This is a genomic window from Acetobacter sp. AAB5, assembly GCF_050106715.1.
GTDB lineage: Bacteria > Pseudomonadota > Alphaproteobacteria > Acetobacterales > Acetobacteraceae > Acetobacter > Acetobacter oryzifermentans.
Genome location: NZ_JBNIEW010000002.1, coordinates 287,350 through 402,692, shown reverse-complemented (window position 1 = coordinate 402,692; position 115,343 = coordinate 287,350). Strand labels below are relative to the sequence as shown.

Below are 115,343 nucleotides of genomic sequence, written 5' to 3'. Positions count from 1 at the left end.
AGGCTTCCTTTCCGATGATGATGCCACCAAACTCATGACTTCATCGGCTGCTGTGCATGTTACCTCAAAAAACAAGCCAGAATATACATCTCCTGTAACTCCTGCCCATGCGCAAGAAAGCAGCAAATCTTTCCTGTGGATGATTATTCTGACTGTTCTTGTCATGGCTTTTATCTTCTTTCGGCATAAGGCCCGAAAGAATGAATATGAAGCAACTTGGGATTTAATAAGAACTGAGATTTATACGCAAAAAAAGAATCTTCAAATCGCAAGAACTCAGAAATTAACAGCCGATGCATACGGGACAGTTGATGTCACAAAATGGGCTAAAGAAATCAATTACTTTATCAACACGCGTATTTCTCCAATCATCTCCCCTCGCATACAAGATGAAAAAAGACGTGATAAGCTGCGTGTTGCTGCCGGGTGCTTAATTGAGCAGCTTGCTTCCGAACCCTTGGAAGCAGGCACATCCACAACTGTATATCGCAGTGATCCAACCGTTTTTGATCCTCGCATGGATCCCTTCGATTATGAACAGTATTGCGCGCTGCTTCTAAAAAATGCTGGTTGGAACGCCCAAGCTACAAAGCAAAGTGGTGATCAAGGAGCTGATGTTATTGCACAAAAAGAAGGCCTGAAGATTGTTGTGCAATGCAAACTTTATAGTGGAACAGTTGGAAATGCCGCTGTTCAGCAAGTTTACACAGCCAAAACCCATCAAGGTGCTCAAGCAGCTATTGTTGTCACAAACTCAACCTTCTCAGCTTCAGCCAGAGAAGCTGCTGCTACTACGGGTGTTTATTTAATTCACCATGCACAACTTGTTGACACGGCAGATGAGATATTCCGCCATTTTAAATACTCATAATTTGTGATTCTTAAAGATATAATTTCAATTTCTATCATTTCTAAACCAAGAGAAGCGCCATAACGATGACAAAAAAAAGCATAGAGACCACTCCCCCATTAGATACACCGGAAAGTAGTCAAACAGGCATAACGCAATCTTCCATGATAAGACTCAACGCTTATACGCGCTTGATTGCTCTTCAGACCGGACTACAAATCCTGTATTGGGACGCACAAACCAAACACGATTTCAGCTATTCCGCCTACCATGATGATGACCTGATCTATTTTGGAGCCTACACAGGCGGAAATTCTCATATGGCAACACGGTGTTGGGATGGGTTGTCAACTTACGATACCCTAAGCAAGCCCGATGATGCCTATGTTGCATATCGTCCTGGCTGTCGCATTGATTTTACAAAAACAGCCGGGGCCGGAACTGGCGTAACAATCACACTCAGCCCCACAACTCTGGCCGGTTTGTCAGCTGAGGATGCAACATGTCTTGATCAGAAACTGCGCTCTGGCCATTATTTTAATCAGGTTCGTGGCGGACGGCAGCTTCTCTCTTTTGCAAATGCATTACGAAGCGTAGGCACAAGCCCTAAACGACCAGGCAGCCAGTTGCAAATGCTCGGACAAAGCCTGTCTTTTATGGGGTCGCTCATTGAACAGATCTGCCATATTACGCCCCCCAATATCTCGTTATCCGAGCGCGAAATACGCAGATTGAACGATACCCGCGATATGTTGCTGGCAGATCTTGCATCGCCACCCCGCTTGGATCAGCTTGCCCGTCATGCGGGAATGAGCGTCTCACGCTTGCAACGACATTTTCGAATGCTGTTTGGCAGTACCATCTACGCACTTTTTCAAAAAGAACGCATGCACGAAGCTTACCGCCAAATTGTTAAAGATGATGAATCCATACTGACCATTGCAACACGGATGGGTTATGCAAATCCTGGACATTTTTCGGCAGCGTTTCGTAAGCAATTTGGCATCAATCCTTCCGAACTCCGGCGGATACCTCGTCTCAGGCGATAACTACGGCGCCTCCTGAATTTAAATCCGGTTTTCGCCAGAACATCTGATGTGCCATGCGCTCCACGATATGAGGCGGCAAAATCAATCGTTTTCGACTGGCGGCCACACTTTGGTGCAGACAATGCAATCCTGGAGTGCCAAGTGCAGCATCAAATGCAGTCGCATCCGGTGTTTCTATATACTCAAAATTATATGCAAAAGGACGAATACCCAGAAGTTGAGTGAGGCGTTCCATGACAAATCCAGGTTTCCTGACAAACTTATCATAGTCTACAAAAATAACTTTATCCGAAAATGGGCCAAAAAATACTTCTGTTAGTAACCGCCATGCATAACCGAAGGCCCCATCACGCGATACGAGGTAGTCAATACGGTCATGCTGATTTCCTCGATGTGCAATCGGCACCAACTGTGATCCCAACAAAGGATCCCGTGTGATAAGATGTTCAAACGAGTTAAGTATCCAGACAGGATCACGCACACAGCAGATAATCTTTGCCTGCGGATAAAGACTATCCAGCAATCCAGCGTGCGCGCACCACTCCCGATTGATATCTAGCATGACATGATTCTGGGCACCGGGATTCAGATAAGAACGAACAATACCCCGCATCAACCGCTGCCATTGTCCGTTCTTGAATTCTGTCCGGTATTCTCCCTCACTCATAAGAGACATTATCCGAATGAGCATTGGCATTACGGGCGTGTTGTGACGTGCAGCAATGATCTGAGGATTTTGCCGCAGCAGTGCTGCTAAAAGAGTAGATCCAGATCTAGGAAGACCTGAAATGACATGAACAGAAGATGATGAATCAGACATACTGCTTAAATGGATGAATATATTTGTGCAGGTCTCCCCGAAAAGAGGATTTAAGTACCCCAGAAAAGCAGAAATTTTACATTCAGCATGCGCTACGTGCGGCTTTCGTGGATGCCGTGGGTCTTCGTCATATGCTGCTTGTGATGATGCGAAACGTGTGCGGGCAATGGCTGACGATGGCCATTTAGAAACGATGATACAGCAGTCATGGCCCAGAAGCCCAGAAAGCAGAGGATTATCAATGCGATGCCTCTTAGGCGACGCCACATGCGCCACGCGGCATATTCCCTGCGGCACAGTCGATCGAATTTACGCTGGGGAAGCCAGCCTTCCCGGGCTTTGCGCGGTTCAACCAGTGATCCGAAAAAACGAGAGCGTCGAAATTTCCCCATCCACCTGTTCCTGAACAGTAATCAGACCGGAAAAAAGGGAGAAGTCATTGTGCTTTGTCCCCACAGATTAGGGCAGAAAAATATCCGATCGCTCCACTTATCGCAACCAAGAGCCGCGTGAACAGATAAAAGCGCTTTGCTCCACCCTCATGTTGGGAATTTGCGAGTGGCTAAAAATTTCTCAAAACGAGGCATTGGTGGCGTTCAACCAGTCTATTTCCCGCTTGGTATTCGCGCGCGGTTTTTGCTACATATTAAATACAGTTCCGGCAGTGCTGCTCACTGATACGGACTTTCCAACAAAATCATGATCCTCCCAAAAATTGCTATGGCAAGGATCAATCACGCCACACGCAAAGCCCACCCTGACCCGGCGGGCTTTTTTGTGTCTGCATTGCCGGACACATCATATCGAATACCAACGCATCAGCATCGTCAGACGCTATCTGCCAAACCAGAAACCCCTTAACCGGGCCAAAGGTCTGACTACGTGCTGATTAACTTTTCAGCTTACCTGTGGCATCAAGCCGCAAGGAATGAGGAAGCATGCCTGAATTATCGAGAAGCAGGTGCGCTCGAAAGGCAAAATCATGAACGGTCTGGTCAAAAGACGGCACGACGAGGCCATGCTTCTGCTGGAAGGACGATATTAATGATCCGCGCTATTATCCTAAGCCTGATTTGCGCCGTCTGTATCGGCGGTACCGCATACGCGGGCGCCAGGCCGGAGTCCCTAGAGGAGCTGACCTACAATCTCACCACGGTGCTCAATGAGGAGCTCGATGGAAAAGCGTTTCTCAATGGGCGCTTGATCGTGCGCGTCGAGCGTGTTTCGACCTGTGTGTCGGCGGTCTGGACCCGCAGCGGCGATGTCGGATCGCCGCTGCGGCGCAACCTGCTGGAATGGGACAAAATGTTTGATGGCGATCCTTCGAACGACGACCAGTCTTACTATTTGAGGTTCGTCTATACTGACCATCGGAGCGATGATGTTGTGTCCATGCCTCTTACGGCGCATCCAGATCGTTTTGAAGATACGGCGGGTGTCTACCTCCCATCGTGCCAACCGAAGCAGCGTCATCGCAGGTGACGATCTTTTTTCCACTTTAACAACAAGCCGGAATCAACCTTCCTTACAGCCGTCCAACTCGTTTCAACCATCATGAGGAACTAACTGACGACACACCCTAGTGATGTGCGCGTTGCGTTCACTTGCGCCTTATTTTAAGTGCTTCAAGCCTGATGTTTTATTTGAAGCGGCATGCTTCATCCACTGTAGGCGCTTCGGCCAACTGGATCACCATCAGCGTTACCGGGCCAGATGTCACATTCCCGCCCAAGTGTCCTTTATGCCCCTGCGCATCAGGGAGTGTCCTTTGATCTTCACCTAAAGATATATCCCCCGGCCCCATTTCAACACGTGTGCCATCCATTGCCTGAACAAACCATGTGCCTTGCAGTGGAATAATCCACTGCACCTTGGGATCAGTATGCCAAACACCGTTCCAGTGGTCGGGCTGCACGGTTGAAATAATCCGGGCTTCTCCTTTGAAAAGTTCATCTGACCATTGAGGTGCCGCAGGCTTGTTCATTGTCTTGAGAGTATAATGATGGAGTGGGCACTTTGTCATATGGCTTACGCCGTTATGATCTGCCCAGTTGTGCCAGTAATAGGTGGTGGGCGGTTTTTCTGGCTGATTCTGGCCCGTATTCTGAGCACACACAATATTTGCACTTATAGGCAGAAGGCCAACAAGCACCAGTCCGGCAATTACGCGCTGCACCATGCTTCTCCCCCACCTGTTAACGTATAAACACCTTATCGGCCCACAAGTTGCTTTTACAAGGCTGCCGCACATAAGCGGAAACATCGCGTTTAACGCCCTGCCCTCTTGATAAAGGAGATCATCCCCAATCTTCGGGCCAGATATTGGCAACATTGGCTAAGGCATCAGTTGTTTTTGCTATCAGCAGAGATGCTACAAACCCTATTACGGTCATTTCCATAATGAATATCATCACAACGCTTCCCCGTCTTATCCCACAGAGATAGCGTTCCTAGACCACAGCAGTTTCGATCACATTCCACATAGCTGATATACCTCCGCCAGAATTATTCAGAATCTTTTGAATTCATCGGAGATTACGCACTGCGCCACCTCAACACTGTAGCGCGCCATATTTTTCAGGTTCTTTTACCTTGACGTTCGTTGTGTTGCGCAGTGCAATCCGCGCCATCGTCCTGAACTGAAAATATGGAACACACCCTACATGCAATATTATGGTGCGCCAGAAACACAGGCACTTTTACCATTTCCTGCATTGGTGAACATGCTGGCCCGCACCGTGCGCGATTACGCAAACGGTGCCATTACCTGCCCTCCGCGCACCGTTGTTCCTACGCAAGATGGCAATGGCACGCTAATGTGTATGCCAACCGTGGCGGAAGATTTGATTGCCACCAAAATACTCACAATTTTTGGCAAAAACCCTGCGCTCCACCTTCCCACCATACAGGGCATCATAACATGCGCCGATGCACATAATGGGCGCTTCCTTTTTAATCTGGATGGCCCCACCGTAACAATGCGCCGGACATCAGCCATGAGCATGCTGGGTATACGCACATTTGCTACTGGCGCTGTCCATCGGGTGTTGCTTATTGGCACAGGCACCCAGGCCTTTGCGCATGTAGAGGCGCTCTGCGCCCTGTATCCGGGCATTGAGGTTATTATCCGTGGCCGTACCCCAGAACGGGCAGAGCATTTTTGCAAGCAGCACGCAACGCACCTACTGACACTACGCCCAGAAGCCCCCAGAGAAACTCCGTTTGACGTTGTGATGACCACCACATCCAGCACAACACCTATTTATGATGGAAAAGCTGATCCGCACTGCCTTGTTATTGGCGTAGGTGCCTACCGCCCCGATATGGCAGAAATTGCGCCACAGATTGTACGTGCCAGCCAGCTTTATGTGGATGACCCCGTTGGCGCGCCAACAGAAGCCGGAGACATTCTGCAAGCAGGCGTAAACTGGAACAATGTGCACGCACTGGCACAAGCTCTGGATACGCCCCCAGACCCAACGCAGCCCGTGTTCTTTAAATCTGTTGGGTGCGCAGTATGGGATCTGGCAGCCTGCCGCGTAGCGCACACCATGCTGTAATACCGCCTTTTGTTTGTAGCCAAGCTTCCACTCTATCTTGGCTACATATTCCTCAGCATAGCATCCATTAACGTAAAGCACCGTGACCTTTGGGGGTTACGAAGTTACGCTTACCGTTACCCCATTGATAAAGCTTAGGAGAGCAGCCGTGACGCTTCTTAAAACCCTTACCCATCGGCATACCACCAAAGCTTACGATAAAACCCGCAAAATTCCGGCAGATATCTTTGCCCAATTACTGGAAGCGCTGCGCTATAGCCCTTCTTCCGTAAACTCTCAGCCGTGGCATTTTTTTGTTGCTGATAATAATGAAGGCAAAGCCCGTATTGCCAAAGCCACCAGCGGCCCGTTCGCTTTTAACCTCTCACGCGTTACAGATGCATCCCACGTTATCGCGCTGTGCGCCCGCACCAGCCTGCCCGCCGAATACCTCCAGACCATTACCGATCAGGAGCAGCTAGACGGACGCTATGCAGATGACGCCACTAAAGAGTCCATTACCAAAGGGCGGAATATCTTTGTCGGGCTGCATGAACAGGAAGGCGATCTAACTGCATGGACACAAAAGCAGACATACATTGCACTCGGCTTTCTGCTTCTTTCAGCCGGGTTTCTGGGGGTAGATGCAACACCTATGGAAGGGTTTGATGCCACCATTTTGGATAAAGAACTGAGGCTGAAAGAAAAAGGGCTTACCCCGGCTGTTCTGGTTTCTCTCGGTTATCATTCCGATGCAGATTTTAACGCCAAGCTGCCCAAATCTCGCCTGACGGAAAAAAGCCTGTTCACACACCTCTAAAATTTTATGGTGGAGGGTCTGCTACACGCAGGCCTATCCGCCGTAATTTATTTTAGCTTGCTGCTTCAGCCATACTCTCAACAAAAACTTTCAAGTATTTTTCAATAGATACTCAAAAAATACTTTGTAACAGAAAGCCAAAGTATCTCCCTGCCTTTCCGTAGCACGCAACTTCAAGCACAGCTGTGGCGTTACTTATGCACAATTGCATGATCTCAAGAACATGTAAGGGAAAAGATGAAATGTGCACAGAGGAACGAAGATACATTCTGCTATGGGCATCTGGTGCTTTTTTAATGGCGCTTTCATTACCCCTAACCTTAATGGTAATTATTAAGGACGCCATGCTGCGTGCGAACATACCGGTGCATGATCCGCACAGTATAAGCTGGCTGAAACCCATATGGGACGCCCTGCCCGATACCCGATCATGGGCTGTTTACAGCACATCTGCCTTGGTAATGTTTACCCTTGTAGGGTTTGTTATTGGCTGTGCGCTTATGTCTGTTGCTTTCCGGCATTTAATTGCCATGCAGCAGAAAACCAAGGAATCCCGTTTTCAGAAAAACATGAAGAGATTCCGAAAGTTTTCTTAACCGTTCTCCATTAGCCGCTTATAACAAGCCTTACGGCAAAAATCATGAAAACCAAGGCCGTTAACCCGTCCAGAATACGAATAACAACCGGGTTAGCAAGAAAGCGGCTAAAGAACAGTGCTGTAAAGGCCAATGTAAAATACCATGTCAGCGTTAACACAGCCTGCACCACAGTAAGTAAAAGAGCGTATGTTACGGCGTTAACATCTGCGGGAATAAACTGTGGAAAGGCTGTAAGATCAAACACCCCAACAAGCGGGTTTAGAATTGTGGTAAACATTCCACGCCGAAAGCCAGACCAAAATGCCTTGGGGGCCTGATTTTCGGAATCTGTTTCTGTCTCTGGCGTGGAACGCAGAACATTAACCAACAACCGAAAAGCCAGAGAGAGCAGATATCCTGCGCAGGCCCATTCCAGCACAAGATACAATGTATGAGATGCCGCAATAAGCGCACTTAACCCAAATGCGGTGCCAATCCCCCACAAGGTAAGGCCAGCAGCAATGCCAAGCACCGCACCAATAGCGGTTGTACGCCCTACACTGATGCTTAGCCGGATAATAAGGGCCGTTTCCGTGCCCGGTGTTAAAACAAGAACACCCCACGCAGCAGCAAACGCCAGTACAGGAAGGAAAACATGCGGCATAACTATCCGGCTCTCCGGTTAAAGGTTTGGAAGCGTCCTAAAGGAGAAATCGGAAAAGGTGAACAGCCTGTAATAAAAAACAGTGCACCCCTGATGCCGCTGCAACACTCACAGCGTTAGGTTTCCTTGTTAACGTGCTGCCTGCTGCAATGGCCCTTGCTCAAACGTAAGCGGCATTTGGGCTGGCCCACATAATGTGCGTGCTGGAAAATTAACGGCCACATCACCCAAAGGGAATTTCAACACAGCACGAGTGGGTGAAACACATTGGCCCCCATCATACACGTTGCCAGAAACCCAATACATGCTGGCCCGCCACGGCATGTGGGGTTTAAGTATTTTCTGGCTCGGCGGTTGGTTAGGGGCAAGTTGCGCTGCCTTACCTATCGCAAGAACATGATCCTGAGCATTTTCAAGCTGTATAACCGGCAATGCAGGCACAGCGCAGCGCGTAGCACTGCGGTTGGAAAGAACAACCCATGCCCCGCTGTGGGACATGCCATCAAACTCACCTTTTCCGTTATCAAAATGCACGGATAAATCAGCCGGTTTGCAAGATCTTACAGCCCGATGCGCCTGCGCTGGAGACACAATACCAGCAAGCAAACACACCATAAGCAAAGAGACAGATATCCGGGCTGATTTTGCCATGTGCCACAGTTTTCCTGCTTTTAAGGAAACCTTAAAAACTTAAGGCATGAAGCACCAAAAACCTGATACTTCATGCCTTGTATTTACAATTTTACAGAACGCGGCCCGCAATGGTTTTCAACTTTGCCACCAGTTCTGGATCACGCACAGAAGGCGCTGTCATGATAGCGTGCTCCAATGCATGATCGCAGCCTGCGCTACAGCTATGGCGCTTACCACCCAAAGCAGGAATAACGGCTTTAATCAGCGCTTTGGCATTAGCCGAGTTCGCCTGCATGGTTTTTACAACGCTCTCTACGGTTACGTTGTCATGCTCCGTGTGCCAGCAGTCATAATCTGTCACCATAGCCACCGTGGCGTAACACATTTCGGCTTCACGCGCTAAGCTGGCTTCTGGCATGTTGGTCATGCCAATAACGGAACAACCCCAGCTCCGGTATAGTTCGCTTTCTGCACGGGTTGAAAACTGCGGGCCTTCCATAACCAGATAGGTGCCGCCACGCACTGCGGTAATGCCCAGCTTATCTGCCTGTGCCTTTAGCGCATCGCCCACACGGTTGCACAATGGGTCCGCCATGGAAATATGCGCAACACAGCCTGTATCAAAAAAGCTTTTGGTGCGTGCAATAGTGCGATCAATAAATTGATCAATCACCACAAAATGCCCCGGCGGCAGTTCTTCTTTCAAAGACCCCACAGCGGAAAGTGAGACAATGTCTGTCACGCCAGAAATTTTCATGGCGGCAATATTGGCCCGATAATTCAGGCGTGAAGGTGGAATGGGGTGCCCGCGGCCATGGCGCGGCAGAAACACGCAGCGCACACCATCCAGCCGCCCGAAAAGAAGCTGGTCAGAAGGCAGGCCCCAAGGCGTTTCTACCGTGCGCCATTCCTTTTCTTCCAACCCGTCAATATCATACAGGCCAGACCCGCCTATCAGGCCAATAACGGGTTCCACAGTTTCATTTTCTGACATGCGACCAGAGTCTCCGGTTTAAAATCACAAACAACACGGCAAGGAAGCACAGATACAAACCTGCACCTATGCCAACACGGCGGCGGGTATCCTGATGCGGTGCAGAAACCCACGCAAGAAAAGTGGTAACATCCCGCGCTTCCTGCGTAACGGTTGCGGGGGTGTTATCTGCATATTTTACCGCACCTTCACGCAAAGGCGGCGGCATGGCGGTGTAATGGCCAATAGCGAAGGAATTGGCAAACCCTTTGCCCGGCACACGCACCGCATTTGGCTTATAACCCGTGAGCAGCGCAAAAAGCCTGTCTGCCCCACCGGGGTAAACCTGCACAATGCGCGAAAGATCAGGCGGCACCACGCCTCCATTGGCCGCACGCGCAGCTTCCGGACCGGAATAGGAGGATGAAAGCGCATCATCTGGCCGGGCATTACGATGCTTTAGCCGCCCTTCGGCATCCAGCCCGTCTGCCACCTGCCATGTTGCGGCAACAGCCCCCACTTCTTCCAGTGTCAGCCCCATATCTGTGAGGTCGGAAAAACGCACTTCAGACAAACTGTGGCAGGAGGCACATACCCCGGCAAACACGGCGTATCCTCGCTGCACAGATGGCAGATCAAAATGCCCCAATGCCCCTTTAAAAGACCAATCCTGCACAGGCGCTTTAACAGGTTGCGCATGTGCAGACTGCGCAATGTCTGGCCCCAGCAGCATAGCGCCTAAAAGCACCATCCCTCCGGCATGGAACCAGAATGTATGGTGTGTTTTCTGCACCATTATGCTCCCCTCCCGGCAAAACGGGTGCGTAAGGGCAGAAAAACCAGAAAATACACATAATAAACCAAACAGGCAGCCTGCCCTGCCAGAAGCCACCCACCTTGGGCATGATGCACGCCAGCCGCTGCGGCAGTAACTGCCGCCCCTACGCATGCCAGCAGTGCCCCGGCATCCGTTAACCGTGCCACGCCGCTGTTTGCTATGCGGCTTCCTTTATCCAACCATGGCACAGCAAACAGCACGGCCACCGCACCGCCAGAAACCAGCAGCCCCCAGAACTTGGAAGGCACAACCTGCAACATTCCGTAAAACGGCAGAAAATACCATTCGGGCTCAATATCGGCTGGAGTATGCAACGGGTTGGCTGGGCGATAATTGGCTGGCTCTGTTATCAGCCCCGGCCAAAAGCACATCACGGCTACAAAGCCCAAGGCCATAACCAATATGGCCAGAATATCCCGCGTGGTAAAATACGGGTAAAATGGCAGATATTTCCGGCGTGTTTCGGGTTGAACGGAAGGGCTGGAACTTCCCTTTGCATGCACAACAGCAACATGCACCAAAACCAACCCGATAATAACAAACGCCAACAAAAAGTGCAGGGTAAACATACGGTGCAATGTGGGCGTGCCCGGGCTTTCACCACCCAGAAAAACCTGTTCCAGCCCCTGCCCTATAAATGGCACGGCCCCTACAGCCTTGGCGGCTACATCTGCGCCCCAGTAAGACATCTGGCCCCAAGGCAGCACATAGCCTGCAAATGCCGTTACCATTACCAAAACCAGCAAGCCACACCCGCTTAACCATACACCGCGCCGCGGGGGCAGATAGGTGCGGTAATACAGCCCACGCAACAAATGCGCATACAAGGCCGCCATAAAAAACGAGGCCCCTGTCATATGCATGGCGCGCAACAGCCAGCCAGAAGGCATTCGGCGTTCAATGGCCTCAACTGACCCAAAAGCAAGCGAGGCATCTGGCGTGTACGCCAGTGTAAGGGTTAGCCCCGTTAACAGCATAAGCACCAAAACAGCCACCAGCATGGCGCCAATGGTCCACCACCAGTTCAGGTCTGCGGGCAAAGGCAGGCGGCCATAATGGCGTGCATAAGCACCCGCCTGCTGTAAAAAGGAATGTGCTTCCTTTTCTGCCTGTTCCGTATGGCGGGCCGGTGTTGCTGCCATCTTGCCCTTTTCTCCCCTTACGCCACTTATAGGGTACATGCTCCTGCCCCGTGCAGAGCTGCTGTTGGTTTAACGATGTTCGGGTTCATCTTGCAATGATGCGCCAGAAAGCGCACCCCTTGAAAGCCTGTAAGCAGATGGCAGCTTCAGGCAAGGACGATGAGGAAAAGACAGTTCATGACGCCCACCAACACCGCTGATGTTTCTGCCCACCAAGCCCTTAGGGAACCAGCCCGCCAATGGTTTGAAAGCCTGCGCGACAAAATTTGCGCGGCATTTGAAGCCATTGAGCAAGACGCCGTAAAACAGAACAGCCCCGTTTTGCCCGGCCATGAAGCCGCAGGCCGTTTTGAGCGCAAAAGCTGGAACCGCCAGAACGAAGATGGCAGCCCCGGCGGCGGCGGTGTGATGAGCGTGATGCATGGCCGTGTTTTTGAAAAAGTGGGCGTAAACGTTTCTACCGTGCAGGGCACTTTTACGCCGGAATTTGCCGCCACTATTCCCGGCGCATCAGAAGATCCCACATTTTTTGCCACGGGTATCAGCCTGGTGGCGCATATGTGCAGCCCACTTGTACCTGCCGCACATTTTAACACCCGCATGATTATCACCACCAAAGGCTGGTTTGGTGGTGGTGGGGATATTACCCCCATGTTCCCCGACAGTGCAGAAGCGCAGGATGATGCCGCACGCTTTCATGCTGCATTTGCGCAGGCCTGCAACGCGCATGACCCAGAATATTATCCGCGCTTCAAGGCATGGTGTGACAAGTACTTCTTCCTGCCCCATCGTAATGAACCCCGCGGTTTGGGCGGTATTTTTTATGATCGGCTGAACAGTGGTGATGTGCAGGAAGACTTTGCCTTTACAAAAGATGTTGGCTTGGCTTTTCTGAACGTGTTTCCCGAAATTATCCGCAGCCGCATGATGGAACCCTGGACACCAGAGCAGCGTGAAGCCCAGCTTATCCGCCGTGGCCGCTATGTGGAATTCAATCTGCTACATGACAGAGGCACGTTGTTTGGCCTGAAAACCGGCGGCCACACAGAGGCCATTCTGATGAGCATGCCGCCCGAAGTAAAATGGCCATAATAAAACACGCGTGATTCTTCCCTCATATGCGCTTAATATGAGGGAGAAACAGGAAGAGGATCTCCCGCGCTTGCCCCACGCTGATCAGCCCCGGCTTTTTGTGATGCCTGAACGGCAATTTTCGCGCCGCATGTTTCTAAGCACTCTGCTGGGCAGCGGTGCTGCCATTATGGCGGGCACGCACGCAGCACATGCGGAGGATTCTCTTTCTACCAGTGCGGATAGCGGATCTGCGCTTATTATTGGTGGCACCACTTCTTCAGAATGTGGGCGTTGGGCCAGTTTGCTGGCGCCTGCATTGGAAGAAGAACTGCACCTTAGCCCGCCCTTACAGCTTACCCCTACAACCGGATGGGATGGCATAACCGGGGCTAATCTGTTTGATACACAGCAGCAAACAACCCCCGGCCCCGTTGGGCTCATGGTGCCTGGTACGGCTATACTTTCTGCCATGTTGGGTGGGCCGCGTATTCATTTTGATTATCGGCGCTGGGCCCCGGTGTTTCTGGTGGCGCAACCTAGCGTTGCCGTAGGGCGCGTAAGTCTGCATCAGTCTTTTCGTGCTCGTCTAACCGGGCAGCTTACGCGTGTTGCTGTTTCCAAACTGACAGGGCCAGAGCTCACCACCGTTCTGGCGCTGGATATGCTGGGCTTACGCCCCCAGCCTGTAGCCGGACATGCCACGCCAGAAGCCGCAATGGCCACGTTACAGGCAGGCCAGACAGACGTTATCCAATTGCCGCTGGATGCCAGCTACCCCAGCCGTATTGCCTCCTTACAGGCTGCGGGTTTTACGCCCCTGTTTATCAATAACGCCCGGCCCGATATGCAGATCCACCAGTCCAATCTGCCGCCGGATCTGCTCACTGTGCTGCAACAGGAACACAAATATTCCCAACCTGCGTTTCTGCTACCTGCTTGGGGGGCCATTGCCGCAGCGTGCAGCTTACGTGCTGGGCTTGTGCTGCCTGCCCTTACGCAACCAGACAGTATTGCCCGATGGCGCCATGCGGCTGAAATATGCGCAAACCGTCCAGCCATTCAGCAAGCCGCATTGGCAGAAAACCAAACCATTCTGGCTGGCACGGCTGGCATCCCGTTTTATGAAACACTTATGCCCGAGCCACACGTGCTGATGGCGCTGCGCCGCTGGTTTGCCCAAAGCCTGCCCCGCTGGCGCGATGCCACGCCCCCGGCGCTACTTTCAACGCCGCCGGCGCAGTAATACGCGAACAGACCCTCGGTTGCCTGCATGAGGGTATGTAAGCCCCAGAATACGGCGGCGGATTTCTGGCCTTTCCAGCCAATGCGGCAATTCGCGCCGTAAAATTCCGCCTTCCTGCCCTGTGCCCAAACCAGTAATAATTTCCACACAGCGCAAACCCCTATGGGTAGCCACGTCCATAAACTCCATCAGCCGATGGAAAGCTTCCTGCGCCACCATACCGTGCAGATCCAGCCGCCGCTCTACCTTAAAACTGCCTTGGGTAAAGCGCCGCCAACTGTAATCATCCACTCCGGGTTGGCGTTTGCCTATGGTTTCCGCCGGGCGCGGAGCCTGCTGCACACGCGGGCCCGCAGTTGAAGCACGCGGAGCCATAAAACCATAACCGGCTTCCGCCACACCGCTTCCGCCACCAGATGAAGACGCCATAAGCCCACTGGCCTGAGACTTTTTGCCCACCTTGGCCTGTGCACGCGGAATAGCCTGTGGCTCTGGTTCGTTCTGTGCGGCGGGTGGCACAAGTTCGGCCACATGCAGGGGGGCTACATCCCGCACAACCAGCGCCCATAGCGCCTTTTCCCCCTCTTGCAAGTGCCGCCGACGCCTGTTCACATCACCCTCTACGTTTCATGCCTTAAAACCAAAAATGGCCCGTCAGGCTTGGTTATCACCTGCCTGCGGGCCATCTTTCAAGAAAAGAAAAAAGCAGCCCCCATTTGGAAGGCTGCTTTTTTTACGCCAGATTTACTGTTTGGCGGCTGGGTTGCTGTTGGTAAGCAGCTTGCCATCGTAACGCCCTGTCAGCGTTTTCAGGAAGGCCACAATGTCCGCTACATCCTGATCAGAGATGTTCTGATCCGGGGTTTGGTAACGGGCCATTTTGCGCACGGCTTCATCCAAGGTTTTTACGCTGCCATCATGGAAGTATGGGCCTGTCAGCTCAACATTCCGCAAATTGGGCACAACAAAACGGTTCATGTCACCCGCTTCATGCGTCACTGCGTAGCGGCCTTCATCAGCATCCGTTAGCTTGCCACCACGGTCTTTGAAGTAATCCCCTTCAAGACCCATGATTTCCATGCCGCGGCCACCTGCGCCAATGCCGGTATGGCAACCAGAACAGCCAATGGCCTTAAAGCGTTCATACCCACGTTTAGCTTGCTCGCTAATGGCGTCCGGTTTGCCTTTAAGGTATTCATCAAAGGCACCATTTGGCGTAACCAGCGTTTTTTCAAACTCGCCAATAGCCGTGGTGATGGTTTTTTCATCAACCTTGGCATCGGGGCCAAATGCTTCCTGGAACAGCGGTGCGTATTCCGGGTTGGCGTTCAGCTTGTTGGCCACTTCCTCCCAGTTATGGGAGCCCATTTCCACCGGATTCATAACAGGGCCAGCGGCCTGATCTGCCAGCGTGGTGGCACGGGCGTTCCAGAACTGCGCCATCTTAAAGTAGGCATCATATACCGTAGGCGTGTTGATGGGGCCTTTCTGCCCACCAATGCCGGTGGCTGTAACCAGATTATCCACCCCGCCGGTATCCAGCCCGTGGCAGCTTGCGCAGTTGAGTGTGTTATCGCCCGACAGGCTCTTATCAAAGAACAGCTTGCGCCCCAGCGTCCATTTTGCCGGATTAGCTTCCACGCTTTCTGGCACAGGGCGAATAGGCTCTGCTGCAAACTGCTCTGCCGCACCTGTGTTGTTGTAGTTTTTGCGGCGTGTATCCTGCACCCATTTCAGCACAGCTTCACGCTCTGCATTGGACAGGTGGGCGTGCCAGTGCATCATCAGATACAGATTGGGCGGCATACGGTTTTGCGTAATCACTTCCTCAATGCGGGAAAGCTGCTCTTCCGTAGGAACAGTGCCCTGTTCAAACGCATCCAGCACCGGTTCTACACGGAAATGACGCAGCCCGTTGGCGCGGTCTTTTTCCATAAGCGTTTTGGCAACCGGCACACGGAAGTAAAACGGCAGATCGCGCTGTTCGGCATGGCAGTAATCACACCGTGCCTCACGCAGGGCATTAAATGCTGCCAGCGCCACAGGATCTTTCAGCGTGGGGGAAGATGCTGGTAATTCTGGTGCTGTAATGTGGTCAAAATGCTGCAGGTAAGCGACTGTTCCACCATAAGCCAGCAGAGCTGCACCCACTGCTGACACGACTAATCGTTTCAAAACCCGGTCTCCTAATTTCTACGCCTTGATTGAATAGCTTTTATGCGCTGTTACCTGCATTGTGTTTGATACATATCAATATGTCCAAACGATTGTTTTTATTTTAATGATTGATCTTTTCGATGATGAGGCGTTCAGGACGCCAAATCATCCTTCAGCCGCGCACGGGCAATAGCCACGTATTCCGGGTCCAACTCCATCCCCAGCCCGTAACAGCCCAACCTTTGGGCAGCCAGCAGCGTGGTGCCCGTGCCCATAAATGGATCGAGCACGCGCGCACCTTCTCGCCCATGCAACAGAATACACTGTTCAGGCAGCGCTACGGGAAAGGTGCCAGGGTGATCAAACTTTTCTGCCCGGCCCCGCACGGTTTCATACGGAATAAACCATGTATCGCCCCGGCAGCGCCTATCCTGCCTGTGGCCGCGGCGGGCAATGTTGGATTTATCCTTATACGGCACCCCGGCACGTAGCCGATCAAGCCGCACATCTCCATGCAGCGTGAAGTGGAAAACATGCTCATGCCCGCGGTGCAGAAACCGCTGGCTGTTCATGGGTTTGAAGTGCCCGAAGCTATCTTCCCCCACGGAAATGGATTTCACCCACGAGATATGGTTTTGCAGCACAAACAGATCACGCAGCCGCACTGCCAGCTCAAACGGCAACCAAGGCTGTGCGGATGAGCCGGAAATATTCAGGAAGAATGACCCATCATCCTTAAGGATGCGCTGCAATTGCTGCGCAACCTCCAGCATCCAGTCCAGATAATCTTCTTCTTCCCGCCTGTCCGGATAACTGCGGTAGGACAGGCCGATATTATAAGGGGGAGACGTAACAACCACATCCACCGATTCCGCCGGCACGCGCTTGAGCGCACGCAGGCAGTCACCCATCACTATTTCCTGCTGCCCAATTTTATAACGGCGGGCGCGTGGTGGTTTGGTGTGGGTGGTGTTGGCGCGGGATGCCCCGTTACCTTTGGCAGCTTTCACGCACTACGCGCCGCCGCAAGGCGCCATGTGCTGCCGTTTACATCCAGCAAGCGCTCAAAAGTCCACAGATCGGAAAATTCGGTTACGGCATCCGTACCTGTTACCGGCTGCCCTTCCTTGTTCAGCACAAGGCTGATCTGGTCCGAAACAATGCGCACATCAATAGCGGCTGCCGTACCGGCTTCCATAGGTGTTAGGCGCACATCCTCAATAGCCAAAGACCGAATGGCTTTAACATCTGTCCGCTGCGTTTCTTCTGCATTGGTGCGGGCTGTAATGCCTGCCTCAAATGCCGAAAAAACGGCAGGTGTCAGGTACGTTTTCAGCACATTCAGGTTGCCTTGTGCATAAGCACCCACCACCTGCGCAAATGCCGTTTGCGCACCGTTGAGAAACTGCTGAGGTGTGAAAGAAGGATCTTTCTGCCGGATATCTGCCAGCAATGTGCCCACGCGCGTACCCGGGGCGGGAATATCAAATTCCGCCGCAGCTTCGGCCTGTTCTGGCTTGCCTTCCACAACTCTGGGCGCTGCATCCGGCCGAACCTGAAGCTGCACCTGTACCGGCTGAATACCCACGCGCTTGCCCAGCACGCTACGCAACCGCAGCACCAGAAATGCCGCAACCAGAGCCAGAAGCACCAGATCGACCGGGAAATGGCCGAGAGAAAAATCCATCTGTCTTACGTCCACCAAAAACCTTGCGCCTGTTCTGCCATAGTACATGAAACAGAACCGGAGAATCGCGTGTTACTTATCACATAGTCACGCGCATGGGGGGATACAATCACCTGCCCTCTTGCTAAAGGGGCATTATGCTTCCTACCTTGCGGGTATCATGATCATCCTGCGACACTGCGAAAGCGAATTCAACCGCCATTACAACCTTCATGGGGGAGATCCGGGGTTGGAAGACCCACATCTTTCTGCTGAGGGCAAGGCCCACGCGCAGGAACTGGGCCTGAAACTGGCGGATAGGGGAATCCGGCGCATACTGGTTTCCCCTTTCACACGTGCGCTGCAAACCGCCATGCCTTTGGCGCAGCGGTTGGGCATTACCCCACAAATTATGCCACTTGTGCGCGAACGTGGCATGTATTCCTGCGATAAAGGTACACCAGCCTCTGTTTTAGCATCAGCATGGCCACATCTGGATTTTGCCCACATAGATGAACACTGGTGGTCTCCGCTGCCAGAAAGCAGCGCAAGCCTGGAAAACCGGGCGCAACAGTTCCGCCAGATCATGGCGCAGGATGCCAGAGCATCCGAAACGCTTGTGGTCTCTCATTGGTGGTTTTTGCTGAGCCTGACAGGGGAAAGTTTTGAAAATGGAGACTGGCAACATTTTTCACCCTAAGCGCGCATAAAACGCCCCACACAGCCCAGATACCCTGCCAAACATGCCGCTTGCAGTTGGCGGATGCCTGCGGGCATGCTACCGCGAAGGGTATCCAAAGTTGAAGCTGACGAAAGCAGAACCGATGTCTGAAACAGAACAGAGTGCCCCACCCGCACTGCCGCTTGCCGTTAATTTGCAGTACACCCGCGATCTGTCGTTTGAAGTGCCGGTTGGTGCAGAAATTTTTGCCACCCTGCGCAGCCAGCCCCAGATTGGCGTGAACATTGATGTGCAGGCCAACCGCCTGCAGGATGACCAGATGGTTTACGAGGTTGTTCTGTCCATTAAGGCAGAAGCCAAGGAAGCCCCGGAAAAGGAAGGTGGCCCAGCTGGCCGCACCGTGTTCCTGACCGAGCTGGTTTACGCCGCTGTAGTAACGCTTACCAACCCGCCGCAGGAACTGATCGAACCGATCCTGCTGGTTGAAGTGCCGCGCCTGATCTTCCCCTACGCTCGTAACATCATCAGCGATGTCACGCGTGATGGCGGCTTCCCACCCATCGTGCTGCAGCCGATCGACTTTGTGGCTCTATGGCAGGCACGCCGCGCAGAATTCCCCGAAGCAGCAGGCCACGCATAATCGCGTCGCCTTTGCTTTAAGGGTTGCAAAAAGCCTTCGCACTTACGGGTGCGGAGGTTTTTTTATGCGTGATATAGCCCCAGAGCTTCCATAACCGCTGCGGCAGATACATGAGCCGCTATATGCACATTGTGCCAACCCGCGTTACGCAAAACATCTGCCACACGGCCAGATATCACCACCGCACGCGCCTGCGCTGCCAGCCGCTTTTGCTCGGTTTCTGGCAAAGCTGCCAACCAGCCTGCTGCACTTTCTGCTGAAAAAAACAGAACCACCGCCACCTTGGCAGCCTGAATGGCTGTACGTGTTTGTTCGGTTATTTTCTGGATCGGTTTGGCCGCATACACAACGCGGCGCGTAACCTTAAACCCCGCTTGCCTGCACCAAGCCGCAAGCTCTACGCCCTGCCCTGCCCCAGAGCAGAGCAGCAGGGTGCCTTGTTCTGGCTGTTGGCGGGTTTGTAAAAGCGAGACAAGCGCATGGGCATCACCATCCGCGCTTTTCACACATGTAAACCCGGCATCGCGCGCGCGTTGGGCTGTGCGATCCCCTACTGCGTAAACCGGTATATCCAGCGCTTTGGCCTGCTGTGCGGCTGCAACCACAGCAGAAACAGCCTGCCCACTGGTAAGCAATATGGCTGCGGGTAATTTTTGGGGCAGACGCAGCGTATGCCGCTGCACAACCAATGCGGGTGAGGGCAATGGCAGCCAGCCTGCACCCGCAACGGCTGCCATTGTTTCACTCAGCCCCGGTTCCGGGCGTGTGACAATCACGCCACGCGGATGCATGGCGTTACCTCAGTTTTCCTCAAAAATATCAGAGGGGCTATCTTTGCGCAGGCTTTCACCCAGCTCCTTACCCAGCCTTGCTGCATCTTCCGGCATGCCAGTAATGCTGCGCTTTAACAGGAAGGACCCATCTTCACGCGCAACAAGGCCCGTAAGATGCAGCTTGGGGTCTTTGCCCTCCTCGGCGGGAAGAAGCTGCGCATAGCCACCGATAGGCGTACGGCAGGAACCATCCAGTTCCGCCAACAAAGACCGCTCTGCCGTGGCAACGGCGCGGGCCTCGTAATCTTCAATCGCAGATAACAGTTCGCGTAGTTCAATATCATCTTCGCGCACGGTTACGCCTACAATGCCCTGCCCTGCGGCTGGCACCATAACTGTGGGGTCCAGTACAATGCTGGCACGTTCTGCCATGCCAAGGCGCTTTAGCCCGGCCAGAGCCAACAACGTGGCCTGACACTGATGGGCCGCGAGTTTATCGAGTCGGGTTTGCACGTTGCCACGCAGCAGGCCAAATTGCAGGTCTGGCCGCACATGCAGCATCTGTGCCTGCCTACGCACAGATGCGCAGCCTACAAGCGCACCTTCTGGCAGGGCGGAATACGGATCATCCGGGTCGGACTGCGCAAGGCCGGGGCTAAGGATAAGGGCATCACGCGCATCTTCCCGCTTAAGGGTGCAGGCCAGCACAAGGCCGGGGGGCAGCGTGGTTTCCAAGTCCTTAAGGCTGTGCACGGCAAAATCAATCCGCCCATCGGCTAGGGCTTCATGAATTTCCTTTGCAAACAGGCCTTTACCACCAATTTCGGCCAAACGCCGATTTTGCACCTGATCACCCGTGGTGTTAATCTGGTGTTCCTGAAACGCGCCCATATCCCGCAAGACGGGGCAGAAGCGTGTCAGTGTGGTAAGAAAGGCGCGCGTTTGCACCAGCGCAAGGGGCGAACCCCGCGTGCCAACACGCAAAGGCAGGGTGCGGCGCCCAGAATGGCCACTTGCCTTTTTCTGGCGGGCCGCCGCTTCCGCCGCAAGTTCCTGCAACGCAGGAGAAGGGGCGGATGAGGAAGGGTAGGCTGAATCCATAAGAGTGTCTATTACCGGGAGTAGAGAAAGGACAAGAAGTGATGATGCCCGGCTGGTCTGAAAAACTTGCGCGACCGAAAAAACATTCCGCCCCCGTCCATCTATTGCGTTGCCGTAAGGATACGCCGTTTTGCATGATGCGTCCATGAACGAAACCGCACAAAACCGCAGGCCAGATGGCCCAATACTGGCCATTGAATCTTCTTGCGATGAAACCGCATGCGCCATTTTGGCCCCCGATGGCACCGTGCTGGCACAGCGTGTTATTTCTCAGGATGGACATGCAGATTTTGGTGGCGTGGTGCCAGAAATTGCGGCACGCGCCCATTTAGCCCTACTGCCGAATCTGGTTCGGGCCACTTTGCAGGATGCCAACATCCCCCCCGCGACTCTGTCTTTCATTGCCGCCAGCACCGGGCCGGGGCTTATTGGCGGGCTGATTGTGGGCAGCGGTTTTGCCAAGGGGCTGGCATTGGCGCTGGGTATTCCGTTTGTGGCGGTTAACCATGTTGAAGCCCATGCCCTCACGGCGCGGCTGCCGGGTATTGTGCCCGATGGTGCCCCCTTCCCCTATCTGCTGCTGCTGGTTTCTGGTGGTCATTGCCAATGCATTGCGGTGGAAGGCGTAGGCCATTACCGCAAGCTAGGCGGCACGATTGATGATGCCGCCGGTGAAGCGTTTGATAAAGTTGCCAAAATGCTGGGCCTTGGCTGGCCCGGCGGCCCGGAACTGGAAAAACTGGCGCTGGAAGGCGACCCCAAAGCCATTTCCCTACCCCGCCCCCTCTGGCGGCGTGAGGGCTGCGATTTTTCTTTCTCCGGCCTAAAAACCGCCATCTCCCAAAAGCTCGCACCTTTTGGCAAGGCGCCTCTGCCCCGCCAGTTTGCGGCAGATCTGGCGGCCTCCTTTCAGCAAGCCGTAGCCGATGTGGTAACCAACCGTATTGAGCACGCACTGGATATGATGCCCGAAGCCAAACTGTTGGTGGCGGCTGGTGGTGTGGCTGCCAATACAGTTTTGCGCGCGGCTTTGGAAAAAACAGCCGCACAACGCGGCCTACGCTTTGCCGCCCCCCCTTTACGCTTGTGCACGGATAACGCCGTTATGGTGGGTTGGGCAGCCTTGGAAACATGGCAGGAAGCCGCCACACGCCACCTGCCCCCCATAAACGATAACGCCCTATGCCCCCGCCCACGCTGGCCACTGGAAGACATGGCCAGCCGTTTTGAAGCAGAAACACCCTCCACATGAACTACCGCCACATCTACCACGCCGGTAACTTTGCCGACTGCATGAAGCACGCCCTGCTTGTCACCTTGCTGCAAAGCTTTTTACGCAAACCCGCGCCCTTTATGGTGTTGGATACACATGCCGGTATCGGACGGTATGATCTGCACAGCCCCGAAGCTGAAAAAACACGGGAATGGCAAGATGGCATAGGCAAGCTGTGGCATGAAGATGCCTCAAGCCCACTGGCAGATTGGCTGGAACAGGTAAAACAAGCAGGCGGGCCAGAGTTTTACCCCGGTTCTCCGCTCATTATTGCGCAGATGCTGCGGACGCAGGATTCACTCATTTGTTGCGAAAAACACCCGGAAGATAAACGCAGCCTCTACCGGCTATTTGCCAACACCCCAAATGTAACGGTGCATGAGCGAGATGCCTATGAGGCCCTGCGCGCCCTGCTTCCGCCCAAAACCGCCAAGCGCGGGCTTATTCTGATTGATCCGCCATTTGAAGAACCGGGGGAATTCGACCGGCTTGCACAAGCCGTGCAGACCATTCAGGCCCGCTTTGCCAATGCCATTATTGCCATTTGGTATCCTATCAAGCACCGCACGCCCGTTCGTATTTTTCATGAAACGTTAATGGCCACCGGTATCCGCAACATCTGCGTGGCAGAGTTACTTATGCAGCCGCCGCACAACCCGGATCAGCTTAACGGCGCGGGCTTACTGGTTATACGCCCGCCTTTTGGCTTTGCAGAAAAAGCAAGCGCACAGCTTGAGCGGCTGCAACACGTGCTGGGCGCGCATGAAAGCTGCGTTACCCAGCTTGTGGCGGAATAACGCCTTTAGCGGCGTTATGCATGTAGTTTTATGGCCAGCAGGTGCCGCCACATATCTGTGGCAAAACCCTGCACGCCTGCGGCCAGAATCTGCACGCCAATACACAGCAGCACCAGCGCAGCCATACGGCTCACAATACGCGTGCCGGTAACACCCAGCATGGATACCAGCTTATCCGCGCCAGAATAGGCAGCCCACACAATAGCCACCACGCATACACCAGCCAACGTGGTGCCAATGGTGTAAGCCCAAAAAGGCTCATCCGATGGGCAGCCAGAACCAAGGGCAATAGCCACAGCAATTGTGCCCGGCCCCACCGTAAATGGCATGGCAAGGGGGAAAAACGCGGCATCAGCCCAGTTGGGGGCCATCACCGTACGGCCACCTTGTAAGGCCTGCTTTTCCTTTTGCGCTTCAACCGTTTCCGGGCTTTGCAGCAGATCCCACGCACGCACAGCCACAACCAGCCCGCCCGCAACCCGCAGCGCGTTTACGGTAATACCGAAAAACGCCAGCACCATACTGCCCAGCCAAAGCGAAGCCATAATGAGGCAGAGGGAATAAAAAGACACCAGCCGCGCCAGCGCCATAATTTCAGTTTGCGAGCGGCCTGCCGTTGCCTGCGCAAAAATAAGCGCAGCCCCAAACGGATTGACGATGGAAAACAACGCAGGAAACGCCAGCAGAAACGAGGAAATAGAAGATGTAAATGCTGTTGCCGTTAACAGCATTGCGGGAAAATGAGCTGACATAACCCCTCACCGTTCTGTCCGAGGCATCCGCCCTCTACCCGAGGAAACACCGTTTAATCACGAAAAATCTGATGGCACCAAATTGCCCGCACCACCCTTGTACGTTTTAACAAAGCGTGATGCCTGCGCAATATCGTCCGCTGGATAGCAGAAATTAAATCCGCTGCCATCATTAAGTGTCCATACACTCTGCCCGATATCATCGTAAATACGCAGGAAGTCATCCCCCACCTGCCAGAACACGGGTTTTAGACCTTCCTGCAAGGCTAGATCCCGAAATTTCCAGATAGCAGAAATGCTGTCTGCTTCTTCTCCTGCCGGATCACCCAATGCCACCAGATAGCTATCTCTCCGGTAAAGCGGCAGAATGGCCTCTCCTGCTTCCCCCGTAACATACCCCTGCGGCCGGAAGGCCTGAATATCTGGCAGGGCATGATCCAGATTTTTATAGTGTGTGTAGGCGTCTTCATCCCACTCACGCACGATAATACGCCCCGGCCACATCAGCCGCGCCACAACAAACAGCGCCAGCCCTACGGAAAGCGCAATGGTCCATCTGACCGAGCCGCGAGCCTGCGTAGCCAACATCATCTGCCACCAGCTACCAGATGTATCGTGCCGTGTTGCCAACGCAATAACGCACCCAAATAACAGCAGCAAAGATAGCAGAGTGCCGGTGGAGAGAGGTTCGCTTAAAAGCCGCGCGTGCCGGTAATAGCAGGAGCGGAACGGCGCAATAAACAGCGCGGAAAGCCCCAGCATAACCGGCACAAAAAATGTATTGCCCCGCAAAAATGTCAGCACAGTTGCGGTAAGCAGCAGATAAAGCGCTCCACGCCATGCCAGCGTAACCCGCTGGGAAAGCCCAATAGCCAAGCTGATAAGCACCACCCCCATAAGGGAAAGCACATAGTTGCCGCCCACACGGGCCATTGTCAGCAGGCTTTCTGGCACCATGGCAAATTTGGGCACGGGGTCCAGCATCACCAGACAGATCAGCATAACCCCGCAAAGTGAAACCGTGCCCGTTGCCACAGCTACAGAAAAAGCGGCTTCACTTTCCCGCACCACTTGGCTGGGCCTGCGCTGCATGGGCATAGGGGCCGTGGTGGCATCTGGGTTATTTTGTATCTTGCGGTTTTTCTTTTCTGCCAGAGCGGCATCACCACGCAAAAACAGCTCATGCCCGGCAAACATGATACCCGCCAGAAACAACGGAATAATGTAATAGAAAAGCCGGAAAATCAGCACCATGCCCAAAATTTGTGGCGCAGGCATATAAGGGCCTAAAGCCAGCAGCATGGCCCCATCAAACACGCCCAAACCACCCGGCACACTGGCCACCAGCCCGGCTGTATAAGATGCAATGTAAATGGCCAGAAACGAGCCAAAGTCCACCCCAGCACTAGGGGGAAGCAGCACAAAAGCAATGCTGGCCGTAGCCGCAACCTCTGCCGTAGCCACCAGTGTTTGCATAATGGCCATACGGGGGGATGGCAGTTCCACCACCCATTTACGGAAGCGGAATTCCCGCACCTTAAACGCCAGCCCGATATAAGCCGCCACGCCGCACCACATCAGCGCGCCAATAACCGCCAGCACAGATGCGGGCACGCGGTGGCCAATGCCTGGCAACACTGTGGGTTCCCAGATCAGCACGGCACCTATCAGCACCGCAGCACCCAACAGGTAGGTGGCGGAGCAGAAGGCAATAATCTGGGCTATGGCAAAGGAATTAAGGCCCCAGTTGCGGTAAAGCCGATACCGCACAGCAGCGCCAGATACAGCGGAAAAGCCCAGATTGTGCGAAAGCACATAGGAACAGAACGCCGCAAAAGCAGCCCGCCGGAAAGGCAGCTTACGATACCCTACCTGAATGACAGCAAGCTGATCATAAAAGGACAAGATAAAGTAAGACAGCAGCGTGCAGCCAACCGCCATCCACATCTGCCGGGCCGGAATAGCCTCCATAGCGTGGCGGATGTCTGAAATACGTAGATGCCGCAGTTCGTGCTGCACCACCACAATGGCGGCCACCATAAGCAGCAAACCAAGAATATGCGGCAGATGCTTGAGCCACTTTTTCCATCCCCCTCCGCCCGGAAGCGAAGAAGGGGGAGCTGGTGGGGGTGGGGTCTGCGTCATGTAACTTGCGGCGCTACGTTTTAAACCTGCGTCTCGCGCAGGAGGGCTGTATCTATCAGGGCCACGGTTTCCGCCACGCCATACAGCGCAACAAAGCCACCAAAACGCGGCCCTTCCTTCTGCCCCAGCAGCACTTCATACAGGCAGGTAAACCAGCTACGCAGCGGTTCAAACGCATGGCGCTTGCCTACTTCGAACACCAGATTCTGCAAGGTGCCAGCATCTGCGGCTTCACCTTCATAGCCACGCAGGCATTCTGCCAGATCAGTTAGGGCAGCGCGTTCCTGCTGGGTGGGCGCACGGAAGGTTTTGGCCGGGCGCACAAAATCTGCGTAATACGCCACAGCATGTTTAACCAAGCATGCCAGCATGGGGTGTGTTTCGGGCGAAACGGCAGCATCGTACCGGCGGATAAAGCCCCACAGCACTTCTGGCGTATCTGCATTGGCAACGCTGGCAAGGTTGAGCAGCATGCTAAACGGCACCGGGCTGCCTGCATCTTCTGGAATATGGCCCTTATGGATAAACCATGCCGGATTGGCACGCAGATCATTCCCCTTGGGGTTTTCGGCCTGCAACACCTTGGCTTTATCAACGTGTGTAAGATATTCATCCGCCGTTTTGGGGATAACATCAAAATACAACCGCTTGGCGCGCTGCGGCTGGTTGAACATGAACTGCCCAAGGCTTTCTGGCGGGGCGTAACGCAGCCATTCTTCAACAGAAAGCCCGTTACCCTTGGATTTGGAAATTTTCTGGCCTTTTTCATCCAGAAACAGCTCATACGTTAGGCCTGCAGGCGGAGTGCCGCCCAGAATCTTACAGATACGGCCAGAAAGCCGCACGCTGTCTATCAGATCCTTGCCAGACATTTCATAATCAACGCCCAGCGCATACCAACGCATGGCCCAGTCGGCCTTCCACTGCATTTTGGCATGGCCGCCGGTTACGGGTGTTTCAAACACCTCACCGTTGGAAGGGTCTGTCCAGCGCACAGTGCCGGCTGCGGCATCTATGGCGTCCATCTTCACTTGCATCACCTCACCTGTACGGGGGTGGAGCGGCAGAACGGGGGAATAGGTGGCGCGCCGGTCTGCCCCCAAAGTGGGCAGAATAACCTTTAGAATGTCATCATGCACTTCCAGCACGCGGCGGAGTGCCGCATCAAACCGACCAGAGGTGTAATACTGGGTGGAAGACGCAAATTCGTATTCAAAGCCGAAGCTGTCCAGAAACGCGCACAGGCGGGCATTGTTATGCGCGGCAAACGATTCGTGCGTGCCGAACGGATCTGGCACGCGGGAAAGAGGCTGGCCGATATATTTTTCCAGCATGTCACGCTGGGGCACGTTATCGGGCACCTTGCGCAAGGCATCCATATCATCGGAAAAAGCCAACAGGCGCGAAGGGCGGCCTGTTAGGGCTGTGTAGGCCTGCCGCACCCATGATGTGCGGGCTACCTCACCAAACGTGCCAATATGCGGCAGGCCGGAAGGGCCATAGCCCGTTTCCAGCAGCGCCGGGCGTGCATCGTCCTCACCGTTGGTGGTGCTGCGCACACCAACATGATCGGCTAGTTTACGCGCCTCCTCAAAAGGCCAGGCACGTGGAAGATCGGAAACGGGAGCGGATCGGCTTTCTGACATGGCGGGAAGCTATGAACTGGACACGCTGCGGTCAATCCAAAAACGCGCAGCACAGGAAGGATAAGGGCAAATTTTACCATATCATTGACGTTAACAGCCCTGCGTTTCATGCTTTACACCTAAATCAAGAAGGCTTCAGCAAAGGACAGGCCCAACCCATGCGCCGCACCTCCGCCCTTATTCTTATTGGCAACGAAATCCTTTCCGGCCGCACAAAAGATGAAAACATCCAGTTTCTGGCCCTCCGCTTAGGTGAACTGGGGATTCCTCTGCGCGAAATCCGTGTGATTCCGGATATTCGGGAAACCATCATCAACACCGTGACAGAAATGCGCGCGAAATATGATGAGGTCTTTACCACTGGCGGCATTGGCCCCACGCATGATGACATCACAGCTCCCTGTGTTGCCGAAGCTTTTGGTGTGCCGTGGGAGTTCCACCCCCCCACCTTCAAACTGCTGGAAACCTATTTTGGGCCAGAAGAGTTTAACGCTGCCCGCCAGCGTATGGCCAAGCTGCCGCAGGGGGCCACCCCCATTGTAAACCCTGTTTCACTCGCGCCCGGCTTTAGCATTGGCAATGTGCACGTTATGGCAGGCGTGCCGCGTATTATGCGCGGCATGTTTGATGCCCTTGCCCCTAGCCTGCAAAAAGGCGCACCTGTTTTTTCACGCACATGGCACACCACATCACTTTTTGAAGGCACGTTGGCCGATGGGCTGGAGGCCATTCAGAATCGCTTTCCGGATCTGGATATCGGCTCCTACCCTTTCCACCGGGAAGATGGCCGCCGGGGCGTGGCCCTTGTGGCCAAAGGGCAGAACCGGGCCGAAGTGGAAGAAGCCGCCAGTGCCATCCATGATCTTATCAAAACAAAAGGCGGCACCCCTGTAGAAGGAGAGCCGCCTGTCTAACGCCTTGGCTTCCTCCCCACCGCTTTTGCACCCGTGGGGAGGAAAAATGCGTGTGTTAGCTTAGGGCTTCACGCCCCATTGCCAGAAACTTTTCACGCCGCAATTCTTTCAGGCGTGCCGGTGCAATTGGCAGAAGCGTTTTAAGTTCTTCTGTCAGCGCTGTGCGCACAGATTCGATTGCGACAGCAGGCTCCCGCTGTGCTCCGCCTACGGGCTCAGGAATAATCCGGTCAATCAGCCCCAGCTTCTGCAAATCCTGCGCGGTCAGCCGCAGGGTTTCTGCTGCCGTGCTGGCCTGCTTGGGATCACGCCACAAAATGGACGCACAAGCTTCGGGCGAGATAACGGAGTAGATGGCGTTTTCCAGCATCATCACCCGATCACCCGCACCCAGCGCCACGGCGCCACCAGAACCGCCTTCACCAATTACGGTGGCAACAAGCGGCACGGGCACTTCAAAACAGGTGGCAATAGAACGGGCAATGGCTTCAGCCTGCCCGCGCTGCTCGGCATCAATACCGGGCCATGCGCCTGCGGTATCAATAAATGTTAGAATCGGCATGTTAAAGTGCCCGGCCATTCTCATCAGCCGTTGCGCCTTGCGGTAGCCTTCTGGCCGCGCCATGCCAAAATTATGCTGGAGCCGGGTTTCAAGGTCTGAACCGCGTTCAGTCCCGATTACCATAACCGGTGTGCCGTCAAAACGGCCCATGCCACCGATAACAGCTTTATCATCTGCAAACAGACGATCCCCCGCCAGCGGCGTAAAGTCTGTTATCAGCGCATTCACATAGTCCTGCGTGTGCGGACGTTGCGCATGGCGGGCCACCTGCACCTTCTGCCACGGCGTAAGCTTGGCATAGATGGCACGCAGGTGCTTTTCCGCCTTTTCAGAAAGACGGGCCGTTTCTTCTTCTATGTTGACCCCTTCAGGGTCAGTCATTTGCCGCAGTTCGTCGATCTTGTTTTCAAGTTCGGCGACGGGCTTTTCGAAATCCAGGAACTGACGCATGCAGAAGCCGATAGCACAATGACGTGTAAAACCAAGTCACTTCATGCAACCAAACATATCTGAATGTCGATTTTTCACTTGGTGTGGGCAGAATCCGCCGCCAATGGGTGATGCGCCTGCACTGCTTTTTGCAGGCGTTCTGTTTGCACATGCGTATAAATCTGGGTGGTGGCGATGTCTGCATGCCCAAGCAACATCTGCAAGGCCCGCAAATCCGCCCCATGCGCCAGCAAATGCGTCGCAAAGGAATGGCGCAGCACGTGGGGAGAAAGACGCGCCGGATCAATTTCTGCCCGTATGGCCACTGTATGCAGAATCCGGTCAAACGCCTGCCGTGTCATGGGTTTTGCAGGGTCCCGACCGGGAAAAAGGAAGGGGCTTTCCAAATGTGCATCCACTTCCAGCAGCGCTTGTGCGGCTTCCCGCGCGCTATCTGAAAGCGGCACAAGGCGTTCCCGCCCACCTTTGCCGCGCACCATAATCATCCGCTGGTCACCAGCTATGGCTTTGCGTGGCAGGGCCAATAATTCAGAAATACGCAAGCCAGAGGCATACAGCAGTTCCAGCGCTGCCTTGGCTAAAATACCGCGTCGTTTTTTAGGCAAAGATGCCCCATCGGGTTCAACGCAGGCATTCAGCAGTGCAAGCACTTCCGATTCGGATAAAAAACGCGGCAAAGGCGTGCGGGGTTTGGGGCTATCCAGATGCGCCGCCGGGTTATCCGCCCGCATGCCTTCACGCAGCAAAAACAGATAAAATTGCCGGATGCAGGACAAACGCCGCGCAACCGTGCGCCGCGCCTGCCCGCTGCCTACCAATGCAGCCATCCAGTTTTGCAACCCCTCGGTTGTAGCCGTTTGCAGGGTTTGCCCCTCCCGCGCCAGACTTTCAGCGCAGGAGGTTAGGTCTGCTTCATACGCAGCCAGCGTGTTGGGGGCGGCTGCGCGCTCGGCAGCCAGCATCTCCAGAAAAAGATCAACGCCCCCACTTATCATGGCTTACGGATGCGCAGGTGCTACCGGGGCCGGAGCGGCAACCGGCGGCGGAGGTGCCACAGGCGGTGGCGGCGCAACTGCCGCAGGCGGGGCGGCAGGCGCAGCAGGCGTAATGGTGGGCTGGGCAGGCGCTGCCGGCACAACAGCAGAAACCACCGGAGCCGGAGGTGCGGCAGGCACCGCCACGCTTGTAGCAGCGGCAGATGTAGCCGGGGCGGCCAGCGGCAGATCACGATGCACTGGCTGGGGGACAGGTGGGTGTGCGCTTAGGCCCAGCGCGGCAAAACCGCCCAGAACAACCGCAAACACTGCGGCGGCAACAATCAGAACCGTGCGGTTCATGCAGCTTGGCTCCCTTAACTGATATAGGTGTGTTCTGTCTGCTGTATGTTAAGCTGTGTTCCATGTCATCACGTATCTCTTCTCCCCACTCCGAAACAACGGACCCGCCACCCATTCCGCTTGATCTGGAACGGGTCAGCCGTAGCCACGGTTCTGGCATCATCCCCTTTGGCCGCAGCATTGTGCTTGTCGGCCTTATGGGGGCAGGAAAAACCACCATTGGCCGCCCCCTCGCCACGCGGCTGGGGCTGCCATTTGTTGATGCCGATGTAGAAATAGAACGCGCGGCGGGCTGCTCTATTGCAGATGTTTTTCGCCTGTATGGTGAAGCCGCTTTTCGTGATGGAGAACGGCGGGTGATTCGCAGGTTGCTGGAAGGCCCACCCATGGTGCTGGCCACTGGCGGCGGCGCGTTTATGGATTCCACCACCCGCGCCTTAGTGCGTGAGCGTGCAGTTTCCATCTGGCTGCGTTGCCCCCTGCCCGTGCTGGTGCGCCGTGTCAGCGGGCGTACGCACCGCCCGCTTTTAAACACGACATCCCCGCGTGACGTGCTGGAAAACCTTATGGCCATCCGCCATCCGGTTTACGCCGAGGCGGATATTATTGTTGATTGTGGAGACAACAACGTGGAGCACACAACCACGCGCGTTATGGAAGCCCTTGCCCTTTCGCGCCGTCCGTTAAGGTTACCTGTTACCTTGGCGCATACATCCTATGATGTGGTGATTGGCACGAATCTGATCAGCCGCGCGGGTGCCTTGCTGGCCCCGGTGCTGCCGCAGAAAAACGTTGTCATTATTACAGATGAAAACGTGGCGCCCCGCTACCTGCATCAGTTGGAAACCGCTTTGGCGGAAACCGGCATTACCTCCCGCAGCCTGCGCGTGCCGCCGGGGGAACAGACCAAGTGTCTGGAGATGTATCAAAAGCTGACAAACAACATTCTGGAGCACGGCATAGAACGCCGCACCAGCATTATTGCGCTGGGTGGCGGCGTGGTGGGGGATCTGGCCGGATTCGTGGCGGCTACCACGCTGCGGGGTCTGCCTTTTGTGCAAATTCCCACCACGCTGCTCTCTCAAGTCGATTCTTCGGTTGGGGGCAAAACGGGCATCAACACCCGTTGGGGCAAGAATCTGTTGGGGGCTTTTCATCAACCACTTTGCGTGCTGGCAGATGTTTCTACCCTTGCAACCTTGCCGCGCCGTGAGCTGGTGGCCGGTTATGCCGAAATTGTGAAGTCCGGCCTTATTGGGGATGAAGCACTGTTTGCATGGTGCGAAGAAAACGGCGCCGCCGTGCTGGACCAAGACCCCGAAGCGCTGGCAATGGCTGTACAGCAGGCTTGCGCCTTTAAAGCCCGCGTTGTGGCAGCCGATGAGCGCGAGCAACAAAAAAGCAATGGCCGCGCCCTGCTCAATCTGGGCCACACATTTGGCCACGCACTAGAAGCCGAACTGGGTTACGATGGCCGCCTTTTACATGGCGAGGCTGTTTCCATCGGCCTGAATCTGGCTTTTGCGCTTTCCGTCCGTTTGGGTTTGTGCCCCCGTGCGGACATGGAACGCGTAAATCGCCATCTGGAAGCCTTGGGTATGCCCGCACACATCCGGGACCTGCCCCACACCTTCCGCACGCAGGATCTCATGGCCCATATGCAGCGCGATAAGAAGATGCAGGATGGGCGCCTCTCCTTTGTGCTGGCACACGGAATCGGTCAGGCATTCACCACGCGGGATGTGCCCGCAACAGCCGTGAGAGAGGTGCTGGAAGCAGACGGTAGCGTGGCTTAAAAGCGGCTACGCACAGCCGCTTTTAAGCATCGGGTTGTAAATGTGTCACCTCGCCGCAATTCCGCCTTAATCAGACGAGAATGAGGGCGAGATACATGCTTTTGCAACATGTTATGGAAAGGGCCAGAAACCGTGGAAATACTTTTGCGTCAGAAACATATTCGTCCCACGAAATGAACTGTTGCAAATACAACACGGTTATGGCTTGTAATCACTAAGAGTATGAAGCTTCGGGTTCCTATTTTGGAACTGATCGTTTTATACGGCTTTAGGCATCTAGCTGGACCTGCCCGCTGAAATGGTTGGTGGGTTAGTCGAACAGATGAAATATTGAGGACCAAAAAATGCGTCTCCGCACGGCGTTACTTGCAACGACACTGATGGCAGCGGCTCCGGCGGCCGCATCTGCCACCACGATTACAGGCCCGTATGTAAACGTGGCCGGTGGTTATAACCTGGTTCAGAATCAGCACGCTCACCTGAACGGTGCAAACGCTGCTGGTGCCCCTCCGGGTGGAACCTCCTCTCAGCTGCGCCACAACACCGGCTTCACCGGTTTTGGTGCGTTTGGTTGGGGCTTCGGCAACGGCCTGCGCGCTGAAGTTGAAGGCGTTTACAACTACTCCAACATTGACCACCGTCCGGGCACATCCGTTCCTGGCCATACCCGTGGTTCCGACCAGTCCTACGGCGGTTTCGTGAACGTGCTGTATGATATCGACCTGAAGCAGTTCGGTATTGATGCACCTGTCACACCGTTTGTTGGTGTTGGTGCCGGTTACCTGTGGCAGCATTACAACCCGATCGACACCCACTATGCTAACGGTTCCCACACCCGCATTGGTGGCACGAACGGTGGCTTTGCTTACCAGGGCATCGTCGGTGCTGCTTATGACACGGGCATCCCGGGCTTCCAGGTGACCACGGAATACCGCATGATCGGTCAGCCGGGTTCCTTCATGGACGGTGCGTTCCACTACTCCGGTTCCAAGGGCACCGGCGGTAACGTGAACTTCGATCACCGCTTCAACCACCAGTTCATTCTGGGCCTGCGTTATGCGTTCGATACAGCTCCGCCGCCGCCGCCGCCGGCTCCGGTTGTTGCTGCTCCGGCTCCGCTGCCGGCTCGTTCCTACCTGGTGTTCTTCGATTGGGATAAGTCTGTCCTGACCGCTCGCGCTCGCCAGATCGTGGCAGAAGCTGCTCAGGCTTCCACCCACGTGCAGACAACCCGCATCGAAGTTAACGGTTACACCGATAACTCCGCTGCTCACCCCGGCCCGCGCGGTGAAAAGTACAACCTGGGTCTTTCCCTGCGTCGTGCTGACAGCGTGAAGGCAGAACTGATCCGTGACGGCGTTCCGGCTTCCGCTATTGACGTGCACGGTTACGGTGAAGCTCACCCGCTGGTTCCGACCGGCCCGAACACTCGCGAACCGCAGAACCGTCGCGTGGAAATCATCCTCCACTAATCGGCCTGCTTCCGGTTTCGGAAAAAAGAAAGGGGTGCCTTCGGGCACCTCTTTTTTTATGTCTGCTTTTTCTGCATTCCAGTTTAAAGCTTTATGCCATGAACACTGCGCCCCCTTCTGCTTCCGCCGCCACAACCAAGCTTATCCGCCTGATAAAGTTTGGCATGGTGGGCAGCCTTGGTTTTTTGTGGGATTCTGGCACCGTTTACGCATTGCGCTCTCTTATCGGGCTTACGGCTGCAACATTGGTGGCGTATTTTGTAGCCGCCACGCTTAACTGGATTTTTAACCGAATCTGGACATTCAAAGGCGCAGGGTACCATGAACACCCTGTGCTGCAGTGGCTCAGATTCCTGAGTGCCAACAGCCTTGGTTTTTTTCTAAACCGCGGCACGGTTTACCTGCTTTTCTATATTTTCCCGTTTTGCATGCAGCACCCCATTATTGCGCTGGCCGCAGGGGCCGGGGCAGGCATGCTGGCCAATTTCAGCATGAGCCAGAAAGTGGTCTTTCGGGAAAAACCGCCAGCTTCTGCGCTGGAACTGGCGGAAATGTCGGTTGAAATTTCACCGCCAACTTCGCATCAAACCTCCGATACGTAATTTGGCTATATCACGGGCCATTCTCTGCCCTCTTTCAGATCAGCGCAGGGTGCGCTACATCTGGAACACAGGTTAAGAGAACCTTGCCGTTTTCATCTGGCCGTGAGGCCCCTTTCCGCAAGTGTGGAAGCATCACGTGCCCAACCAGTTTCAGGATCGTCTGCCTCACGCCATGCTGACAACAAACGAAATTCGCACCGCTTTTCTGGAGTATTTTGCCAGCAACGGTCACCAGATTGTACCTTCATCGTCTCTGGTTCCCAAGAACGACCCCACCCTGCTGTTTACCAATGCGGGCATGGTGCAGTTCAAGAACGTGTTTACCGGCCAGGAAACCCGCCCCTACTCTCGCGCAACCACTGCGCAAAAGGTTGTGCGCGCTGGCGGTAAGCATAACGATCTGGACAATGTGGGCTATACAGCACGGCACCACACGTTTTTTGAAATGATGGGCAATTTCTCCTTCGGTGATTACTTCAAACCCGAAGCAATTGAATTTGCATGGAATTTGGTAACCAAGGGCTTCAACCTGCCCAAAGACAAGCTTTTGGTCACCGTTTTTGCAGAAGATGAAGATGCCGCAGGCCTGTGGCGCTCCATTGCCGGGCTGGATGACAGCCGCATTATCCGCATTCCCACATCAGATAACTTCTGGCGTATGGGGGACACCGGCCCCTGCGGCCCTTGCTCCGAAATCTTTTTCGATCACGGCCCAGATGTTCCCGGTGGCCCGCCCGGCTCCCCCGATGAAGATGGGGATCGGTTTGTCGAAATCTGGAACCTTGTGTTCATGCAGTATTTCGAAGACCCACCGGGCACACGCTCCCCTCTGCCGCGCCCCTCTATTGATACAGGGCTGGGGCTGGAACGCTTTGCCGCTATCATGCAGGGCAAGCGCGATAACTACGATACAGATACGTTTGTAGCCCTTATTCAGGCTTCGGCGGATCTCACACATCAGGCTGTTGATGGCCCGTTCAAAGCCAGCCACCGCGTGGTGGCCGACCATCTGCGCTCCACCGCCTTCCTGATTGCCGATGGCGTGCTGCCTTCCAAGGATGGCCGAGGCTATGTGCTGCGCCGCATCATGCGCCGCGCCATGCGCCACCTGCACATGATGGGCACCACAGAACCCACCTTCTACAAGCTCCTTCCTGCCCTTATCCAGCAGATGGGTGGCGCGTATCCTGAACTGGTGCATGGTGAAGCCCTTATCCGTGAAACCATGCGTGGTGAGGAAGAACGCTTTAAAGCCATGCTGGACCGTGGCCTGCATTTGCTGGAAGAAGAAAAATCTCATCTGGCCAGTGGTGCGCCCCTGCCGGGTGATGTGGCCTTCCGTTTGTATGATACGTTCGGCTTCCCGCTAGATCTTACGCAGGATGCCCTGCGCGGTTCTGGCCATGATGTGGACGTTAAAGGCTTTGAAGATGCCATGTCTGTGCAGCGCCAGCGCGCCCGTGCAGCCTGGACAGGCTCTGGCGATACAGCCGTAGAAACCATCTGGTTTGAAGCACGAGACAAGTTCGGGGCTTCCGAGTTTCTGGGCTACAGCACAGAACAGGCGGATGGTGAAGTTCAGGCCGTTATTGCTGGCAATGCGTTCCTGAAAGAAGCCCCGGTTGGATCTGAAGTGGCCGTGCTGCTGAACCAAACACCTTTTTATGGTGAAAGCGGTGGTCAGGCAGGGGATACCGGCTTTCTAACAGCCTCTGGCGTTAAAGTTGCCGTTACGGATACGCAGAAAAAAGCTGGGGATCTGATCGTGCATTACGGCACGGTAACAGAAGGCACGCTGCGCTCCGGCATGGCTGTAACCGCTACGGTGGACCATGACCGCCGCAGCGCCATTCGCGCGCATCACTCCGCCACCCACCTGCTGCACGAGGCCCTCCGCCGCCATTTAGGTGCGCATGTGGCGCAGAAAGGCAGCCTGAACACGGCTGAGCGCCTACGCTTTGATGTAAGCCAACCCCGCCCGATTACGGATGAGGAACTGGCCGCCATTGAGGCCGAAGTGAACAACCGTATCCGCGAGAACTCGCAGGTTGTCACACGCTCCATGACACCGGATGAAGCCATTGCCGAAGGGGCCACCGCCCTGTTTGGTGAAAAATACGGTGATGAAGTGCGCGTGGTTTCCATGGGTGCTGACACAGACAACAAGGCCCCGTGGTCTATGGAGCTATGCGGCGGTACGCACGTCAACCGCACGGGGGATATCGGGCAGTTCCGTATTGTTTCGGAAAACGGCGTTTCCGCCGGTGTGCGGCGTATTGAAGCCGTTGCAGGCAAGGCTGCGCAGGATCTTACTGTTTCTAACGAACAGCGCCTGACACAGATGGCCACCATGATGAAGGTTTCTGTGGCCGATGCGCCAGAGCGTTTGGCCGCAGTGCTTGAAGAACGCCGCCAGATGGAAAAGCAGATTGCCCATTTGCAGCGCCAGTTGGCAACAGGCAACGTGGCTGCTGCGGGTGTAGACAAAATTGGCGCGGCACGTCTGGCAACCCGCAATGTGGGTGAAACGCCCCCGCGTGAGCTCAAAGGGCTGGCAGAAACCATTCTCAAGCAGGGCAATGCCGATGTGGTGGTGCTGATTTCCACCGCAGATGGCAAAGGCAGCGTTGTTGCCGCCGTTGGCCCGGAAATGGTGGAAAAAGTGGATGCCGTAGCCCTTGTACGTGCTGCCAGTGCTGCCATGGGTGGCAAAGGTGGCGGCGGGCGGCGCGATATGGCGCAGGCTGGTGGCCCGGATGCACAGGCTGCTGATGCTGCATTTGCCGCCGTGCGTGAAGCCCTGAAGACCATGGCCTGAAACATCGGCCGAACGGGAAGGAACTCCTAGGCGCCTTCCCGTTTTCTTTCCTTCATGTTGGCTTTCGCGTAAGGATTACTCCATGTCGCTACTTGCTTCGCTTAAACTTGTTATTGCGCGCCCGCACCGGGAAGCGCGCCCTTTCCTTTTGGCATCTGGTGCCACAGCTGCTTTGGCCTATTGGGCTGGCTGTAAACTGCGCTGCCCCGTATTGCGCCGCGTGGGCCATGCCAGCACAGGCTTTTTTGGCTTCTGCCTGTATTTCTTTCGTGATCCAGAACGGGTTACCCCTGCCCGTAACGATGTAGCTGTAGCCCCGGCTGATGGGCACATTGTTTCCATCGAAAAAGTGGCCCCACCGGCAGAATTGGATATGGGCACAGCACCGGTATGGCGCATTGCCACCTTCCTTTCCGTGTTGGATGTGCATGTTAACCGCATGCCTGCCGCTGGCACGGTTACACGTGTTGCCTACCACCCTGGTTTGTTCCTGAACGCCAGCCTGGACAAGGCTTCCGAACAGAATGAACGCAACGCCCTAAGCCTTACCCTGCCAGATGGCCGCATGATGGCTGTGGTGCAGATTGCCGGGTTGGTAGCGCGCCGCATTGTGTGCTCCGTAAAGGAAGGAGACAAAGTGGAAGCCGGTGAACGCTTTGGCATTATCCGCTTTGGTTCGCGCACAGATCTGTATCTGCCACCGGGTGTGGAACCTCTGGTTTCTGTCGGGCAGACGATGGTAGGCGGTGAAACCGTCATGGCGCGGTTGTAAAACAGAGCAATCGTGACACAACCTTCCTCATCTCCTTCTGCTCCTGCGCAGCAGACTTCCGAAACACCGCGCCGTCGTCGCCGTTTACGGCGGCGGGTACGCAGTAAAATACGTGGGCCATCCTTTAACCGGCTTATTCCCAATATACTCACCATGTTGGGGCTTTGCGGTGGCCTTATGGGCATGCGCTTTGCGGTGGATGGGCGTTTTCAGGCCGCTGCCGTGGCCTTGCTGATTTCCGCCTTTATTGATGGGCTGGATGGCCGTATTGCCCGCCTGCTGCGCGGTTCCACCCGTTTTGGCGCAGAGTTTGACAGCCTTTCCGACTTTTTGTGCTTTGGGGTGGCTCCTTCCTTCTTGCTGTATTTCTGGGCGCTGAAGGATGGTGGACGTTACGCTTTTCTGCCGTGCATTATGTTTACCGTGTGCATGGCGCTCCGGCTGGCGCGGTTTAACGCCAATCTGGATGGCGAACATCATCAGCCCAAATATGCCAGCAACTTCTTTACTGGCGTGCCTGCACCCGCAGGTGCCGGGTTGGCTCTTTTCCCGCTCTTTTTGGGGCTGGAAGCACAAAAGCTTGGCATAGACTGGCTTTACCGGCTCACGCGTCTGCCGTGGATTCCTACACTTACCTTGGCAAGCACAGGGTTGCTGCTGGTTTCCACTTTGCCGGTCTGGTCATTCAAGAACTTCAAGGTGCCAGCCCAGTATGTTCTGCCGCTTATGCTGGGCACCGGGCTTTATGCTGTGGTGCTGGTGGCAGATCCGTGGGCGGCTCTGGCCGCTGCGGGCGTGATTTATATGTTCCTATTACCCCTCAGCCGCCTGAGCTTTCTTCGGCTTAAAAAAGCGGCAGAAGACCTGCAAACCGATGAAGACGATATAGAAGAAACCCCAGCACCTTCACACAGCTGAGGTTTCAGGTTCCTTTGGGGGAACGGCCTGTTTACCAAACAGGGAACACAGGCCGTTTAGAACATCCTGAGGCGCAGGCGGGCAGCCGGGTATTTTCAGATCTATGGAAACCCGGCGCTCCAACCCACCCAATACCGTATAATTTTCGGGAAACATGCCGCCATCCAAGGCGCAGCTTCCTACGGCAATCAGCCCTTTAGGGGTAGGCATGGCCTGCCATGCGGCTTCCAGCACCGGGGCCATGGCACGGGTAAGCGCGCCGGTTATAAGCAACACATCGGCATTGCGAGGCGATGTTACAAAACCAAAGCCCGCGCCTTCCATATCATATGGCGCATAACGCAGGGCCTGTAGCTCCATCCCACAGCCGCCACAGCCACCTGTATCCACATGGAACAAAAGCAGCGGCCAGCGCGGGCCTACGGGCTTCATGCGCCGGATATCCTGCTTAAAGGCTGCATCAAATACTGCCCGTATCAGCCCCATGTGTTTTTGCCTTTCATTCCGCCCACGTGCACTGTTTACCTATCCAGCGCTGCTGCGTTGATATCCAATGACCGCGCAAGCAAGGCAACATCATCTGGCTGATGCCCCGGCAATATCGCCTCAAACGTCAACAAAGCGGCGGAAGATGGGTTGCGGGTAAAAACCTGCTCTACCCGGCCATTGCGCAGGCGCACCCAGTACAGAATACCGCCCCACGGGCCTTCCACCATGCCTGTGCCTTCACCATCCTGCATGGAAAGCTGTACGCTGCCACCAGCCGTTAACCCAATGCGGGAGGCCACTTCATCCAGCATGCGCAGGCTTTCGCCCACCTCTTCCAATAAAAGCATGGCGCGGTCTTCTGCCGTGCCATCCTGCCTGCCAGAGGTGAAGCGCCATATACCTTCGTAACCCGGCATCATGCGGCGGCCATCACAATCCCACCCGGCGGCACGTGCTGTGGGGCCATCCAGCCCCACACGCTCCAGCAAATCCGCCGTAACCTTGCCCATGCCTGCCAGTTGCATGGAAAGACCCGGATACTCTTGCCACAAAGCCAGCAAGGCTGGGTAATCACGCGCGGCCACCTCGCACAGGCGGCCGCACATATCGCCCATTTGCGTGGCGTGGCGCAGGGAAAGGCCACCCGGCACGCATACATCCATCAACAGGCGTGAGCCGGTAATGGGTGCGGCCTCCTGTATCATCCGCTCTCGTAGCGCCATGCAGCCAGAGGCTACCAACCGTGCCCCTGCCAGACGCGCCATATCCGCCAGCAGAAAAAGATGGTGGCAAATACGTTCCAGTTCCAGCAATGCAACACGCAGCAGCCGAATTTCCGGGCCAACCTGCTCCTTGCAGGCATCTTCCACAGCCAAACAAAACGCCACCTGCTGCGCAACAGATTGCCCAGCCGCCACACGTGCGCTGAGTTTACACGCATCTTCCACCCGGCTGTTACGCCAACGCAGTTCCATGCCCCGATGTGCGTAACCAGTCACTGTCTCCGTTGTGCGAATACGCCCTTCCCGCAGGGCCAGCGCCACGTGCAAAGGTGGTTCCATACCGCCTGAGGCAGGCCCCCAGCCATCTGCCATATCACCCTCTTGGTGCATATGGTCCGCAGGCTGAAAGTGGATAAGCCCCTTCTGCCCCCCGCCAGCCCCCGGATGCTCCGCCAAAGGCATGGAGGAAGACCATACATCATGGTCCAACAAAGGCCTGACATCCGTGGCCCACATGCCCTCTGCGCCATACAGATCGTAAATGCGGCGTTCATACAGGCAGGAAATATCTCTTGCGGGAGAAAGTGCGGGGTATCGCCCATCTTCCAGCGCCAATGTGGCTGCCAGTGGTTGGCCATCTGGTAAAAACAGCGCGTGTACATCTGTGCCATCGCACCACAGGCCTACAAACGGCAGGTCATCATGCTTGAGCGCATCTACCAGATCGCGCCATGCCATTTCTTGCAGCCGAAAGCGCCACGGGGTTTCTGTTTCCTCCCCCGCCCAGATATGAGAAGCCGCGTTCATTTCAGAAAGCTCCCAGCATCATAGCCAGTGGCACCAGCAGCCCCGTGGCTGTCAGCACGGAACAGGCTACACGCCCGGCAGCATCCTGCGGCCAGAAATGATGCGTAATGTCCCGCGCAGGCACAGCACGCGTAACTGCCGCCAAAATACCCGCAACTGTCAGTAACGCCAGCGGCCATGACCAATCACTCATCATGGAAAGCAGGAGCAGGCAGCCCACAAACGGCGCGCCGGGCGGAAAACAGGCCAAGGTATTAACAGCCCAACCACGGCCTGCACGCCCGCCACCGGCAAGGCACCAACCGCATAAAAACAGCAACGCTGCCACATCGGCCTGAATACCAACCGCTATTAACGCCAATGCAGATGGAAAGGTGCGAAACAACCTTTGCCTATCGGGAAAGCGCCCGGCACAGGCCGTAAGCCACACAGAAAGCAGGCCACACAGCACAAGGGCAGTTTCAAACGCCTCTCCCCCATGTGTGCGCAGGCGCATGGCCAGCAACAGGGCCGCCCCGGCAAATGGCAGAAACAGGAAAGTATCGTTTTCATCCTGCCAAAATTGCCCAAAGGGAGAAAGGCCAGTTAACACTACCAAGCCACAAGCCATCATCAGGCCAGAAACAACGGTGTTGGCTGGAAGCAGCAAGCCGGAAAGCACCAAAAACGTGCCAACCGAGCCATTACGGATAAGCCCCCACCCCATTCTGGCCTGCCCAGCTGGGCGGGTAAAAACAAATACACCCCATGCCAAAGCGGCTTCTAAAATACCCAACCCCACAGCGGGATCTGGCGCAACACAGGCCAACCCCGCCAAAGCGGTGGAAACATGCGGCAGGCTACGTACCAGCCTGTCATGCAAGATGCCGTTTTCAAGCACCATCAGCAGCAGGCCAAAAGCCAGCATGACACGCCCGGCACGCTGCACGGGGTCATCATCCCACCCGGCGGCCACAGCGCCCGATGCCGGAAAAACAAAAACTGCCAACGCCAGTACACAACCTATGGCAGACATCCATATTGCCAGTTCACGGCTACGCGCCACAGGCACCGCACATACTGCGGCCGCCCCCAAAAAGGGCCACACAAATGCCAGTGCCGCCAGAAACATGCCTGCCCCTGCTGTGCCTGTCATGCTGCATCTCCGTTCTTTTCTGGAGAGTCGGGGGAGGATTTTTTACGGGCGGAAGGTGGGCGCAATGGCACCACGCGCGGCATAATACGGTGGATGCACATCCCCCCAAGCACGGCCACAATAGCACCAGCCAAACCGGCCACACCCACCACAGAGGGTTGATGCGCCTGCACGCCACACAGCAGCACACCTTCAACACACGTAAGCAACCCGGCCCATTGCCATACCATGCTATGCCGGCAGATAACCGAAACCAGGCCAGCCACAACCACGCATAAACTGGCAGGAAACACCGCAACGCCTGCGCGCGTGCAGGCCAGAAGCAACAGCACCATCAGGCCAAGTGCAAAAAACGGTATGGCGCTGCCTGTGCGTTCCCGCGCGGCATCATGCTGATAGCGCAGTAAAAACAGTACCGGCCCTATGGCAAACACCGCGGCCATAGCTGCCCCTGCCTGCTGTAAAGGGGTGTGTCCATCTACCAGCATAGCGGCAGCGGCAACCAGCCCCAGCAAAGGCAAAAACCCGATACCCCGCGCCACAACGCATAGCGCTAGCAAGGGCATGAGAATGGCGGCCAGTGTCATGAAGGTTCTCCTTCCGGCGCTGGCTCTGTTGAATAGCCTTGGGTGTTTTCATCCTCAACGTTGTGGTTTTCCGGCTCAGCTGGGGGAGCTGCAACGTGAGAAGAAGTGACCTGCCATGCCAAAACACCCAGCAGAAAAATAGCACCCAACCGCACACGCGCCCTCCGCCCCGCAGGCAGCAGAGCCATACGCAGCACCGCCAGCATGAAAGACGCCACAAGCAGCTTGAACATCCATAGGCCCAAGCCTTCTACACATTGGGTTAGCCAGTTTTCGGCCCCGCTTTCTCCCGGCATGGCCAAGCTGCCTGCCCAGGCCACATCTGCCGCCAGCGTAACCCAGCACATCTGCATGCAATCTGCTGCTAAAAGCCACATGGCTCTATCCGGGCCGGAAAGTGTGGCAGAAGCTGTTTGCTCATCCCGCCGTGCCAAGGCTGTTGCCAGAAACAACGCCACACCAGCCAGCACGTAAGGTGCGCCTTCTGTAATAGGGGAAAGCACATGCAGCCTGCCCAAAAACGCAACCAGATCATGCGCCCCAGTTAGCAACAGCACGGGCGTTAACACGGGCAAGAGCAACGCATCTGCCACAATGGCTGCGCATCCTTGTTGTGCGGCAGAAGCCTCCTGCACAGCCTGCGGCAAGTCCAGCAAAACACCTACGGCCACCAGAATGGTGCACACAAGCAGCATGCCCGGTGCGGGAAAGCCCGGCATTGTAAGTGTAAATACCGGCACCAACCCACAGGCCAACACTGCCAGCACCAACGCCAAGGCACAAAAAACGCCGTTCAGCCCATCTTGCCGCCCATATAAGGACGGACGGCGGAACTGATGCCAGATTTCCTGCCACCTTCCCCCTGCAGGAAAGCGCGGTTCACCCACCAATCGGCCCGCAAGACGATGCACCCACCCCGCAAACCACGGCGCTACAAGCACCATAAGGGCGGCCTGAATGGCCAGAGCAGCAACACAGCCAAATGCCCAGCCCCATGTTAAATCCTGCTTCATTTTCCTACAAACAGCCCCACCAGCAGGCCGCCACCCAAAAGCAGCAGAATCAACACCAAGCCCTGTGTTTCACACCATTCGGCCCCCCGGAACAACCAGCGTCTGCCGTAGCGCAGGGCAACACGGCTACGGCGGGCCAGCCTTTTGTCCTTTCGGGTTTCAGCCGCCAGCCCAAAAAGCGCCATGCAGGCAGGCCATAAAGGCGCCGCGCCCTCGTAAGAAACTGTGCGCCCTTCTGCGGGCTGTATAATGGGTGCCCCTTGGCGCCATACTGGCACCGGCTTGATAACACGCCCAAAGGGCAGAAAGCCCAGCAGCCTTACCAGCATGGCAGCCGCCGCCAAGGCCGCACCCAACGCCAAAAATGTAAAAACAGGGGTAAAACTGGCCCCGCCGCCTTCCAGCCAGATTGTAGCAATGCGGGACCACTTCAGCGGCGGCACAACAGGCCCCACCACCAAATGATCCGCCAGCGAAAGCCATACCCCCGGCAACAGCACAAGCAACATGGCCGCCCCGGCACATATCCAGCTAGGCCACACAAACTCTGCCGCCACAGGGGCCTGATGCGGCTGAAAAACAGTGGAAGGAAACAGCAGGGCCGCACCCGCCCTCAGCAACCCGGCCCCCATAAGCACCATAATGCTGCCCAGCAGTGCAAGCAGCAGCATTATGGTAAGCGCGCCAACGGGTTGCGCCACGGCAATGGCATCATACGCGCCAACAAGCAGGCTCCATAAAACCGCAAACCCGCCAAAGGGCGGCATAATGGAAAACAGCATTAACAAACCAGCAACCAGCACATGCCCAGAAAGAGAGGCAATGCGGCGCTTTGGTTCTGCCTGCTGCCATTGGGCCAACCATAACAAACCAATAAGGGCCAGCATGGGGGCGCCCATACCCAGAATAATGGCCATCCGGAATGTTTCCATACCGCCAAAACTGGAAACCAAAGCCAGCGCAACAGCCACCACCAATATGCCATACCATGCCGCACATAACCCAGATGCAATACGCGCCAGACCTTTATCGCGCATGGCTTGCAAGGTGCCTGTTGCCGCCACCAAACATCCGCTGGCCACCAGCATAACCTGCGGTAGCACAGAAAGCTCACCCACTTCGGCCAAAAGGCGGCCCAACAAAAACAGCCCAACCATACCGGGCAGCACAGCCGTAGGCCCTTTTTGCACAGAAACCGCCCAGCCCATCAGCAGCACAGTCAGGCACAAAAGCGGCACACAAAAAGGGCTATCTGCAGGAATACAAGCGGGCAACACGGCAAATGGCAGGCACACACTGCGCCACCCACCTGCGGCTAAAAGCACCAGTGCCGTGCCCGTAAGCAACCCAAACACCAGCGGAGAAAGGGCCAGAAAGCCCACGCCCACAAACACACAGGCCAACGCCGCTGCGCCACTACCGGCTACGCCCCCGGCAAACGCCAGCAAAACAAGCATGGGCAAGGCTGGGCCATCCAGCCCAAAAACCGGAAACCAGCTAAGTTCGCCCTCCAGCTTGCACGCAGCTCCCACAATGGCCAACACGCCACAGAGCGCCCACAGGCCACCCATAATTTCTGCCCGCCACACCGCAGCACCACGCAGAAGCCTGTCTGGCAGCACTGCAAAAACGCCCAGCGCAGCAAATATCGCCAGCAAACTGCAAAGAACAAAGGAGGTGAAAATGGAACCCGGCCCCAACCTGCTATGAAATCCGGCGGATAACACCATGACAGCCGGTTAATGACAATCTATTCAACGCCGCGAAATGCGTGAAACGTATTTTCTGTCCTGTATGGCCTTTGCTGTGCCCCTTACCGGCAACAGGGAACGGGCGAGCCAACGCTGCCGCGCCTTTACTGGCAGGGAAAGGGCTGAATACTCATCCCGCACCGCTTCCACCAATATCAGGCTACCCGCACCGGGGCAGAGCACCTTGCCTGCAATATCCATTTTTCGTCCGTTATGGCGCATCCAACGCATAGCGCCCGTGGGTAGAAAAAGAGCTTCATCCCATTGTTCTGGTTTAAGCATGGCAGATGCAAGCGTTTGCTTGAGACATCGGCGGGAAAAAGCCGCATCGTGCCGGAATGGCGTGCCCCGCAACCGCGCCCGGCCACCAAAACGGCTGGGCACAATTAACAGCAGCCTACCATCGGGCTTCATCACCTGCCCGGCAGCCCGCAGAACAGATACGGATTGTTGGCGATCATCCAGCGCATGCACCATCAATACCCGGTCAAACTGCTTGGGCTGAAACGGCAGGCTGTGCAGATCCACCACACAGCTTCGGCCGGGCGTGGATGCCGCGCCCCATTGCGGTGCATTGGCAGCAACCAAGCAGGCTGGTGTGGTTCTGCCATTCTCCAGCTTTTCCAGATATGCAGCCGTATGCCCTAGCCCCAGCACAGCGTGCTGCTGCCCCAGATCTGGCCAGAACCAGCGCAGACGTTCAGCAACCAGAGCCAGAAAGCACTGGCCTCTTGCTGTTGTGTAAAAACTGCTTTCCGGCGGCATGACATCGAGCATTCTGCATGTCTATCATACGGTTTGTGACCCCGTCATGATTTGCCTTCCCTATTTTCAAATTTCCACAGCAGGAGCTTTCCCCATGCCTCTTGATGTTCAGGCCATTCCTGTTCTGTCCGACAATTACGCGTGGTTTTTGCGTGATACGGAAACAGGCACAACCGCAGTGATAGACCCCGGAGAAGCCGCACCCGTTGTGAACTTTATTGAAAAAGAAGGCGGGCGGCTGGACCTGATCTTGCTCACGCACCACCATCATGACCACACCGGCGGCGCGGAAGCACTTCGCCAGCGCTATCATGCCCGCGTAGCTGGCCCCGTGGCCGAGCAACAGCGCATGCCGCCGCTGGATATTGCCTTGCACGATCAAGACAGCATTGCCGTGGGGGCCTGTACCGGCACCGTTATTGCTGTGCCGGGCCACACGCTGGGCCATATTTGCTATTACTTCCCCAGCCCACCTTCTCTGTTTTGTGGGGATACGCTGTTCAGCCTTGGGTGTGGCCGACTATTTGAAGGCACTGCTGCACAGATGTTTGAGAGCCTGCACAAGCTGGATGCCCTGCCCAATACAACGCGCGTTTATTGCGGGCACGAATATACACAGGGCAACAGCGCCTTTGCCCTGCATGCAGAACCGCAGAATACCGCGTTAAAGGAACGTGTGGCGGAGGTGCGCCGCCTGCGGGCCGAAAACAAACCCACCGTACCCTCCACATTGGGGATGGAACGCGCCACCAACCCCTTTTTACGCGCAAAAAACGTGCAAACCTTTGCTCAACTGCGCCGCGAAAAAGATACGTTTTAAACCCTTCAGTTTGCGCGCGCACGCCCTACTTGTGCTCCGGTTTCTTGCGCTGCATGGCGTGCCGCCTGAAAAACAGGTTGCAGGGCAGAAACCGGCAGCGTTCCCAACTGCATGGCGCCGTTACGCAACATTAACGGCATTTGCAGGTTACCGGGTTGGTCCCGCGTAACACGCGCCAGCATGGTGGCCATGCCTGTGGCCTCCTGCGCAGAGAGTGTGCCTTCACGCCGCAAGTTCTCTAAAAAGGGCTGCCAGTTTGCAACGCTCAACCAAAAATCTCCCGTGGGGTGTAAAAGTTCTCCGCCGCGCACCTGCCCTGTCATGTTCAGGTTCAGATCACGCCAGCGGGCTGTAAAGCGTTGCACCAATACATCTGGCCATGCAGCGGCACCATTGGATGGAAAAATACTTTCGCGCACATTTGTTGTTGGCCCCGGTATGGCAACAGCAGCCTGCACATGCTCCAACACCGTTTGCCAACCCGGTATGCCCCAACGCTGGGCCTTAACAAAAATGGAGGCGGTGCTTTGTTCCTGCGTGGCCTGCATGTTCCAGAAAGCTTTGCCCCGCACATTTTGCAGCACCATATCACCCATATGGCTGGCACCGGCAGGAAACAGCACATGCAAGAAAGGTGTTTGAAAAACGGCATGGCCCGCCGCCCTTCTGCTTAACGGAAGATCAAGTTCTATAGGGTCTCCCTCCATCCGCAACACAACGGGGGCTTCCTCTCCGTCCTGCGCATTATGGAGTGTTTCCATCACCATCGGGCTCATCAGCCGCACGTGTATGAAAAAGGGACGCCAGAAAGCTGTATTCGCTGTAACGCGGGTGGCAGCGTAAATGATCTGAAAAGCAGAGGACCGCGCCGCCAATAATGGCGTGCAGACCATGCGCATATTTTGCGTATCCAACTGCGCATACCACGGCCACCCATTTACCACGCGGGATGTGTAATGCGTCTGGCACCCTAAGGGCATGTTGTCTGCCTGCTTTTGCAGATACTGCGCGCTCGCCCACCAATAGCCACTTAAAACCAGAAAGCAGCCGCCAGCCCCTACAGCAAAACTAAGAAGCGCTTTTTTCATTCACACCCTTTTCCTGAACATTCATGGCGGTTTTCTACAGAGTCTCGCCTTTTATCCACAGGCAAGGGTGCTTCGCCCTTATTCTGTCATATTCAAAACAGTTTGTAGGGGAAAACCTGATGCTGCTTTTTGCGCCAGAAAACCTTTTCAAAAAAATCCCTGAATATGAAAGACAAAAATACGACAGACCTGTCATTCACAAAAAATTTACAAAGTATTCATTTTGCATTTAACAGATATTTACAGAAAAACCGCCCCGATTACTGATGCGACTGCACGCATGAGCAAGGTAAATTCCACAAAGTTATCCACATGCTTTGGGGGTTTTATCCCCCGCCATCAGGCTAAGGGCTGAAATGTTTTTTCCTGTTCGCGCCAACCTGCTTCAATATCCGCCAGCAAGGCCACGCGCTTGGCGGGGCCTACGGCTGGGCCAATAGCAATGTGCAAAACGCCAGAGCGTTTGAAAAACGCATTGCGCCCCCAGAACAGGCCAGAGTTGGTGGCAACCGGAATAACAGGCAGCTTGGCGTGGTTAGCCATGGCGGCAATGCCCGGTTTAAGTGCTACGTGCTCACCCGGCGCCGTGCGTGTGCCCTCAGGAAAAATAATAATCTGCCGGTCTGCCTTTAGGGCTTTGTCTGTTTCCTGCAACAGCATGCGCATGGCCTTGGCCCCTGCCGCACGCTCAATAGGCATCATGCCCGTTAAAACCAGCATGGGGCCAAGCAGCGGAATACGCCGCAGCTCACCCTTCATCACATAACAGGGGCGGGGCAGCAGCAGCATCCATACCAACGTATCAAAAGCAGATTGATGTTGGGATGCAATAAGTGCCGGGCCATGGGTGGGCAGATGCTCCAGCCCCGTGATTTCCACCTTTACGCCGCAAATGCTGCGAAACAGCGCCAAAACCAGCCGAGACCACAATTTTGCATAAGGCAGCGCCAGCCTATGCGCAAACCAGCGAATGGGAAAAGCCCCAACCCCCATAAGCAGCGTAAGCAGAAAAGCCAGAACGTTAAACAGAACGGAACGAAGCACAGACATTCAAAAAACCCAGCGCAGCCTCAAAGATCATTCATGACATGTTGCATCTGGACACCAGAAAAAAAGCCCATATGCAAGCGGCAAGCATACAGGTGCTGCATCTGCCATGCCTGTTTCGGCTGGCATCCACCTGCCCCACGCTGTATAGAAAAGCCCGATCTGCACAGGAAGACAGGATAATATGAGCGATTACAAGGTTAAGGATCTCTCTCTCGCTGAGTGGGGCCGCAAGGAAATTTCCATTGCCGAAGGCGAAATGCCCGGCCTGATGGCCCTGCGCGAGGAATACGGCCAGAGCAAGCCGCTGAAAGGCGCACGCATTGCTGGCTGCCTGCACATGACCATCCAGACCGCCGTGCTGATTGAAACACTGGTGGCCCTTGGCGCCACGGTGCGTTGGTCATCTTGCAACATCTTCTCTACGCAGGACCATGCTGCGGCTGCCATTGCTGCTGCGGGCATTCCCGTATTTGCATGGAAAGGCCTGTCGGAAGAAGAATTCTGGTGGTGCATTGAACAGACCGTGAAGGGCCCCGATGGCTGGACCCCGAACATGATTCTGGATGACGGCGGTGATCTGACCGTGCTGATGCACGACAAATACCCCGAACTGCTGGCCAACGTGAAAGGCCTTTCTGAAGAAACCACAACAGGTGTGCACCGCCTGTGGGAAATGCAGAAAAAAGGCACGCTGAAGGTTCCGGCCATTAACGTGAACGACAGCGTTACCAAATCCAAATTCGATAACCTGTATGGCTGCCGTGAAAGCCTGGTGGACGCAATCCGCCGTGGCACAGATGTCATGATGGCTGGCAAGGTTGCCGTTGTTGCCGGTTATGGTGATGTGGGTAAAGGTTCTGCTGCCTCCCTGCGCAATGCAGGCTGCCGCGTTCTGGTTACGGAAGTAGACCCCATCTGCGCCCTTCAGGCCGCCATGGAAGGCTACGAAGTGGTGACGATGGAAGAAGGTGCTCCCCGTGGTGACATCTTTGTAACCGCCACCGGCAATGTGGACGTTATTACGCTTGACCACATGCGCGCCATGAAAAACCGCGCCATTGTGTGCAACATCGGCCACTTTGATTCTGAAATTCAGATCAACGCGCTGCGTAACTTTACGTGGGACAACATCAAGCCGCAGGTGGACGAAGTTGTGTTCCCCGATGGCAAGCGCCTGATTGTTCTGTCCGAAGGCCGTTTGGTGAACCTTGGCAACGCCACAGGCCACCCTTCCTTCGTGATGTCTGCTTCCTTCACCAACCAGACACTGGCCCAGATTGAACTGTGGACAGCGCCGGAAGGTAAATACGAAGCCAAAGTGTACACCCTGCCTAAAAAGCTGGATGAAAAGGTTGCGGCCCTGCATCTGGCCAAGGTTGGCGCACATCTGAGCAAGCTGAACAAAGAGCAGGCCGAATATATTGGCGTGCATGTAAACGGCCCGTTCAAGCACCAAGACTACCGCTACTGATTTTTCAAATTAGAAGCGCAAAAGGGGTATGGGCCGCCAGTTGGCCCATGCCCCTTTTTTATGTTCTGCCTGCTTTGCCTTTACGGGGCAGGCTGCCTTTTTCCGGCCATCTCTTGTAAAAAAACTTAATATTCAGAAAGCATTAAGCGCTCTATGCAACAAGCAATGCTGCTGTATGCTTAGGGGCAGTTGCATGGCTTGCCTTTAAGCATTCTGCTTCATTGTATTGTAAAAGTCATGCTGGCTCTTGCGAAAGGATTTCTGAACATGAGCATTTTTGGCTCCATTCTCTCCGCCATTTTCCATCATGCCAAGGCTGCCACGCCAGACACCACATCCCCCGCCAATGCTGGCGCGCAGCCTTCTGCTGCTGCCGCTGCGGCTCCGGGCACCATTCCGCCTGCTGGCACGCCGGTAAATGTTGATGCCGTGCTGGCCGATATGGCTGCAAAAAATGGCCAGAACCTGAACTGGCAGGAATCCATTGTGGATCTGCTGAAGCTTCTGGGCCTCGACAGCTCCTTGGATGCCCGCAAAAAGCTGGCTGGCGAACTGGGCTATACGGGTGACACAAACGATAGCGCCACCATGAACGTTTGGCTGATTAAAGAAGTGCGCCAGAAACTGGCAGAAAACGGCGGTAAAGTACCCGCTGGCCTGTAATATCTGGTAAGAAAAACCAGTTTTACCGGTTGAAATAAAAGGCGTGCTGCTTACGGGCGGCACGCCTTTTTTATTAAGGCATCAAGCAGACACAGGCACATTTGGTTTTAGCCCCAAACAGTAACACCCTGCCCCGCCCTACATCTACCCACGCGCAGCTAATTTGGATGGGCTTGTATTTTCTTTAAGTGCTGCGGTTTTATCAGAATCCGGGTGATAATCTGCCGAATCCACCACCACCACGGCTAAACCCGAAATGGCGGTGGGCTTTCTGTCTGGCCGCAACAGGGCTCTAAAGCGAATATCCACGGCAGCCCATTGCTCATATTCCGCATCTATCAGGCCGTGCTTATCAATAAACACGTTTAACGATGCCGGAATACGAATACAGCCCTCAGATGCCGTATGGCCTAGCCGTTGCTCCAGATAAACGGGATCTGTTGCGTGCATTTCCAACCGGATCTGGCCTTTTTCTCGGCTGGGCAGCCAGCCTTTTTCAGCCCACTGCCAGCCAAAATCCCACACCCGCATACCTTTGATACCGTTGCCGCGAATACCATTTTCATTTTTGGTGCCCAGTGCGCGGTAACCCAGCCGATCTGCTGTGTTGGTAAACACCCCTGTTGGCGTGATGTAATAATACTTACGCCCCGTTGTGCCGGTAGAAACCTTGGTGCTGCCAATAACCTGCCAGTCCGGATCATTCGGCAAAGCCAGAATCAGGCACAGACGCTGCACAGAGGGGTTGCGATCCACCACCACCAAAACCTGTGGCCGATCAATAGCGTACCCGGCCTGTTCCAACTGCTGGCGTGCCAGTGCAATCCATGCGGTTTTACGTGCGGTTGAAACTTTAAGGGCTACGGGCACTTCGTGCCGGAAATCCCGCGTAAGGCTATCTGCTTCCTTACGGGCTTCATCATCATCCACCACAGGTATTGGGGGAAGCTGCGCGGCTTCTTCCGGTGGTGGGGTATAAGGCACATGCCCATCCGGGGCGGCCTGCGTGGTGACAGGTGTTTGTGCGCCATCACCCTGTATGGGTGGTTTTTCTGGCCGGGATTCTTCGGTTTGAGAGGCCGCATCTGGCGCAGGCGTTTGGGCCGCGGCAAACCCACCCGGTGCCAAAAGCAGGCTACCAGCCATTGCCCATACAGTTGGATGCCTTGGCACGAACATGCCACCTCTCTCCCATCTTCTGAATGGGAGAGAGTATGGCACCACTTTCAGCTAGAAGGAAACTTTCAGATGTTGATCGCGCGGTTGTCAGCGCCCAACGCGGCTTCCTTCACGGCTTCACTCAGGGTTGGATGTGCGTGGCACACGCGGCCGATATCTTCGGCAGAGGCTCCAAATTCAATGGCCATTGTGGCTTCGGCAATCAGTTCACCAGCACATGGGCCAATAATATGCACACCCAGAACGCGGTCTGTCTGCTTATCTGCCAGCACCTTTACAAAGCCATCCGTCATGCCCAAAGCGCGGGCACGGCCATTAGCCATGAAGGGGAATTTGCCGGTTTTGTAAGCCACGCCCTTTTCTTTAAGCTGCTCTTCCGTAAAGCCAACGGAGGCAACTTCCGGCCATGTGTAAATCACACCCGGAATGGCATCGTAATTGACATGCCCAGCCTGACCAGCCAGCAGTTCTGCCAAAGCTACGCCTTCTTCTTCTGCCTTGTGGGCCAACATGGGGCCTGCAATAACGTCACCAATGGCGTAAATGCCCGGCACGCTGGTAGCGTAATGTGCATCCACCTCAACACGGCCACGTTTATCCAGCGCAATACCGGCTTCTTCCAGACCCATGTTTTTGCTGGCAGCGGTGCGGCCCACAGCAACCAGAACCACATCAGCCTCAAGCGTTTCGGCAGCACCACCGGCTGAAGGTTCAACCGTCAGCACCACGCCTTTTTTGGTTTTTTCGGCCTTGGTCACCTTATGGCCCAGCTTCATTTTGAAGCCCTGCTTTACCAGCAGCTTCTGGAACTGGGAGGCCACTTCGTTATCCGTGCCTGGCACCAGACGATCAAGGAATTCAACAACAGTTACATCGGCGCCCAAACGGCCCCATACGCTGCCAAGTTCCAGACCGATCACGCCGCCACCAATCACAACAAGGCGCTTGGGTACTTCGGAAAGCTCCAGCGCACCCGTGGAGGTGACAATAACTTTTTCATCTATCTCAATGCCCGGCAGGTTTGCACTGTTGCTGCCGCTGGCAATAACAATGTGCTTGGCGGTAACCGGCTTGCCATCCACGCTAAGGCGGCCTGTGCCTTCCACCTTGCCGTGGCCTTTCAGCCAAGTAATGCCATTCTTCTTGAACAGATATTCAACGCCCTTCACGTTGGCGCCCACAATATCTGCCTTACGGGCCTGCATACGGGCCAGATCCAGCTTTACGCTATCAATCACCACACCATGAGCGGCAAAATCATGCCCGGCAGCATGGTAATTTTCGGAAGACTGAAGCAGCGCCTTGGAAGGAATACAGCCCACGTTCAGGCAGGTGCCGCCAAGCGTTGCGCGCTGTTCAACACATGCAACCTTAAAGCCAAGCTGTGCAGCGCGAATGGCGCACACATACCCACCGGGGCCAGCACCAATAACCACTACATCGTAATCTGTTTCTGCCGGAGCCTGTGTTGCCGGGGCCGTTGCGGCGGCAGGTTTGGCTTCTTCTGCCTTGGCCGCAGGAGCCGCAGCTTTTGCGGCGGGTGCAGAACCAGCAGCACCGGCTTCCAGCGTAGCCAGCACAGCGCCCACTTCTACTTCATCACCTTCTTTTACGGCATGATTTTCAAGCCGACCGGATGCCGGAGCAGGCACTTCCACGCTTACTTTATCTGTTTCCAGCTCAACAACGGGCTCATCTACTTTTACAGCTTCACCCGGCTGCTTTAGCCACTTCCCCACCGTGGCGGTCGTAACGCTTTCTCCAAGTGTGGGAACTTTAATTTCAATCGGCATGGGTCTCGTCTCGCTCACGTAGGGATATGCAGAAAAATTGGCCGAAGAGGTGCACATTCACCCCTTCGGCAACCGCGCTATCAGACTTCAATCAGAAGGCGGCGCGGGTCTTCTACGTTCTGCTTCACCCGCACAAGGAAGCTAACGGCTTCCTTGCCATCTACAATGCGGTGATCATAAGAAAGGGCAATATACATCATCGGGCGGATCACCACCTGCCCGTTAACTGCCACCGGGCGTTCCTGAATGGAGTGCATGCCCAGAATACCAGACTGCGGTGCGTTCAGGATGGGGGTGGACAGCAAAGAGCCGTAAATACCGCCATTGGTAATGGAGAAGGTACCACCGGAAAGCTGATCCAGCTTAAGCGTGCCTTCACGCGCTGCCTTGCCAAAACCTGCAATGGTTTTTTCAATTTCGGCATAGCCCATTTTGTCGGCATCACGGATAACCGGCACCACCAGCCCATTTGGCCCGCCTACGGCAATGCCGAGGTTTACGAAATCACGGTAGATAACGTCATCACCGTCAATTTCTGCGTTAATGGCCGGGAATTCTTTCAGGGCTGCCACAACAGCGCGGGAGAAGATGGACATATAGCCCAGCTTGACACCGTGCTTTTTAACGAACGAGTCCTGATATTCGGCACGCAGCGCCATAGCGCCGGACATGTCGATTTCATTAAACGTTGTCAGCATGGCCGCCGTGTTCTGCGCTTCCTTCAGGCGGCGGGCAATGGTGCGGCGCAGGCGCGTCATTTTCACGCGTTCTTCACGCGGGTCATCATTACGTGGTGGCTTGGGGGCCGCGGCTGGTGTTGCTGCCTGCGGGTTAGCCAAAAAGCCCAACACATCACCCTTGGTAATACGGCCACCAAGGCCGGTGCCTGCAAGCTGCTGTGCGCTCAGGCCGTTTTCAGCCATCATCTTGCGGGCTGCTGGCAGAGCGGCACCGGCATCTACTGCTGGCGCAGGTGCGGCGGCCTTAGGTGCTGGCGCTGCTGCTTTTGCCGGAGCGGCCGCAGCTACGGGTTCTGCTTTCTTTTCCGGGGCGGCGGCTTTGGCGGCTGGTGCCGCACCGGCCTTACCGGGTTCCAGAGTGGTTAGCAGTGCGCCCACTTCTACTTCCTGATCTTCCTTGGCAGCCTGCGGGCCCAGAATACCAGCCTGTGGCGCAGAAACTTCTACGCTCACCTTATCTGTTTCCAGCTCAACAATCGGTTCATCTGCCTGCACCGCTTCGCCCGGCTGCTTCAGCCACTTGGCCACGGTTGCTGTGGTTACGCTTTCACCCAGTGTCGGCACCTTGATCTCGACAGACATCCTGTTCCCCATCTTTTCTTCAAATCCCCGGCGCCATTTTAATTTTTGGCAATGGCACCGGGGGTGCGCCCGTATTTGCGGGCCGTTTTCTTCAATTCAGCCTAATCCGGTTCAGCCAGACTTTTTCAGCCCCAATGCGCGTTCAACCAAGTCCGCCTGCTCTGCCGCATGAATACGGGCAAGGCCGGTGGCCGGGCTGGCTGCTGCTGCACGGCCCACATATTGCGGGCGGCCTGCCTTATGGCCTGCGGCAACAAGGGCTGCTTCAATCCGCCTGTCTGCAAAATGCCATGCACCGCCGTTTTCCGTTTCTTCCTGACACCAGACAATGTCTGCTTCAGGATAGCGCTTAAGTTCGGCGGCTAGGGCTGCTTCCGGGAAGGGGTAGAGTTGTTCCAGACGCAGGATGGCAACATCCTTAATGCCTTTTTCCCGGCGTTCGGCCAGCAGATCGTAATAGACCTTGCCAGAGCAGATCACCACGCGGCGCACCTTGTTATCGGCACCCAGATCATCAATTTCGCCAATAACGGGTTTGAAGCGTGTGCCCGGGCCAAAATCTGCCAGTGCGGAAACGGCAAGTTTGTGCCGCAGCAGAGATTTCGGCTCCATCAGGATCATCGGCTTGCGGTAATCCAGTTTGAGCTGGCGGCGCAGAGCATGGAAGTAGTTTGCTGGCGTGGTGATGTTGCAAACAAACATGTTATTTTCAGCGCAAAGCTGAAGATACCGTTCCAGACGGGCAGAAGAATGTTCCGGCCCCTGCCCTTCGTAACCATGCGGCAGCAGCATGACCAAACCGGACATACGCAGCCACTTGGTTTCCCCCGAAGCAATAAACTGATCGATAATTACCTGAGCACAGTTGGCAAAATCACCAAACTGGGCTTCCCACAGCACCAGCGTTTGCGGGTTGCGCACGGAATATCCGTATTCAAACCCAAGCACGCCGTATTCTGAAAGAAGCGAGTTCCAGATTTCGATTTGCGCCTGCTTGTCCTGAATGTGGTTGAGCGGCGTAAATGGTGTCTGGTTAACCTGATCCGTCCACACAGCATGACGCTGGCTGAACGTGCCACGCTGGCAATCCTCACCGGAAAGACGCACACGGTGGCCATCCAGCAGCAGGGAGCCAAAGCCCAGAGCCTCACCAGTTGCCCAGTCAAATCCTTCACCCGTGCTGAACATATTTGCCTTGGCCTTAAGCTGGCGGGCAATTTTGGAATTCAGGTTGAAGCCTTCTGGCACTTTTGTAATGGCTTCGCCAATCTTGCGCAGCGCATCCAGTGCAACACCTGTTTCAGGGAAGGCGCGTTCCGGATCATGCCCGGCAGCCACAAGGCCTTTCCAGCCGCCTTCCAGCCAGTCTGCCTTATTGACCTTATAAGACTGAGCAGCCTTGTAATCTTCATCCAGCTTGGCATGGAAGGCATCCCACTGGGCCTTCACTTCGTCATCCGTCACAACGCCTGCTTTTACAAGGCGTTTTGCATAAAGCGTGTGTGGCGTATCGTGCGCGGCAATGGCTTTGTACATCACCGGCTGCGTAAAGACGGGCTCATCCGTTTCGTTATGCCCGTGGCGGCGATAGCAGACGATATCCAGCACAATGTCGCTTGCAAAAGCCTGACGATAATCCGCAGCAAGGCGGGAGACGTAAATGACCGCCTCAGCATCATCACCATTTACATGCAGCACGGGGGCTTCAATGGATTTTGCAACATCGGTGCCGTAAACGCCCGAATGCCCACATTCCGGATTGGTGGTAAAGCCAATCTGGTTGTTCACCACCATATGGATGGTGCCGCCGGTGCGGTACCCCGGCAGTTGGGACATAGCAAAGGTTTCGTAAACAATGCCCTGCCCGGCAAACGCCGCATCACCGTGGATGATAACACCAAGGCTGGACAGGCGTTTTTCCGTATCGCCCGCATCATCCTGAATGGCGCGCACCTTACCGCACACAACCGGATCAACCGCTTCCAGATGGGAAGGGTTGGGCTGGAGGGAGATATGCACCGCCTTGCCTGCTACATCCACATCTGTAGAGGAGCCAAGGTGGTATTTAACGTCCCCCGAACCTTCAACATTGTCTGGTTTAAAAGAACCGCCAGCAAATTCGTTAAAGATAGCCACGTAAGGCTTGCGCACTACATTCACCAGCGTGTTCAAACGCCCACGATGCGCCATGCCGATAGCAACAGAGGTGACCCCCTGGCTGGCGCAGGAATCAATAATGGCGTGCAGGGATGGAATAGAGATTTCTCCCCCTTCCAAACCAAAACGCTTCGCACCCACGTAGCGTTTCTGGCAGAAGGCTTCAAACCCTTCGGCTTCGGTCAGGTTGGCTAGGATAACCTTCTGCTCTTCCACCGTTACGCGGGCGCGCCAGTTATCACCTTCCAACCGTTTGCGCAGCCATTCGCGCTGTTCGTGGTTACGGGCATACATGTATTCCGCGCCAATGCTTTCGCAATACACAGAACGCAGCGCCGCAATAACCTCGGAAACCTTGGCCGTGTTCTTGCCCTTGAGCAACGGATCAAGCAGTGATCCAATAAACACTTCGCGGTTTAGGTCTTTTTCCCCAAAACCGTAGGATGCGGGGTCCAGCTCCTCGGTTTTATGCGGCACCTTCAGGCCCAGCGGATCAAGCGAGGCTTCCTTATGGCCGTATTCACGATACGCACGGATCAGCCGGGCAATGGCCAGGCTATCCTGCGCGGCCAACCCACCAGCCGGGCCACCTTTTCCTTTTGGAGCGGGTGCGGGTTCATCCCCCGTGATAATGGAAGGGCGTGGCGCCCAAGAGGCTCCAACGGCATCCTTCAGCACTGCGGCTTCATCATCGCCCAGCGAGCTGAACAGAATATCGAAGGACGGATCTACACTTTTAGGATCCTTCGCCCACTGGGCATACAGATCCGCAAGGTAAGCGATATTGGCACCGTTAAGAGCGGTTGCCAGTACGTCCGAAACCGCCATCTCACATTCCTCCTTGCCGCGGGGCACATGCGCGCCGTTGGCCAGATATTGCGTTGTTCTCCACCGTAAACCGGACCATTTTTTCTTCACTCCGCCCCATAGCGCGGAGCGTCCCCTGTGTCCTTTTTGCCGGAAAGCCATCCCGCTTCCGGCTTGTTCTGCATCAAAGAGCTAGACCGCGTATGTGGCGGGAACAAGGGCGTGGGATGTCACGCTCTAGAGAGGCTATGAGCCTGTTGCGCAGCCTGCGCCCCATGCTCCAGCCAGCTTTCACTTCCCATCTCAGCGAGACGTGATGCCGTGCGGGCAAACGCATCTGCACCATCCCCATCTGTAAACAGCTGATCGGGCTGGGCATCAGCCGAGGCAAACAGCAGATTTCCGTTGTCGTACAAGGCATCTATGAGCGTGATGAAGCGCCGGGCAAGGTTGGCATCATCCTGCCCCATGCACGGAATGTTATCGACAATCACCACCGGAAAACGCTTGGCCAGCGCCAGATAATCATTCGGCCCACGCGGTTTGCCACACAAAGAGTTGAAATCAAACCGGCACACCGGGCCTGCCGCCATATCCACCTCAAACACGCGCCCACTGAACTTTAGGTCCACCGGGCCGGGCTTTTCATCCGCTGCATAGCGGGCAAAAATTCTGTCCAGCCTGCTTTTGGCCTGAGAATCCGCAGGCACAAGCCATGTTTCACGGTCTTGCTCGCGCCCACGGCGATAATCACGCTGCGAATCCAGCTCAATCGTGTCCAGTTCGCGCTGGATAATGGCAATAAACGGTTTAAACGCATCTGCGCCGGGGCGGTTCTGGAACAACTGCGAAGGATCTGTGTTGGAGGTGGCAACAATAACCACCCCATTGGCAAACAGGGCCTCAAACAGCCGCCCCAAGATCATGGCGTCGGCAATGTCATTCACCTGAAACTCATCAAAGCACAGAAGCTGCGCCTTGCTGGCGATGGTTTTGGCCAAAGGCGGAATAGGATCTGCCATATTGGGGTTGGCGGCTTTAAGATCATGCAGATCACGGTGCACATCCTGCATGAAGCGCAAAAAGTGGATGCGTTCCTTTTTTTGCACGGGTGCGCAGGCGTAAAACAAATCCATCACCATGGTTTTGCCGCGCCCCACACGGCCCACAATATACAGCCCACGCGGGCGCGCCGGGCGGGTGGCAAATGTATCTGCCTGCGGGCGCAGCCTGCGGGCCAGCCCAGCCAAAAGCCCCTTGGCCCTGCCTTCTATCCCTTCCACAGGGGGCGGCGCAGCCGTGGCGGGCATGGAAGCAAGCTCCTGCCACAAGGTGTTCAGCCGCGTTACAACCCGCAGCTGGTCCGGATCACTCTTCAGTTCCCCTGCGGCAATACGCTGCTGGTAAACTGCCAATGGCCCCAGCCGTATTGCGGCCGATGCCCCGTTCATGTCTGTCTGTGTCATAATCCTGCCCGATAACGGCTCCACCGCACTTTCCGCAAGCGTACAAGCCTCTCCTAACCGTGTCGTGACAAAAAGCGCCACATCTGATGCAGTTGTGATCGGTTTAGACCACATAATTCAGAGAGGCGATCATGACAGACTGGAATGCTTACCGTGCAAACATGGCACAGAATGTCAAAACGCTGGCGTCCCTAACACCCAATACTCTTAAAGGGCTGCAAACGCTGGAAACACCCCTACCAGAAAAAAAGCATCTGGATGACAAAACGCGTGAACTGATTGCGCTGGCCGTAGCCGTTACCACCCGGTGCGATGGCTGTATTGCCGTGCATTCCGCCGCCGCCAAAAAAGCTGGCGCAACCAAGGAAGAAATAGCCGAAGCCCTTGGCGTGGCCGTGGCGCTGAATGCAGGGGCCGCCCTTGTTTATTCCAGCCGCGTGATGGAAGCGTTTGAAGATACGCCAGAATAAGCCCCTTTTGCTTATTCTGAAGGTGCTAGTGGCAGAACAGGCATACCGTGGCCGCCGGGCTTTAACACCCAAGGGCGTTGCCCACGCCATGCACGGTCTGTTCTGACCACATTGCTGCTTTTATGCAAAAATATTGCTTCTGCCCCGTTTTCCCACGCTGAAAACCGATCCAGCCTTATCGGCGCATTCAGGCAGGAAGCACGTAAGGGTGCCACGCTGATAACCACATCCGCACCCGTACATATATCGATAGGCAGCAGTAAACGCCCATCCGAGGCATCCTGCCTGCGCACCACAACATCCTGCCCATGCAGCAACGCCACGCAGGTGTCTGGCGTGTTTTCTGCCCCGCATGTAAGGGCACCATCGGGCGTTTCTCCCTCCGGTGGAAGCATGTCTATGGGTTGAGCAAAATATTGGCCCCATGCCTGCATAACAGGCCGCACTGCGCGGGATTGGCCCATAACATATATTTTGCCAGACTCTCGTACCCCTACCAGCCCACCATCCGGGCTGATAATTACATCTGGCTGCACTAAAAGCCACGGGCTTGCCATACCCAGCACCAAACCAGCGCACCCAGCCCAACGCCAGCGCTGCCGCCACAAACATATCCAGCACAGGCCCAACATAACGGCCAAAAGCCCCCACCCCGGCATGTGCGGCACAACCACACGTGCGGCAGGCCAATGCGCCACCATATGCGCCAGCCATATAACGGGGCGGATACCCACACCCATCAGCCATAAAAAGGGGGCATCCATGTGGAGGGGCATAAACGCGAGAGCAATTAAGCCAAGCGGCATAATCCACACAGCCATCAGCGGCACAGCCACCATATTGGCCACCACAAAAAATGGCTGAACAACGCCAAAATGCGCCATAGCCACGGGCAAGGTGGCACATCCTGCCAGCACACTGGTCAATGCCAAAACGGCACTATGCCACGCCAGCCAGTGCCCAAGCCCCGTTGTGCTGGCCCGCCAGCGCGTAAGCTTTGGCTGCAACACCTCATACCCAGCTACCAGCGCCATCACTGCCGCCATAGACATCTGAAAGGCAACACCCATCACCACCTGCGGCATCCAGAGCACCAGCACACAGGCCGCCACAGCCAAGCCGCGCATGGAAACAACGCGCCGCCCCGCCGCAATGCCCATTACGGCAACTGCAGCCATTAGCAGGCTGCGCTGGGCAGGCAGATGCGCCCCTGTTAGCAGCACGTAAACCAGCCCCACACCCCACGCGCAAAAGGCGGCCAATGCCTTGCAGGGCCAGCGCAAGGCCGTGTATTCCGTAGTGGCCAAAAGCAGACGGCTAGCGGCCATAACAAGGCCCATCACAATACCCAGATGCAGCCCTGCAACAGCCAAAAGATGCGCCAAGCCAGAGGCTGCAAAATCTTCCCGCAACTGTTTTTCTACAGTTTCGGAAGCTCCCACCAACACGGTGGCAGCCACACCACCTTCCGGGCCGGGTAGAATGGTATGGATGCGGGCATTTATGCGTTCACGCAGGTTTTCAAACCACAATTGCAGCTTATGGCCTTGTGCCGGCGCAACAAGCTGCACAAACCCCAAAGCCCGGCCACTTCCCGCCTGATTGGCAAACCATGCCTCAAACTGCCTATCCCGCGCGCCGGGCAGTACTGGAAATGGAGGGGGCTGCAAAAGAGCCTTAACCCGAAGGTGATCTCCCGCCCGTAGCGCAGCCGGATCATTGGGTTGGAGATACACAGAAAGCACGCGCCGCAGCGGCGGCATGCCATCATCCAACGCATTGTAAAAAACGGCCTGCGCCAGATCTACTCTGCGCTGGAACGGGGCATCCGTGCCATCTTCTGGCGGCAACAGGGCAATAGCCTGCACTGTGCCCGATATTTCTGTGGCAAATCGGGGTAAATCGGGCATAGGCGTATGCCTGTGCGTGCCACCCCACGCCGCGGCAAACCCAATAGCCACAGTTATGCACCCGCCCCAGAGCAGACGCCCCCAAAGCGAATAACGCATGCGCCATGCCGCAATACTGGCCAGCACAGCCACGCCACACGGCAGCACAAACCCCACCGGCAGGTTGGGTTCTGTGTGCAACAGGCCAAAATACAGCACCGCGCCCAGCGCCAAGCCCACCGGTGCCCACAACACCAGCCGCCTTTGTTCCTGAACAAGCAAAGAATGCAGGTGTAACATCAGGCGTGGCATATGGCTCCTTGCGCTTGCGCATGGTATGGAACCACCCCATGACCACCATCCGTACACGCTTCGCTCCGAGTCCTACAGGCCTGCTGCATATTGGCAACGCCCGCGCAGCCCTGTTCAATTTCCTCTTTGCCCGTCATCACGGCGGCGAGTTCCTCCTGCGTATTGAGGATACCGACCGTGAGCGTTCCACCCAACAGGCTGTAGACGTTATTTTTGACGGTCTGGCCTGGATGGGGATTGAACCGGATGAAGAACCCGTCTTCCAGTCCTCGCGTGAGGCACGGCACCGGGAAGTTGCCCTTGAGCTGCTGGAAAAGGGCCTCGCCTATAAATGCTATTGCACGCCAGAAGAGCTGCACCAGATGCGTGAGGATGCCAAGGCTAAAGGCCTGCCCCCACGCTATAACGGCATGTGGCGGGATCGGGACCCGTCCGAGGCTCCGGCTGGCGCACCTTTTGCCGTGCGTATTAAAGCCCCGCGTGAAGGGGAAGCCACAATCAATGACCTTGTGCAGGGTGAAGTGCGCGTTGCCAATGCCGAACTGGATGACATGATCATCCTGCGGTCCGATGGCACCCCCACCTATCAGCACGCCGTTGTGGTGGATGACCACGATATGGCCATTACCCACGTTATCCGTGGTGATGACCACTTAACCAACACCTTCCGCCAAGCCATGATCTACCGCGCCATGGGGTGGGATCTGCCACGCTTTGGGCATTTGCCGCTTATTCATGGCCCGGATGGCGCCAAGCTTTCTAAACGCCACGGCGCACAGTCTGTGGTGGAATTCCGTGAAATGGGCTACCTGCCCGAAGCCCTGTGCAACTACCTGCTGCGTCTGGGCTGGGGGCATGGGGATGCAGAAATCCTCTCACGAGAAGAGCAGATCAAGCTGTTTGATATTGATGGCGTGGGCCGCTCTCCTTCCCGCATGGATTACGCCAAGCTGCTGCACATCAACGCCGTATGGCTGCGGCAGGCGGATGATGAACGCCTGACCAACGATGTGATGGAACGCTTTAAAAAGATGGACGGCGTAAGTGTGGATGAAACCACCCGCGCCCGCGTGGCAGCCCTGATGCCGGGGTTGAAGGAACGCGCACGCACGCTGGTTGAACTGGCAGAAAGCGCGGCTTTCCTTGGCCGTCAGGTGCCGCTGGCATTCAATGACAAAGCACAAAAGCTGCTCACGCCAGAAGCCCGCACCATGCTGGGTGAACTGGCGCGTGATTTGGCCGCCGTGCCAGATTTTACGCCAGAAGCCATTGATACCACCCTGCGCAACTTTGCTGAAAAGCATGAACTCAAGCTGGGTAAAGTAGCGCAGCCTGTGCGTGCCGCCGTTACAGGCTCCAACACGTCCCCCGGCATTGATGCCACCCTGCAAGCACTGGGCAAGGATGAAACCCTCGCCCGTTTGGGAGCCGTTCTGCATGGCTAGCTTTCCCGGCCGCCACACCCGGCATCTGCTCGGGCTGGAAGGCATGACGCCCGACCAGATTGAGCCTTTGCTGGATCTGGCCGAAAGCTATGCCCTGCTCAACCGCTCCCGCAAGGTGCCGCGTGATGTGCTGCGGGGGCGCACCCTTATCAACCTGTTCTTTGAGGACAGCACGCGCACCCGCACATCTTTTGAGTTGGCGGGCAAGCGTTTGGGGGCGGACGTTATCAATATGTCCGTTGCCCAATCCTCGGTGAACAAGGGTGAAACCCTGCTGGATACGGCCGCCACGCTTAACGCCATGCGGACAGACCTGCTGGTGGTGCGCCACGCTCAATCCGGCGCACCGGCCCTGCTGGCGCAAAAGGTGGAAGCCAGCGTGGTAAACGCCGGTGACGGCATGCACGAACACCCCACACAGGCCCTGCTGGATGCGCTCACAATTCGCCGCCACTTGGGCACATTAGGTGGGCTAAAGGTAGCTATTTGTGGGGATGTAGCCCATTCCCGCGTGGCTCGCTCCAACATCTTCTTGCTTACTGGCATGGGCAGCACGGTGCGGCTTGTTGGGCCGCCCACACTGGTACCCGGCGCCATGAAGCAACGCGGGGTGGATATCTTCCACAACATGGAAGAAGGCCTGCAAGATGTGGATGTGGTGATGATGCTGCGTTTGCAGCGTGAGCGCATGTCCTCTGGCCTTATCCCCAGCGCGCGTGAATATTTCCGCTTTTTCGGGCTGGATCAGCGCCGGTTGCAGTTGGCCCGCAAGAATGCGCTGGTCATGCACCCCGGCCCCATGAACCGCGGCGTGGAAATAGACAGTCTTGTCGCTGATTCTGACCAGAGCGTGATTCAGGAACAGGTTGAAATGGGCGTTGCCGTGCGCATGGCCGTTCTGGACCGTCTTACCCGCAGCAGGCCCGCCGCATGAATACCCTTTTATTTGAAAACGTCCGCCTGATAGACCCCGCATCCGGGTTGGACCAACCCGGCCGCCTGCTGGTGCGTGATGGCGTTATTGCTGGCACAGATAAAGCCGGAGCCGAAGGCACACCAGAAGAAGCCACCATTATTGATGGCAAAAACGCTGTGCTGTGCCCCGGCCTTGTAGATATGCGCGTAGAAATTGGTGAACCGGGGTATGAATACCGTGAAACCGTTTCCTCCGCCGCGCGGGCCGCTTCCGCCGGGGGCATTACCACCCTTGCCGTGCTGCCCACCTGCAAACCAGCCATAGATAACCCGGCCCTTGTGCGTATGCTGCGCACCCGTGGGGAAGAAACCGGAGCCATCACCATTCTGCCTTACGGTGCCCTTACCAAAGGGTGCGAAGGCAAGGAACTGGCCGAAATTGGCCTGCTGCACGAAGCCGGAGCCGTGGCCTTTACAGATGGCGCACGCGCACTAGACCCCGCACGCTTGATGCGGCTGGCCCTTTCCTACGCCAGCGGCTTTGGGGCCATGATTGTGCAGCACCCTGAAGAACCCTCGCTGGCAGGTTCTGGCTGCGCCACCGCTGGGGCTTTGGCCACGCGGCTGGGGTTACCCGGCATTCCCGCAGCGGCAGAAGCCATTATGATTGCGCGGGATATGCGGCTGGCTGAACTTACGGGCGGGCGGCTGCATTTTGCCCATGTTTCTACCGGTGAAGGTGTGGCCCTTATCCGCCAAGCCAAGGAACGCGGGCTGAATGTAACCTGTGATACCGCGCCCCCGTATTTTGACCTGAACGAAAACACGATTGGTGATTTCCGCACCTACGCCAAGTTCTCTCCCCCATTGCGGAGCGAGGAAGACCGGCTGGCCATTTGCGCCGCGCTGGCAGATGGCACGATAGACGCCATTGGTTCAGACCACCTCCCGCGTGATGCGGATGACAAGCGCCTGCCTTTTGCGCAAGCGGCAACCGGCGGCACAGGTTTGGTAACGCTTCTGGGTGTTACGCTGGCACGGGTGCATGATGGCACGCTCACGCTGCCTCAGGCTCTTTCTCTGCTAACCCACCGCCCGGCACAGTTGCTGGGTGCAGAATGCGGCACGCTGGCCATTGGCGCTGCGGCTGATCTGTGCTTGTTCGACCCCGAACAAAGCTGGCTGGTGGAAGCTGGCAAACTGCCGGGCCGTGCGCAAAACACACCCTTTGATGGTCGCCCGCTGGAAGGCCGTGTGCTTGGCACATGGAAAGCTGGCCGCCGGGTTTATGAGGCAGGGCAGGCATAATGGACTCCTTGCCTCCCTATGCCTTAAAGCTTATCGCGGCCATGGCGTTCATGGGCTACACGCTGGGCAGCGTGCCCTTTGGGCTGCTCCTTACCAATCTGGCTGGTGCGGGAGATTTGCGCAAAATTGGTTCCGGCAATATCGGGGCCACCAATGTCTTGCGCACGGGCCGGAAGGATCTGGCAGCCGCAACGCTGCTGCTGGATGCCGCCAAAGGTTTTTTGGCAGTTGCCATTGCCTGGATTATGACGCCGCCTGATTTTTCAGACAACACCGTAACCGTGGCTGCACTGGCCGCTGTGGTGGGCCATTGCTACCCGGTTTTTCTGGGGTTTAAAGGCGGCAAGGGCGTTGCAACCGGGCTGGGCGCCATGCTGGCCCTTTCTCCGCTTACCGGGTTAGCTGGCTGCGCCACGTGGCTGGGTGTTGCCAAGCTGACACGCATTTCCTCTGCCGGTGCTTTAGCGGCCTTCATCATCATGCCGGTGGTGGTGCTTGCACTTTATGGTTTTTCCTTTCAGGCCTCCCCCAAGCCGTTGGCTGCTGTGCTGATCAGCGTGTTGGTGATTGCGCGGCATCATGAAAACATTGTCCGCATTTTTAGCGGGAAAGAGCCGCGAATTGGTGAGAAAAAGCCGTGATCCGCAACTTGGCTGCCTGATTTTTCGCATATGACATCTCTACCCGCCTGCCTACGTCTGGCCCGTACTGAACAGGTTGGCCCACGCACATGGCGGAAACTGGTAGATAAATACGGCTCTGCCGCAGCGGCGCTGGAAGCCCTGCCTTATCTGCCAGTGCGGGGGCGTAACCAGCCGGTTATGCCGCCTATGGATGTGGTGATGCGGGAGATAGATGCCACCTTGCAAATGGGTGGCTGTTTCCTCACACTTTTTGATACAGATTACCCTGCTTTTTTACGCCAGATTCCGGATGCGCCGCCTGTGCTGAGTGTGCTGGGCGATGTTGCGTGCCTTAGCCGTGCAGGAATCAGCATTGTGGGGGCACGCAATGCCTCTGCACAGGGCATGCGGCTGGCAGAAAGCCTTGCAACAGAACTGGTAGAAGCCGAGCTAAGCGTTATTTCCGGCTTGGCGCGCGGTATTGATAAAGCCGCCCACAAAGGGGCGCTCCATCGGCGGGGCTGCACCGTAGCCGCCATTGCCGGTGGGCTGGATTGCCCCTACCCACCAGAAAATGCCAGCCTTCAGGCAGAAATTGCCCAAAAAGGCGCAGTGGTGACGGAAGCCCCACTGGGCACGGCCCCTTTGGCACGCCACTTCCCGCGCCGTAACCGGCTTATTGCAGGCTTGGGCCTTGGCTGCGTGGTGGTGGAAGCCGCGCCCCATTCTGGCACACTCATTACCGCCCGCATGGTAGTAGATTATGGGCGGGAGTTATTTGCCGTTCCCGGATCACCGCTAGACCCGCGTTGCAGGGGCAGTAACAATCTTTTGCGTAATGGCGCTGTTTTAACAGAAAGCGTGGCAGATATTTTGCCGCATTTGCCGCCTGTTGCTCCTCAACCTGCTGGCTCTACACACCCCCTTCCCAGCGTTATCGCACCACGCCAGAAAAAATCTGCATCTACTGCGCAAACCGGCCTGCCTTTTGTTTCAGACCCTCCGGAGCCTGCATTTTTTGCTTCTCCCCAAAATGTGGATGAAAAAGAGCCAATTGCCTTAAAACCGCATTTTTCAGCGCCTTCCACCGCACAAGATGTGCGTGAAAACCTGCTTTCGCTCCTCTCCTTTACGCCCATAGCGGTTGACGATCTGATAAGGCGCTGCCAGTTCTCGGCTTCTGCCGTGCTTGTCGCGCTCACGGAACTTGAGCTTTCTGGCTGCGTCTCCACTTATTCTGGGGGCATGGTCGGTCTGGCGGATAATCAGGCAGAAACGGCAGGGTAAGTGCTGCTTGCAGGCAGGTCGGAGAGAGTATGACTGACGTTGTTGTGGTCGAATCGCCCGCAAAGGCAAAAACGATCAACAAATATCTGGGTGATGGCTACACGGTGCTGGCCTCCTTCGGGCATGTGCGCGATCTGCCACCCAAGGATGGCTCCGTGCTGCCGGATGAAGACTTCGCCATGAAGTGGCAGTCTGATGAACGGGGCATGAAGCAGGTTGCCGCCATTGCCAAGGCACTTAAAGGCGCCCACCGACTGTATCTGGCCACTGACCCGGACCGCGAGGGTGAAGCCATTTCGTGGCATGTGCGCGCTATGCTGGAAGAACGCAAAGCCCTGAAAGGGGTGGATGTTCAGCGCGTTACGTTTAACGAAATTACCAAATCCGCCATTCGGTACGCCATGGAGCACCCGCGGGATCTGGATTTCCCGCTGATTGAAGCCTATCTGGCCCGCCGGGCGCTGGATTATCTGGTGGGCTTTACGCTTTCCCCCGTGTTGTGGCGCAAACTGCCCGGCTCTCGCAGTGCGGGGCGTGTGCAATCTGTGGCGCTCCGCCTGATTTGTGAGCGCGAAGCCGAGATTGAGGTTTTTAAACCGCGGGAATACTGGAGCGTTATTGCATCGCTGCTTACCCCTGCGGGTGCCGCCTTTACCGCACGGCTAACGCATCTGAACGGCCAAAAGCTGGATCAGTTTGATCTGCACAACGCCGAACTGGCCGAAGCTGCCAAAAAAGCGGTGGAAGCTGAAAACCTTGCCGTAAAATCTATTGAACGCCGCAAGGTTCGCCGCAACCCGCAGCCGCCGTTCACCACCTCTACCTTGCAGCAGGAAGCCTCCCGCAAGTTGGGCATGAGCGCGCAAACCACCATGCGCACCGCCCAGCAGCTTTATGAAGGCATGGATCTGGGCGGTGAAACTGTAGGTTTGATCACCTATATGCGAACCGATGGCGTGACGATGGCGCAGGAAGCCGTTAATGCTATCCGCCAGCATATCGGCCAGAAAATTGGCACGGAATATGTGCCCGCCAAGCCGCGTATCTATACTTCCAAGGTCAAAAACGCGCAGGAAGCGCATGAGGCCGTGCGCCCCACAGATGTTTCCCGCACGCCCGACTCCGTTGCTCGGTTCCTGAACAACGATCAGCGCCGGTTGTACGAACTGGTGTGGAAGCGTGCAGTTGCCAGCCAGATGGAATCCGCATCTCTGGATCAGGTGGCGGTGGATATTGCTGGCCCCTCCGGCCAGACCGTGCTGCGCGCCAATGGCTCCATCATCACGTTTGAGGGCTTTCTCAAGCTCTACCGTGAAGGGCGCGATGATACGGAAAAAGCAGCGGATGATGATGCCCGTATGCTGCCCAGCATGCAGGAGAAAGACCCGCTCAAGCGCGAAAAAGTGGATGCCGAGCAGCACTTCACCCAACCGCCGCCGCGTTATTCCGAAGCATCGCTGGTCAAAAAGATGGAAGAGCTGGGCATTGGTCGCCCCTCTACCTATGCTTCCATCCTGACCGTATTGCAGGACCGCAGCTATGTGCGGCTTGAAAACCGCCGCTTTATTCCCGAAGCCCGTGGGCGTCTGGTTACGGCCTTCCTTGTCTCGTTCTTTGAGCGATATGTAGATACGGGCTTTACCGCCAGCCTTGAAGAACTGCTGGATGATATCTCCGGTGGCCGCGCGCAGTGGAAGCAGGTTCTGGCAGCGTTCTGGAACGATTTTTCCAAAGCCGTATCCGGCACCAAGGAACTAACCATTACCGATGTGCTCAACGCACTCGATAAGGACTTGGGGCCATTCTTCTTTCCCGATCGGGCTGATGGATCAGACCCGCGGGTTTGCCCCTCCTGCGGCACAGGCCGCCTTGGGCTTAAGCTCGGCCGTTATGGCGCATTTATTGGTTGCTCCAACTATCCGGAATGCCAGTACACCCGCCGCTTAACGGCGGATAGCGCCGAAGAAGGTGATGATGCCGCCCTTAAGGACGGTATGCGCCTTTTGGGCCAGAACCCGGAAACAGGTGAGGATATTACCGTGCGCCAAGGCCCGTGGGGCCTGTATGTGCAGCAGGGTGAACCCAACCCGGAAGACAAAAAAGCCAAGCCCAAGCGTGCTTCTCTGCCCAAAAACATCAATGGGGAAAGCATTACGCTGGATCAGGCCCTTGGCCTACTTTCCCTACCCCGCCTTGTTGGCGTTCACCCCGAAACGGGTGAGCCCATTCAGGCCGGGCTTGGGCGCTTTGGTCCGTTTGTAAAAATGGGCGCGGTATATGGCTCTCTGGACAAGGACGATGACGTTCTGACCATCGGCCTGAACCGCGCTGTGGATGCACTGGCCAAAAAGCTGGCCTCCATCCGCAATCTGGGCGTGCACCCCAAGGATGGTGAACCGGTTATGGTGCGCAAGGGCCGCTTTGGCCCATATGTACAGCATGGTCAGATAGTAGCCACCCTGCCGCGCGGCACAGATATGGATGCCGTAACGCTGGATGAGGCTGTGGCTCTGTTGGTAGACAAGGGCAAACCCCTAAAAGCCAAGGCTGGCGCCAAAAAGAAAGCCACCACCAAAACAACGGCCAAAAAGAAAACCGCAACCAAAAGCACAGCCAAGGCTGATGAAGACGGTGCGGAAAAAGCAGCACCCAAGAAAAAAGCACCCGCCAAAAAGAAGGCCACCACCACAACGCGCAAGAAAAAAGCCGAGACCGAGTAATCTGTCATGTTGGCAAGCCCGTATGTTTCTGCCCTGCCATCTGTGCAGGAGCTACGGGCTTTTCTTGAAAGCCGCGCCGGAGCCGCCACCGGGCTAACGGACATTCTGCGCAACTTCCAGCTTCCCGTGCGGCAAAAGGCCAGCATACGCGCTTTGCTGCACGATATGGCCGTTGCGGGGGATCTGCTTGATCTTGCTACCGGCACGCTCAAGGCTTCCATCGGCCTGCCAGATGTTGCCCGTATGCGGGTTTCCTATATTCGGGATGATGGCAACGCCGCTGGCTTTTTGGCCGATGATGCGCTCTCCCGCCCTGTTGTATTGCTAATAAAGCCGCCAGATACGCCGTATCTTTTCCCCGGCGATATTGTGCTTGTGCGCCTGCGCCCGGCAACGGGCACTCAAAAGCGCGAGGCGCGTGGCCTGCGGCTTCTTACCCGGCTTGATAACAACCTGCCCGTTACCCCCGCCAACACGCCAGAACCCTTGTTGCTGCCATGTGATGCACGGTTAAACCTGCCGCTTACACCAGAAGAAAGCGCAAACTCTCTCCCTCTCGCACCGCAGCAGATTGGGCTTGCAACGCCTCATGCTCTGCCTCATGGCGCTTATGCGGGGCGTGTGCACAGCGTTTTGGGCAAGGCGGATGATGCTGGCATGCCCTCACGCCTCAGCCTGCTTATCCATCATCCCCCCACTACATTTTCAGAACAGGCCGAGGCCGAAGCCCAGCAGATCGCACGCCAGAACGCTGCCTTACAGGGCGCACCTGCGCCGTCTGGTCGCACAGATTTACGCCACCTGCCGCTCATCACCATTGATGATGCCTCAGCGCATGATTTTGATGATGCACTCTGGGCCGAACAAACGGCTGAGGGTTTTCATCTTATTGTGGCCATTGCCGATGTGGCGCATTGGGTAAAGCCCGGCTCCGCGCTGGATATGGAAGCACAAGAACGCGGCAATTCCATTTATCTGCCAGACAGAGTGGTGCCCATGCTGCCACTGGCCCTTTCTGCGCAGGCTTGTTCCCTTTTGCCGGGGCAGGATCGGCTTTGCCTCTTTACTGATATCCACATCACCCCGGATGGGCATGTAGTTTCTGCTCATATTGGCCGTGGGATCATGCAAAGTGCAGCGCGGCTGACATATGAGGCCGTGCAGCAAGCCTTTGATACACAAGCACATCAGCCCACTTTGCCGCCCGAACACCCTGCGGCCCAGTTACCACCTGCGCTACTTCCCGCTTTGCGCAATGCGGGGGCCGCCATTCGGCGCGCAGCCCTCCAACGCGGTGTTATGGAACGAGAAGAAACAGGTTGGAACGTACAGTTTGATAGCAGCGGGCAACCCTGTGCCTTTGTGCCGCGTAACACTCAGGAAGCACATTATATGGTGGCGGCGTGCATGATTCTGGCTAATCAGATCGCAGCGGAAAAATTGCAAGCGCGGGCGCAGCCAGCACTTTTCCGTACCCATGCGCAGCCCAGCCCCGATAGCCCGCGCCCTATGGCACGCTATAGCACCTGCGCAGCATCACATTATGGCCTACGGCTTAAGCACTACACGCATTTTACCAGCCCTATCCGCCGCTATGCAGATCTGCTGGCACACCGCGCCTTAACCCATATAAACGACTCCTCTGCGCTGCCTAACATCCCCCTGCCAGCGCCAGATGTGGCTTTGGCATCACAGCTAAACTTTACAGAACGCCGGGCAGCTACCATCATGCAGGATAGTCTGAACCGGCTGGCTGCTCTCTTTCTTGCTCCGTTTATTGGCCAGAGAATGTCCGCCCATGTCATGACAGCAACACGGCATGGCTTGCGGGTGAGATTGACGAAAACCGGAACTCCGTCTTTCCTTGCATGGTCAGCTTTTCCGGATCGCACAGGGATGAATGACGACTCGCAGCACACCCATGCCTCGGCACATCACCCCCACGTGCAAAGTGGGGCTGTACTTTCAGTTACCTTGGCGGGCACCTGCCCAGCACGAGGTACGCTGATGCTGACTGATGCCGTATATGAGCACTGAAACCGCCATCTGGTTTGTGCGTGGTCTGCCGCGTGCCTTGCCGGGCATGGTGCTGGCTGTGTTGCTTTTTTGCCAGCCCGCCCCCCTGCATGCCCAAAGCAAATCCGATACACCGCTGCCAGACAGTGCTCCGGGCTCGGCCTCCGCAACACAGGCTGCTGCATCCGTAGCACCTGCGGCAGAACAACAACCTGCTGCTTCCACTACTGCGGCGCCAGACAAAGCACCTGTGCCGGATATGCTGATGGTTAAATCCGTTATCAGCACCGCCCTTCAGTTTTTACAGCCGCGCACGCTGGAAGCTCATAGCTATCGGGATTTCACACTTTGGGGGCTGGCCAGCCTTTCTGCGCTTGATCCTTCCCTGTCTTTCGATTCCCGCGGGGCCAATATCCAGCTTCTTTCTGGCCAAACCAGCCTGCTCTCCCGCCCTGCCCCTACAGATGGTTCAGCGGATGATTGGGCACAAATTGCCGTGGATTTTCTGGATACAGCCCGCGCCCATTCCCTTGCCGTGCGCACAACCAGCCGCGAAGAACTGGTGCAGGCGTTTTTTGATGAGCTGTTTAACCATCTAGACCCCTATTCCCGCTATATTGGCCCCACTTCCGCCACATCGGATCGGGCTGCGCGTGTGGGTGGAGAAGCAGATATTGGCGTTAGCCTGGGGCAAAGTGGCCGCTACCTTGTTGTATCCGCCATAAACGCCAACGGCCCAGCCTGGACAGCCGCCATAGATACGGGTGACAGGCTGCTTTCCGTCAACAACCGCTTAACAGCAGGCAAAACGCCCGAAACGGTTATGGAATGGCTGCGCGGAGAGGAAGATACCCCCGTTGTGCTGCGCCTGCTCACACCCGGCCAGCGCCGCGCCCGCACCGTAACCCTGCGCCGCGCCAAAACCCCGCCCGAAACCGTATTTGCTTTTGCCAGTGGCTCCATTGTGGTGCTACGCGTAACGGCCTTTTCCTCCGATACCGCAGAGGAAATGAGCCAGTATCTGGATCAGGCTGTGCAGGATACGCACTTAAAAGGCCTGATTATAGATTTGCGCGGCAACCGTGGCGGCGTGCTGCAACAGGCCGTAACCGCCGCGGCCCTGCTGCTTGATAGAGGTGTGGCCGCTGTAACCAGCGGGCGGGATTCTCAGGCAAACCACATCTGGGCCGTGCAGGGTGGAGACATGACAAACGGCCTGCCCATTGCCATTTTAGTAGATGGGCGCACCGCAAGTGCGGCAGAAATTCTGGCCGCAGCCTTGGCGGATCATCGCCGCGCGGTAGTGATTGGCAGCGCCACATTGGGCAAAGGGCTTGTGCAAACCGTGGCGCAACTGCCCGATGAAGGCGAGCTGTTTGTAACATGGAGCCGCGTTATAGCTCCGTTGCGGTGGCCGTTGCAGGGGCTTGGTGTCATGCCACAGGTTTGCACCAGCCTTGGCGCTGCTGATGTAGAAAAAAATCTGCATGATCTGGCAGAAGGGCAAGTGGCCAATCAGGCTGCCATTACGGCTTCTCGCAATGCGCGCTTTCCGATTCCCGTTTCCCAGATCATGTCTATCCGCAAAACCTGCCCCGCCGCATTGGGAACTGACCGGGATGTAAACGTGGCGCGGAGCGTGCTGGAGAATCCGCAGTGGTATAAAACGGCCATCAACGCCATTCCGGATGATGCCGTAACCGCCCCCCAGATTTCCGCAGCCCCTTAAAGCAGGATATATGACACCCCCACCCCGCCTTAAAACCGATATCATGGCCCGCGCCATACTCCGCCAAAGCGGGCAAGATGGCCGTTCCGCCATGCTTTTGCGCAAGGGAGACCCAGATGCAGGTGGCATTCTGGTGGTGTTGGCGGCGCGCAACGGTTCTGGCGTGGTTTTAAGCCAGACCCGTACACCAGAAGGTGAACCCGCATGGCTGCGTGCAACAGGTAATACGCCTGTTGATGCGGAACAGATTCAGAAGTTTATAGAACGTCAGGTTAAGTTTGACCCCGACTTATGGGTTCTGGAAATTGAATCGGACAGCTTCAGCCCTTCGTTTGAAGCAATACTGCTCTGATACAATTTGCTTAATTGTGGCTTATCGCACACGCCTGCGGCATTTATTACACATAAAACCCGTCTGTTTGTGTCAACTGGCCGTTCTACCTGTTGCACACTGGGCAACTTTACAGCAAAGAAGGCAAGCATGTGTGCCTTCGTACTATTAGATGCGATGCCGGACGTATCGCGCGACTACTGCCATAGCAGGGAGAAGACCATGAAGCCGCGCCAGAAATTGCTTGCGCAAACGCTGCTTTCTGCGCCGCTGGCCGCGGGGCTTCTGTTGTGTGCTGCCGTAACCGCAAAAGCCCAGCCTGTGCAGGGGCTTTATATCGCGGGTGAAGGTGGTGCTACCTTTAACCAGGATCAGCGCGTACGTACGTCCGCCCAGTTTCCTGATGGGCGAGACCGCTGGCGCACTGGTGCTGCGGGTATTGGCTCCATCGGTTGGGGCTTGGGCAACGGCTTTCGTGTAGAAGTTGAAGGTGATTACCGCAGCATGGGCTACCAGCGGTTTGTCACCAACACCTTCAACAGCCGTGCAGATGGCCGCCGCCAGACTTATGGCGTTATGGCCAATGCCCTGTTTGATCTGGATATCGGCAAGCCGTGGCTGTTTCCGTATTTTGGGGCCGGTATTGGCTATGGCTGGACCGCCATGCGCACATCCGTAACCGCACCGGGCAACCAGCTTGCAGAAAAAATGGGCGGCACGTTTGGCAATTTTGCCTATCAGGGCATTTTTGGCCTCGCCTTCCCCATTCCTTGGGTTGTCGGGCTTTCTGCCACAGCGGAATATCGGTTCTGGACAATGCTTGGCCCGCAGTCTCATGGCGCAACGTCATGGGGCACTATTGGCGGCACTATCAACAGCATCAACCAGACGCACCCGTATCAGTTCTCTAGCGGGCATCACGATACCAAAACCGATTTCAACCACACCCTCATGCTGGGGCTGCGGTATGAATTCAATCCGGCCCCACCCCCACCACCGCCAGCACCTATTGTGGCCGCACCGGCCCCGGCAGCTGCCCGCAGCTATCTGGTGTTCTTTGATTGGGATAAATCCGATCTTACAGACCGGGCACGTTCCATTGTTGGCGTAGCAGCGCAGGCAGCCGCCCATGTGGCGCTTACCCGCATTACGGTTTCTGGCTATACGGATAACTCCTCCGCCCATCCTGGCCAGAAAGCTGGTGAAGAATACAATATGCGGCTCTCGCTCCGCCGTGCAGAAGTGGTGAAAGCCGAACTGATGCGTGATGGCGTGCCGGGCACCACCATTGATATTCATGGATATGGTGAAACACATCCGCTGGTCACAACAGGCCCCAACACCAAGGAAGCCCAAAACCGGCGCGTGGAAATTATTTTCCGCTAAACGATCTGCTTCAGCTTTACAGCTTCAAAAAAAGCCCGTTGGCCATATGGCCGAACGGGCTTTTTTGTGGCTAACGGGCCAAATCTGACCGCTGAGAACCGACCTTACAGGCCGGTAAACAGAGGGGTGGACAGGTAGCGTTCAGCAAAGGAAGGCGCAATGGCTACAATGGTTTTACCTTTGTATTCATCCTGCCCAGCCAGTTGTAACGCTGCGTGCAAAGATGCCCCAGAGGAAATACCTACCGGAATACCATCCAAACGGGCGCAACGGCGCGCCGCCGCAATGGCCTCACGCTCTGAAACAGTGATGACACCATCCAGCAGCTTTGTGTTCAGCGTGGCGGGGCAAAAACCGGGGCCAATACCCTGAATACCGTGGGGGCCGGGTTCATCACCATTCAGAATCGCACTTTCCGCCGGTTCTACACCAAAAACCTGTAGAGTATTGCGGCGGGGCTTGAGGGCTTCTGCAATGCCGGTGGCCGTGCCGCCAGTGCCAACACCGGCCACAACCACATCCACCTTGCCTGCGGTATCTACCCAGATTTCCTCTGCCGTGGTGGCGGCATGTACTGCGGGGTTTGCCGGATTATCAAACTGATCTGGCATCCACGCATCTGGAGTTTCGTTCAGAATTTCATTTGCGCGGGCAATGGCCCCGGCCATACCCAAACGTGCAGGCGTAAGTTCTACCTGCGCATCCATCAGGCGCAGCATACGCCGCCGCTCAATAGAAGCCCCTTCTGGCATGGTCACAATCAGCCGATAGCCCCGTGCAGCAGCTACAAACGCCAGAGAAATGCCCGTATTGCCCGATGTGGGTTCTACCAGCAAAGTGCGGCCCGGTGTGATCAGGCCCTTGCGTTCAGCATCCAGCACCATGGCGGTGCCGATCCTGTCTTTTACAGAACCAAGCGGGTTAAAAAACTCCAGCTTCAGCAGCACGCGGGCTTTCAGCTCATCTTCCTGTGTCAGCCGTGGCAACGCAACAAGCGGCGTGCCCCCCACCAAATTAAGGACAGACTCGTAAACCCGCCCTCTGGGTGCGGCAAAGCCGTAATCCGCTTTTTCCTGCGTTGATGCTGCCATTAGAAGTTCTCCCATGTCTGTTTTACAATTCTCAGACCCATATAATACGAATTTATAGCGTAGATAAACCATATCTGTGCTGCTATACTGAACATAAGATCTGGAAATAAAACATCATCAACCATACCCCCAACCAGGACAGGGACTGTTTTGCATGATCCTCCGTCGTGATAGAGCCATGACCGCCGTTCTTATTATGCTGGATGTTGCGTTTCACGCCGGGCGTTCCGGCACGGTAAGTGCTGCTGATATTGCAGAACGCTCCGAACTGGCGCGGCGTGGCATAGAACCACTGCTTCAGGCTCTTTCTCGTTCTGGTTTACTGGAAAGCATTCGTGGCCCACGTGGGGGGTATCGGCTTGGCCGCCCCCGGCGCGACATTTCCTTGGTGGATATTATTGAAGCCGTGCTGAACACAGATACCGATGCCAATGATGGCCCGCAGGGTGCGCTCTTCCAGAAAGTTCTGGCCCCGTGTTGGGATAAATTTGATCAGAAACTCATCACACAGATGGGCAAAACCACGCTGGATGATCTGGTGAAACAGGCAGAATCCGCAGGGCTGAAGCGTCCATTGGCTGAGCCTATTACATTTTCCATTTAATTTTTATCCTGCCCATCTTGCTGCCGGGTTTTGCCCGGCACATCAGAGCATAAAAAAAACGGTGCTCCATTTCTGGAACACCGTTTTTTAATTCTATCACCCAAAAACTGGGCAGCGGGGCAGATTAACGCTTACGCGTAACAGCCTTACGCACCACTGCTTTCTTTTTAGGAGCTTCTGCCGCAGGTGCCGTTACAGCCGCGTGCGGGATAACCACGCCCGTTGCATCTACCTGCGCCGTCACTGTCAGGCGTGTGCGCTGCTGACCGGGGCCGGGAATAAGGATAACCGTAAACTTATCCTGCCCAGCATAGCCCAGTGTGGGGGTGTAGGTAACGTGCGTATCGCTATCCAGCGTGTACAGGAACGCCTTGCCGTGTTCTGGCGCAGGAGAAACCCCAAAGGATGCATACGCTTTGCCACCGGGCTGATCTACCAGCACTTCGCACAGACCATCATCAGACCGCACGGTCATGGTGGTGGAAAGTGAGCCATCAGCCTCTTTCTTGATAGGCGTTGTGCTGCACACGGCAGACTTTTTAAGGTACCCAAAGGGATTGGGGGACCCGATATGAATAGGGCCGCCCGTTGTTGCACAGCCGGCAAGCATCCCACCAGTTAGCGCCAAACCGGCAATTCCTCGTAAGCGCACTCGACAGCTCCGCTTCTGTTGTATCAATTAAACTTGCAATCTCTTCTGCACGCTTCGGGGCTGAATGGAAAGAGGCCCAAACCGGGCATCTGCCCCCTACCCACAAAGCATGATTCGCATCTGCCTTTAAAACATCCCGCAGCAGGAAGGAAGAGGCATACAGCACACGTTGGCAGCTTGTCGCATATCAACATCCACACAACTGCGCGAAAACATCTTTTAACCGCAAATATTCTGCTAAACAGAGCGGCTTATTTTTCCAACTTTTACGCCAAAATAACATGCTGGTTTATCCGCAAGCACCAAAGCAGGCAGACGGTATGAAAAAATACCAGTTTCTTTCTTGCGTGAATGCGGTATTCCCTTCCCAGCATCTGTCGGAGGTACTATGTCCTTTTCCCGTTTCCTTGCCGCGGGGGTTCTTGCCGCGGGCGTTCTGCACAGCTCGGCTTCCTTTGCCGCCAGCGAATGTGGCCACTCCCCTGCGCACGAAGCCTTTAACGTGCAGGGCCTAAAAAGCGAACTGATGGTTACCGCACTGTCTTGCGGTGCGCAGGACCGCTACAACGCATTCGTGGCCAAGTTTCGCACCACCCTCCTGCGGGAAGAAGAACGCCTGAACGGCTACTTCCGCACCACCTATGGCCGCCGTGCCCAGCAGGAGCATGATGATTACATCACGCAGCTGGCCAACGTGCAGTCTGAACGTGGCCTGCAGTCTGGCACCATTTTCTGCCAGCAGCGCCTTGCCATGTTTGATGAAGTGAATGCACTGGAAAGCGGGGAAGATCTTTCCAGCTACTCCGATGCCAAGGACGTTACGCAGCCTGCTTCCTTTGAAACATGCGCAGCGCCTTCTGCTTCCCGTTCTACGCACACCACTACGCGCCGCCGTACCACACGCCGCGCATAAAAAGCCCGCTGGTAAGGGGGCTTTGGCAAGGAAGCTGTGAAAAGCTTGCCGCCCCCTCACCACTACGCTTGACGAATCAGCGCCAACGCGGGACAGATTTCTCGCATGAGCGATCTGTTTTCCAATACCCCGCCAGCCCGCAAATCCTCCACCGGCAAATCCCGCGATACCAAGCCGGGAACGCAGGCAGACTCTGCACAGGCCTATGATGCCAGCGCCATTGAGGTTCTGGAGGGGCTGGAACCCGTACGCCGCCGCCCCGGCATGTATATTGGCGGTACGGATGAAAGTGCGCTGCACCATCTGGCAGCAGAAATTCTTGATAACGCCATGGATGAAGCCGTGGCGGGCCATGCCAACACCATTGATGTGCGGCTGGATACAGAAAACCGCCTGACCATTCGGGATAACGGGCGCGGTATTCCGGTGGACCCACACCCGCGCTTTCCCGATCGTTCTGCGCTGGAAGTTATTCTTACAACCCTGCATGCCGGGGGTAAGTTTTCTGGCAAGGCTTACGCTACATCTGGCGGTTTGCACGGGGTTGGTTCTTCCGTGGTGAATGCGCTTTCCACCCGCATGGAAGTGGAAATTGCGCGTGATCGCACCGTATGGAAACAGGTGTATGAACGCGGTAAACCCCTAACAAAGCTGGAAAAAGTAGGCGCAGCCCCCAACCGGCGTGGCACGCAAATCAGCTTTCAACCTGATTCTGAAATTTTTGGCACGCATGTCTTTGTGCCTGCCCGTCTTTACCGGCTCTGCCGCTCGAAGGCGTTTCTGTTCCGTGGTGTCACCATCCGCTGGTCGTGCGATCCTGCGCTGATCAAGACTGGGGATGAAACACCCGCAGAAGCCACCCTACACTTCCCCGGTGGGTTGGCAGACAGCCTTACGGATGAGCTTGGCCCCAAGGCCCCACTGCTTACCCCTCAGTGGGCTGGCGAGGCACCTCTGCCCCCAGCAGCAGACGGCACAGATAACGGCAAGGTGGAATGGGCCGTAGCGTTTTTAGAAAACGGTCCGGCCTCTCTGGTGTCTTACTGTAACACCATCCCCACCCCGCAAGGCGGCACACATGAAACCGGATTCCGCAACGCGCTGGTAAAAGGCCTGCGCGCGTGGGGAGACCAACGCTCCATCAAAAAAGCCTCCGCCATTACGGCAGAAGATGTGCTGGGCATGAGCGCAGGTCGGCTTTCCGTATTTATTCGTGATCCGCAGTTTCAGGGCCAGACCAAGGAAAAACTCACCTCATCCACCGCCAGCAAGCTGGTGGAAACGGCTTTGCGAGACAGGTTTGACCACTGGCTGGCGCAAAACCCGCCACAGGCCGATACGCTGCTGGGCTTTGCCATAGAACGGGCAGAAGAACGCCTGCGCCGTAAGGAGCAAAAAGAAACCCCGCGCAAAAGTGCAACACGCCGCCTACGCCTGCCCGGCAAGCTGACGGATTGCACCAAGGAATTTGCCCCGGATACAGAAATCTTTCTGGTGGAGGGCGACTCGGCTGGTGGTTCTGCCAAACAAGCCCGTAACCGTGAAACACAAGCCGTTTTGCCGTTGCGCGGTAAAATTCTAAACGTTGCCAGCGCCACGGCAGAAAAATTGCGCGGAAATCAGGAACTGCGCGATCTGATTGAAGCATTAGGCTGTGGGTCGGGCGATAGATTCGATCTTTCCAAACTGCGCTATGGCCGCGTGATTATCATGACCGATGCAGACGTGGATGGCGCGCACATTGCCTCGCTGCTCATGACATTCTTTTACCGTGAGCTGCCAGAGCTTATCCGCAACGGGCACCTGTATCTGGCCCAGCCCCCGCTTTACCGCCTGACACAAGGCGCGAAATCGGTTTACGCCATGGATGATGCAGACCGTGACCGCAAAATGAAAACCGAGTTCAAGGCGCGTGGCAAAATAGATGTGTCCCGCTTTAAAGGGCTGGGGGAAATGCCGCCGGGGGATCTCAAACAAACAACAATGGACCCCAAACGCCGCACGCTGCTGCGCGTGATCACCCCGCAGGAAGACAGGCTGACAACACGCCAGCGGGTAGAAAGCCTGATGGGCCGTAAGCCAGAACTGCGCTTTGCCTTTATTCAGGAACATGCAGGCACAGTGGATGATCTGCTAGATGTTTAACCCGCTCTCCTACGTGGTTGGCGGGCCGCGTGGCATGGGGCTTGCACATCTGCCTTTACATGGGCGTGCATGACAGCAGCCCCTTCTTCTGCCCCTGCCGCCCTGCCCCTTCGCACACGCCTGCTGGCTTTATCCCAACTGTTAACCAGCATGGTGTGCATCCAGTTTGGCTCTTCCCTCGCCAAATCCATTTTTCCGGTATTTGGCACGTCTGGCGTGGTGGGCCTGCGCGTTTGCCTGGCGGCATTTATGCTGGTGCCGTTTTTTAGAAGCTGGAGGTTTCTGTCCGTTCATGTTCTGCGGCTGGTTATCCCTTACGGGTTGGCCATGACAGGCATGAACCTCTGCTTCTATCTGGCGCTCCAACACATTCCACTGGGCACAACTGTTACATTGGAATTTATTGGCCCGCTTGTTGTGGCTTTTGTGGGCTCTCGCAAGCTGTCTGATATTGGCTGGATTCTACTTACCGTGTTGGGGCTGGCACTTGTGCTCAACCCATCTGCATCCACCAAAACCGATTTTGCAGGTGTGGGCTTTGCCCTTATGGCTGCGCTGTTCTGGGCGCTTTACATTCTGTTTGGGCAGCGTGTGGCTGGTAAGGTGCCGGGCGCACATGCCTGCGCACTGGGCATGGCATGCGGTGCCTGCGTTGTCTTTTTGCCCTGCTTTGTGCCTGCGCTGATTATCGGCTTTTCAGCCCCCGCCATGTTGGGGCTGGGCGTTTTGGTGGCGTTCTGTTCTTCCGCCCTGCCCTATTCTCTGGAAATGCTGGCCATGCAGAACTTGAAGGCCCGCGATATCGGCATTCTCAGCAGTCTGGAACCCGTATGCGCAACCGTGGCGGGGGCGGTTATCCTGCATGAAACGCCCTCTCCACTTCAGCTTTGCGGAATTTTGTGCGTGGTTGCAGCCTCGGCTGGCATTATTCTCAGCCCCGGCACACCCAAACAAAAGGCAGTTCCAGCACGAGATGTGCCAGAACTGCCCAACTAAAAAAAACCTTAGCGCGTTTTAAGCCCTATTAGCGGGCGGCTACATGCAAAACAGTATGGCCAGCGGCTGAAGCCACATTGGCGGCGCTACCATGAATGGCCTGCATGATCACGGGGTCAAACAACCGGGTAAAGCTGCCCGGATGCACACCCATCCACAATGTTACGATAGCCAATGGGGCCAGCACGGCAATTTCTGCGGCGGTTAGATCTCGCAGAAGGCTTACCGTGCCTTTTACGCCGCCGAACAGCACCCGCCGATACAGGGAGAGCATGTAAACCGCGCCCATAATCATGGTGCTACCTGCCAGCAGCGCCACCCAGAAGGAAACATGCACAGCGCCCATAAGCACCAGCAATTCCCCAACAAAGGACCCCGTGCCCGGCAGCCCTACATTGGCCATTGTAAACAACATGGCCAACAGCGCCAGCACCGGCATCTGGCGCGCAACACCGCCCAGCGCATCAATCTGCTGGGTTTCTGCCCGCCATGCCACCGCTGCCACGCAGAAGAAGAGCGCTGCAATCACCACCCCATGAGAGAGCATCTGAAAGATTGCGCCATCAATACCTTCTGCCGTGAGCGTAAACAGCCCCACAGCAATCATACCCATGTGGGAAAAGGAGGAATACGCAATCACGCGCTTCATGTCTGTTTGGGCAAAGGCCACAAAGGCTGCGTAAATAATAGCCACAACACCAAGAGCCAGCACATAAGGCGCAAACAGGCGCACTGCATCGGGGAACATCAGCACCCCAAAGCGCAACAGCCCGTAAGCACCAGTTTTGGAGAGCACGCCAGACAGCATGGCCGAAGCTGGCGTTGGGGCCTCGGAATACGCATCTGGCAGCCATGCATGCAGCGGAAACAGCGGCAGTTTGACACCAAAAGCCAGCAGAAAAGCCAGCAGCAACCACCCCTGCAAGGGCTGGGAAAAACCTGCGTGCATGAGGGCAGGAATATCCGTGGTGCCTGTTTGCAGCCACATGGTGATAAGCCCCACCAGCATGAACAGCGAGCCACCAAACGTAAACAGAAAGAACTGAAGCGAGGCCCAAACGCGCTTTGGCCCACCCCAAACGCCAATCATCAGGCTACCGGGAATAAGCGTTGCTTCGTAAAACACGTAAAACAGCAGCATATCCTGGGCAGAAAACAGGCCGAACAAGGCTGTTTCCAACGCCAGCATGGCAGCTACAAACTGCCGCCCCTGTGTTTGCACGCTACGCCAGCCTGCCCCCAGCGCCAATGGGGTTAAAAACGCTGTTAGCAGAATAAACACCAAGCTGATGCCATCCACCCCCGTATGGTAGGAAATACCGTAATCCCCCATCCAGCGCAGGCGTGTTTCAAATTGCAGGCCGGGCTGAGTGGGATCAAACTCCAGCCACATCAGCACGCTAAGGCCAAGGGTGATCAGGCTGCTCCACAGCCCAACCCACCGGGCTGTACTATCCTGCTGCTCTGGCCTGCCGGGGGCAAAAAATGCCACCAACGCCGCAACAAGAGGAAGATAGGTTATGAGCGAAAGCAGGATGGGCTGCACGGCATCACCACCATTCAGGTTACATGAAGATGCTGCAAACCTGCTCTTTTTTGCGGGCTGACACCAGCAGGTGGGCGTTCACGTTCAGCCGATCACACCACGCAGAACAGCCATATTCTTAACGGCGGCCAAACAACTTTTCGAGATCACCCTTGCTCAGCTTCAACCATGTCGGCCGCCCGTGTGAGCATGTGCCTGCGCGGGGTGTTTCTTCCATCTGGCGGAGTAGCGCGTTCATTTCCTCCACGCTCAACCTGCGCCCGGCCCGAATACTACCGTGGCAGGCCATGCGGGCAATGACGGCATCCAACCGCCCATCAAGCGCTGCCATTTCATCTGGCGCACCGTTTTCATCCGCTTCCAACTCATCTGCCAGATCACGCAGCAGGTTTACGGCATCGCTACTGCGCAACATGGCGGGCAAGGCTCTTACCAAAACGGAGTCGCCGCCAAAGGCTTCTATTTCCACACCCAGTTTTTCCAGCGTGGGCTGGCGTGCCAACAGCAGTTCCACTTGCACACGGGGCAGATCCACCACATCGGGCACCAGCAAACGCTGCGCCTGCACATGCCCGCTTAAAAACTGCGCCCGCAAACGCTCATGCGTCAGCCGCTCATGCGCTGCGTGCTGATCCACCAGCACCAAACTGCCATCTGCCGCTACGGCCAGAATATATGTGTCCAACACCTGCGCGATAGCTGCACCCAAGGGGTGATCTGCTGCTACGGATGCCGCAGAGGCCCCATCCATCACATACGCTGGCGCAGCTTGCCCGGTTGTTGGTGTGTTGACTGCTGGGGCATCCCACCCAGCGCCGGGGGGAGGCATGGCAACAGGCGGTAAAGTTCTGGCTGCCGGGGCATCACCAAACTGCAACCGGCCTTCTGCAAAACGCACACCTTCTGGCGCTGGGGCATGAAACGCGGGAGCAGGAACAGGCGGTGCGGCCCCTTTTTCTGGCGGATACCAAATGCGGGCTTGCCGTGGTGCAGAAGAAAGCACAGGCCGCACGCCCACACTGCCAGCCCCATGCTCTAACGCACGCTGAATGGTGCCAATAACCAAGGAGCGCACGCCAGCTTCATCCGCAAAGCGCAATTCTGTTTTGGCGGGATGCACGTTTACATCCACCCGATCGGGCGGCACCGTAAGCATAATTGCCACCACGGGGTGCCTGCCGGGTTCGATCACGCGCCTATAGGCTACGCGCACGGCGGTTTTAAGCACCGGGTCCACCACAGGGCGGCCATTCACCAGCATGAACTGCCCATTAGCCGTGGAACGGTGCACTGATGGCGGGCAGATAAACCCGCTTAGTGTCATGCCATCGCGTTCCCCAGAAATTTCCAGAAAACCATCGGCCTCGCTGGCATCCAGCAAGGCGGCAGAGCGGGCAGCCATATCCTGCGCGGGCAGATCAAACAGCACACGCTCATCCAACACAAAGCGAAAGGCCGTTTGCGGCACAGCCAAGGCCAGACGCCGCACCACGTTTTCAGCGTGTCGGCCTTCTACGCGCGCGCTTTTCAGAAATTTGCGGCGGGCAGGCGTGGCAAAAAACAGATCTTCCACCACCACGCTGGTACCCGGTGCTCCGGCTGCGGGTTCAACGGGGGAAACCTTGCCGCCTTCTACCCTAATCCGCCACGCACCGCTTTCTCCCTTTGGGCGGGAGGTGATGCACAGCCGCGCCGCCGCCCCGATGGAGGGCAGAGCCTCCCCCCGAAAGCCGAGCGTGCTGATATGCACCAATGTTTCATCACGCAGTTTGGATGTGCAGTGCCGATCTACCGCCAAAGCCAGATCATCGGCGGACATGCCCACACCATCATCTGTAACGATAATGCGGTCCACACCCCCGCCCGCCAGAGAAACCTCCAGCCTGCGGGCCCCTGCATCTATGGCGTTTTCAACCAGTTCCTTCACTGCTGCGGCGGGGCGTTCTATTACCTCACCCGCAGCAATGCGGTTGACAATAACCTCTGGCAGCCGCCGCACATGGGGCGGTGTTTCGGGCTGGTTTGTATCCATACCGGGTTCAGCAAACAGGCCGGACATGCGTCAGACCTTTCCGATCAGAACAGACCGGAGCCTTTGGGGTGCTGTGTAGGCGTAACACCTTTGGTGGGCGAATTGCCCAAGGCTGCATTGGTTTTCAGGCGGCGGTTTTCTCCATCGGCATCCACTACGCCCCCGGCCTTGCCACCTTTCCAGAACATCAGTTCCTGCACAAAGCCCGAACCGGCTTCACCCAGTTCTCCCCGGTCTGGCGCATCCGATGCCTCTGTGGCCTCGTTCACCAAAATGGTCTGGCCTTCACTGGTATCACCATTTGTGCCACGCAGCGCCACATCGGGGGAAAGTGTTTCCAGCGCCTGCAAGCGTTCACTTTCATCCTGCCGGCGATCATCACCCTTTGAGGGCTTTACCAGCTCATCTGATGGCGGCATGGAAAGCGGAGCACGGGTTGTAACCGTGTATTCATCCGGCAGGCTGCGTTCCAGCCCGAAAGCACGGGCGGCTTCGTTTCCTGAGCAGCCACTTAGCAAAAAGCAGCCGCCAAGAAGCAGCAGCGGAGAAATCAGTGTCGAAACACGGCGCGCCATCGTCTGCCTTCCACTCATCCTGAAAAAACACCCAGCCCTTTGGGGGTTACCCGGTTTTTACGTTGTCTTGTTGTTGCCCGCCTGCCAGAAAATTCTGCACCAGCAGCATACATACGGCGCATACTATAGCGGAATCTGCCACGTTGAATACATACCATGACCACCCAAAAGCGTGGGCATGCAGAAAATCCACCACGGCCCCATAGCGCACACGGTCCATAACATTGCCAATGGCCCCGCCTGTAATGGCCCCAACACACGCAGCGGTTAGTTTGCTGTGGGTGCGAAAAATCCATACCAGCAGGCAGCAGGCCACAGCCAGCGCAATGGCGGAAAACACAATCCGCCCTGCCCCGCCAAGGCCGCCAAACATGCCAAAAGTAACGGCGTGGTTCCATACCATAGTGAAGTTAAGGAACGGCAGCACTTTAACAGAACCCCGTGCGGGCAGATCCAGCCCGTACAGAATCCAGTATTTACTAAGCTGATCTGCTGAAAGAGTAAGCATCAGCATCAGCAGGCCAAGGCCTGCCGGACGCAGCATGAAGGTGCGAGAACTCACGCGCCCTCCTGCCCTGCGCGTGGGCCGCCCTGTTCTTCCACCACATCGGCGCAGCGCAGGCACAGGCCTGCGTAATCATCCCGCGTGCCGGTTTCTGGCAGAACCTTCCAGCAGCGCACGCACTTTTCACCGTCTGCAACCTGCACAACCGGGGCGCCATGCAGCGTGCCGCCTTCATCCCCTTCCACGTAAATGGAGGAAGACGTGGGGTCCACCACCACATCCACGTGGGAAACAATGGCCAGTTCGCTCCAGTTTACGCCAGCAAACAGTGCAGCTTCTTCCTCAGAAAACGTCAGTTCAACCTGCGCCTGAAGGGAAGAGCCAATGGTGCCTTCGCGCCGTGCACCTTCAATTTCCGTGGTGATGATACGCCGCACGGAACGGATACGCGCCCAGCGTTCATCCAATGCCGGGTCATTCCATTCTGCTGGCAGTTCAGGAAATGCCTGTTCATGCACGCTCTGGTCTGGCCCAAAGCGGGATGTCCATGCTTCTTCCGCCGTAAACACCAGCACGGGGGCCAACCATGTTGTTAAGCACCGGTGCAGGATATCCAGCACCGTGCGGGCTGCGCGGCGTGTGGGGTCGGAAGGCGCATCGCAATACAGCGCATCCTTACGGATATCAAAGTAGAAAGCAGACAGATCCGTGGTGCAGAACCCATGCAGGGCCGGATACACACCCACCCATTCATGCGTTTCCACCGCGCGCGCAATCAGGCCGCCCAGTTCTGTTAGGCGATGCAGCACCCAGCGTTCCAGTTCTGGCAGCTCAGCATAAGGCACGGCTTCTGCTTCTGTGTAGCCATCCAGCGCACCCAGCAGCCAACGCAACGTGTTGCGCAGACGGCGGTAGAGTTCACCCTGCTGTTTGAGAATTTCCTTGCCAATGCGCAAATCATCATTGGTATCGGAGTTTACCACCCACAGGCGCAGCACATCTGCGCCCAAGCTGTCATTCACATCCTGCGGGGCAATCACGTTGCCGAGGGATTTGGACATCTTGCGGCCCTGTTCATCCAGAACAAAACCGTTGGTAACAACTGCTTTGTAAGGTGAAACGCCGCGCGTGCCGACACTTTCCAGCAGGGAGGACTGGAACCAGCCACGATGCTGGTCTGAGCCTTCCAGATACAGATCGGCAGGAAAGTTCAATCCCGGTTGGCCCAGCACGAAGGCGTGGGTGGAGCCGCTTTCAAACCACACATCTACAATATCGAACACCTGATCGTAGTCATCCGGGTTCCGATCCGGGCCGAGGAAGCGTGCAGGTTCAGAGCTATACCATGCATCTGCCCCTTCTTCCTGAAAGGCCGCGACCACGCGCTGCATCACATCGGCATCACGCAGCACTTCGCCGGTGCGTTTTTCAACAAACACAGCAATAGGCACGCCCCATGCGCGCTGGCGGCTAATGCACCAATCTGGCCGGGTGCGGATCATGGATGTTAAACGGTTGCGCGCCTGTGCGGGCACAAAGGTAACGTCTTCCAGCGCCTTAAGGGCTTTTTCACGCAGCGAATCTTCACCATCCATGCGGATGAACCACTGCGGCGTGGCACGGTAGATAACCGGAGCGCGAGAACGCCATGAATGCGGGTAGGAATGCACAATTTCACCACGCCCCACCAAGCCAGCCGGGGCTGTGCCGTTGGCGTTGGCGTGTTCCATCACCGCTTCCAGCGTGGAGCACACAACATCGGCCGCCTTGAATACGTGCGTGCCTGCAAAGCCTGCCACCCACGGAGCGTATGTGCCATCGGCCTGCACAACTTCTGGCACTTCCACGCCGTACATACGGCAAAGCTGGAAGTCATCCTCACCATGAGAAGGCGCCATGTGCACAAGGCCAGTACCCGCCTCGGTAGTGACAAATTCACCCGGCAGCATGGGCACATCAAAATCATACCCGGCGCCACGCAGCGGATGGGCGCATACAGCCCCCTTCAGCGCGCTACCCGGTAGGGTGTAGAGAATATGGTGCGCGGTAACGTGGGCTTCCTGGCAGAAGGCCTCCACCAACGCTTCGGCCACCAGCACCTTTGCGCCGGGTTCAAGCAATGCGCCCTCACCCGTTTCATCCACCCGCAGCACCACGTAGGTAATTTCTGGCCCATACGCCAAAGCGCGGTTACCGGGGATGGTCCACGGTGTGGTGGTCCAGATCACAACAGACACATCCTCCAGCGCATGGGCTGGCGTGGGGTCTCTCACAACCGGAAAGGCCACCAGAATGGTAGTGGATGTGTGATCGTGATATTCAATTTCGGCTTCGGCCAGAGCGGTTTTTTCAACCGGGCTCCACATAACAGGGCGCAGGCCACGATACAGCCGCCCGTTAAGCAGGAACTTGCCAATTTCATTTACAATGGCTGCTTCGGATGAGAAATCCATGGTGGCGTAGCGGTTCTGCCATTCCGCCTGCACGCCAAGCCGCTGGAATTCCTGCATCTGGATATTCAGCCACTCACCCGCATAAGCTCGGCATTCAGCACGGAATTCCAGCACAGGCACGGAATCCTTGTCTTTCTTTGCCTTGCGGTATTTTTCTTCCACCTTCCATTCAATCGGAAGGCCGTGGCAATCCCACCCCGGCACATAGCGCACGCCATAACCAGACATGCGATGCGCGCGATTGATCACATCCTTGTTGATCTTGTTCATGGCATGGCCAATGTGCAGGTGGCCATTGGCGTATGGGGGGCCATCATGCAACGTAAAGACAGGCCGCCCTTCCGCCTGCTGTTTCAGCCGCGCATCCAGCCCGGTTTCCGCCCACTTTTTCAGCCACTGAGGTTCCTGCTTTGGCAGGCCCCCGCGCATGGGGAAAGAGGTACGGGGCAGGAACACCGTATCACGATACAGATCGGCGGGGGATTGGGTGTCCTGGTCGCTGCTGGATGTGGTCATGAGCGGGTGATGTCACTTCAGTTCGGGTTCATGGTCTGGCCCCGCATATGCTGGTCAAACCATCTTGCATTCAGGCTCTTATCAAAAAGGACAAGCGCAGGGTCAAGCATGAACGGCCACATTGCAGCCGCAAAATATATTCTGCCCCATCTGCCCGCGCTTTTATAGAGGGTTATATGCCTGCCAGTTCGGCGTTCAGAACCATGCGTGCCTGCTGCGCATCCTGCGCAATCTGGGCTTTGAGTTCATCCAGCCCGGCAAAGCGCTGTTCTGGCCGCAACATTTTGTGCAACGCCACAGAAAGCGTTTGGCCGTACAGATCACCGTCAAAGTCAAACAGGTTCACTTCTACGCGGCTTTCCTGCCCATCGTTAATGGTGGGCCTGCGGCCAATATTGGCCACGCCGGGGCGCGTATAGCCACCGGGCAGGCGCACCGTTACGGCGTAAACCCCACGTGCGGGCTCTAAATGCCGCCCAAGCGGAATGTTGGCTGTCGGGAAGCCCAGCAAACGCCCGCGCTTATCACCATGCTGCACTTGGCCACGAATAAACCACGGGCGGCCAAGCTCTTCCGTGGCGCGTTCGGGGTATCCTTCCTGCAACAGCCGCCGGATACGGGTGGAGGAATACGGCCCGGCGGCATCTGCCAATGCAGGCACGGATGTAAAGCCCATACCTAGCTCGCCCGTGCGTTCGGCCAAGAACGTGACATCGCCCCCACGGCGATACCCGAATGCAAAATCTGGCCCGCAAGCAACGTGGCGCAGGCACAGGGCATCGTGCAGCACGTCTTCTACAAACCGCTCCGCCGTCATGCGGGAAAATTCTTCATCAAACCCGATCTGGAATACATGCTGCACACCCAGCGCCTGTAGGGCGGCAAAGCGCTCATCCGGCAGGCTCAGGCGGAATGGTGGGTCCTGCGGGCGAAAGAGTTCTCGCGGATGGGGTTCAAACGTTACCACCGCCAAGGGCAGATCTGGCCGGGCAGCGTGGGTGGAATGAACCAGATGGGCGTGGCCCAGATGCACACCATCAAAATTGCCAAGCGCTGCCGCACAGCCGTGCGCTTCCGGCGGAATATCCCGCCAGTTTGTGTGCAACTGTGCTTTCAGCACTTTTATGCTCCTTCCGGCAGGCCGAACATCTGCCCCGCCTGCGGCAGAGATTGCGCTACAGGGTGGGTGGTACCTGCCACCGTGCCATCTTCCGGGCGGGCAATCTGGCATACACGCAAGCCGGCTTGGGCTGCTGCATCCAATTCTGCCACCACATCGGACAGAAACAGCACATCCTGCCCCTGCCAGCCACTTTGTTCCAGAATATGGCGATAACTTTGCGCGCTTTTCTTACCACCAACGCGCAGATCAAAAAACGCGCTGAAAAGCGAGGTCAGGTTCCCCTGCTCGGTATAGCCATAAATCAGTTTCTGCGCGGCTTCGGAGCCAGAGGAATACACTGCCAGCGTAAGGCCTGCGGCTTTCCATGCCTTTAAGGTAGGCTCAACATCCGGGTAAAGCTGGGCTTCCAGCTCCCCTTTTTCATAACCCTGCTGCCAGCACAGGCCTTGCAGGCTTTTAAGCGGGGCAACTTTGGCATCTTGCGCCATCCAGCGTTCAAGCTGCTCTAGCGGGGGCACGCCGGGGGCTTCTTGGGCAATCTGTGCCAATGCTTCCTGCACCACTGGATTTTCGTGCTGTTCCAGCAATGCGGGCAGGTGTTTGCGCGCATAGGGAAACAACACTTTATGCACAAAAGCCACTGGCAGGGTGGTGCCTTCAATATCCAGCAGCACCACGCGCGGAGGAATCCGGGTATCGGCCATTATGCCCTCAATCAGTTTTCGTAAGATGGAAACTGCCGGGCAATATCGGTGCCTGTATAGCGGGCTACCCAGCCTTCCTTGTGTGTGAAAATACGCAGCGTGACCATATCTGGTTCTGGCCCGGCATCAAACCAGTGCTTTGTGCCTTCAGGCACAGAAATCAGATCGGTTTGCGTGCATTCCACATCGTAAACATAGCCAGCAATGTGCAAGATGAAGTGCCCGCTGCCATGCACAAAAAAGCGGATTTCATCTTCACTATGCGTATGTTCGGACAAGAACTTGTCCCGCAAGGCCTCTCGGTTGGGCGTAGAAGGGCTAACCCGCAGCACATCGGCAGAGCCTGCGCCGGTTTCACCCATCAGCTTGTCCAGAAAGGGGCCATACACATCCAGCACGGCCTGTTCGTCCGCATCCCTTGGGGGAATTTGCGGGCCTTCCCAACGCTCAAACCGCACACCTAGCGGGGCCAGAACGCGCGCCATTTCTGCCGGGTCCTGCGTTTGCAGCACGGGGTTTTCGGGGGTGGTGTCTTTGTAAACTGTCAGGGAACTCATACGTGCAGTTTCCTTCGCTCAAGCGCGCAGGCCAGCAGGAACTCCAGCCCCTCCAACCGCGCAAGGGCGGTGGGCATATCCTTGCCCCACACATACACACCGTGGCCTCGGATAATGTAGCCCGCAGGCATACCCGTGCCAAAAAACGGCTCCACAACTTCCGCCAGCCGCGCAATGTCCTGATCGTTCTCAAACAAAGGCACCTGCACGGATGTTTCGTGCGTGGTCTGCCCTTCAAACACTTTCAGAACTTCGTAGTCCGCCAGTGTAAGTGCGGCTGTTTCTTCCTCCATAGACAGAACAGTGGAGGCCACGGAATGCCCGTGCAGCACTGCGCCTACATGGGGGAAATGGCGGTAAATCTGGCAATGCAGCAGCGTTTCCGCACTGGGCCGATTTTCCGGGCTATGCGGTTTGCCCTGCATATCCACAGTAATTACGTCTGCTGCTTGCAAAAAGCCTTTGTGGCAACCTGAGCGCGTAATGGCTATGCGGCCATCCGCCAGCCTGCGGCTGATATTACCTGCCGTTGCAGGCACCCACCCGCGCTGATCCATACGCTGTCCGGCAAACAGAATATCCTGCACGGCACGGGCAAAATCCGTAACGGTTTGATCCATGGCGTTATCTGCCCGTCTTAAACTGCCAGCGCCTTACGGCTGGGCAGATTTATCCGCTGGCGCAGCCGTGCGCTGCTCCACTGTGGAAGATGCAGGAGGCGGGGCAATATGCCCGTTGCCGGGGCGTGCCGTGCCATCATCCATCGGTTCATCATCCGCCATGTGCTTCTTGAAGGATTTGATGCCCTTGGCCATATCACCCATCAGCGAGCTGATCTTGCCGCCACCACCAAAAACAACAAGCACAACTACAAGCACGATCAGCCAGTGCCAGATACTCAAGCTACCCATCAAACCAGTCCCCTACACTTGCATTACGCGCCCAAAATGAGCGTGTGCTGCACATCCTTAGTTTGTACATGATGGCGGAAACACTTTCTTGCAAGTTTTTCCTTACGCGGTCTACCCGCCTATTGGGTGCTAACTGCCACCCGTGCCCGTTGGTTCAATAAAGCCATAAACCGGATAAACCGTTTTGCCCATGGCATGAATGGGGCTCCACCACACGCGCACACGTGTCCAATTATTATTAGGGGAAACATCAACCACAGGGGCGTGGTGCGTGACTTGCCCCGGCTCCCAATTAGCGTGGTCTACCAACACCATGCGTGAATTCCGCACTTGTTTCACAACAGAAACATGGCCTGATGGCAGCCTGCCGGTGGAGCGAAACACCAGAACATCCCCTGCGCGGGGCGAGGACGTGCGGCTATATTGCCCCTGTGCTTCTCCCCACCAACTTGCCGCAGCACCCCGCAGGTTTATGGCGGAATGCTCCCGCGCATAGGGGGCGCACTGCACAGATCCATTCCAACTTCCACGCCCACCCGTACAGGCAGCAAGTAATAAAGGCAGAATAAGAACAAGGCTACGCTTCACGATTCGGCCCTCAAACGTTGCATCCAGTCCTCCGCTTCTGTGGGAGACATATCCAAAACCTGTTCCGCCACATCCCGCGCATAGCCCGCGCGGGCCAGCACACCCAGCGCCTTGTGCCTGCGGGCAAGGGCTTGCTCACTCTCTACCTCATCATCCGCAACATAAGGCGTGGCAAATGGCCCCATCCTGCGCTTGCGGGCCAGAACCAGCGCCGCACATAACTCCCTTTGCGCAGGAGAAAACCCTTCCACCGCATCCTGCAAGGCGGCATCGCGCAGATCAGCTTCCACGCCGCGCGCGGCCAGATGCGCCTGCACCGCACGGCCAGATCGGCCAGACCGCACCAACCTGCGCGCGCGGGATGTGGCAAAACTGGCATCGTCCACAGCGCCAAGGCGCACCATTTCTTCTGATATTTCAGCCACTACGGGGCGCAGCGCCTGCACGGCTTCGGCCACTTCTTCCGTATCTGCCCCGGCTTTAAGGGCCTGTTTTTCCCACCGCGCAATGCGGCGCAAAAGCACTTGTTCCAACCCGTGGCGCGTAGTGCCAAACCGTGCCAGATGCGCCAACGCGGCCTCTCGCAACACGCGACGATCAAGCTGCGGAAACCCCGATGATGTGTGGGCAGATGAGGAAGAACCAGAATGCATCATCCCTCTTTCTTACCCACTCCTTGCGTGTAGGAAAATACGCAACGGGCCATGCCGCGCATGTTGCGTATGCAGAATTTTTTCACACAGAATATTTGACTTTAATCCGCACAAAAGGCCATGATACGCCCGCAATACGGGCCGCCCGCTCACCTTATATCAAGGCAGCGGGCGTTTTTCGTTCTGCATTCCACTTCTCACCTTGCAGGTTCAACAACCGCCAACACAAAGACCAGATTCCATGATTTCTGCCCTGATGCCGACATACAAGCGCGCTGATCTCGCCTTTGAGCGGGGAGAAGGCTCCTGGCTGCAAACGTCGGACGGGCGACGATTCCTGGACTTTGCTGCGGGTATTGCCACGTGCTCTATTGGCCACGCCCACCCCAAGATGGTGGAAGCCATTAGCACACAGGCCGCAAAGGTGATGCACGTTTCCAACCTGTTCCAGATTCCGCAGGCGGAAAAACTGGCCCGCAGGCTGGTGGAACATTCCTTTGCCGATAGCGTGTTCTTCTGCAATTCCGGCGCAGAAGCCAACGAAGGCATGGTGAAGATGGCGCGCCGCGCCCAGATGATGGCAGGCCACCCCGAACGCACAGATATTATCTGCATGGATGGGGCTTTTCATGGCCGCACGCTGGCTATGCTGTCCGCCACAGGCAACCCCAAATATCTGGAAGGCTTTGGTGAGCCTGTAAAAGGCTTTCTGCACGTTCCGTTTAACGATATCGAAGCCGTAAAAGCCGCCATTACCCCCAATACCGCAGCCGTGATGCTGGAGCCTATTCAGGGTGAAAGCGGTATCAAGGTGGCCAGCCCGGAATATCTGCAAGCCCTGCGCGCATTGTGCGATGAAACCGGCGTGCTGCTGGCGCTGGATGAAGTGCAGTGTGGCGTGGGCCGCACAGGCCGCCTGTTTGCGCATGAATGGGCAGGCATTAAGCCGGATATTATCAGCACAGCCAAAGGTTTGGGTGGGGGCTTTCCCATTGGGGCTATCCTTACCACAGAAACCATTGCCAAGGGCATGACACCGGGCACACATGGCACCACATTTGGCGGCAACCCGCTGGCCTGTGCGGCTGGCAACGCTGTGCTGGATGTTATTCTGGCCCCCGGCTTTTTGGATCAGGTTTGCACCCGTGCGGCCCTGCTGGATGAGCTGCTGGATAGCCTTGTAGCAGATGCGCCAGATATTTTTGCCCAGCGCCGTGGCCTTGGCCTGCTGATTGGCCTGCGCTGCGTGCCCGCAGTGGGCGATGTGCAGGGTGCCGCGCAGGATGCGGGCCTTTTGTGTGTTACGGCGGGCGATAACGTGCTGCGCCTTGTGCCACCGCTTACTGTTTCCGAAGAAGAATGCCGCAAAGCTGTGGCTCTGCTGGCACAGGCTGTCAGCACCATCAGAAAAAATCATAACAACAAAACAGTTCTGGAGCCAACAGCGTGAGCGCCGCCAATATGACCACTGCCCTGCCTTCTTCCTCTTTGGCTACGCCACGCCATTTTCTGGATCTGAAAGATCTGGATGCCGCCACATTGCGCCAGATTCTGGATGTCGCCGCCAGCATGAAGCGCATGCAACAGAACCGTCGGTTTCCGCTGCACCCACGCCAGCCGCTGGCCGGGCGGCAGTTGGGGCTTATCCTTTCCAAGCCTTCCACCCGCACGCGTGTTTCTTTCGAAGTGGGTATTCGCCAGCTTGGGGGCGATGCCGTGGTGCTCAGTCCGCAGGAAATGCAGATTGGCCGGGGTGAAAGCATTGCCGATACGGCCCGTGTGCTCTCCCGCTTTGTGGATGCCATTATGCTACGCACGGGCAACACAAAAACCATGCACGAACTGGCACAATGGAGCACGGTGCCTGTTATCAATGGTCTTACACCTCATTCTCACCCGGTGCAGATTCTCGCCGATATCATGACGTTTGAGGAACACCGCGGCCCTGTGCGTGGGCGCACCTTTGCGTGGACGGGGGATGGCAACAACGTGCTGGTTTCCCTTATTGAAGGGGCCGTGCGTTTTGGCTTTGCCCTGCGTGCCGCCACCCCCGCAGACATGAAGCCCCCGCAGGATGTGCTGGACTGGGCCCGTGCCGAAGGCGGTGATGTGGAATGGACGATAGACCCCAAAGCTGCCGTAAAAGGCGCAGATTGCGTGGTGACGGATACATGGATCAGCATGTCTGATTCACCCAAGGAAGCCGCCAGCCGCATGAGCAAGCTGGAACCCTACCGCGTAAATGCAGATTTAATGGCCCTTGCTGCGCCAGAAGCCCTGTTCATGCACTGCCTGCCTGCCCATATAGGAGAGGAAGTGACCAAGGACGTGTTTGAAGGCCCGCATTCTGTGGTGTTTGATGAGGCAGAAAACCGCCTTCATGCCCAGAAAGGCGTGCTGGCATGGACAATGGGCGGCACAAACTGGACCTCTTTCGGCAAGGAATAAGCACATGAGCGGCACAGACAGAACAGTTTCCATGACATCTACCGAAGATACACCCGCCACCCCCGGTTGGGTGGAAAGCAGTCTGGACGCTATTCTGGCTACGTTGCCGTTTCCGGCAGAAAAGCTGGCATCGTTCCGTAACTCTTATCTGGATTGTCTGGCTGGCTGTGGCCGCACGGAAGATCTGGATAGCGAGCACGATGCCTGCCGCAAGGGTTTGCTGCTTGCGCTCAAGGATGGCCTGAACATGGATTCAGAAACCGGCCGCGCCCTTGAACAGAAGCTGGAAAAGCTGGAACTGGATATTTCCGCAGGGGCGTAATCCCCCTGCTTTTCGCTTTTTCCTTTTTGTCCGCCTGAAAAGCACCATCCGAGTCCGCACGCATCAGGCGCATGTTCTTGATATTCCCGTATTCTTGATGGACTCAGGACAAACTTAAATTCCCATGGAAAAACCTGCTTTTCTTGACCGTGATCGCCCAGATGTGCCCGATTTGGTGGTGCCCGGTGGTGTAACACCTTTCTATCTGGCTGGTCGGCCCGTGCGTGGTCGGCTGGTGCGCTTGGGCGTGCTGGCGGATACGCTGCTCACACGGCATGATCACCCAGCCCCCGTTACCCGCCTTGCTGGCAAGGCGTTGGCACTGGTGGCGGCTTTGGCTTCGGCACTGAAGTTTCAGGGGTCTTTCTCGCTCCAGATGAAGGGCGATGGCCCTGTTTCCATGCTGGTGGCAGACTGCACCAACACTGGCGCCCTGCGCTTTTACGCCCGCACGGATGATGAAGCACTGGAAACCCTGCTGGCCGAAACACCCAAACCCACAGACCGTGAACTGCTGGGCGATGGTTATATGGCCCTTACGGTGGACCAAGGGCCAGAGATGGACCGCCATCAGGGTATTGTGGAAATTGCGGGGGATGACCTGTCTGCAATGGCCATGCATTACTTTGCCAGCAGTGAACAGCACGCTTGTTGGATTATGCTGGCCTGCCAGATGACAGATGCAGGCTGGCGCGCAGGCGGCCTGATACTGGAACGCATTGCGGGCGAAGGCGGCAGCCACGTGGTGGAAGATGAAGCCGCAGAAGCAAGCTGGGAAACAGCCACCATTCTGGCAGATACGCTTTCCACCAAGGAGCTGCTGGATGATAGCCTCCCCACATTGCAGCTGCTGCACCGGCTTTTCCATGAAGAAGACCTGCATGTCAGCCAGCCACGGGCGCTGGCCTTTGGGTGCCGCTGCTCCCGCGCACGGTTGGCCAATGTGCTGGAAACATTCCCTCAAGATGATCTGGACCACATGTGCCAAGATGACGGGAACATCGTGATGACATGCGAATTCTGTAATGTAGATTTCCGCTTTGCGCGCAAAAACATTGCCACGCAGACGCAGTAAAAAAGCATCACAGTTTGCCAGCAGGGCCATAAGCGCAATATCTTAAGGCGCTGCTGGTATAAGGTCTTTGCCAAAAGGCAGGCATTTTTGAGAATGTCGGATAAAGTTTACAAGAGGTTTTGCGCCATGATGCTGTTTTCCCGCATGCGCCTTTCTGGCCTAACAGCCGCGCTGCTGTTTCCTGCCCTGCTGGCAGGCTGCGCGGATCAGAAGCAGCCTACGCAGTTTGCACCGCTGCGCTATGATAACCTCAGCCAGATCAACCTCAACGTAAACACCCTGACATTGGTGGATAACACTGCAACCCACCCAGTTGCAGGCGATATCGGCTATAAATCCCCCACCCCGCCCGTGCAGGCCCTGCGCCAAATGGTGCAGGACAGGCTGGCCGCCAAAGGGGGCATTACCAGCGCCAATTCCGCCCAGTTTGTAATTGATCGGGCTTCTATCCTGCACGAACCCGGCGGCACGCTACAGGGCCAGATAGATGTGCATCTGGATATCCTTAACCCCGATGGCAGCAAAACCGCGCATACAGAAGCCCACGCCACCCAGAGCCTGCACCCAGACCCCACAGAGGATACGGAAAGCCAAGCCAACCTGTACAACGTAACCAAAGGGATGATGGACAGCATCAATACCGAATTGGATACACAGGTACATCGCTCTCTGGGTAAATGGCTGGTAGATGCCGGAGGTATGCCGGTAGATGGCGCCATTCAGGCCCAGCCCCTTACGTCTGGTTCAGATAATGGCACAACAGATGCCACTACGGGGGCTGCTGCCGGTGCTACAAGTGCTGGTGCTCCGCAAGAAGCGCTTTCTCCCGTTTCTGCGGCTAAAACCGGGCAGGCTACATCCCCCGTAACGGTGCCGGAAAACGCGCCTATTGTTGCGCCTTCCACAGATGCCACAATGCCGTCTTCCGCCAACACACCGGAAACCAAGCCTGCCGCAGCCCCCAAAGTACAGGACAGTGAACCCAACGCCATTTTCCCAGCGGGTGAGGATGATGATTCGTCCTCCAGTTCATCTTCTACAAAGGCCACGTCTCCCAAAGCGGGCTATCTCAAGCTGCCATCTCAGCCTCAATAAGGCTGTTTTCCTCAGCAAAGCGCCTTAATTTCTGGCGCATATAGCCCCCACCGCCACGCAACATTGCACTGTGGCGGTGGGACCGCCATAAAGCATGGCATGACCGCTTCTGCCCCTAGCCTGAACCCGTTTTCCATTGCGCAGGGCCTGCCTGTGCAGGATGTACTGCCAGAACTCTGCGCGGCACTGGCTCAAAACCCCACAGCAGACCATCCGGCATCGGCCATTTTAGTCGCGCCTCCGGGGGCGGGCAAAACCACATCTGTTCCACCCGTGTTGGCAGCGGCAGCATGGCGCGCACCGTCTGATAAAATCATCATGCTAGAGCCGCGCAGGCTGGCAGCCCGCGCTGCCGCCCAACGCATTGCATCGCTGATGGGGGAAGATGTTGGCGGTTTTGTTGGGTTTCGCACCCGCTTAGATTCTGCTGTTTCAGACCGCACCCGTATTGAGGTGCTGACAGAAGGCCTGTTCCTGCGCCGCCTGCTGGGTGACCCCATGCTGGAAGGCGTAGCCTGCGTTATTCTGGACGAAGTGCACGAACGCTCATTGGATGCAGATCTGGCACTGGCTTTTTGTCTGGATCTACAACGCACTTTGCGGCCTGATCTGCGGCTTGTGGCCATGTCCGCCACAGCGGAAACAGAACGCCTTGCCGCGCTGATGAACGCCCCCGTGCTAACAAGCGAAGGGCGGATGTTTCCGCTTACTGTCCACCATGCCAAGCACGATATCCCCAGCCTGCGCGATATTGCTACCGCCACGGCAGCAGGTGTGCGGCAGGCCTTGGCTGAAACAGAAGGTGATATCCTTACCTTTCTACCTGGCACGGGAGAAATCCGCCGGGTAATGCAACTTTTAGAGACCGTACCCGCCACGGTGCTGCCCTTGCATGGTGAACTCCACCCAGCAGAACAGGCCCGCGTGCTGCGCCCCGGAAATGAGGGCGAACGGCGGATTATTCTAGCCACTTCCATTGCCGAAACATCCCTTACCGTGCCCGGCGTGCGTGTTGTGGTGGATTGTGGCTTCCGCCGTGTGCCGCGGTTTGATGCCGGGGCCGGGCTTTCCCGGCTGGATACGGTACGTATTTCCAAGGCAGCCGCCCGGCAACGCGCTGGCCGTGCGGGGCGAGAAGCGCCGGGGGTGGCCTATTGCCTATGGTCTGCCCACACGGAACGCGCTTTGCCCCAGCATGACAGGCCAGAAATTCTGGAAGCTGATCTGTCTGATTTTGTGCTGGCAACCGCCTTGTGGGCAGATACGGTGGGCTCTGCCGATACGCCGCTTCCGCTGCCAGATCAGCCACCCGGCAGCGCGGTAGCCGCCGCAAAGGAATTGCTGATTTTGCTGGGTGCGCTGGATGATGCTGGCAAGATTACAAAACTTGGCCGCAACATGGCCGATTTGGGCACACACCCACGCCTTGCCGCCATGATGCTGGCAGCCCGCACGGCAGAGGAAGCCGCACTGGCCGCAGACCTCGCCGCCCTGCTGGAAGAACGTGACCCCCTGCGCCCACGCGCTGCCGGGCGTGGTGGCCCGCCACCTATTCCGCCCGCAGATATTACCCTCCGGCTGGATCTGATTGCAGGGGAAGATAACAACCCGCAGGCAGACCGTGGCGCTTTGGCCCGTATTCGGCAGGCTGCTGCACGTTTTCGCACCCGTATGGGGCTAAAAGCCCGCCACCCGGCAGCGGGGGATGCCGCAGCCCTTCTGGCCGCTGGCTTTCCTGATCGGGTTGCCTTGTGCCGGGGGGATATGGGCAGTTACCGCATGGCCAATGGCAGCAATGCCCGCCTGCGCCGAGATGACGGACTGGCAAAACACAAGCTACTGGCTGTAGCAGGCCTGCACCTGCGCACCGCTGCCGAAATACGCATGGCGGCCCCATTGGAAAGCAACGCCCTGCCCCCAGCCCTGCTGGAGCGCACGCGTGAGCAGGTTGAAACCACGCTGGACCCTGTATCGGGCAATATCATGGCCCGCAGGCGCACCCGCATTGGCTGCCTTGTGCTGAGAGACCGCACGGAAAAAGTAAAACCGGAAGATGCAGGCCCGCTCCTGCTGGCTCAGGCCAAGGAAGCGCCAGAAACTACACTCAACTGGTCAGATGCCGTGCGGCAACTTCAGGCGCGGGTAGAGCTGGCCCGCACCTTGCCCGGTGGCACCGGTATGGAAGAAGACTGGCCAGATTTTTCCTCCACAGCCCTTGCTGGCTGTATGGATGAATGGCTGACCCCATATGTTGAAGGCTGCACATCCATCACCGCATTACGGGAATTGAATATACTAAACCTGCTCCGCACCTATTTGGGTTACGCCCGCACAAACTGGCTGGATAAGGAACTGCCAACCACCCTGCCCTTCCCCGGCGGTGTGGCAGAGGTGGATTATACGCAGCCCGTGCCTGTGGCCTCGGCCCGTGCCCAAACCTTTTATGGCACGGCACAAACGCCCAAATTGGCTGGGGGGCGCGTACCATTGCGGCTGGCTTTACTTTCTCCCGCAGGGCGGCCTCAGGCCATTACGGCGGATCTGGCGGGCTTTTGGCAAGGGGGGTGGGCAGATATGCGGCGCGATATGCGCGGGCGTTACCCCAAGCACGAATGGCCAGAAAACCCCGCTTTGGCCCCAGCGCGGCCGCGCGCCAAACGCAGCTAGAAGATGTGGGCGTGGCGTAAACAACACCCTACCGCCATAAAAACGTACCAGATCAAGGGCAAACACGTATAGCCGGTTGCATAAAGCAGATAATCCGGGCCACAAGTTTGTAATGTCTGGAGCTTTATTGCCATTTCCATGAAGATGCTTCTACGGAACCTGCCTGCACTGGCCGTAGCCTGCTTTTCCCTTCAGGAAACAGGCGCGCATTACTCAGCACAGGCTGCAACACTCCCGACATTCGAGCCCGCTGTACCGCTTGTTTCTGGCGGCCCTATCAGCTTTGCGCCTTTGGTGCGCAAGGTTGTGCCCGCTGTTGTTAATATTTCCGTTACGCGAGATTCAGATACCAGCGCCAAACACAAGCTGCCATCCACCGTTAAAGGCACCCCGCTGGAAAAACGTTACCGCGAACGCATGCGCCGCCATCGGGATGAACTGCTTGGGGCAGGTTCGGGCTTTATTATAGACCCCGAAGGCACCATTGTGACTAATGGCCACGTGGTGGAAGATGCAGATAAAATTACCGTTGCCCTTGCTAGTGGTAAGGAATTTACCGCTACGCTGGCAGGCATAGATAACCTAACGGATATTGCCGTTATCAAAATCAGCTCCCCACAGCCTCTGCCCTATGTCACATGGGGTGATAGCAGACAGGTGCAGGTGGGAGATTGGATTATGGCTGCGGGCAACCCGTTTGGCTTGGGCTCATCTGTTACCGCTGGTATTGTTTCAGCCCGTGGGCGCGATATTGGCACCAGCCCGTTTGATGATTTTCTGCAACTGGATGCCCCCATAAACCCCGGTAATTCTGGCGGTCCCACGTTTAACCTTGCCGGGCAGGTGGTGGCGCTCAACACTGCCATTGTTTCCCCCACTGGCGGATCTGTGGGGCTTGGATTTTCCATCCCCTCCGAAATTGTTATCCCCATTGTGGAAACACTGCGGCAGGCCGGGCATATTGAGCGCGGCTGGCTGGGCGCCACGCTGGAAGATATTATGACCCATAACGGCACGCAGGTTACAGAAGTGGACCGCAACGGCCCCGCAGCCAAAGGCGGGCTGAAAAAAGGCGATATCATTGTGGGCATGAACAATGAGCACGTAGAAACCGCACGTGCCATGATACGCGCCGTGGCTTCTGCCAAGCCGGGGCTGGATGCCCAGTTAAACGTATTACGTAATAACCAGCCAATAACCCTTACCATCCACATTGGCCGCCGCCCTAAATGGGAGGACGGCAACGGGGGCAAATAGCCCCCACACTCCGGCTTTTTAGATCATATCCAGTGGTGTTTTTTTGGTGGGCGGCGGAAACGCTGCATCCAACTGAGCCAGATCCTGCCCTGTGAGCTCAATGGTCTGCGCAGCCAAATTCTGCTTCATATGCTCGTGCGAGGCAGCTTTGGGAATGGCCAGTACATTGTTCTGGCGTAGCACCCATGCCAACGCAATTTGTGCCGGTGTGGCTGGGCCAAGCACCGTACTGTGCCTGCTGGCAATATCTGCCAGAACCGGGCTTTTAAGCAGTTCCTGCCCCTGCCCGATGGGGGAATACGCCATGGTGACAATCTTGCGCCGATAATCCGTTTTCAGCAGATCATATTCCACGCCGCGATGTTCCAGATTGTAAAGCACCTGGTTGGCAACACATTCCCCAATGCGGGAACAGCCATCCAGTTCATACACATCATCCGTATCAAAGTTTGAAACACCCCAATGGCGAATCAAGCCTTCTTTTTGCAGCTTTTTGAATGCTTCTATCGTTTCGCCCAACGGCACACCGCCCCGCCAGTGCAGAAGGTACAGGTCTATCCAATCTGTTCCCAAGCGGCGCAAAGATTTCCGGCAGCTTTCCGCCACACCTTGGGTAGATGCGTTTGAGGGCAATACTTTGGTAACCAGAAAAACCTTTTTGCGGTAGGGATAGATGGCCTCACCCACCACACTTTCGGAGCGGCCATTGCCGTACATTTCGGCTGTATCCACCACCTGCACACCGTTCAGCACGGCATAGCGCAGGCTTTCCACTTCCTCTGGCCAACGGGCGGGGTCTTCACCCATATTCCATGTGCCCACCCCTAAAGCGGGTAGAACAGTACCATCGGCCAGCGTTACTGTGTTTGCCATTGCGCCGGTTCTCCTTTGCAAAACAGGCGGCTTATCTGCCTGTTAATTTTCTAAACGCGCTCAATCAGCCTTCTGCCCGCAGGTAAGGCTGGATATACTAACACGTATGACACAGATTGGTTTTTACCACCTTACGCGCACAAGCGTGACCGAGGCACTGCCCAAACTGCTGGCCCGCACACTGGCCAGCGGGCAAAAAGCCGCTGTGTGGTGCGCCAGCAAGCCCATGCTGGATGATCTGGATAAAACCTTGTGGAAGGTTACAACCCCAACATGGCTGCCACATGGGCGCGAAGGCATTGCCTGCCCGGATTTGCAACCTATCTGGCTGAGTATGGGGGAAGATGCCCCCAATGCCGCACGCTTTCTCTTTTTGCTGGAAAACCGCAGCTTTCCCGATCTGGCAGATTTTGAACGGGTGTTTGACCTGTTTGACGGACATGATGAGGAAGCCGTAGCCGCCGCGCGCACCCGCTGGAGTGCCGCCAAAGCCGCCGGGCATGAACTGGCTTATTGGCGGCAGGAAGAAAAAGGCTGGAAACGCGCCCGATAAGTTCACCGTAACGCCCTTCCAGCCTTTGGTATCATACCAACTGCTTTATATTACAGCGGGTTCAGTCTTTTGGTTCGTATTCGTAGCCATCACGCACAAAGCGATCGAGCAGACGCACACCAAAGCCCGTAGCCCCTTTGGGCTGACCATTCTGCGCCTTGGATGCCCAAGCCACACCGGCAATATCCAGATGCGCCCAAGCTGTTTCACCCACAAAGCGCTTCAGGAACTGCGCTGCGGTAATGGAACCACCGGCACGGCCACCGCTGATGTTCTTCATATCCGCGATATCGGATTTTAGCTGGGCATCGTACTCCTTGCCCATAGGCATACGCCACAGCTTTTCACCCGCAAACGCGCCAGCATCTGCAAGGCCCGCTGCAAGCTGATCATTATTGGAGAACAGGCCCGCATATTCGTGCCCAAGGCTGACAATAATGGCCCCGGTAAGCGTTGCCAGATCCACCATAATCTGTGGTGCAAAACGTTCACGCGCATACCAAAGAATATCTGCCAGCACCAAGCGGCCTTCGGCATCGGTATTCAGCACTTCAATGGTCTGGCCAGAGGCACTGCGCACCACATCGCCAGGGCGCTGGGCAGTGCCGGACACCATGTTTTCCACCAGCCCCACAACACCAACAGCGTTCACCTTGGCTTTACGCCCGGCCAGTGCTGTCAGCAGGCCGGTTACCGTAGCGGCACCTGCCATATCCCACTTCATGTCTTCCATGCCAGCGGCAGGTTTGATGGAAATACCGCCGGAATCAAACGTTACACCCTTGCCAATAAAGGCCAGCGGGGCTTCATCTTTGTTGGCAGCACCATTCCAGCGCAGGATAACGGTGCGCGGTTCGTTCGCACTGCCCTGTGCCACACCCAGCAGCGCACCAAAGCCCAGCTTTTCCATGGCTGCGCGGTCCAGCACTTCCACTTCCAGGCCCAAGCTTTTCAATGTGGTGGCGCGCTCTGCAAATTCTACCGGATTCAACACGTTTGCAGGTTCGGTTACCAGATCACGCGTCAGCACCACACCACGGGCTACGGCGGCAAGAGAGGGCCATGCTTCATTTGCGGCATCTACGTGGTCTGTCAGAACAGAAAGCACGGCAAGCCGATGGTTTTTGCTGGCATCTGGCGCACCATGATACAGCCCAAAGTGGTAAGCCCCCAGCACAGCACCCTGTGCAGCGTGCGCGGCCAGCACGCCAGACAGATCACCCACTGCCAGCGTGGCCTGCTCATCCCGACCAAGGCGAGATGCCGCTGCACCCCCGGCCTTTTCTGCGGCCCAGGCATCTACAGCTTCCGGCTTGCCAATGCCAATCAGCACCACGCGCTCAAACGCAGCAGATGGCGCCAGCACAACGCAGGCGGTGCCTTCCTTGCCTGTAAAATCATCCGCTTTGGCGGCACGGGTTAGCGCGCCATTGGTGGCTTTATCGGCTTCCTGAAAAATGGCAGAGCGCTTTTCCCCTTCCGGCACCAAAATGGCCAGAGCGCCACCGGCTGGCAGCGTAGCGGAAGAAAACTTGATCTGAAGCATGGTGTTTACTGCCCTTTCTGTAAACTCATTCTTCCTTGCGTACGTCTCCCCCGGCGGCTTGGCAATAGGAAGCCCGCGGGTGCATGACATGCGCTTGCAATTGTAGGCATGACGCAGCCCGCGTGCTGGCGTATGCTAGGCGGCATGACAAGCCATACCGATGCCGACCTTCTGGCCCTAGCCGCCAGACTGGCCGATGAAGCTGCTGAAATTATTCGTACAATTCGTGCGCGCGGCTTTGAAACCATAACCAAAACCGATTCTTCCCCCGTAACGGAGGCAGACCACGCAGCAGAAGCGCATATTCTGCGCGGCCTGCGGGCGGCAACGCCGGATATTCCCGTTATTGCGGAAGAAGAGGTGGCCGCTGGCAAACAGACCGCTGTAGCCCCCGCCTACTGGCTGGTGGACCCGCTGGACGGCACGCGTGAATTTGCCGCCGGGCGTGATGATTTTACCGTAAATATCGGTCTGGTGCGTGATGGCCAGCCGGTGTTGGGTGCAATGGCGCTGCCTGCTTACCATCAGCTTTACACAGGCGGTGTCGGTTTGGGCGCACACCGCACAGATAAAAACGGCACGCAGCCCATTCATGTGCGTAAAGCCCCGGCAGAAGGGCTGACTGTTCTGGCCTCTCGCCATCATGCGGATGATAAACGGCTGGCGGAATATCTGAACGGCCGCCCGGTGGCCAAGCTGGGCAATATTGGTTCTGCCGTAAAATTTGCCCGCGTGGCCGAAGGGCTGGTAGATTTGTACCCACGCCTTGGCCCCACCATGGAATGGGATACCGCAGCCCCGCAGGCTATTGTAGAAGCCGCTGGCGGAAATATTACGCTACTGGATGGATCTCCGCTGGTTTATGGCAAAACGGGCTGGAAAAATCCGCCATTTGTCTGTACCGGAACGCTGTAAACCCATTACGCTGCACTTTGGCCAACCTTATGCGCAGGCTGGCCAATGCAGCAAACAGGCCGCCCCTTTTGCTGCCATTACAGAGACGTATGACTGACCTTCTGGACGCCTCCTCCTCTGGCCTTCAAACAGCCGCCCGCATCCTGCGCGAGGGTGGCTTGGTGGCGTTTGGAACAGAAACAGTTTACGGCCTTGGCGGAGATGCCACGCAGCCCCAAACCGTGGCCCGAATTTTTGAGGCCAAAAACCGCCCGCGCTTTAACCCGCTTATCAGCCATTTTGCAGATGCACAGGCAGCTTTTACGCAGGTTACCGCCAACCCGCTTGCGCATAAATTAGCGCACATGTTCTGGCCCGGCCCGCTTACGCTTATTCTGCCCCGCGCGCCCCACAGCACCGTAAGTGATCTGGCAGCCGATGGCCTGCCCACCTTGGCCGTGCGCGTGCCTAAAGGGCAAACCGTGCAAGCTTTGCTCAAGCTGGCGCAACGCCCCATTGCGGCCCCTTCCGCCAACCGTTCCGGCCGCATCAGCCCCTCCGATGCAGCCCATGTGCTGGAAGAACTGGATGGCCGTATTGATGCCGTGCTGGATAGCGGCCCCTGCCAAGTTGGTGTGGAAAGCACCGTGCTGGATATTTCCAACCCTGAACGCCCCACCCTCTTGCGCCCCGGCGGCATAACACTGGAAGCCTTGCAGGCTGTATGCGGCACCATTTTTATGCCAGAAACAGAGGTGGATGCCGCCCCGGCATCTCCCGGCAGAATGCTTTCACATTACGCGCCGCACCTTCCCGTTCGGCTCAACGCAGTTGATGTTGCGCCAGATGAAGCCTTGCTGGCCTTTGGCAACACGCAGCCCAACGGCGCGCCTCTAAGCTGGAACCTGAGCGAAAGTGGTAATCTGGAAGAAGCCGCCGCACGTCTGTTTACCGGCCTGCGGACGCTGGACAAGCAAGGCCAGAACCTTCACCTACGCGGCATTGCAGTGCAGCCTATTCCGCCCCACGGGCTTGGGCTTGCCATACAGGACCGGCTGAACCGTGCGGCAGCACCACGCCCTACCCTGCCCCCGGAAGACTTGCCCGCATGAGCGATATTGACCCCAAAGAACTGAAAATTCTTTCGGATATTCTGGCACTGGTGCTGGAAGATCAGCCGGGCCAATCCGCCACTGCGCTGGAAGCCTTGCGTAGCCGGGCCAAACGCAACGCCACCACAGGCGGCGCGCTTAAAAACCTGTTCCAGACCATTGCAGCAGACCCCGAAAAGGCCAAACCCGCGCGGGCCAGCAAAACACGGGCCAGCAGCCGCGCTTCAGCCACCAAAGCACAGACAGATATGTCTGATACCTATCGCGCCCAGTTGCAGGAACTGCGAAACAACATTGTTTCTTTGGATCGGAAACTGCGCAGCGCCAATGCCCAGAACGAAACCCTTAAATCTGAGCTGTATCTAACCCTGCAAGCCCGCGCAGAAATGCAGGCCCAGATGGCGCAGATGCAAAGCTTGGGCCAGTATCAACGCCGTATGACCATAGTGATTGCCACTGTTGCCGGGCTTTTGGCTGGCATTGCGGGGGCGGAACTTTATCATTCCTTTTTTCCACCGCACATTAATGCTGCGTCAGAAAACGCCCGTTACCTTTACTGATGTTTTCTTTATTTTGTGTGTTCACCCTTTTTGCAGGAACCCGCGCCTATGCCTGAAAACGCCGCCCTTCCCCAACCCCTGCATGATGCCCTTTTACAGCTTCTGGGGCCTACAGGCCTGCTGACAAAGGCTTCGGATGTAGATCCGTTCTGCATAGATTGGCGTGCGCTTTACCATGGCAAATGCGCTGCTGTTCTGCGCCCAGCCAACACAGAAGAATGTGCAAAAGCTGTTGCCCTGTGTCAGCAACACAACGTGCCCATGGTGCCACAAGGTGGCAACACCAGTATGGTTGGCGGCGCAACGCCAGATAACACCGGCAAGGCTGTTGTTATTTCCACCACCCGCATGACGCGTATTCATGACATTGACCACGCTGATCTCACCATGACGGTAGAAGCTGGCGTAACGCTTAAAGCCGCGCAGGATGCCGCCGCAAAGGAAGGGCTGCTGCTGCCGCTTTCCATTTCATCTGAAGGCTCTGCCGATATTGGGGGTATTCTGGCCACCAATGCTGGCGGCAACAACACTGTACGCTACGGCAACGCGCGTGAACTGGCATTGGGGCTGGAAGCCGTAATGCCCGATGGCAATGTGCTGAACCTGATGCGCAAGCTGCGCAAGGATAACACCGGCTACGCCTTACGCCAGCTTTTGGTTGGATCTGAGGGCACGCTGGGTATTATCACGCAGGCTATTATTCAGCTTCAACCAGCCCCCCGTTCGCGCGAGACAGCTTTGTGTGCCGTAGCGGATGCCAAGGGTGCGCTGGATCTGTTTGCGGCGTTCCGCAAGCAGGACCCTTCTGCCATTCAGGCTTTTGAGTTCATGTCCGGCACCAGCATGGCGCTGGTTAACAAGTTGATTGAAGGTGCACCGCTGCCATTAAGCGAACCCGCACCCGCTTACGCGCTGGTAGAATTAGGCAGCCCACGCGCAGATGATAGCCTGCGTTCCCTTATGGAAGAAGTGCTGGGCACAGCGCTGGAAGACGGTTTGGTAACAGATGCCGTGCTGGCAGAAAGTGAAGCACAGCGCCAAAGCCTATGGATGATTCGTGAGGAACATGCAGAAGCCCAGAAACGTGCCGGGGCATCTGTTAAAAACGATGTATCCGTGCCTCTGGCCGCTATTCCGACCTTTATAGATGAAGCCACCAAAGCGTGCGAAGCGCTTATTCCCGGTATTCGGGTGGCACCGTTTGGGCATATTGGGGATGGTAACATCCACTTTAATCTGGTGCAGCCCGAAGGCGCAGACCCCAAGGCGTTTCTGGCGCAGGACCATGCCATGATGGACACTGTGGCCGCAATTGTGCGCAAACTTGGCGGTTCTTTCTCTGCCGAGCACGGTGTAGGCCAGCTTAAAACTTACATGATGCCATCATGGCGCGGCGGCGCGGAACTGGAAACCATGCGCCGTATCAAAAATGCGCTGGACCCCAAAAACCTGATGAACCCGGGCAAGGTTTTTCCCGCAGCCTGAAAAATAATCAGGCACTCTGTATAATAAAAAGGGCGGCCAATTCAATAGTCGCCCTTTTTATTACTTGAACAGATATTCCAGACTACAGAATTATCTACGGATTTTTAAAAAATCCATGGCAGGGTAGCGTAACGCCAAAAGCTGCAAAATAAACGCAGGCAACACCACAAGCCCCGGATCAAACCCCACCAGCACCATGGCGGCAAAGGTAAAAACCGGCGCCAGATTACGTTCCATACGTGCGCCATCTGGCGTGCCACATGCCATAAGAGAGCACGCGCCCCCTACCACCAGCAATGCGGCAGCAGAAGCAGCCCGGAACGGATGGGCCATCATATCTGGCACCAATCCGCCCTGCATGGTTTCCAGAGAGGACATATCAGACGACCATCCCGCCAGCCCGAACAAAAAGCTGAACGGCAGGATAAGCACGCCAAAAATATCCTTCAACAGGGCCAGAAAGCCCATAACAAGAGGCGGCAGCAACACACAGGCCACCCCTACGGCAATATCCGCCACCAGCAACACCAACGCTGGCGTGACAGGAGGATTCCTCACGCAGAGTGTCTTTTTACAAACAGAAGCAGAGTGTTAATCCTTCCACCATTTAACAGGCTGCGGTTCATCTTCAACCACGTCTTCCTTTGCCAGTTCATACTGGCGGCGCGGGCGGCCACGCGGTTTGGCTTCCACTTGGCGCTTCAGGCTGGTGATTTCTTCATCACGTTCTGCCACCTGCCGGTTTGCAGCCCGAAGCTGGCGGCCTGTTTCAGCCAGTTCCGCTTCCTGCTCCGCCACTTTGGCTTTCAGCTCACGCACCATCATATCGGCGTGGCCTTTTTGGGTTTGCAGGGCACGCTGTGCAGCCTGCACTTCACCCAATTGGCGTTCCATTTCTTCCACACGCAGCTTTTCTTCTGCCACCAAACGGCGCAGACGAGAAACTTCGCTGTTTTCTTCTTCAGAAAAATGAACAGCGCGAGATGTTGTAGGGGTGCGGGGGGCTGCAACCGTGCGGGGCGTAATACGGGCCAGAGAATGCTTTTCTACCGGCACTTCGCCATCACGCACAAATCTTCGCCGCTTGTTGCCTGTGGCATCTGCCGCAGGCCGAGGGGCGGACGGCGCAGACCGCCCTTTGTGAGATGCGCCAAGCCGTTCCAGCGCATTGCGCATGGAAGCTTCTTCCAGCCCTTCATCCCGTTCTCTATCGGCATCCAAGGGTGGCATAAAAGATGTTGTATTCATAAATCTGGAAGTCACTTTAAGAAAAATGGTCTGTTGATACAGTTCTTAAGCATTCCATCAGCCGTTATATTCTGGCATTTGCCCGTGCGATATCCAACACGGTTCCAGCCAATCCTTCATGATGCTTTGCAGCAGACATGAGACCACACATTACAAACGGACAGACAGAATTATTACACACGTTTTATAATGTGTTTTTGTTCTTACTAGACAGTATTATCATGTCTCCCCTGCCATGTTCAAGCACAAGACAGGGGTTTTCATCAGGTTTTCTCTTATTTTTCGGGAATCCATACCAGATCGGTCTGCCCATCTGCATTAAAGTGACGCGCCAGAACAAAAAAGTAATCAGATAACCTGTTCATGATCTGTAGCAGAACAGGATTGATTGTTTCTTTCTCAGCCAGCGCCACCATGCGCCGTTCTGCCGCACGTGCCTGCGTGCGCGCCAGATGCGCCCACGCTGCGGGAACAGACCCACCGGGCAACACAAAACTTGTGAGAGGCTTTTGGGCAGCCCGCAACTGCTCCACCCATTCTTCCAGTTTTAAAACAGCACTTTCGTGCATACGCTTGGCGCGGGCAGCCTTTGGGCCTTCCTCTGGCTGGCACAAATCTGCCCCCATATCAAACAGCATGTTCTGCACAGCAGCAAGCTGGCTTACCACAGCGCTATCTTGTGGTGCATGGGCGCGCACAAGGCCGGTTATGGCGTTCACTTCATCCAACGTGCCCAAAGCTTCTATGCGTGCACTGCTTTTTTGAACGCGCGCGCCATTGCCCAAAGATGTCTGCCCACTATCTCCACCGCGCGTGACGATACGATCCAGCCTGATGCTCATGTTTTAGATTTTCCTGCTCTCATTTTTGCATAATGTGCCACCACAATTTGGCGCAACTTTATAAAGGCCAACGCAGGAAATGGCCGGGCATGTTGCCTTTCCTGTTTTCCATTACGGCGGCTGCGCCTATACAGCAGAACTTATGTCCTTTTCACTTCTTCTTCCGCGCCTGTGGCGCATATGCGGGGGCCTTCTGGCCGCTACCGGCACCGTTATGGGCGCGCTTACCGCCCACCTGCCAGATTCGGCCTTTGCTGCCGGTGGCCGCGTTATGGCCCATAGCGGCATGGAAATGCAGATGTGGCAAGGCATTGCCCTTGTTGCGCTGGGCCTTACAACCAAACCCCAAGCTGGCCGTATATTGCTGGCAGGTGGGTGCGGGCTGGTGCTGGGCACGCTGCTGTTTTGCGCAGGCGTGTATTACACAGCCTTTACCGGCCACCATGCAGCCCATGTTGCCCCTACGGGTGGCAGTTTGCTGATTCTTTCCTGGCTACTGCTTTCCATTGGCTGGATGTGCCGAGCATGAGCACCATTCGCACAGCATGGCTTGCCGCCGATGGCCTGACATCCGTTTTAGAAGCTGATCTGGCATGGCGCGGCGTGACAATTGACCGCTGGCATGGCCGTTTAGCACTTTCCAGCAGCAAACCCGTATATTCCCCTTGGGCGCTGGATATCTGGCTGAACCCACAGGTGGTAGAGATAACCTCTATCCGCAATGCCGCAGATACTTTGCGGGCTATTCAGCGCAACTGGAGCCTGTATGCGGTTGATCACTTTCGGCGCACCGCGCTGATTACAGACAAACTGCCTCCGGTTAAAGCGGCGCCACTGGTGTTTCCCACACTGCCGCCCACCAGCCCCTTGGGTGCATGGACGCTGCTGGATACCAACACGCTGCTTTTTTCTGCGCGCAAAACCAGCCCGTTTGTAAATGGTGCACCGCAATTTGTAGAAAACCGCACCGGCCCACCTTCCCGCGCCTATCTGAAATTATGGGAAGCCTGCACGCGCCTTGGCCGCTGGCCCACGCCGGATGAGCGTTGTTATGATCTGGGTGCGACACCGGGCGGATGGACATGGGCCATTGCCAACCTTGGAGCACAGGTAACAGCGTTTGACCGCGCACCGCTGGACCCCAAAGTGGCCGCCATGCCGGGCGTATCCTTCCAGCAGGCCAGCGCCTTTGGTTTGGAGCCCGAAAAACTTGCTGCGGTGGACTGGATGTTTTCAGACATCATTGCCTACCCACAGCGCCTTTTACGGCTTACGCAAAACTGGATTACCTCTGGCAGCACCAACAACATTGTGCTGACGGTGAAGTTTCAGGGTGAAACCGACCATGAAATTGTTGCTGCGTTTGAGGCCATTCCGGGTGGCAGCTTGGCGCATCTGGCCCATAACAAACATGAGCTGACATTTTTCTGGAACAAAACAGCCGCAGCCGAAAACAGGCCCACATTAGCGGGCACAAACCTGGCGGAAGAAACCGCGTAAACCATACGCCAAACGTGCCGCCTGATACCTCACCCCAGATAAGGCCCGCTTTCGAACGGGCGTTATCTGGCCCGCCTGCGCCACCATTTTTCCAGCACCTGCACCAGCAAAACAGCCAGAATAAAGCAGCCCAGCATCAACCCGATAGAAACGGCATTTTGGGTGCGGGCCTGCCCATCACCAGCCAGAAGTTGCAACAGGTGCGTGCCAGCCTGCCCACCCGTAACGGAATCAAATTTGGGCAGCAGCGCCAAGCCGCCGCGCAAAAGGGCAATGAGCACCACGGTAAT

105 protein-coding genes (2 of these 105 only partly in view) are annotated in these 115,343 nt (G+C 56.2%); 51 read left to right on the top strand and 54 right to left on the bottom strand.

Annotated features, from left to right (window positions below):
- Together ACP7IZ_RS04045 and ACP7IZ_RS04040 are read left to right on the top strand one after the other, a co-directional pair.
- On the top strand, positions 1–871 hold the 3' portion of the coding sequence (locus ACP7IZ_RS04045; protein ID WP_426847934.1) for a restriction endonuclease. 725 nt of this gene lie to the left of the window's left edge; the window shows 871 of its 1,596 coding nt (coding positions 726–1,596); the start codon falls outside the window, past its left edge; it ends in the stop codon at positions 869–871.
- Between the two features lie 65 nt (positions 872–936).
- The gene (locus ACP7IZ_RS04040; RefSeq protein WP_426847933.1) at positions 937–1,899 is read left to right on the top strand and encodes a helix-turn-helix domain-containing protein; all 963 of its coding nucleotides are present in this window, start codon (positions 937–939) and stop codon (positions 1,897–1,899) included.
- Here ACP7IZ_RS04040 and ACP7IZ_RS04035 read toward each other — a convergent pair.
- Positions 1,889–2,719 (bottom strand): sulfotransferase family protein, encoded by an 831-nt coding sequence (locus ACP7IZ_RS04035; protein ID WP_426847932.1) that lies wholly within the window; start codon positions 2,717–2,719, stop codon positions 1,889–1,891. The two genes, ACP7IZ_RS04040 and ACP7IZ_RS04035, sit on opposite strands and share 11 nt — an antisense overlap.
- 882 nt (positions 2,720–3,601) lie before the next feature.
- On the opposite strand from ACP7IZ_RS04035, the gene ACP7IZ_RS04030 reads away from it, so the two are divergent.
- Positions 3,602–4,201: a hypothetical protein gene (locus tag ACP7IZ_RS04030; RefSeq protein ID WP_426847931.1), complete on the top strand. Its 600-nt coding sequence runs from the start codon at positions 3,602–3,604 to the stop codon at positions 4,199–4,201.
- A gap of 157 nt (positions 4,202–4,358) precedes the next feature.
- Here ACP7IZ_RS04030 and ACP7IZ_RS04025 read toward each other — a convergent pair whose 3' ends face one another.
- Positions 4,359–4,898, bottom strand: a complete 540-nt coding sequence (locus ACP7IZ_RS04025; RefSeq protein WP_426847930.1) for a cupin domain-containing protein — start codon at positions 4,896–4,898, stop codon at positions 4,359–4,361.
- Positions 4,899–5,382: 484 nt separating this feature from the next.
- On the opposite strand from ACP7IZ_RS04025, the gene ACP7IZ_RS04020 reads away from it, so the two are divergent.
- From ACP7IZ_RS04020 to ACP7IZ_RS04010, 3 genes are all read left to right on the top strand, one after another.
- Entirely contained in the window at positions 5,383–6,279 is an 897-nt protein-coding gene (locus ACP7IZ_RS04020; RefSeq protein ID WP_426847929.1) for a delta(1)-pyrroline-2-carboxylate reductase family protein, read from the top strand.
- 148 nt (positions 6,280–6,427) lie between these two features.
- Positions 6,428–7,078, top strand: coding sequence for an oxygen-insensitive NAD(P)H nitroreductase (nfsB, locus tag ACP7IZ_RS04015; protein WP_426847928.1), 651 nt, complete (start codon positions 6,428–6,430; stop codon positions 7,076–7,078).
- Positions 7,079–7,320: 242 nt separating this feature from the next.
- The gene (locus tag ACP7IZ_RS04010) at positions 7,321–7,674 is read left to right on the top strand and encodes a hypothetical protein (protein ID WP_426847927.1); all 354 of its coding nucleotides are present in this window, start codon (positions 7,321–7,323) and stop codon (positions 7,672–7,674) included.
- A 10-nt stretch (positions 7,675–7,684) separates the two neighbouring features.
- Here the strand turns inward: ACP7IZ_RS04010 and ACP7IZ_RS04005 are convergent, their stop codons facing one another.
- The 5 genes from ACP7IZ_RS04005 to ACP7IZ_RS03985 form a co-directional block, all read right to left on the bottom strand.
- Complete coding sequence (locus tag ACP7IZ_RS04005; RefSeq protein ID WP_426847926.1) at positions 7,685–8,320, bottom strand: LysE family translocator; 636 nt, start codon at positions 8,318–8,320, stop codon at positions 7,685–7,687.
- A gap of 129 nt (positions 8,321–8,449) precedes the next feature.
- Positions 8,450–8,971: a DUF4232 domain-containing protein gene (locus ACP7IZ_RS04000; RefSeq protein ID WP_426847925.1), complete on the bottom strand. Its 522-nt coding sequence runs from the start codon at positions 8,969–8,971 to the stop codon at positions 8,450–8,452.
- Positions 8,972–9,062: 91 nt separating this feature from the next.
- The gene (locus ACP7IZ_RS03995; protein ID WP_063353770.1) at positions 9,063–9,947 is read right to left on the bottom strand and encodes an S-methyl-5'-thioadenosine phosphorylase; all 885 of its coding nucleotides are present in this window, start codon (positions 9,945–9,947) and stop codon (positions 9,063–9,065) included.
- Complete coding sequence (locus tag ACP7IZ_RS03990; protein WP_426847957.1) at positions 9,934–10,725, bottom strand: cytochrome c1; 792 nt, start codon at positions 10,723–10,725, stop codon at positions 9,934–9,936. The genes ACP7IZ_RS03995 and ACP7IZ_RS03990 overlap by 14 nt, the downstream gene beginning before the upstream one ends.
- Positions 10,722–11,945, bottom strand: a complete 1,224-nt coding sequence (locus ACP7IZ_RS03985) for a cytochrome b (protein ID WP_426847924.1) — start codon at positions 11,943–11,945, stop codon at positions 10,722–10,724. The genes ACP7IZ_RS03990 and ACP7IZ_RS03985 overlap by 4 nt, the downstream gene beginning before the upstream one ends.
- A 138-nt stretch (positions 11,946–12,083) precedes the next feature.
- Between ACP7IZ_RS03985 and hemF the strand changes: the two genes are divergently transcribed.
- Positions 12,084–12,998 carry an oxygen-dependent coproporphyrinogen oxidase gene (gene hemF, locus ACP7IZ_RS03980; RefSeq protein ID WP_426847923.1) on the top strand — a complete coding sequence of 305 codons (915 nt, stop codon included), beginning with the start codon at positions 12,084–12,086 and terminating at the stop codon, positions 12,996–12,998.
- Between the two features lie 10 nt (positions 12,999–13,008).
- Entirely contained in the window at positions 13,009–14,223 is a 1,215-nt protein-coding gene (locus ACP7IZ_RS03975; protein WP_426847922.1) for a hypothetical protein, read from the top strand.
- Here ACP7IZ_RS03975 and ACP7IZ_RS03970 read toward each other — a convergent pair.
- The 4 genes from ACP7IZ_RS03970 to ACP7IZ_RS03955 form a co-directional block, all read right to left on the bottom strand.
- Positions 14,203–14,835 (bottom strand): Smr/MutS family protein, encoded by a 633-nt coding sequence (locus tag ACP7IZ_RS03970; protein ID WP_426847921.1) that lies wholly within the window; start codon positions 14,833–14,835, stop codon positions 14,203–14,205. The genes ACP7IZ_RS03975 and ACP7IZ_RS03970 overlap by 21 nt on opposite strands.
- 132 nt (positions 14,836–14,967) lie before the next feature.
- Complete coding sequence (locus ACP7IZ_RS03965; protein ID WP_426847920.1) at positions 14,968–16,398, bottom strand: cytochrome-c peroxidase; 1,431 nt, start codon at positions 16,396–16,398, stop codon at positions 14,968–14,970.
- Positions 16,399–16,532: 134 nt separating this feature from the next.
- A complete protein-coding gene (locus tag ACP7IZ_RS03960) occupies positions 16,533–17,390 on the bottom strand; it encodes a DNA-methyltransferase (RefSeq protein ID WP_006116189.1) in 858 nt (285 codons plus the stop codon).
- Positions 17,387–18,067, bottom strand: a complete 681-nt coding sequence (locus tag ACP7IZ_RS03955) for a Tim44/TimA family putative adaptor protein (RefSeq protein ID WP_035353993.1) — start codon at positions 18,065–18,067, stop codon at positions 17,387–17,389. Before ACP7IZ_RS03955 ends, ACP7IZ_RS03960 begins: the two co-directional genes overlap by 4 nt.
- Before the next feature lie 46 nt (positions 18,068–18,113).
- Here ACP7IZ_RS03955 and ACP7IZ_RS03950 point away from each other — a divergent pair, with 46 nt between their 5' ends.
- On the top strand, positions 18,114–18,746 hold the full coding sequence (locus ACP7IZ_RS03950; protein ID WP_426847919.1) for a histidine phosphatase family protein: 633 nt from the start codon (positions 18,114–18,116) through the stop codon (positions 18,744–18,746).
- 124 nt (positions 18,747–18,870) lie between these two features.
- On the top strand, positions 18,871–19,368 hold the full coding sequence (gene secB / locus ACP7IZ_RS03945; RefSeq protein WP_003628317.1) for a protein-export chaperone SecB: 498 nt from the start codon (positions 18,871–18,873) through the stop codon (positions 19,366–19,368).
- Positions 19,369–19,430: 62 nt separating this feature from the next.
- Here the strand turns inward: secB and ACP7IZ_RS03940 are convergent, their stop codons facing one another.
- A complete protein-coding gene (locus ACP7IZ_RS03940; protein ID WP_426847918.1) occupies positions 19,431–20,159 on the bottom strand; it encodes a uroporphyrinogen-III synthase in 729 nt (242 codons plus the stop codon).
- Between the two features lie 9 nt (positions 20,160–20,168).
- The gene (gene hemC, locus ACP7IZ_RS03935) at positions 20,169–21,242 is read right to left on the bottom strand and encodes a hydroxymethylbilane synthase (protein ID WP_426847917.1); all 1,074 of its coding nucleotides are present in this window, start codon (positions 21,240–21,242) and stop codon (positions 20,169–20,171) included.
- A gap of 145 nt (positions 21,243–21,387) precedes the next feature.
- On the opposite strand from hemC, the gene tsaD reads away from it, so the two are divergent.
- Together tsaD and ACP7IZ_RS03925 are read left to right on the top strand one after the other, a co-directional pair.
- Entirely contained in the window at positions 21,388–22,494 is a 1,107-nt protein-coding gene (tsaD, locus tag ACP7IZ_RS03930) for a tRNA (adenosine(37)-N6)-threonylcarbamoyltransferase complex transferase subunit TsaD (RefSeq protein WP_426847916.1), read from the top strand.
- Positions 22,491–23,312: a 23S rRNA (adenine(2030)-N(6))-methyltransferase RlmJ gene (locus ACP7IZ_RS03925; protein WP_426847915.1), complete on the top strand. Its 822-nt coding sequence runs from the start codon at positions 22,491–22,493 to the stop codon at positions 23,310–23,312. Before tsaD ends, ACP7IZ_RS03925 begins: the two co-directional genes overlap by 4 nt.
- 14 nt (positions 23,313–23,326) lie before the next feature.
- Here ACP7IZ_RS03925 and ACP7IZ_RS03920 read toward each other — a convergent pair whose 3' ends face one another.
- The 3 genes from ACP7IZ_RS03920 to ACP7IZ_RS03910 are packed head-to-tail and all read right to left on the bottom strand — an operon-like array spanning position 23,327 to position 27,855.
- Positions 23,327–24,064 carry a MarC family protein gene (locus ACP7IZ_RS03920; RefSeq protein ID WP_426847914.1) on the bottom strand — a complete coding sequence of 246 codons (738 nt, stop codon included), beginning with the start codon at positions 24,062–24,064 and terminating at the stop codon, positions 23,327–23,329.
- A 57-nt stretch (positions 24,065–24,121) separates the two neighbouring features.
- Positions 24,122–26,209 carry a lysylphosphatidylglycerol synthase domain-containing protein gene (locus ACP7IZ_RS03915; protein ID WP_426847913.1) on the bottom strand — a complete coding sequence of 696 codons (2,088 nt, stop codon included), beginning with the start codon at positions 26,207–26,209 and terminating at the stop codon, positions 24,122–24,124.
- 20 nt (positions 26,210–26,229) lie between these two features.
- Positions 26,230–27,855 (bottom strand): lysine--tRNA ligase, encoded by a 1,626-nt coding sequence (locus tag ACP7IZ_RS03910; protein WP_426847912.1) that lies wholly within the window; start codon positions 27,853–27,855, stop codon positions 26,230–26,232.
- A 158-nt stretch (positions 27,856–28,013) separates the two neighbouring features.
- Here ACP7IZ_RS03910 and ACP7IZ_RS03905 point away from each other — a divergent pair, with 158 nt between their 5' ends.
- Complete coding sequence (locus ACP7IZ_RS03905) at positions 28,014–28,769, top strand: competence/damage-inducible protein A (protein WP_426847911.1); 756 nt, start codon at positions 28,014–28,016, stop codon at positions 28,767–28,769.
- Positions 28,770–28,824: 55 nt separating this feature from the next.
- Here the strand turns inward: ACP7IZ_RS03905 and ACP7IZ_RS03900 are convergent, their stop codons facing one another.
- From ACP7IZ_RS03900 to ACP7IZ_RS03890, 3 genes are all read right to left on the bottom strand, one after another.
- Positions 28,825–29,781 carry an acetyl-CoA carboxylase carboxyltransferase subunit alpha gene (locus ACP7IZ_RS03900; RefSeq protein ID WP_006116204.1) on the bottom strand — a complete coding sequence of 319 codons (957 nt, stop codon included), beginning with the start codon at positions 29,779–29,781 and terminating at the stop codon, positions 28,825–28,827.
- Between the two features lie 74 nt (positions 29,782–29,855).
- Positions 29,856–30,776, bottom strand: coding sequence for a site-specific tyrosine recombinase XerD (locus tag ACP7IZ_RS03895; protein ID WP_426847910.1), 921 nt, complete (start codon positions 30,774–30,776; stop codon positions 29,856–29,858).
- Positions 30,777–30,779: 3 nt separating this feature from the next.
- Entirely contained in the window at positions 30,780–31,118 is a 339-nt protein-coding gene (locus ACP7IZ_RS03890; protein ID WP_426847909.1) for a hypothetical protein, read from the bottom strand.
- 62 nt (positions 31,119–31,180) lie between these two features.
- Here ACP7IZ_RS03890 and aroB point away from each other — a divergent pair, with 62 nt between their 5' ends.
- From aroB to ACP7IZ_RS03860, 6 genes are all read left to right on the top strand, one after another.
- Positions 31,181–32,914 carry a 3-dehydroquinate synthase gene (gene aroB / locus ACP7IZ_RS03885; protein ID WP_426847908.1) on the top strand — a complete coding sequence of 578 codons (1,734 nt, stop codon included), beginning with the start codon at positions 31,181–31,183 and terminating at the stop codon, positions 32,912–32,914.
- A 344-nt stretch (positions 32,915–33,258) separates the two neighbouring features.
- Positions 33,259–34,386, top strand: a complete 1,128-nt coding sequence (locus ACP7IZ_RS03880; RefSeq protein WP_012812684.1) for an OmpA family protein — start codon at positions 33,259–33,261, stop codon at positions 34,384–34,386.
- A gap of 98 nt (positions 34,387–34,484) precedes the next feature.
- On the top strand, positions 34,485–34,988 hold the full coding sequence (locus ACP7IZ_RS03875) for a GtrA family protein (protein WP_426847906.1): 504 nt from the start codon (positions 34,485–34,487) through the stop codon (positions 34,986–34,988).
- Positions 34,989–35,160: 172 nt separating this feature from the next.
- Positions 35,161–37,806 carry an alanine--tRNA ligase gene (gene alaS, locus ACP7IZ_RS03870; protein WP_426847956.1) on the top strand — a complete coding sequence of 882 codons (2,646 nt, stop codon included), beginning with the start codon at positions 35,161–35,163 and terminating at the stop codon, positions 37,804–37,806.
- An 82-nt stretch (positions 37,807–37,888) separates the two neighbouring features.
- Entirely contained in the window at positions 37,889–38,578 is a 690-nt protein-coding gene (locus tag ACP7IZ_RS03865; RefSeq protein ID WP_006116211.1) for a phosphatidylserine decarboxylase, read from the top strand.
- A 12-nt stretch (positions 38,579–38,590) separates the two neighbouring features.
- Positions 38,591–39,496 carry a CDP-alcohol phosphatidyltransferase family protein gene (locus ACP7IZ_RS03860; protein WP_150178396.1) on the top strand — a complete coding sequence of 302 codons (906 nt, stop codon included), beginning with the start codon at positions 38,591–38,593 and terminating at the stop codon, positions 39,494–39,496.
- On the opposite strand, the gene ACP7IZ_RS03855 is transcribed toward ACP7IZ_RS03860, so the two are convergent.
- Genes ACP7IZ_RS03855 through ACP7IZ_RS03825 form a run of 7 tightly spaced genes read right to left on the bottom strand, consistent with a single transcriptional unit; the run spans position 39,485 to position 46,777 of the window.
- Positions 39,485–39,982, bottom strand: coding sequence for an NADH-quinone oxidoreductase subunit B (locus ACP7IZ_RS03855; protein WP_006116214.1), 498 nt, complete (start codon positions 39,980–39,982; stop codon positions 39,485–39,487). The genes ACP7IZ_RS03860 and ACP7IZ_RS03855 overlap by 12 nt on opposite strands.
- 35 nt (positions 39,983–40,017) lie before the next feature.
- Complete coding sequence (locus ACP7IZ_RS03850; protein WP_426847905.1) at positions 40,018–41,514, bottom strand: NADH-quinone oxidoreductase subunit D; 1,497 nt, start codon at positions 41,512–41,514, stop codon at positions 40,018–40,020.
- Position 41,515: 1 nt separating this feature from the next.
- Complete coding sequence (locus ACP7IZ_RS03845) at positions 41,516–42,649, bottom strand: hypothetical protein (protein WP_150178394.1); 1,134 nt, start codon at positions 42,647–42,649, stop codon at positions 41,516–41,518.
- The gene (locus tag ACP7IZ_RS03840; protein WP_426847904.1) at positions 42,646–43,236 is read right to left on the bottom strand and encodes a hypothetical protein; all 591 of its coding nucleotides are present in this window, start codon (positions 43,234–43,236) and stop codon (positions 42,646–42,648) included. Before ACP7IZ_RS03840 ends, ACP7IZ_RS03845 begins: the two co-directional genes overlap by 4 nt.
- The gene (locus ACP7IZ_RS03835) at positions 43,233–44,249 is read right to left on the bottom strand and encodes a hypothetical protein (RefSeq protein ID WP_426847903.1); all 1,017 of its coding nucleotides are present in this window, start codon (positions 44,247–44,249) and stop codon (positions 43,233–43,235) included. Before ACP7IZ_RS03835 ends, ACP7IZ_RS03840 begins: the two co-directional genes overlap by 4 nt.
- Positions 44,246–45,979 carry a hypothetical protein gene (locus ACP7IZ_RS03830; RefSeq protein WP_426847902.1) on the bottom strand — a complete coding sequence of 578 codons (1,734 nt, stop codon included), beginning with the start codon at positions 45,977–45,979 and terminating at the stop codon, positions 44,246–44,248. Before ACP7IZ_RS03830 ends, ACP7IZ_RS03835 begins: the two co-directional genes overlap by 4 nt.
- A gap of 24 nt (positions 45,980–46,003) precedes the next feature.
- Positions 46,004–46,777 carry a methyltransferase domain-containing protein gene (locus tag ACP7IZ_RS03825; protein ID WP_426847901.1) on the bottom strand — a complete coding sequence of 258 codons (774 nt, stop codon included), beginning with the start codon at positions 46,775–46,777 and terminating at the stop codon, positions 46,004–46,006.
- Between the two features lie 82 nt (positions 46,778–46,859).
- Between ACP7IZ_RS03825 and gloB the strand changes: the two genes are divergently transcribed.
- Positions 46,860–47,585: a hydroxyacylglutathione hydrolase gene (gene gloB, locus ACP7IZ_RS03820; protein WP_426847900.1), complete on the top strand. Its 726-nt coding sequence runs from the start codon at positions 46,860–46,862 to the stop codon at positions 47,583–47,585.
- A 5-nt stretch (positions 47,586–47,590) separates the two neighbouring features.
- Here gloB and ACP7IZ_RS03815 read toward each other — a convergent pair whose 3' ends face one another.
- Positions 47,591–48,673 carry a DUF2125 domain-containing protein gene (locus tag ACP7IZ_RS03815; RefSeq protein ID WP_426847899.1) on the bottom strand — a complete coding sequence of 361 codons (1,083 nt, stop codon included), beginning with the start codon at positions 48,671–48,673 and terminating at the stop codon, positions 47,591–47,593.
- Between the two features lie 339 nt (positions 48,674–49,012).
- Positions 49,013–49,723: a lysophospholipid acyltransferase family protein gene (locus tag ACP7IZ_RS03810; protein WP_426847898.1), complete on the bottom strand. Its 711-nt coding sequence runs from the start codon at positions 49,721–49,723 to the stop codon at positions 49,013–49,015.
- Between the two features lie 181 nt (positions 49,724–49,904).
- Between ACP7IZ_RS03810 and ahcY the strand changes: the two genes are divergently transcribed.
- Both ahcY and ACP7IZ_RS03800 read left to right on the top strand, forming a co-directional pair.
- Positions 49,905–51,194 carry an adenosylhomocysteinase gene (gene ahcY, locus ACP7IZ_RS03805; protein ID WP_426847897.1) on the top strand — a complete coding sequence of 430 codons (1,290 nt, stop codon included), beginning with the start codon at positions 49,905–49,907 and terminating at the stop codon, positions 51,192–51,194.
- Positions 51,195–51,461: 267 nt separating this feature from the next.
- Positions 51,462–51,857 carry a DUF3597 domain-containing protein gene (locus ACP7IZ_RS03800; RefSeq protein ID WP_035354235.1) on the top strand — a complete coding sequence of 132 codons (396 nt, stop codon included), beginning with the start codon at positions 51,462–51,464 and terminating at the stop codon, positions 51,855–51,857.
- A 144-nt stretch (positions 51,858–52,001) separates the two neighbouring features.
- Here the strand turns inward: ACP7IZ_RS03800 and ACP7IZ_RS03795 are convergent, their stop codons facing one another.
- The 5 genes from ACP7IZ_RS03795 to zapE form a co-directional block, all read right to left on the bottom strand.
- Positions 52,002–53,036, bottom strand: coding sequence for a L,D-transpeptidase (locus tag ACP7IZ_RS03795; protein ID WP_426847896.1), 1,035 nt, complete (start codon positions 53,034–53,036; stop codon positions 52,002–52,004).
- Between the two features lie 65 nt (positions 53,037–53,101).
- Positions 53,102–54,829, bottom strand: a complete 1,728-nt coding sequence (gene lpdA, locus ACP7IZ_RS03790) for a dihydrolipoyl dehydrogenase (RefSeq protein WP_426847895.1) — start codon at positions 54,827–54,829, stop codon at positions 53,102–53,104.
- An 80-nt stretch (positions 54,830–54,909) separates the two neighbouring features.
- A complete protein-coding gene (gene odhB / locus ACP7IZ_RS03785; RefSeq protein WP_063353745.1) occupies positions 54,910–56,151 on the bottom strand; it encodes a 2-oxoglutarate dehydrogenase complex dihydrolipoyllysine-residue succinyltransferase in 1,242 nt (413 codons plus the stop codon).
- A 111-nt stretch (positions 56,152–56,262) separates the two neighbouring features.
- Entirely contained in the window at positions 56,263–59,136 is a 2,874-nt protein-coding gene (locus ACP7IZ_RS03780) for a 2-oxoglutarate dehydrogenase E1 component (RefSeq protein WP_426847893.1), read from the bottom strand.
- 209 nt (positions 59,137–59,345) lie between these two features.
- On the bottom strand, positions 59,346–60,695 hold the full coding sequence (zapE, locus tag ACP7IZ_RS03775; protein WP_006116233.1) for a cell division protein ZapE: 1,350 nt from the start codon (positions 60,693–60,695) through the stop codon (positions 59,346–59,348).
- Between the two features lie 17 nt (positions 60,696–60,712).
- Between zapE and ACP7IZ_RS03770 the strand changes: the two genes are divergently transcribed.
- Positions 60,713–61,051, top strand: coding sequence for a carboxymuconolactone decarboxylase family protein (locus ACP7IZ_RS03770; RefSeq protein WP_006116234.1), 339 nt, complete (start codon positions 60,713–60,715; stop codon positions 61,049–61,051).
- Positions 61,052–61,062: 11 nt separating this feature from the next.
- Here ACP7IZ_RS03770 and ACP7IZ_RS03765 read toward each other — a convergent pair whose 3' ends face one another.
- Positions 61,063–63,252 carry a ComEC/Rec2 family competence protein gene (locus ACP7IZ_RS03765; protein ID WP_426847892.1) on the bottom strand — a complete coding sequence of 730 codons (2,190 nt, stop codon included), beginning with the start codon at positions 63,250–63,252 and terminating at the stop codon, positions 61,063–61,065.
- A gap of 38 nt (positions 63,253–63,290) precedes the next feature.
- On the opposite strand from ACP7IZ_RS03765, the gene gltX reads away from it, so the two are divergent.
- From gltX to ACP7IZ_RS03715, 10 genes are all read left to right on the top strand, one after another.
- The gene (gltX, locus tag ACP7IZ_RS03760; RefSeq protein ID WP_426847890.1) at positions 63,291–64,697 is read left to right on the top strand and encodes a glutamate--tRNA ligase; all 1,407 of its coding nucleotides are present in this window, start codon (positions 63,291–63,293) and stop codon (positions 64,695–64,697) included.
- Positions 64,690–65,631, top strand: coding sequence for an aspartate carbamoyltransferase catalytic subunit (locus tag ACP7IZ_RS03755; RefSeq protein WP_035354029.1), 942 nt, complete (start codon positions 64,690–64,692; stop codon positions 65,629–65,631). The genes gltX and ACP7IZ_RS03755 overlap by 8 nt, the downstream gene beginning before the upstream one ends.
- Positions 65,628–66,920: a dihydroorotase gene (locus ACP7IZ_RS03750; RefSeq protein WP_426847888.1), complete on the top strand. Its 1,293-nt coding sequence runs from the start codon at positions 65,628–65,630 to the stop codon at positions 66,918–66,920. Before ACP7IZ_RS03755 ends, ACP7IZ_RS03750 begins: the two co-directional genes overlap by 4 nt.
- Positions 66,920–67,561 carry a glycerol-3-phosphate 1-O-acyltransferase PlsY gene (gene plsY, locus ACP7IZ_RS03745; protein ID WP_426847887.1) on the top strand — a complete coding sequence of 214 codons (642 nt, stop codon included), beginning with the start codon at positions 66,920–66,922 and terminating at the stop codon, positions 67,559–67,561. The genes ACP7IZ_RS03750 and plsY overlap by 1 nt, the downstream gene beginning before the upstream one ends.
- Positions 67,562–67,591: 30 nt before the next feature.
- On the top strand, positions 67,592–68,830 hold the full coding sequence (gene dprA / locus ACP7IZ_RS03740; RefSeq protein WP_426847886.1) for a DNA-processing protein DprA: 1,239 nt from the start codon (positions 67,592–67,594) through the stop codon (positions 68,828–68,830).
- A 29-nt stretch (positions 68,831–68,859) separates the two neighbouring features.
- Positions 68,860–71,550: a type I DNA topoisomerase gene (topA, locus tag ACP7IZ_RS03735; protein WP_426847885.1), complete on the top strand. Its 2,691-nt coding sequence runs from the start codon at positions 68,860–68,862 to the stop codon at positions 71,548–71,550.
- A 6-nt stretch (positions 71,551–71,556) separates the two neighbouring features.
- Positions 71,557–73,587 carry an RNB domain-containing ribonuclease gene (locus tag ACP7IZ_RS03730; RefSeq protein ID WP_426847884.1) on the top strand — a complete coding sequence of 677 codons (2,031 nt, stop codon included), beginning with the start codon at positions 71,557–71,559 and terminating at the stop codon, positions 73,585–73,587.
- A 46-nt stretch (positions 73,588–73,633) separates the two neighbouring features.
- Positions 73,634–75,295 carry a S41 family peptidase gene (locus tag ACP7IZ_RS03725; protein WP_426847955.1) on the top strand — a complete coding sequence of 554 codons (1,662 nt, stop codon included), beginning with the start codon at positions 73,634–73,636 and terminating at the stop codon, positions 75,293–75,295.
- Between the two features lie 10 nt (positions 75,296–75,305).
- Complete coding sequence (locus tag ACP7IZ_RS03720; RefSeq protein WP_019089711.1) at positions 75,306–75,647, top strand: DUF1491 family protein; 342 nt, start codon at positions 75,306–75,308, stop codon at positions 75,645–75,647.
- Between the two features lie 129 nt (positions 75,648–75,776).
- Positions 75,777–77,012 (top strand): OmpA family protein, encoded by a 1,236-nt coding sequence (locus tag ACP7IZ_RS03715; RefSeq protein ID WP_196332536.1) that lies wholly within the window; start codon positions 75,777–75,779, stop codon positions 77,010–77,012.
- Positions 77,013–77,116: 104 nt separating this feature from the next.
- Here the strand turns inward: ACP7IZ_RS03715 and cysK are convergent, their stop codons facing one another.
- Positions 77,117–78,118, bottom strand: a complete 1,002-nt coding sequence (cysK, locus tag ACP7IZ_RS03710; protein ID WP_426847883.1) for a cysteine synthase A — start codon at positions 78,116–78,118, stop codon at positions 77,117–77,119.
- A 139-nt stretch (positions 78,119–78,257) separates the two neighbouring features.
- Here cysK and ACP7IZ_RS03705 point away from each other — a divergent pair, with 139 nt between their 5' ends.
- On the top strand, positions 78,258–78,707 hold the full coding sequence (locus tag ACP7IZ_RS03705; protein WP_426847882.1) for an RrF2 family transcriptional regulator: 450 nt from the start codon (positions 78,258–78,260) through the stop codon (positions 78,705–78,707).
- Positions 78,708–78,831: 124 nt separating this feature from the next.
- Here the strand turns inward: ACP7IZ_RS03705 and ACP7IZ_RS03700 are convergent, their stop codons facing one another.
- Positions 78,832–79,359: an Ig-like domain-containing protein gene (locus tag ACP7IZ_RS03700; protein ID WP_035354042.1), complete on the bottom strand. Its 528-nt coding sequence runs from the start codon at positions 79,357–79,359 to the stop codon at positions 78,832–78,834.
- Positions 79,360–79,747: 388 nt separating this feature from the next.
- On the opposite strand from ACP7IZ_RS03700, the gene ACP7IZ_RS03695 reads away from it, so the two are divergent.
- The 3 genes from ACP7IZ_RS03695 to ACP7IZ_RS03685 all read left to right on the top strand — a co-directional run bounded on the left by ACP7IZ_RS03695 (position 79,748) and on the right by ACP7IZ_RS03685 (position 83,413).
- Positions 79,748–80,272, top strand: a complete 525-nt coding sequence (locus ACP7IZ_RS03695) for a hypothetical protein (RefSeq protein ID WP_035354045.1) — start codon at positions 79,748–79,750, stop codon at positions 80,270–80,272.
- Between the two features lie 105 nt (positions 80,273–80,377).
- Complete coding sequence (parE, locus tag ACP7IZ_RS03690) at positions 80,378–82,417, top strand: DNA topoisomerase IV subunit B (protein WP_426847881.1); 2,040 nt, start codon at positions 80,378–80,380, stop codon at positions 82,415–82,417.
- Between the two features lie 69 nt (positions 82,418–82,486).
- A complete protein-coding gene (locus ACP7IZ_RS03685) occupies positions 82,487–83,413 on the top strand; it encodes an EamA family transporter (protein WP_426847880.1) in 927 nt (308 codons plus the stop codon).
- A 28-nt stretch (positions 83,414–83,441) separates the two neighbouring features.
- Here ACP7IZ_RS03685 and ACP7IZ_RS03680 read toward each other — a convergent pair whose 3' ends face one another.
- The 12 genes from ACP7IZ_RS03680 to ACP7IZ_RS03625 form a co-directional block, all read right to left on the bottom strand.
- Positions 83,442–84,959, bottom strand: a complete 1,518-nt coding sequence (locus ACP7IZ_RS03680) for a complex I subunit 4 family protein (protein WP_426847879.1) — start codon at positions 84,957–84,959, stop codon at positions 83,442–83,444.
- Between the two features lie 118 nt (positions 84,960–85,077).
- On the bottom strand, positions 85,078–87,018 hold the full coding sequence (gene mutL, locus ACP7IZ_RS03675) for a DNA mismatch repair endonuclease MutL (protein ID WP_426847878.1): 1,941 nt from the start codon (positions 87,016–87,018) through the stop codon (positions 85,078–85,080).
- A 17-nt stretch (positions 87,019–87,035) separates the two neighbouring features.
- On the bottom strand, positions 87,036–87,566 hold the full coding sequence (locus tag ACP7IZ_RS03670) for a DUF3035 domain-containing protein (RefSeq protein ID WP_019089721.1): 531 nt from the start codon (positions 87,564–87,566) through the stop codon (positions 87,036–87,038).
- 46 nt (positions 87,567–87,612) lie between these two features.
- Entirely contained in the window at positions 87,613–88,128 is a 516-nt protein-coding gene (lspA, locus tag ACP7IZ_RS03665; RefSeq protein ID WP_426847876.1) for a signal peptidase II, read from the bottom strand.
- Complete coding sequence (ileS, locus tag ACP7IZ_RS03660; protein ID WP_426847875.1) at positions 88,125–91,040, bottom strand: isoleucine--tRNA ligase; 2,916 nt, start codon at positions 91,038–91,040, stop codon at positions 88,125–88,127. The genes lspA and ileS overlap by 4 nt, the downstream gene beginning before the upstream one ends.
- Positions 91,041–91,212: 172 nt before the next feature.
- The gene (locus ACP7IZ_RS03655; protein WP_019089725.1) at positions 91,213–92,160 is read right to left on the bottom strand and encodes a bifunctional riboflavin kinase/FAD synthetase; all 948 of its coding nucleotides are present in this window, start codon (positions 92,158–92,160) and stop codon (positions 91,213–91,215) included.
- 2 nt (positions 92,161–92,162) lie between these two features.
- Positions 92,163–92,867: an acireductone synthase gene (gene mtnC, locus ACP7IZ_RS03650; RefSeq protein ID WP_426847874.1), complete on the bottom strand. Its 705-nt coding sequence runs from the start codon at positions 92,865–92,867 to the stop codon at positions 92,163–92,165.
- Positions 92,868–92,878: 11 nt separating this feature from the next.
- The gene (locus tag ACP7IZ_RS03645) at positions 92,879–93,424 is read right to left on the bottom strand and encodes a 1,2-dihydroxy-3-keto-5-methylthiopentene dioxygenase (RefSeq protein WP_426847873.1); all 546 of its coding nucleotides are present in this window, start codon (positions 93,422–93,424) and stop codon (positions 92,879–92,881) included.
- Positions 93,421–94,044: a methylthioribulose 1-phosphate dehydratase gene (locus ACP7IZ_RS03640; RefSeq protein WP_426847872.1), complete on the bottom strand. Its 624-nt coding sequence runs from the start codon at positions 94,042–94,044 to the stop codon at positions 93,421–93,423. Before ACP7IZ_RS03640 ends, ACP7IZ_RS03645 begins: the two co-directional genes overlap by 4 nt.
- A 33-nt stretch (positions 94,045–94,077) precedes the next feature.
- Positions 94,078–94,335: a twin-arginine translocase TatA/TatE family subunit gene (locus ACP7IZ_RS03635; protein WP_426847870.1), complete on the bottom strand. Its 258-nt coding sequence runs from the start codon at positions 94,333–94,335 to the stop codon at positions 94,078–94,080.
- Positions 94,336–94,464: 129 nt separating this feature from the next.
- Positions 94,465–94,923 (bottom strand): CHAP domain-containing protein, encoded by a 459-nt coding sequence (locus ACP7IZ_RS03630; protein ID WP_426847869.1) that lies wholly within the window; start codon positions 94,921–94,923, stop codon positions 94,465–94,467.
- Positions 94,920–95,579 (bottom strand): RecX family transcriptional regulator, encoded by a 660-nt coding sequence (locus ACP7IZ_RS03625; protein WP_426847867.1) that lies wholly within the window; start codon positions 95,577–95,579, stop codon positions 94,920–94,922. The genes ACP7IZ_RS03630 and ACP7IZ_RS03625 overlap by 4 nt, the downstream gene beginning before the upstream one ends.
- Positions 95,580–95,817: 238 nt before the next feature.
- On the opposite strand from ACP7IZ_RS03625, the gene ACP7IZ_RS03620 reads away from it, so the two are divergent.
- The 7 genes from ACP7IZ_RS03620 to ACP7IZ_RS03590 all read left to right on the top strand — a co-directional run bounded on the left by ACP7IZ_RS03620 (position 95,818) and on the right by ACP7IZ_RS03590 (position 104,440).
- A complete protein-coding gene (locus ACP7IZ_RS03620) occupies positions 95,818–97,026 on the top strand; it encodes an aspartate aminotransferase family protein (RefSeq protein ID WP_426847866.1) in 1,209 nt (402 codons plus the stop codon).
- Between the two features lie 11 nt (positions 97,027–97,037).
- Entirely contained in the window at positions 97,038–98,024 is a 987-nt protein-coding gene (gene argF, locus ACP7IZ_RS03615) for an ornithine carbamoyltransferase (RefSeq protein WP_426847954.1), read from the top strand.
- Between the two features lie 4 nt (positions 98,025–98,028).
- Positions 98,029–98,346, top strand: coding sequence for a hypothetical protein (locus ACP7IZ_RS03610; protein ID WP_426847865.1), 318 nt, complete (start codon positions 98,029–98,031; stop codon positions 98,344–98,346).
- A gap of 124 nt (positions 98,347–98,470) precedes the next feature.
- Positions 98,471–99,421 (top strand): Hsp33 family molecular chaperone HslO, encoded by a 951-nt coding sequence (locus tag ACP7IZ_RS03605; protein WP_426847864.1) that lies wholly within the window; start codon positions 98,471–98,473, stop codon positions 99,419–99,421.
- Between the two features lie 93 nt (positions 99,422–99,514).
- Positions 99,515–100,516: a hypothetical protein gene (locus tag ACP7IZ_RS03600; protein ID WP_426847863.1), complete on the top strand. Its 1,002-nt coding sequence runs from the start codon at positions 99,515–99,517 to the stop codon at positions 100,514–100,516.
- Positions 100,517–100,615: 99 nt separating this feature from the next.
- The gene (gene hrpB / locus ACP7IZ_RS03595; RefSeq protein ID WP_426847862.1) at positions 100,616–103,183 is read left to right on the top strand and encodes an ATP-dependent helicase HrpB; all 2,568 of its coding nucleotides are present in this window, start codon (positions 100,616–100,618) and stop codon (positions 103,181–103,183) included.
- 138 nt (positions 103,184–103,321) lie between these two features.
- On the top strand, positions 103,322–104,440 hold the full coding sequence (locus ACP7IZ_RS03590) for a S1C family serine protease (RefSeq protein WP_426847861.1): 1,119 nt from the start codon (positions 103,322–103,324) through the stop codon (positions 104,438–104,440).
- An 18-nt stretch (positions 104,441–104,458) separates the two neighbouring features.
- On the opposite strand, the gene ACP7IZ_RS03585 is transcribed toward ACP7IZ_RS03590, so the two are convergent.
- Positions 104,459–105,313 carry an aldo/keto reductase gene (locus tag ACP7IZ_RS03585; protein ID WP_426847860.1) on the bottom strand — a complete coding sequence of 285 codons (855 nt, stop codon included), beginning with the start codon at positions 105,311–105,313 and terminating at the stop codon, positions 104,459–104,461.
- A 106-nt stretch (positions 105,314–105,419) separates the two neighbouring features.
- Here ACP7IZ_RS03585 and ACP7IZ_RS03580 point away from each other — a divergent pair, with 106 nt between their 5' ends.
- Complete coding sequence (locus ACP7IZ_RS03580) at positions 105,420–105,866, top strand: DNA polymerase III subunit chi (RefSeq protein WP_006116279.1); 447 nt, start codon at positions 105,420–105,422, stop codon at positions 105,864–105,866.
- 61 nt (positions 105,867–105,927) lie between these two features.
- Here the strand turns inward: ACP7IZ_RS03580 and ACP7IZ_RS03575 are convergent, their stop codons facing one another.
- Positions 105,928–107,412, bottom strand: a complete 1,485-nt coding sequence (locus tag ACP7IZ_RS03575; protein WP_426847858.1) for a leucyl aminopeptidase — start codon at positions 107,410–107,412, stop codon at positions 105,928–105,930.
- 144 nt (positions 107,413–107,556) lie between these two features.
- On the opposite strand from ACP7IZ_RS03575, the gene cysQ reads away from it, so the two are divergent.
- The 4 genes from cysQ to ACP7IZ_RS03555 all read left to right on the top strand — a co-directional run bounded on the left by cysQ (position 107,557) and on the right by ACP7IZ_RS03555 (position 111,463).
- A complete protein-coding gene (gene cysQ / locus ACP7IZ_RS03570) occupies positions 107,557–108,327 on the top strand; it encodes a 3'(2'),5'-bisphosphate nucleotidase CysQ (RefSeq protein WP_170315309.1) in 771 nt (256 codons plus the stop codon).
- A gap of 89 nt (positions 108,328–108,416) precedes the next feature.
- Positions 108,417–109,418, top strand: a complete 1,002-nt coding sequence (locus ACP7IZ_RS03565; RefSeq protein WP_426847857.1) for an L-threonylcarbamoyladenylate synthase — start codon at positions 108,417–108,419, stop codon at positions 109,416–109,418.
- Positions 109,415–109,978 (top strand): hypothetical protein, encoded by a 564-nt coding sequence (locus ACP7IZ_RS03560; protein WP_426847856.1) that lies wholly within the window; start codon positions 109,415–109,417, stop codon positions 109,976–109,978. The genes ACP7IZ_RS03565 and ACP7IZ_RS03560 overlap by 4 nt, the downstream gene beginning before the upstream one ends.
- 15 nt (positions 109,979–109,993) lie before the next feature.
- Positions 109,994–111,463, top strand: coding sequence for an FAD-binding oxidoreductase (locus ACP7IZ_RS03555; RefSeq protein WP_426847855.1), 1,470 nt, complete (start codon positions 109,994–109,996; stop codon positions 111,461–111,463).
- A gap of 90 nt (positions 111,464–111,553) precedes the next feature.
- Here the strand turns inward: ACP7IZ_RS03555 and ACP7IZ_RS03550 are convergent, their stop codons facing one another.
- The 3 genes from ACP7IZ_RS03550 to ACP7IZ_RS03540 all read right to left on the bottom strand — a co-directional run bounded on the left by ACP7IZ_RS03550 (position 111,554) and on the right by ACP7IZ_RS03540 (position 113,553).
- The gene (locus ACP7IZ_RS03550; protein ID WP_063353717.1) at positions 111,554–112,021 is read right to left on the bottom strand and encodes a hypothetical protein; all 468 of its coding nucleotides are present in this window, start codon (positions 112,019–112,021) and stop codon (positions 111,554–111,556) included.
- A gap of 33 nt (positions 112,022–112,054) precedes the next feature.
- Positions 112,055–112,711 carry a hypothetical protein gene (locus tag ACP7IZ_RS03545; RefSeq protein ID WP_426847854.1) on the bottom strand — a complete coding sequence of 219 codons (657 nt, stop codon included), beginning with the start codon at positions 112,709–112,711 and terminating at the stop codon, positions 112,055–112,057.
- Between the two features lie 275 nt (positions 112,712–112,986).
- Positions 112,987–113,553, bottom strand: coding sequence for a cob(I)yrinic acid a,c-diamide adenosyltransferase (locus ACP7IZ_RS03540; RefSeq protein ID WP_426847853.1), 567 nt, complete (start codon positions 113,551–113,553; stop codon positions 112,987–112,989).
- Positions 113,554–113,632: 79 nt separating this feature from the next.
- On the opposite strand from ACP7IZ_RS03540, the gene ACP7IZ_RS03535 reads away from it, so the two are divergent.
- Entirely contained in the window at positions 113,633–114,082 is a 450-nt protein-coding gene (locus ACP7IZ_RS03535) for a DUF423 domain-containing protein (RefSeq protein WP_426847852.1), read from the top strand.
- Complete coding sequence (locus tag ACP7IZ_RS03530) at positions 114,079–115,053, top strand: SAM-dependent methyltransferase (protein ID WP_426847851.1); 975 nt, start codon at positions 114,079–114,081, stop codon at positions 115,051–115,053. Before ACP7IZ_RS03535 ends, ACP7IZ_RS03530 begins: the two co-directional genes overlap by 4 nt.
- A 62-nt stretch (positions 115,054–115,115) precedes the next feature.
- Here the strand turns inward: ACP7IZ_RS03530 and ACP7IZ_RS03525 are convergent, their stop codons facing one another.
- Positions 115,116–115,343 carry the 3' portion of a hypothetical protein gene (locus ACP7IZ_RS03525; RefSeq protein WP_426847850.1) on the bottom strand. The gene runs 60 nt beyond the window's last position, so 228 of the gene's 288 nt are visible here — the last part of the coding sequence; its start codon lies off the right edge, out of view; the stop codon is at positions 115,116–115,118.

Coding starts and splice junctions, on each gene's coding strand:
- ACP7IZ_RS04040 (WP_426847933.1), top strand. CDS start 937: ATGACAAAAAAAAGCATAGAGACCACTCCCCCATTAGATACACCGGAA.
- ACP7IZ_RS04035 (WP_426847932.1), bottom strand. CDS start 2,719: ATGTCTGATTCATCATCTTCTGTTCATGTCATTTCAGGTCTTCCTAGA.
- ACP7IZ_RS04025 (WP_426847930.1), bottom strand. CDS start 4,898: ATGGTGCAGCGCGTAATTGCCGGACTGGTGCTTGTTGGCCTTCTGCCT.
- ACP7IZ_RS04020 (WP_426847929.1), top strand. CDS start 5,383: ATGCAATATTATGGTGCGCCAGAAACACAGGCACTTTTACCATTTCCT.
- ACP7IZ_RS04010 (WP_426847927.1), top strand. CDS start 7,321: ATGTGCACAGAGGAACGAAGATACATTCTGCTATGGGCATCTGGTGCT.
- ACP7IZ_RS04005 (WP_426847926.1), bottom strand. CDS start 8,320: ATGCCGCATGTTTTCCTTCCTGTACTGGCGTTTGCTGCTGCGTGGGGT.
- ACP7IZ_RS04000 (WP_426847925.1), bottom strand. CDS start 8,971: ATGGCAAAATCAGCCCGGATATCTGTCTCTTTGCTTATGGTGTGTTTG.
- ACP7IZ_RS03995 (WP_063353770.1), bottom strand. CDS start 9,947: ATGTCAGAAAATGAAACTGTGGAACCCGTTATTGGCCTGATAGGCGGG.
- ACP7IZ_RS03985 (WP_426847924.1), bottom strand. CDS start 11,945: ATGTACCCTATAAGTGGCGTAAGGGGAGAAAAGGGCAAGATGGCAGCA.
- hemF (WP_426847923.1), top strand. CDS start 12,084: ATGACGCCCACCAACACCGCTGATGTTTCTGCCCACCAAGCCCTTAGG.
- ACP7IZ_RS03955 (WP_035353993.1), bottom strand. CDS start 18,067: ATGGATTTTTCTCTCGGCCATTTCCCGGTCGATCTGGTGCTTCTGGCT.
- ACP7IZ_RS03950 (WP_426847919.1), top strand. CDS start 18,114: ATGAAACAGAACCGGAGAATCGCGTGTTACTTATCACATAGTCACGCG.
- secB (WP_003628317.1), top strand. CDS start 18,871: ATGTCTGAAACAGAACAGAGTGCCCCACCCGCACTGCCGCTTGCCGTT.
- ACP7IZ_RS03940 (WP_426847918.1), bottom strand. CDS start 20,159: ATGCATCCGCGTGGCGTGATTGTCACACGCCCGGAACCGGGGCTGAGT.
- hemC (WP_426847917.1), bottom strand. CDS start 21,242: ATGGATTCAGCCTACCCTTCCTCATCCGCCCCTTCTCCTGCGTTGCAG.
- tsaD (WP_426847916.1), top strand. CDS start 21,388: ATGAACGAAACCGCACAAAACCGCAGGCCAGATGGCCCAATACTGGCC.
- ACP7IZ_RS03925 (WP_426847915.1), top strand. CDS start 22,491: ATGAACTACCGCCACATCTACCACGCCGGTAACTTTGCCGACTGCATG.
- ACP7IZ_RS03920 (WP_426847914.1), bottom strand. CDS start 24,064: ATGTCAGCTCATTTTCCCGCAATGCTGTTAACGGCAACAGCATTTACA.
- ACP7IZ_RS03915 (WP_426847913.1), bottom strand. CDS start 26,209: ATGACGCAGACCCCACCCCCACCAGCTCCCCCTTCTTCGCTTCCGGGC.
- ACP7IZ_RS03910 (WP_426847912.1), bottom strand. CDS start 27,855: ATGTCAGAAAGCCGATCCGCTCCCGTTTCCGATCTTCCACGTGCCTGG.
- ACP7IZ_RS03905 (WP_426847911.1), top strand. CDS start 28,014: ATGCGCCGCACCTCCGCCCTTATTCTTATTGGCAACGAAATCCTTTCC.
- ACP7IZ_RS03900 (WP_006116204.1), bottom strand. CDS start 29,781: ATGCGTCAGTTCCTGGATTTCGAAAAGCCCGTCGCCGAACTTGAAAAC.
- ACP7IZ_RS03895 (WP_426847910.1), bottom strand. CDS start 30,776: ATGATAAGTGGGGGCGTTGATCTTTTTCTGGAGATGCTGGCTGCCGAG.
- ACP7IZ_RS03890 (WP_426847909.1), bottom strand. CDS start 31,118: ATGAACCGCACGGTTCTGATTGTTGCCGCCGCAGTGTTTGCGGTTGTT.
- aroB (WP_426847908.1), top strand. CDS start 31,181: ATGTCATCACGTATCTCTTCTCCCCACTCCGAAACAACGGACCCGCCA.
- ACP7IZ_RS03880 (WP_012812684.1), top strand. CDS start 33,259: ATGCGTCTCCGCACGGCGTTACTTGCAACGACACTGATGGCAGCGGCT.
- ACP7IZ_RS03875 (WP_426847906.1), top strand. CDS start 34,485: ATGAACACTGCGCCCCCTTCTGCTTCCGCCGCCACAACCAAGCTTATC.
- alaS (WP_426847956.1), top strand. CDS start 35,161: ATGCTGACAACAAACGAAATTCGCACCGCTTTTCTGGAGTATTTTGCC.
- ACP7IZ_RS03865 (WP_006116211.1), top strand. CDS start 37,889: ATGTCGCTACTTGCTTCGCTTAAACTTGTTATTGCGCGCCCGCACCGG.
- ACP7IZ_RS03855 (WP_006116214.1), bottom strand. CDS start 39,982: ATGGGGCTGATACGGGCAGTATTTGATGCAGCCTTTAAGCAGGATATC.
- ACP7IZ_RS03850 (WP_426847905.1), bottom strand. CDS start 41,514: ATGAACGCGGCTTCTCATATCTGGGCGGGGGAGGAAACAGAAACCCCG.
- ACP7IZ_RS03845 (WP_150178394.1), bottom strand. CDS start 42,649: ATGACAGGCACAGCAGGGGCAGGCATGTTTCTGGCGGCACTGGCATTT.
- ACP7IZ_RS03840 (WP_426847904.1), bottom strand. CDS start 43,236: ATGACACTGGCCGCCATTCTCATGCCCTTGCTAGCGCTATGCGTTGTG.
- ACP7IZ_RS03835 (WP_426847903.1), bottom strand. CDS start 44,249: ATGAAGCAGGATTTAACATGGGGCTGGGCATTTGGCTGTGTTGCTGCT.
- ACP7IZ_RS03830 (WP_426847902.1), bottom strand. CDS start 45,979: ATGGTGTTATCCGCCGGATTTCATAGCAGGTTGGGGCCGGGTTCCATT.
- ACP7IZ_RS03825 (WP_426847901.1), bottom strand. CDS start 46,777: ATGCTCGATGTCATGCCGCCGGAAAGCAGTTTTTACACAACAGCAAGA.
- gloB (WP_426847900.1), top strand. CDS start 46,860: ATGCCTCTTGATGTTCAGGCCATTCCTGTTCTGTCCGACAATTACGCG.
- ACP7IZ_RS03815 (WP_426847899.1), bottom strand. CDS start 48,673: ATGAAAAAAGCGCTTCTTAGTTTTGCTGTAGGGGCTGGCGGCTGCTTT.
- ACP7IZ_RS03810 (WP_426847898.1), bottom strand. CDS start 49,723: ATGTCTGTGCTTCGTTCCGTTCTGTTTAACGTTCTGGCTTTTCTGCTT.
- ahcY (WP_426847897.1), top strand. CDS start 49,905: ATGAGCGATTACAAGGTTAAGGATCTCTCTCTCGCTGAGTGGGGCCGC.
- ACP7IZ_RS03800 (WP_035354235.1), top strand. CDS start 51,462: ATGAGCATTTTTGGCTCCATTCTCTCCGCCATTTTCCATCATGCCAAG.
- ACP7IZ_RS03795 (WP_426847896.1), bottom strand. CDS start 53,036: ATGTTCGTGCCAAGGCATCCAACTGTATGGGCAATGGCTGGTAGCCTG.
- lpdA (WP_426847895.1), bottom strand. CDS start 54,829: ATGCCGATTGAAATTAAAGTTCCCACACTTGGAGAAAGCGTTACGACC.
- odhB (WP_063353745.1), bottom strand. CDS start 56,151: ATGTCTGTCGAGATCAAGGTGCCGACACTGGGTGAAAGCGTAACCACA.
- ACP7IZ_RS03780 (WP_426847893.1), bottom strand. CDS start 59,136: ATGGCGGTTTCGGACGTACTGGCAACCGCTCTTAACGGTGCCAATATC.
- zapE (WP_006116233.1), bottom strand. CDS start 60,695: ATGTGGTCTAAACCGATCACAACTGCATCAGATGTGGCGCTTTTTGTC.
- ACP7IZ_RS03770 (WP_006116234.1), top strand. CDS start 60,713: ATGACAGACTGGAATGCTTACCGTGCAAACATGGCACAGAATGTCAAA.
- ACP7IZ_RS03765 (WP_426847892.1), bottom strand. CDS start 63,252: ATGCCACGCCTGATGTTACACCTGCATTCTTTGCTTGTTCAGGAACAA.
- gltX (WP_426847890.1), top strand. CDS start 63,291: ATGACCACCATCCGTACACGCTTCGCTCCGAGTCCTACAGGCCTGCTG.
- ACP7IZ_RS03755 (WP_035354029.1), top strand. CDS start 64,690: ATGGCTAGCTTTCCCGGCCGCCACACCCGGCATCTGCTCGGGCTGGAA.
- ACP7IZ_RS03750 (WP_426847888.1), top strand. CDS start 65,628: ATGAATACCCTTTTATTTGAAAACGTCCGCCTGATAGACCCCGCATCC.
- plsY (WP_426847887.1), top strand. CDS start 66,920: ATGGACTCCTTGCCTCCCTATGCCTTAAAGCTTATCGCGGCCATGGCG.
- dprA (WP_426847886.1), top strand. CDS start 67,592: ATGACATCTCTACCCGCCTGCCTACGTCTGGCCCGTACTGAACAGGTT.
- topA (WP_426847885.1), top strand. CDS start 68,860: ATGACTGACGTTGTTGTGGTCGAATCGCCCGCAAAGGCAAAAACGATC.
- ACP7IZ_RS03730 (WP_426847884.1), top strand. CDS start 71,557: ATGTTGGCAAGCCCGTATGTTTCTGCCCTGCCATCTGTGCAGGAGCTA.
- ACP7IZ_RS03725 (WP_426847955.1), top strand. CDS start 73,634: ATGGTGCTGGCTGTGTTGCTTTTTTGCCAGCCCGCCCCCCTGCATGCC.
- ACP7IZ_RS03720 (WP_019089711.1), top strand. CDS start 75,306: ATGACACCCCCACCCCGCCTTAAAACCGATATCATGGCCCGCGCCATA.
- ACP7IZ_RS03715 (WP_196332536.1), top strand. CDS start 75,777: ATGTGTGCCTTCGTACTATTAGATGCGATGCCGGACGTATCGCGCGAC.
- cysK (WP_426847883.1), bottom strand. CDS start 78,118: ATGGGAGAACTTCTAATGGCAGCATCAACGCAGGAAAAAGCGGATTAC.
- ACP7IZ_RS03705 (WP_426847882.1), top strand. CDS start 78,258: ATGATCCTCCGTCGTGATAGAGCCATGACCGCCGTTCTTATTATGCTG.
- ACP7IZ_RS03695 (WP_035354045.1), top strand. CDS start 79,748: ATGTCCTTTTCCCGTTTCCTTGCCGCGGGGGTTCTTGCCGCGGGCGTT.
- parE (WP_426847881.1), top strand. CDS start 80,378: ATGAGCGATCTGTTTTCCAATACCCCGCCAGCCCGCAAATCCTCCACC.
- ACP7IZ_RS03685 (WP_426847880.1), top strand. CDS start 82,487: ATGACAGCAGCCCCTTCTTCTGCCCCTGCCGCCCTGCCCCTTCGCACA.
- mutL (WP_426847878.1), bottom strand. CDS start 87,018: ATGTCCGGCCTGTTTGCTGAACCCGGTATGGATACAAACCAGCCCGAA.
- ACP7IZ_RS03670 (WP_019089721.1), bottom strand. CDS start 87,566: ATGGCGCGCCGTGTTTCGACACTGATTTCTCCGCTGCTGCTTCTTGGC.
- ileS (WP_426847875.1), bottom strand. CDS start 91,040: ATGACCACATCCAGCAGCGACCAGGACACCCAATCCCCCGCCGATCTG.
- mtnC (WP_426847874.1), bottom strand. CDS start 92,867: ATGGCCGATACCCGGATTCCTCCGCGCGTGGTGCTGCTGGATATTGAA.
- ACP7IZ_RS03645 (WP_426847873.1), bottom strand. CDS start 93,424: ATGAGTTCCCTGACAGTTTACAAAGACACCACCCCCGAAAACCCCGTG.
- ACP7IZ_RS03640 (WP_426847872.1), bottom strand. CDS start 94,044: ATGGATCAAACCGTTACGGATTTTGCCCGTGCCGTGCAGGATATTCTG.
- ACP7IZ_RS03635 (WP_426847870.1), bottom strand. CDS start 94,335: ATGGGTAGCTTGAGTATCTGGCACTGGCTGATCGTGCTTGTAGTTGTG.
- ACP7IZ_RS03625 (WP_426847867.1), bottom strand. CDS start 95,579: ATGATGCATTCTGGTTCTTCCTCATCTGCCCACACATCATCGGGGTTT.
- ACP7IZ_RS03620 (WP_426847866.1), top strand. CDS start 95,818: ATGATTTCTGCCCTGATGCCGACATACAAGCGCGCTGATCTCGCCTTT.
- argF (WP_426847954.1), top strand. CDS start 97,038: ATGACCACTGCCCTGCCTTCTTCCTCTTTGGCTACGCCACGCCATTTT.
- ACP7IZ_RS03610 (WP_426847865.1), top strand. CDS start 98,029: ATGAGCGGCACAGACAGAACAGTTTCCATGACATCTACCGAAGATACA.
- ACP7IZ_RS03605 (WP_426847864.1), top strand. CDS start 98,471: ATGGAAAAACCTGCTTTTCTTGACCGTGATCGCCCAGATGTGCCCGAT.
- ACP7IZ_RS03600 (WP_426847863.1), top strand. CDS start 99,515: ATGTCGGATAAAGTTTACAAGAGGTTTTGCGCCATGATGCTGTTTTCC.
- hrpB (WP_426847862.1), top strand. CDS start 100,616: ATGACCGCTTCTGCCCCTAGCCTGAACCCGTTTTCCATTGCGCAGGGC.
- ACP7IZ_RS03590 (WP_426847861.1), top strand. CDS start 103,322: ATGAAGATGCTTCTACGGAACCTGCCTGCACTGGCCGTAGCCTGCTTT.
- ACP7IZ_RS03585 (WP_426847860.1), bottom strand. CDS start 105,313: ATGGCAAACACAGTAACGCTGGCCGATGGTACTGTTCTACCCGCTTTA.
- ACP7IZ_RS03580 (WP_006116279.1), top strand. CDS start 105,420: ATGACACAGATTGGTTTTTACCACCTTACGCGCACAAGCGTGACCGAG.
- ACP7IZ_RS03575 (WP_426847858.1), bottom strand. CDS start 107,412: ATGCTTCAGATCAAGTTTTCTTCCGCTACGCTGCCAGCCGGTGGCGCT.
- cysQ (WP_170315309.1), top strand. CDS start 107,557: ATGACAAGCCATACCGATGCCGACCTTCTGGCCCTAGCCGCCAGACTG.
- ACP7IZ_RS03565 (WP_426847857.1), top strand. CDS start 108,417: ATGACTGACCTTCTGGACGCCTCCTCCTCTGGCCTTCAAACAGCCGCC.
- ACP7IZ_RS03560 (WP_426847856.1), top strand. CDS start 109,415: ATGAGCGATATTGACCCCAAAGAACTGAAAATTCTTTCGGATATTCTG.
- ACP7IZ_RS03545 (WP_426847854.1), bottom strand. CDS start 112,711: ATGAATACAACATCTTTTATGCCACCCTTGGATGCCGATAGAGAACGG.
- ACP7IZ_RS03540 (WP_426847853.1), bottom strand. CDS start 113,553: ATGAGCATCAGGCTGGATCGTATCGTCACGCGCGGTGGAGATAGTGGG.
- ACP7IZ_RS03535 (WP_426847852.1), top strand. CDS start 113,633: ATGGCCGGGCATGTTGCCTTTCCTGTTTTCCATTACGGCGGCTGCGCC.
- ACP7IZ_RS03530 (WP_426847851.1), top strand. CDS start 114,079: ATGAGCACCATTCGCACAGCATGGCTTGCCGCCGATGGCCTGACATCC.